General features: G+C 59.3%; 99 protein-coding genes and 10 pseudogenes. 48 read left to right on the forward strand and 61 right to left on the reverse strand.

Annotation, left to right across the window (positions count from 1 at the left end):
• Positions 1-212: 212 nt before the first annotated feature.
• The 3 genes and pseudogenes from AYK65_RS20635 to AYK65_RS20645 all read right to left on the reverse strand — a co-directional run bounded on the left by AYK65_RS20635 (position 213) and on the right by AYK65_RS20645 (position 4,736).
• Positions 213-2,306: a mechanosensitive ion channel family protein gene (locus tag AYK65_RS20635; protein ID WP_081160244.1), complete on the reverse strand. Its 2,094-nt coding sequence runs from the start codon at positions 2,304-2,306 to the stop codon at positions 213-215.
• Between the two features lie 118 nt (positions 2,307-2,424).
• Positions 2,425-3,027 (reverse strand): annotated as a pseudogene (locus tag AYK65_RS33950) (HlyD family secretion protein); the annotation flags it as partial.
• 415 nt (positions 3,028-3,442) lie between these two features.
• Positions 3,443-4,736, reverse strand: a pseudogene (locus AYK65_RS20645) (alpha/beta hydrolase).
• Positions 4,737-4,999: 263 nt separating this feature from the next.
• Between AYK65_RS20645 and AYK65_RS20650 the strand changes: the two are divergent.
• The 9 genes and pseudogenes from AYK65_RS20650 to AYK65_RS20695 all read left to right on the forward strand — a co-directional run bounded on the left by AYK65_RS20650 (position 5,000) and on the right by AYK65_RS20695 (position 14,901).
• The gene (locus AYK65_RS20650) at positions 5,000-6,901 is read left to right on the forward strand and encodes a sensor histidine kinase (RefSeq protein WP_081160249.1); all 1,902 of its coding nucleotides are present in this window, start codon (positions 5,000-5,002) and stop codon (positions 6,899-6,901) included.
• Entirely contained in the window at positions 6,898-7,521 is a 624-nt protein-coding gene (locus AYK65_RS20655) for a response regulator transcription factor (RefSeq protein ID WP_081160252.1), read from the forward strand. The genes AYK65_RS20650 and AYK65_RS20655 overlap by 4 nt, the downstream gene beginning before the upstream one ends.
• 125 nt (positions 7,522-7,646) lie before the next feature.
• Entirely contained in the window at positions 7,647-8,030 is a 384-nt protein-coding gene (locus AYK65_RS20660; RefSeq protein ID WP_081160254.1) for a response regulator transcription factor, read from the forward strand.
• A 214-nt stretch (positions 8,031-8,244) separates the two neighbouring features.
• Entirely contained in the window at positions 8,245-9,882 is a 1,638-nt protein-coding gene (locus AYK65_RS20665) for an arylsulfatase (RefSeq protein WP_081160257.1), read from the forward strand.
• Between the two features lie 76 nt (positions 9,883-9,958).
• Positions 9,959-10,519, forward strand: a complete 561-nt coding sequence (locus tag AYK65_RS20670; protein WP_081160258.1) for a hypothetical protein — start codon at positions 9,959-9,961, stop codon at positions 10,517-10,519.
• Between the two features lie 49 nt (positions 10,520-10,568).
• Complete coding sequence (locus tag AYK65_RS20675; RefSeq protein WP_081160261.1) at positions 10,569-11,567, forward strand: HAD family hydrolase; 999 nt, start codon at positions 10,569-10,571, stop codon at positions 11,565-11,567.
• Between the two features lie 105 nt (positions 11,568-11,672).
• Positions 11,673-12,593 carry a formylglycine-generating enzyme family protein gene (locus AYK65_RS20680; RefSeq protein WP_244560057.1) on the forward strand — a complete coding sequence of 307 codons (921 nt, stop codon included), beginning with the start codon at positions 11,673-11,675 and terminating at the stop codon, positions 12,591-12,593.
• 409 nt (positions 12,594-13,002) lie between these two features.
• A pseudogene (locus AYK65_RS20690) lies at positions 13,003-14,012 on the forward strand (IS110 family RNA-guided transposase).
• Positions 14,013-14,577: 565 nt separating this feature from the next.
• Entirely contained in the window at positions 14,578-14,901 is a 324-nt protein-coding gene (locus tag AYK65_RS20695) for a DUF5132 domain-containing protein (protein ID WP_081160268.1), read from the forward strand.
• A 175-nt stretch (positions 14,902-15,076) separates the two neighbouring features.
• On the opposite strand, the gene AYK65_RS20700 is transcribed toward AYK65_RS20695, so the two are convergent.
• From AYK65_RS20700 to AYK65_RS33510, 4 genes and pseudogenes are all read right to left on the reverse strand, one after another.
• Complete coding sequence (locus AYK65_RS20700) at positions 15,077-16,774, reverse strand: phospholipase D-like domain-containing protein (protein ID WP_081160271.1); 1,698 nt, start codon at positions 16,772-16,774, stop codon at positions 15,077-15,079.
• Between the two features lie 113 nt (positions 16,775-16,887).
• On the reverse strand, positions 16,888-18,162 hold the full coding sequence (locus tag AYK65_RS20705; protein ID WP_081160273.1) for a hypothetical protein: 1,275 nt from the start codon (positions 18,160-18,162) through the stop codon (positions 16,888-16,890).
• A 441-nt stretch (positions 18,163-18,603) separates the two neighbouring features.
• Positions 18,604-19,209 (reverse strand): annotated as a pseudogene (locus AYK65_RS20710) (ROK family protein); the annotation flags it as partial.
• Between the two features lie 296 nt (positions 19,210-19,505).
• Positions 19,506-19,634, reverse strand: coding sequence for a hypothetical protein (locus AYK65_RS33510; protein ID WP_275531678.1), 129 nt, complete (start codon positions 19,632-19,634; stop codon positions 19,506-19,508).
• Between the two features lie 260 nt (positions 19,635-19,894).
• Here AYK65_RS33510 and AYK65_RS31980 point away from each other — a divergent pair, with 260 nt between their 5' ends.
• Positions 19,895-20,110 (forward strand): hypothetical protein, encoded by a 216-nt coding sequence (locus AYK65_RS31980; protein ID WP_139793282.1) that lies wholly within the window; start codon positions 19,895-19,897, stop codon positions 20,108-20,110.
• A gap of 76 nt (positions 20,111-20,186) precedes the next feature.
• Here AYK65_RS31980 and AYK65_RS20715 read toward each other — a convergent pair whose 3' ends face one another.
• Positions 20,187-21,278: an alpha/beta fold hydrolase gene (locus tag AYK65_RS20715; RefSeq protein ID WP_081160276.1), complete on the reverse strand. Its 1,092-nt coding sequence runs from the start codon at positions 21,276-21,278 to the stop codon at positions 20,187-20,189.
• A gap of 94 nt (positions 21,279-21,372) precedes the next feature.
• Here AYK65_RS20715 and AYK65_RS20720 point away from each other — a divergent pair, with 94 nt between their 5' ends.
• On the forward strand, positions 21,373-22,302 hold the full coding sequence (locus AYK65_RS20720; RefSeq protein ID WP_081160278.1) for a LysR family transcriptional regulator: 930 nt from the start codon (positions 21,373-21,375) through the stop codon (positions 22,300-22,302).
• A gap of 180 nt (positions 22,303-22,482) precedes the next feature.
• On the opposite strand, the gene AYK65_RS20725 is transcribed toward AYK65_RS20720, so the two are convergent.
• Positions 22,483-23,943: an LVIVD repeat-containing protein gene (locus AYK65_RS20725; protein ID WP_081160281.1), complete on the reverse strand. Its 1,461-nt coding sequence runs from the start codon at positions 23,941-23,943 to the stop codon at positions 22,483-22,485.
• A 99-nt stretch (positions 23,944-24,042) separates the two neighbouring features.
• On the opposite strand from AYK65_RS20725, the gene AYK65_RS20730 reads away from it, so the two are divergent.
• Positions 24,043-24,948 carry a LysR family transcriptional regulator gene (locus AYK65_RS20730; RefSeq protein WP_081160283.1) on the forward strand — a complete coding sequence of 302 codons (906 nt, stop codon included), beginning with the start codon at positions 24,043-24,045 and terminating at the stop codon, positions 24,946-24,948.
• 460 nt (positions 24,949-25,408) lie between these two features.
• Here AYK65_RS20730 and AYK65_RS20735 read toward each other — a convergent pair whose 3' ends face one another.
• On the reverse strand, positions 25,409-26,716 hold the full coding sequence (locus AYK65_RS20735) for a beta-propeller fold lactonase family protein (protein ID WP_081160286.1): 1,308 nt from the start codon (positions 26,714-26,716) through the stop codon (positions 25,409-25,411).
• A gap of 124 nt (positions 26,717-26,840) precedes the next feature.
• On the opposite strand from AYK65_RS20735, the gene AYK65_RS20740 reads away from it, so the two are divergent.
• Positions 26,841-27,779 carry a LysR family transcriptional regulator gene (locus tag AYK65_RS20740; RefSeq protein ID WP_081160288.1) on the forward strand — a complete coding sequence of 313 codons (939 nt, stop codon included), beginning with the start codon at positions 26,841-26,843 and terminating at the stop codon, positions 27,777-27,779.
• Positions 27,780-28,682: 903 nt separating this feature from the next.
• On the opposite strand, the gene AYK65_RS20745 is transcribed toward AYK65_RS20740, so the two are convergent.
• The 6 genes and pseudogenes from AYK65_RS20745 to AYK65_RS20770 form a co-directional block, all read right to left on the reverse strand.
• Entirely contained in the window at positions 28,683-30,878 is a 2,196-nt protein-coding gene (locus tag AYK65_RS20745) for a putative bifunctional diguanylate cyclase/phosphodiesterase (RefSeq protein ID WP_081160291.1), read from the reverse strand.
• A 147-nt stretch (positions 30,879-31,025) separates the two neighbouring features.
• Entirely contained in the window at positions 31,026-31,463 is a 438-nt protein-coding gene (locus tag AYK65_RS20750; RefSeq protein WP_244560058.1) for a helix-turn-helix domain-containing protein, read from the reverse strand.
• A gap of 585 nt (positions 31,464-32,048) precedes the next feature.
• The gene (locus AYK65_RS20760) at positions 32,049-32,399 is read right to left on the reverse strand and encodes a PaeR7I family type II restriction endonuclease (RefSeq protein WP_275531682.1); all 351 of its coding nucleotides are present in this window, start codon (positions 32,397-32,399) and stop codon (positions 32,049-32,051) included.
• A 48-nt stretch (positions 32,400-32,447) separates the two neighbouring features.
• Positions 32,448-32,758 (reverse strand): annotated as a pseudogene (locus AYK65_RS33185) (GGDEF domain-containing protein); the annotation flags it as partial.
• A 51-nt stretch (positions 32,759-32,809) separates the two neighbouring features.
• Positions 32,810-33,598, reverse strand: a complete 789-nt coding sequence (locus AYK65_RS20765; protein ID WP_081160299.1) for a carbon-nitrogen hydrolase family protein — start codon at positions 33,596-33,598, stop codon at positions 32,810-32,812.
• 157 nt (positions 33,599-33,755) lie between these two features.
• Entirely contained in the window at positions 33,756-35,012 is a 1,257-nt protein-coding gene (locus tag AYK65_RS20770; protein WP_081160301.1) for an FAD-dependent monooxygenase, read from the reverse strand.
• Positions 35,013-35,120: 108 nt separating this feature from the next.
• Here AYK65_RS20770 and AYK65_RS20775 point away from each other — a divergent pair, with 108 nt between their 5' ends.
• Genes AYK65_RS20775 through AYK65_RS20785 form a run of 3 tightly spaced genes read left to right on the forward strand, consistent with a single transcriptional unit; the run spans position 35,121 to position 39,115 of the window.
• Positions 35,121-36,293, forward strand: a complete 1,173-nt coding sequence (locus AYK65_RS20775; RefSeq protein ID WP_244560059.1) for an HlyD family secretion protein — start codon at positions 35,121-35,123, stop codon at positions 36,291-36,293.
• The gene (locus tag AYK65_RS20780; protein ID WP_081160306.1) at positions 36,290-37,915 is read left to right on the forward strand and encodes a DHA2 family efflux MFS transporter permease subunit; all 1,626 of its coding nucleotides are present in this window, start codon (positions 36,290-36,292) and stop codon (positions 37,913-37,915) included. Before AYK65_RS20775 ends, AYK65_RS20780 begins: the two co-directional genes overlap by 4 nt.
• Positions 37,916-37,930: 15 nt before the next feature.
• A complete protein-coding gene (locus AYK65_RS20785) occupies positions 37,931-39,115 on the forward strand; it encodes an adenylate/guanylate cyclase domain-containing protein (protein ID WP_081160309.1) in 1,185 nt (394 codons plus the stop codon).
• Here the strand turns inward: AYK65_RS20785 and AYK65_RS20790 are convergent.
• The gene (locus tag AYK65_RS20790; RefSeq protein WP_081160312.1) at positions 39,090-39,758 is read right to left on the reverse strand and encodes a TetR/AcrR family transcriptional regulator; all 669 of its coding nucleotides are present in this window, start codon (positions 39,756-39,758) and stop codon (positions 39,090-39,092) included. The two genes, AYK65_RS20785 and AYK65_RS20790, sit on opposite strands and share 26 nt — an antisense overlap.
• 535 nt (positions 39,759-40,293) lie before the next feature.
• On the opposite strand from AYK65_RS20790, the pseudogene AYK65_RS20795 reads away from it, so the two are divergent.
• Positions 40,294-40,670: pseudogene (locus AYK65_RS20795) on the forward strand (ProQ/FINO family protein).
• A gap of 124 nt (positions 40,671-40,794) precedes the next feature.
• Here AYK65_RS20795 and AYK65_RS20800 read toward each other — a convergent pair.
• The 8 genes from AYK65_RS20800 to AYK65_RS20835 all read right to left on the reverse strand — a co-directional run bounded on the left by AYK65_RS20800 (position 40,795) and on the right by AYK65_RS20835 (position 45,100).
• Positions 40,795-41,085, reverse strand: coding sequence for a hypothetical protein (locus tag AYK65_RS20800; RefSeq protein ID WP_081160314.1), 291 nt, complete (start codon positions 41,083-41,085; stop codon positions 40,795-40,797).
• 109 nt (positions 41,086-41,194) lie between these two features.
• On the reverse strand, positions 41,195-41,386 hold the full coding sequence (locus AYK65_RS20805) for a hypothetical protein (RefSeq protein WP_081160317.1): 192 nt from the start codon (positions 41,384-41,386) through the stop codon (positions 41,195-41,197).
• 58 nt (positions 41,387-41,444) lie between these two features.
• Positions 41,445-41,918 carry a Ros/MucR family transcriptional regulator gene (locus AYK65_RS20810; protein ID WP_081160320.1) on the reverse strand — a complete coding sequence of 158 codons (474 nt, stop codon included), beginning with the start codon at positions 41,916-41,918 and terminating at the stop codon, positions 41,445-41,447.
• 254 nt (positions 41,919-42,172) lie between these two features.
• Positions 42,173-42,424 carry a WGR domain-containing protein gene (locus tag AYK65_RS20815; protein ID WP_081160322.1) on the reverse strand — a complete coding sequence of 84 codons (252 nt, stop codon included), beginning with the start codon at positions 42,422-42,424 and terminating at the stop codon, positions 42,173-42,175.
• Between the two features lie 409 nt (positions 42,425-42,833).
• Positions 42,834-43,310, reverse strand: coding sequence for a helix-turn-helix transcriptional regulator (locus tag AYK65_RS20820; protein ID WP_081160324.1), 477 nt, complete (start codon positions 43,308-43,310; stop codon positions 42,834-42,836).
• A gap of 250 nt (positions 43,311-43,560) precedes the next feature.
• Positions 43,561-43,953, reverse strand: coding sequence for a hypothetical protein (locus AYK65_RS20825; RefSeq protein ID WP_081160326.1), 393 nt, complete (start codon positions 43,951-43,953; stop codon positions 43,561-43,563).
• Positions 43,954-43,956: 3 nt separating this feature from the next.
• Positions 43,957-44,394: a hypothetical protein gene (locus tag AYK65_RS33190; RefSeq protein ID WP_139793284.1), complete on the reverse strand. Its 438-nt coding sequence runs from the start codon at positions 44,392-44,394 to the stop codon at positions 43,957-43,959.
• Positions 44,387-45,100: a ParA family protein gene (locus AYK65_RS20835; RefSeq protein ID WP_139793291.1), complete on the reverse strand. Its 714-nt coding sequence runs from the start codon at positions 45,098-45,100 to the stop codon at positions 44,387-44,389. Before AYK65_RS20835 ends, AYK65_RS33190 begins: the two co-directional genes overlap by 8 nt.
• 685 nt (positions 45,101-45,785) lie before the next feature.
• Between AYK65_RS20835 and AYK65_RS20840 the strand changes: the two genes are divergently transcribed.
• The 4 genes from AYK65_RS20840 (at position 45,786) to AYK65_RS20855 (ending at position 50,524) form a co-directional block, all read left to right on the forward strand.
• Positions 45,786-46,187, forward strand: coding sequence for a plasmid mobilization protein (locus tag AYK65_RS20840; protein ID WP_081160331.1), 402 nt, complete (start codon positions 45,786-45,788; stop codon positions 46,185-46,187).
• Between the two features lie 3 nt (positions 46,188-46,190).
• Entirely contained in the window at positions 46,191-49,094 is a 2,904-nt protein-coding gene (locus tag AYK65_RS20845; RefSeq protein ID WP_081160334.1) for a coiled-coil domain-containing protein, read from the forward strand.
• A gap of 6 nt (positions 49,095-49,100) precedes the next feature.
• A complete protein-coding gene (locus tag AYK65_RS20850; RefSeq protein ID WP_081160336.1) occupies positions 49,101-49,310 on the forward strand; it encodes a hypothetical protein in 210 nt (69 codons plus the stop codon).
• Between the two features lie 128 nt (positions 49,311-49,438).
• The gene (locus AYK65_RS20855) at positions 49,439-50,524 is read left to right on the forward strand and encodes a transposase (RefSeq protein WP_081160465.1); all 1,086 of its coding nucleotides are present in this window, start codon (positions 49,439-49,441) and stop codon (positions 50,522-50,524) included.
• 532 nt (positions 50,525-51,056) lie between these two features.
• Here AYK65_RS20855 and AYK65_RS20860 read toward each other — a convergent pair.
• Genes AYK65_RS20860 through AYK65_RS20875 form a run of 4 tightly spaced genes read right to left on the reverse strand, consistent with a single transcriptional unit; the run spans position 51,057 to position 55,306 of the window.
• Positions 51,057-51,851 (reverse strand): TIGR02186 family protein, encoded by a 795-nt coding sequence (locus AYK65_RS20860; RefSeq protein WP_081160339.1) that lies wholly within the window; start codon positions 51,849-51,851, stop codon positions 51,057-51,059.
• Positions 51,848-52,777 (reverse strand): sulfite exporter TauE/SafE family protein, encoded by a 930-nt coding sequence (locus tag AYK65_RS20865; protein WP_081160341.1) that lies wholly within the window; start codon positions 52,775-52,777, stop codon positions 51,848-51,850. Before AYK65_RS20865 ends, AYK65_RS20860 begins: the two co-directional genes overlap by 4 nt.
• 48 nt (positions 52,778-52,825) lie before the next feature.
• Positions 52,826-54,337 (reverse strand): choline-sulfatase, encoded by a 1,512-nt coding sequence (gene betC, locus AYK65_RS20870; RefSeq protein WP_081160344.1) that lies wholly within the window; start codon positions 54,335-54,337, stop codon positions 52,826-52,828.
• Between the two features lie 18 nt (positions 54,338-54,355).
• On the reverse strand, positions 54,356-55,306 hold the full coding sequence (locus AYK65_RS20875) for a choline ABC transporter substrate-binding protein (protein ID WP_081160346.1): 951 nt from the start codon (positions 55,304-55,306) through the stop codon (positions 54,356-54,358).
• A gap of 97 nt (positions 55,307-55,403) precedes the next feature.
• On the opposite strand from AYK65_RS20875, the gene AYK65_RS20880 reads away from it, so the two are divergent.
• The 4 genes and pseudogenes from AYK65_RS20880 (at position 55,404) to AYK65_RS33515 (ending at position 58,545) form a co-directional block, all read left to right on the forward strand.
• Positions 55,404-56,306: a choline sulfate utilization transcriptional regulator gene (locus AYK65_RS20880; protein ID WP_081160349.1), complete on the forward strand. Its 903-nt coding sequence runs from the start codon at positions 55,404-55,406 to the stop codon at positions 56,304-56,306.
• A gap of 647 nt (positions 56,307-56,953) precedes the next feature.
• Positions 56,954-57,955: a glycine betaine ABC transporter substrate-binding protein gene (locus AYK65_RS20890; RefSeq protein WP_081160354.1), complete on the forward strand. Its 1,002-nt coding sequence runs from the start codon at positions 56,954-56,956 to the stop codon at positions 57,953-57,955.
• Between the two features lie 61 nt (positions 57,956-58,016).
• Positions 58,017-58,400 (forward strand): annotated as a pseudogene (locus AYK65_RS20895) (MarR family winged helix-turn-helix transcriptional regulator).
• 16 nt (positions 58,401-58,416) lie between these two features.
• Positions 58,417-58,545 carry a hypothetical protein gene (locus tag AYK65_RS33515; RefSeq protein ID WP_275531679.1) on the forward strand — a complete coding sequence of 43 codons (129 nt, stop codon included), beginning with the start codon at positions 58,417-58,419 and terminating at the stop codon, positions 58,543-58,545.
• A 356-nt stretch (positions 58,546-58,901) separates the two neighbouring features.
• Here the strand turns inward: AYK65_RS33515 and AYK65_RS20905 are convergent, their stop codons facing one another.
• From AYK65_RS20905 to AYK65_RS20910, 3 genes and pseudogenes are all read right to left on the reverse strand, one after another.
• Entirely contained in the window at positions 58,902-59,525 is a 624-nt protein-coding gene (locus tag AYK65_RS20905) for an HD domain-containing protein (protein WP_139793285.1), read from the reverse strand.
• 33 nt (positions 59,526-59,558) lie between these two features.
• Positions 59,559-59,684 (reverse strand): annotated as a pseudogene (locus tag AYK65_RS33665) (Rieske (2Fe-2S) protein); the annotation flags it as partial.
• 121 nt (positions 59,685-59,805) lie between these two features.
• Positions 59,806-60,855 (reverse strand): YeiH family protein, encoded by a 1,050-nt coding sequence (locus AYK65_RS20910; protein WP_081160468.1) that lies wholly within the window; start codon positions 60,853-60,855, stop codon positions 59,806-59,808.
• Between the two features lie 202 nt (positions 60,856-61,057).
• Here AYK65_RS20910 and AYK65_RS20915 point away from each other — a divergent pair, with 202 nt between their 5' ends.
• Positions 61,058-61,939 carry a LysR family transcriptional regulator gene (locus AYK65_RS20915; RefSeq protein ID WP_081160359.1) on the forward strand — a complete coding sequence of 294 codons (882 nt, stop codon included), beginning with the start codon at positions 61,058-61,060 and terminating at the stop codon, positions 61,937-61,939.
• Between the two features lie 42 nt (positions 61,940-61,981).
• Here the strand turns inward: AYK65_RS20915 and AYK65_RS20920 are convergent, their stop codons facing one another.
• Positions 61,982-63,046 (reverse strand): FAD-binding oxidoreductase, encoded by a 1,065-nt coding sequence (locus AYK65_RS20920; RefSeq protein ID WP_081160361.1) that lies wholly within the window; start codon positions 63,044-63,046, stop codon positions 61,982-61,984.
• 370 nt (positions 63,047-63,416) lie between these two features.
• Here AYK65_RS20920 and AYK65_RS20925 point away from each other — a divergent pair, with 370 nt between their 5' ends.
• The 4 genes from AYK65_RS20925 (at position 63,417) to AYK65_RS20940 (ending at position 67,551) form a co-directional block, all read left to right on the forward strand.
• A complete protein-coding gene (locus tag AYK65_RS20925; protein ID WP_081160364.1) occupies positions 63,417-64,499 on the forward strand; it encodes an amidohydrolase family protein in 1,083 nt (360 codons plus the stop codon).
• An 11-nt stretch (positions 64,500-64,510) separates the two neighbouring features.
• Positions 64,511-64,864: a Rieske (2Fe-2S) protein gene (locus AYK65_RS20930; RefSeq protein WP_010967915.1), complete on the forward strand. Its 354-nt coding sequence runs from the start codon at positions 64,511-64,513 to the stop codon at positions 64,862-64,864.
• A gap of 18 nt (positions 64,865-64,882) precedes the next feature.
• Entirely contained in the window at positions 64,883-66,352 is a 1,470-nt protein-coding gene (gene betB / locus AYK65_RS20935; protein ID WP_081160366.1) for a betaine-aldehyde dehydrogenase, read from the forward strand.
• 197 nt (positions 66,353-66,549) lie between these two features.
• Positions 66,550-67,551: an ABC transporter substrate-binding protein gene (locus AYK65_RS20940; RefSeq protein WP_081160369.1), complete on the forward strand. Its 1,002-nt coding sequence runs from the start codon at positions 66,550-66,552 to the stop codon at positions 67,549-67,551.
• A gap of 573 nt (positions 67,552-68,124) precedes the next feature.
• Here the strand turns inward: AYK65_RS20940 and AYK65_RS20950 are convergent.
• From AYK65_RS20950 to AYK65_RS21010, 13 genes are read right to left on the reverse strand one after another with little or no spacing between them, the layout of a single operon-like run.
• The gene (locus tag AYK65_RS20950; protein ID WP_081160374.1) at positions 68,125-70,224 is read right to left on the reverse strand and encodes a type IV secretory system conjugative DNA transfer family protein; all 2,100 of its coding nucleotides are present in this window, start codon (positions 70,222-70,224) and stop codon (positions 68,125-68,127) included.
• On the reverse strand, positions 70,221-71,249 hold the full coding sequence (gene virB11, locus AYK65_RS20955; protein WP_081160377.1) for a P-type DNA transfer ATPase VirB11: 1,029 nt from the start codon (positions 71,247-71,249) through the stop codon (positions 70,221-70,223). The genes AYK65_RS20950 and virB11 overlap by 4 nt, the downstream gene beginning before the upstream one ends.
• A complete protein-coding gene (virB10, locus tag AYK65_RS20960) occupies positions 71,230-72,441 on the reverse strand; it encodes a type IV secretion system protein VirB10 (protein WP_081160379.1) in 1,212 nt (403 codons plus the stop codon). Before virB10 ends, virB11 begins: the two co-directional genes overlap by 20 nt.
• Positions 72,441-73,250, reverse strand: a complete 810-nt coding sequence (locus AYK65_RS20965; protein WP_081160381.1) for a TrbG/VirB9 family P-type conjugative transfer protein — start codon at positions 73,248-73,250, stop codon at positions 72,441-72,443. Before AYK65_RS20965 ends, virB10 begins: the two co-directional genes overlap by 1 nt.
• A complete protein-coding gene (locus AYK65_RS20970) occupies positions 73,247-73,942 on the reverse strand; it encodes a VirB8 family type IV secretion system protein (RefSeq protein ID WP_081160384.1) in 696 nt (231 codons plus the stop codon). Before AYK65_RS20970 ends, AYK65_RS20965 begins: the two co-directional genes overlap by 4 nt.
• A gap of 25 nt (positions 73,943-73,967) precedes the next feature.
• Positions 73,968-74,996, reverse strand: coding sequence for a TrbL/VirB6 family protein (locus AYK65_RS20975; RefSeq protein ID WP_081160386.1), 1,029 nt, complete (start codon positions 74,994-74,996; stop codon positions 73,968-73,970).
• Positions 74,997-75,011: 15 nt separating this feature from the next.
• Positions 75,012-75,239 carry a hypothetical protein gene (locus AYK65_RS20980; protein ID WP_081160389.1) on the reverse strand — a complete coding sequence of 76 codons (228 nt, stop codon included), beginning with the start codon at positions 75,237-75,239 and terminating at the stop codon, positions 75,012-75,014.
• Positions 75,229-75,930, reverse strand: coding sequence for a type IV secretion system protein (locus AYK65_RS20985; protein WP_081160391.1), 702 nt, complete (start codon positions 75,928-75,930; stop codon positions 75,229-75,231). The genes AYK65_RS20980 and AYK65_RS20985 overlap by 11 nt, the downstream gene beginning before the upstream one ends.
• A gap of 11 nt (positions 75,931-75,941) precedes the next feature.
• On the reverse strand, positions 75,942-77,030 hold the full coding sequence (locus AYK65_RS20990; protein WP_081160394.1) for a lytic transglycosylase domain-containing protein: 1,089 nt from the start codon (positions 77,028-77,030) through the stop codon (positions 75,942-75,944).
• Positions 77,027-79,486, reverse strand: a complete 2,460-nt coding sequence (locus AYK65_RS20995; protein WP_081160397.1) for a VirB4 family type IV secretion/conjugal transfer ATPase — start codon at positions 79,484-79,486, stop codon at positions 77,027-77,029. Before AYK65_RS20995 ends, AYK65_RS20990 begins: the two co-directional genes overlap by 4 nt.
• 2 nt (positions 79,487-79,488) lie before the next feature.
• Positions 79,489-79,788: a VirB3 family type IV secretion system protein gene (locus AYK65_RS21000; protein WP_081160399.1), complete on the reverse strand. Its 300-nt coding sequence runs from the start codon at positions 79,786-79,788 to the stop codon at positions 79,489-79,491.
• Positions 79,789-79,791: 3 nt separating this feature from the next.
• Complete coding sequence (locus AYK65_RS21005) at positions 79,792-80,130, reverse strand: TrbC/VirB2 family type IV secretion system protein (RefSeq protein ID WP_015241462.1); 339 nt, start codon at positions 80,128-80,130, stop codon at positions 79,792-79,794.
• A gap of 11 nt (positions 80,131-80,141) precedes the next feature.
• Positions 80,142-81,053, reverse strand: coding sequence for a lytic transglycosylase domain-containing protein (locus AYK65_RS21010; protein WP_081160470.1), 912 nt, complete (start codon positions 81,051-81,053; stop codon positions 80,142-80,144).
• A 222-nt stretch (positions 81,054-81,275) separates the two neighbouring features.
• Here AYK65_RS21010 and AYK65_RS21015 point away from each other — a divergent pair, with 222 nt between their 5' ends.
• From AYK65_RS21015 to AYK65_RS21040, 6 genes are read left to right on the forward strand one after another with little or no spacing between them, the layout of a single operon-like run.
• Complete coding sequence (locus AYK65_RS21015) at positions 81,276-81,884, forward strand: hypothetical protein (protein WP_081160401.1); 609 nt, start codon at positions 81,276-81,278, stop codon at positions 81,882-81,884.
• On the forward strand, positions 81,881-82,417 hold the full coding sequence (locus AYK65_RS21020) for a thermonuclease family protein (protein WP_081160404.1): 537 nt from the start codon (positions 81,881-81,883) through the stop codon (positions 82,415-82,417). The genes AYK65_RS21015 and AYK65_RS21020 overlap by 4 nt, the downstream gene beginning before the upstream one ends.
• Positions 82,414-83,115, forward strand: a complete 702-nt coding sequence (locus AYK65_RS21025; RefSeq protein ID WP_081160406.1) for a thermonuclease family protein — start codon at positions 82,414-82,416, stop codon at positions 83,113-83,115. The genes AYK65_RS21020 and AYK65_RS21025 overlap by 4 nt, the downstream gene beginning before the upstream one ends.
• A complete protein-coding gene (locus AYK65_RS21030) occupies positions 83,116-83,520 on the forward strand; it encodes a hypothetical protein (RefSeq protein WP_081160409.1) in 405 nt (134 codons plus the stop codon).
• 1 nt (position 83,521) lies between these two features.
• Positions 83,522-84,115, forward strand: a complete 594-nt coding sequence (locus tag AYK65_RS21035) for a hypothetical protein (RefSeq protein WP_081160411.1) — start codon at positions 83,522-83,524, stop codon at positions 84,113-84,115.
• Positions 84,116-84,137: 22 nt separating this feature from the next.
• A complete protein-coding gene (locus AYK65_RS21040) occupies positions 84,138-84,554 on the forward strand; it encodes a hypothetical protein (RefSeq protein WP_081160414.1) in 417 nt (138 codons plus the stop codon).
• 72 nt (positions 84,555-84,626) lie between these two features.
• Here the strand turns inward: AYK65_RS21040 and AYK65_RS21045 are convergent.
• Positions 84,627-84,960, reverse strand: a pseudogene (locus AYK65_RS21045) (hypothetical protein).
• 428 nt (positions 84,961-85,388) lie between these two features.
• On the opposite strand from AYK65_RS21045, the gene AYK65_RS21050 reads away from it, so the two are divergent.
• Together AYK65_RS21050 and AYK65_RS21055 are read left to right on the forward strand one after the other, a co-directional pair.
• Positions 85,389-86,624: an HlyD family secretion protein gene (locus tag AYK65_RS21050; RefSeq protein WP_081160416.1), complete on the forward strand. Its 1,236-nt coding sequence runs from the start codon at positions 85,389-85,391 to the stop codon at positions 86,622-86,624.
• Positions 86,606-88,600 (forward strand): glycosyltransferase, encoded by a 1,995-nt coding sequence (locus AYK65_RS21055; protein ID WP_081160419.1) that lies wholly within the window; start codon positions 86,606-86,608, stop codon positions 88,598-88,600. Before AYK65_RS21050 ends, AYK65_RS21055 begins: the two co-directional genes overlap by 19 nt.
• Before the next feature lie 35 nt (positions 88,601-88,635).
• On the opposite strand, the gene AYK65_RS21060 is transcribed toward AYK65_RS21055, so the two are convergent.
• From AYK65_RS21060 to AYK65_RS33195, 7 genes are all read right to left on the reverse strand, one after another.
• Complete coding sequence (locus tag AYK65_RS21060) at positions 88,636-88,974, reverse strand: slr1659 superfamily regulator (protein ID WP_081160421.1); 339 nt, start codon at positions 88,972-88,974, stop codon at positions 88,636-88,638.
• A gap of 13 nt (positions 88,975-88,987) precedes the next feature.
• Complete coding sequence (locus AYK65_RS21065) at positions 88,988-89,542, reverse strand: slr1658 superfamily regulator (protein WP_081160424.1); 555 nt, start codon at positions 89,540-89,542, stop codon at positions 88,988-88,990.
• Positions 89,543-89,545: 3 nt separating this feature from the next.
• Positions 89,546-91,906, reverse strand: coding sequence for a SpoIIE family protein phosphatase (locus AYK65_RS21070; RefSeq protein WP_081160426.1), 2,361 nt, complete (start codon positions 91,904-91,906; stop codon positions 89,546-89,548).
• The gene (locus AYK65_RS21075; protein WP_081160429.1) at positions 91,903-93,081 is read right to left on the reverse strand and encodes a class I SAM-dependent methyltransferase; all 1,179 of its coding nucleotides are present in this window, start codon (positions 93,079-93,081) and stop codon (positions 91,903-91,905) included. The genes AYK65_RS21070 and AYK65_RS21075 overlap by 4 nt, the downstream gene beginning before the upstream one ends.
• On the reverse strand, positions 93,078-93,536 hold the full coding sequence (locus tag AYK65_RS21080) for a ubiquinone biosynthesis methyltransferase UbiE (protein WP_081160473.1): 459 nt from the start codon (positions 93,534-93,536) through the stop codon (positions 93,078-93,080). Before AYK65_RS21080 ends, AYK65_RS21075 begins: the two co-directional genes overlap by 4 nt.
• 396 nt (positions 93,537-93,932) lie before the next feature.
• The gene (locus AYK65_RS21085; protein ID WP_081160431.1) at positions 93,933-94,145 is read right to left on the reverse strand and encodes a hypothetical protein; all 213 of its coding nucleotides are present in this window, start codon (positions 94,143-94,145) and stop codon (positions 93,933-93,935) included.
• A gap of 173 nt (positions 94,146-94,318) precedes the next feature.
• Entirely contained in the window at positions 94,319-94,477 is a 159-nt protein-coding gene (locus AYK65_RS33195) for a hypothetical protein (RefSeq protein WP_244560061.1), read from the reverse strand.
• Positions 94,478-95,242: 765 nt separating this feature from the next.
• Between AYK65_RS33195 and AYK65_RS21095 the strand changes: the two genes are divergently transcribed.
• A complete protein-coding gene (locus tag AYK65_RS21095; protein WP_081160476.1) occupies positions 95,243-96,874 on the forward strand; it encodes a putative bifunctional diguanylate cyclase/phosphodiesterase in 1,632 nt (543 codons plus the stop codon).
• A gap of 10 nt (positions 96,875-96,884) precedes the next feature.
• Here AYK65_RS21095 and AYK65_RS21100 read toward each other — a convergent pair whose 3' ends face one another.
• Complete coding sequence (locus AYK65_RS21100) at positions 96,885-97,283, reverse strand: response regulator (protein WP_081160436.1); 399 nt, start codon at positions 97,281-97,283, stop codon at positions 96,885-96,887.
• Positions 97,214-97,477: pseudogene (locus tag AYK65_RS33955) on the reverse strand (spore coat protein U domain-containing protein); the annotation flags it as partial. The pseudogene AYK65_RS33955 and the gene AYK65_RS21100, both read right to left, overlap by 70 nt.
• Positions 97,478-97,746: 269 nt before the next feature.
• On the opposite strand from AYK65_RS33955, the gene AYK65_RS21105 reads away from it, so the two are divergent.
• Both AYK65_RS21105 and AYK65_RS21110 read left to right on the forward strand, forming a co-directional pair.
• The gene (locus tag AYK65_RS21105) at positions 97,747-97,974 is read left to right on the forward strand and encodes a hypothetical protein (RefSeq protein ID WP_081160438.1); all 228 of its coding nucleotides are present in this window, start codon (positions 97,747-97,749) and stop codon (positions 97,972-97,974) included.
• 41 nt (positions 97,975-98,015) lie between these two features.
• Complete coding sequence (locus AYK65_RS21110) at positions 98,016-98,288, forward strand: hypothetical protein (RefSeq protein ID WP_081160440.1); 273 nt, start codon at positions 98,016-98,018, stop codon at positions 98,286-98,288.
• A 150-nt stretch (positions 98,289-98,438) separates the two neighbouring features.
• Here the strand turns inward: AYK65_RS21110 and AYK65_RS21115 are convergent, their stop codons facing one another.
• Complete coding sequence (locus AYK65_RS21115; RefSeq protein ID WP_081160441.1) at positions 98,439-99,248, reverse strand: pirin family protein; 810 nt, start codon at positions 99,246-99,248, stop codon at positions 98,439-98,441.
• A gap of 457 nt (positions 99,249-99,705) precedes the next feature.
• Between AYK65_RS21115 and AYK65_RS21120 the strand changes: the two genes are divergently transcribed.
• Positions 99,706-100,707, forward strand: a complete 1,002-nt coding sequence (locus AYK65_RS21120) for a YihY/virulence factor BrkB family protein (protein ID WP_081160443.1) — start codon at positions 99,706-99,708, stop codon at positions 100,705-100,707.
• Positions 100,708-100,906: 199 nt separating this feature from the next.
• On the forward strand, positions 100,907-101,977 hold the full coding sequence (locus AYK65_RS21125) for a sensor histidine kinase (RefSeq protein ID WP_081160444.1): 1,071 nt from the start codon (positions 100,907-100,909) through the stop codon (positions 101,975-101,977).
• A gap of 85 nt (positions 101,978-102,062) precedes the next feature.
• On the opposite strand, the gene AYK65_RS21130 is transcribed toward AYK65_RS21125, so the two are convergent.
• Positions 102,063-103,088 (reverse strand): alpha/beta fold hydrolase, encoded by a 1,026-nt coding sequence (locus AYK65_RS21130; RefSeq protein ID WP_081160446.1) that lies wholly within the window; start codon positions 103,086-103,088, stop codon positions 102,063-102,065.
• The gene (locus AYK65_RS21135) at positions 103,078-104,688 is read right to left on the reverse strand and encodes an RcgA family putative transporter (protein WP_081160447.1); all 1,611 of its coding nucleotides are present in this window, start codon (positions 104,686-104,688) and stop codon (positions 103,078-103,080) included. The genes AYK65_RS21130 and AYK65_RS21135 overlap by 11 nt, the downstream gene beginning before the upstream one ends.
• Positions 104,689-104,951: 263 nt before the next feature.
• On the opposite strand from AYK65_RS21135, the gene AYK65_RS21140 reads away from it, so the two are divergent.
• The gene (locus tag AYK65_RS21140) at positions 104,952-105,254 is read left to right on the forward strand and encodes a hypothetical protein (protein ID WP_081160449.1); all 303 of its coding nucleotides are present in this window, start codon (positions 104,952-104,954) and stop codon (positions 105,252-105,254) included.
• Between the two features lie 591 nt (positions 105,255-105,845).
• Here AYK65_RS21140 and AYK65_RS21145 read toward each other — a convergent pair.
• On the reverse strand, positions 105,846-106,109 hold the full coding sequence (locus AYK65_RS21145; RefSeq protein WP_081160450.1) for a hypothetical protein: 264 nt from the start codon (positions 106,107-106,109) through the stop codon (positions 105,846-105,848).
• A gap of 314 nt (positions 106,110-106,423) precedes the next feature.
• On the opposite strand from AYK65_RS21145, the gene AYK65_RS21155 reads away from it, so the two are divergent.
• Positions 106,424-106,720 (forward strand): hypothetical protein, encoded by a 297-nt coding sequence (locus AYK65_RS21155; protein ID WP_081160452.1) that lies wholly within the window; start codon positions 106,424-106,426, stop codon positions 106,718-106,720.
• 987 nt (positions 106,721-107,707) lie between these two features.
• Entirely contained in the window at positions 107,708-107,974 is a 267-nt protein-coding gene (locus tag AYK65_RS21165; protein WP_081160455.1) for a hypothetical protein, read from the forward strand.
• A 675-nt stretch (positions 107,975-108,649) separates the two neighbouring features.
• Here the strand turns inward: AYK65_RS21165 and AYK65_RS21170 are convergent.
• Complete coding sequence (locus AYK65_RS21170) at positions 108,650-109,009, reverse strand: cupin domain-containing protein (RefSeq protein ID WP_244560062.1); 360 nt, start codon at positions 109,007-109,009, stop codon at positions 108,650-108,652.
• Between AYK65_RS21170 and AYK65_RS21175 the strand changes: the two genes are divergently transcribed.
• Positions 108,911-110,206 carry a LysR family transcriptional regulator gene (locus AYK65_RS21175; RefSeq protein ID WP_244560063.1) on the forward strand — a complete coding sequence of 432 codons (1,296 nt, stop codon included), beginning with the start codon at positions 108,911-108,913 and terminating at the stop codon, positions 110,204-110,206. The genes AYK65_RS21170 and AYK65_RS21175 overlap by 99 nt on opposite strands.
• A 205-nt stretch (positions 110,207-110,411) precedes the next feature.
• A complete protein-coding gene (locus AYK65_RS21180) occupies positions 110,412-110,804 on the forward strand; it encodes a GFA family protein (RefSeq protein ID WP_081160460.1) in 393 nt (130 codons plus the stop codon).
• Positions 110,805-111,156 lie beyond the last annotated feature (352 nt).

A 111,156-nucleotide genomic window follows, 5' to 3' on the forward strand; every position in this document is an offset into this window, starting at 1 on the left:
TTGACGTCTGTTTTCGGGAAAGCACGGCCTACGACACATATGGGCGCGAAGCGGTCATTTTACCTTGAGGAGAGCAAGGTCTCCTCAGGGTGGAAAGTTCACCTTGCCGCCGGCGATCTGAACGTGACGAAGGTGCCATTTCCGGACCTTTGCCGATAGTACGGGGAAGGTCGTGTCTCGGACGCAAAGCAGCCCCGGTGGACCATCGCGAGCTACTCGGCTGCTGCCTCGCCCTTTTGTGCCGCGGCAGCGTTCTTTTTGGCGATTGCATCGCGGGTCGCGGCGGCGGCCGCTGTCGCTTGCGCTTCATCGCCGGCGACCTGAACGGTCGGCGAGGCAAAGTGGATGCCGTTGGCCGCGAAGGCGTCCTTGATCATGGCCTGGGCCCGCCGCCTGATCTGGGTCTGGTGACCGGGTTTCGTCGTCACGGCGAAGCTCAAGGTGATGCCGTAATCGCCGAACTGCTCGACGCCCTTCATCTTCACCGTTTCTATGATCAGCGGCCCGAGTTCGGGGTCATCGAGGAGCGCGGCGCCTATGCCTTTGACGACCTTCTTCACCTTGGCGACGTCGGCATCGTAGGAGACGTTGATCATGAACTTGTCGATAACCCAGTCGCGGCTCATGTTCTGGACGGCGCCCAGCGAGCCGAAAGGAACGGTGAACACCGGACCACGGTGATGCCGAAGCTTGACCGAGCGGATGCTGAAGGATTCGACCGTTCCCTTGTAGCTGCCGCTCTGGATGTATTCACCGACCCGGAAGGCGTCATCCATCATGTAGAACACGCCGCTAAGGATGTCCTTGACGAGGGTCTGAGAGCCGAAGCCGATGGCGACGCCGAAGACGCCGGCACCGGCGATCAGCGGGCCAACATGGACGCCGAGCCCCGAAAGCACCATCATGCCGGCGACGACCGCGATGAAGGCTGCGAGAAAGTTGCGCAGGATCGGCAGCAGCGTGCGCAGTCGCATGCTGCGGGCGAGTTGCGCCGAGCCGGAGCCGTCGACGCTCGCCCGCCTCAGATGAAGATCGATAAACCCTTTCGCCAGTTGCCAGATCAGATCTGCCGCCAGCAGAATGACCACTCCGGCAAGGAGACCGCGGAAGACGCGGTTGAATACGTCGTCCTGCATCATCGCGCTGCCGTTGAAGCGGAAAATGACGGCGAGCCAGGCGGCCGCGAGCGCGATGATGGCGAACCGCGCTCCGCGGTCGATCAGCACATTCCGCATTACCTGAAGGTTGTCTGCCGCCTCTGCGTCCAGCATCGTCCGCGTCGCGGCACTGACGAAACGCAGCAGCGGCGGCAGGCCGAGGAGATAGACCCCGAGCCAGAACAGCACCTTCATGCCGGCAACCCAGACGACCCACAGCATGACGAGGAAGCCGATGAGGAACGCGTTGCGCAATATCCGCCGCCCGGCTGTCATTTCCACGACGGGTCGGCGCAACACCGTATCGATTGCAAGGCCCAGCACAAGGAGGCCGAGGACGGCCGCCGTTAGATCACGGACGTCGACCGGAACCGCGAGTGCGCGCATCATGTCGATGACGGCCCACAGGAAAGCAGTGGAACAGGCAAACAGCACGAATCGTCTGTACAAGAAACGCGCTGCATCCGGCGTAAGAGATACCCTATGCCGCGTCTCCGCTGCCCCGCCGTCCTCGTATGCGGGCTTGAACACGGCCGCAGCGATCGCGATCAGCAGGCGGGCGGCGATCCAGGCAATGAGCAGCGGGGCAACCGCTGCTTCGAACTGGCGTGGCCAGCCGGCTAGCACGAAGGCGGCGATCGCTGCGATCGCGAAGACGACCAGCGGGGCGATCCGGAGGAGCGCCCCGAGACCAAGCCCGAACTGGGCCGAGCTTCGGCCTGCACTGCGCCGCAATGTGTAGCGCAGCAGGAACTCGGCGCCGTAACCGACAAGGAGCACGAACGCGAAACCGCGGAGGATCGGCATCGTCCCTTGGTGCATCTCGGCCGCGGTGCGCTCTCGGGCCGCCACCCACTCCGGAACCATCCGCGGCGCGGCGTTCCGCATGCCGTCAAGGTGCCTTCTGATCTCGGCGACCCATTGCGATGCGAGACCCGCCGGCGGCGTGACGGCGGCCTGCCTGGCGGTCAGCCATTGCCGGACCTCCGGATCGTCCAGCAGTTCGATCAGTTGCTGGACCTTGGCGGGCGGCGCAGTAGCAGTCGCCGGCTCTTGCGCTGCCACCGTAGCGGCAAGTCCGAAAACGAGCTGCAGAAACAGCACGATCGCGGCGAGACCTCTGCACCCATTCCTGAAACCTGCGCTCATCCGGTTCGCCCTATCCTTTGCACCGACGTCCGCGATACCCAGGCAGGCGGAGACGTCGTTGCGCCCGCCGGCCCGTAGGCTTCGAGATCAGCAAGAAGGGGCCGCGCGCCCCTCCAGTTCAATGCCCTGTCAGTACAAGCGTCTGCACCGGCAGGAGCAGCGCTTGCAGCCGGAGGATCATCGCGTGCACCAACCCGACGGTGTCCACCATGTGCAGGAACAGCCAGCGTGGCGTGCTGATGTCCGGCGAGTGCAGTTCGTCGTGATTGCTGGTATAGGCGTTTGCGATGCAACTGCTTCCCGGCGGTATGCCGGTGAACTGGCCGTCGAAGAGCGGTTCCAGGAAAGTGGTCAGCGTTCCGGGCCGCGCCATCTGTTGCACGTCGGCGAGCTGATCGGTCGGGCGGATCTGCCCGGTGGCGATGACCTCCTGGACCTCGGTTACTACCATCGGGATGATCGTGAAGGGCTTGCCGACGCAGGTCGCCTCAGCGATCATCCCCGGCTTCATCACCTGGGCCTCGATCTGGCCGAAGCCGGCGATCAGCCCAATCCGGCGATCATCAGGCACCAGTATGCCGGCGCAGCGGATCATGGGATTGACGACGTCACCGGGCCGAAGCGCGAACTGCTGAAGCATGCCGCCCGTGCCTGCGCGCACGACTGTCTTGTCGAGTTCGACCTGAGCCTGGGCCAGCGCCGCCTCGGCGCTGGCCTTCTGCTTCACATCAACGTCATTCGCGAGTATCCCAAGAGGGGTCTCGCCATTGGCAGACAGCTTTGTGTAGATGACATCGCCTATGATGCTGAAACGGTCATATCGCGCCTCGCCGGCAGCCATGAATGCGAAATCGAGATGGTCGAGGATGTCGCCGAAATCGGCATCGATGTCCACAGTGGGCAGCCCGAACTGGGAGGTTTCGCCCGACAGTCCGGCCATCCAGAAGTACGGAGCGATCGAGAAAGTCCAGCCATCCTGCACCTCGGCAGGCTGTGGGTCTTGGGCCAGCAGAGGTGATACGTCGGCCGCCCGTGCCCAGGTGGAGCCCAACGCCGCCAAGACCAGTGAGAACCCAAGCTTCAGACTTTTCTTCAACACCATCGACTTCTCCTTCACTGGCCGCCCACTTGCGCCATCATTGTGCCATGGCGCAAACCTGTCTGCCTGCCGCGGTTTTCGAGCCGCATTTCGATGCCCTCGTCGATTGCTGGGCGCTCGTCTGACCTGTCATGCTGTTCAAGTGATGGCATCTTGTCTCGGGTATTCTGATCCACCATGGCGACCGGCGCGGCGAGCATAAGACCCGCCGCATTCCCGGCCGCCGCCGCTACTCCGGTCGTTCCGGCAACCAGGTGGTCCCCGAGACCCATCCTGCTGTCGGTCAGCGTCTGGCCTTCGGAGATACGTGCGCCGATCAGCCTGACTATCTCCGGCGATTCCGCAAACTTGCTGTGGTGGAGACCGTCGCCGGCCTCCACCTTTGTGAGGTCGATCACGGCGATGTTGTTGGCTGCGAGCTCCTCCTTGTAAGGAGCCTGCTCGGGATCAATCGATCCAAGTCGGGCGATGTCTCCCCACACCCTGCGCGAGAAGGCGAGCGCCCGATCATCGCGGGATACGAACAATGTGAACCGGGGGTGCTGCTTGCCCATGTCGGCAATCTGCGAGCGGAACACGTCCACATCAACGTCCGGAGCCGCAAGCATTACGTTCTTAAATTTCGGTGGCAGGCCGCCGTTCCGTATCGCCATCTGGCGCAACCCTTCGAGGGCCAGCCAGTTGCCCATGGAATGCGCGAGGATTGAGACCTCCCTTACTTCTGAATCGTTCGCCAGGTACTGGAACAGCTTCTCCAGAGCGTTCCGCGTGTAGTTGGTGCTTTCGCGGTCGTATCCGTAGGCGAGCAGGCTCCCCCGCGACGGCCAGGTCACGAGAATGGGCGCGCTACCGACATCCGAATCGTGGACGATCTGCGCAAAGCGATAGACGGAATCCTCGAACCGGTTGTTGAAGCCATGGATGAACACGAACGCGCTCCGGTCGGGGCTCTTGCTGACCCTGTCGTTGAACCAGGTCTTTGCATCCTCCAGGCTGATCTCGTCCGCCTTCAAGGTTGCGAAGTCTGTCGCCGGATTTGACGGCAGACTCTTCGGCCAGGCGACGTCACCGACCTTGCGAGCGCTCGCTGGTGGGATCGAAACCGTGATGTCGGCAAAGGCCGGCGCAAGCGCTCGTTCGCCGGTAAACATCTCCCCCTAAGTGGTGGAGCGACTCCGGGTCGTCGCAATCAACATATTCACGCGGCTGGAACTGGGCAAGGTGTCCGCCACAGGCGTCAGCACGCCCCTAGGATGCCCGCCGCATCCGGGGAACAGAACGAGCGCGGAACAAACAACGAGCCACCGACAACGCAGGAATAGGGAGGTCAGACGATTTTTATTGACCCTGTGCGGAATGCTCACTGCACGTCCTTTCGCTATCCCTGCGTCTCAGGTGTCGTGCATGTGCTGACAATGCATTGCCTGAGGTGCCGAACACATCGGATCAATGCAACCGACACTCACCATAAGCGAACTTTAGTGGTAAGCTGGCGTCTACAATATTGTCCTTTGGGGCAACGCGACGCCGTAATTTTCACTAGCGCCATTTTTGAAGCGGTCCCCGATAACACTTTTCAGCCTCCTGGTGTCGCATGATTGCTTGGTTCCAGGCACGCCCCGGCAAGATTCGCGCGAGTCCATCGTGCAGGAACGCGTCCGCCCTCATTTGCATTCTATTGATCGCGATTTTCGCCCCGACCGACATTGGTTCCGCGGAAGTCGCGGGCCCGGTCCCGCGTGTCCTGATCCTCTACCCCTATGACGAGCGAATTCCTGCTACGAATATCGTCGGCGAGGCCACAAGAACGCGGCTGCTTGAGGCGACCGCGGGCAAGATCGAACTCTTTTCGGAGTTCCTCGACCTTTCCCGATTCCCCGAGATGCGCCACGTCGAACGAATGGCGCGCTATCTCGCCGAGAAGTACATCGATCGCCGTCCGGACCTGATCATCGCTCTGGGCGAGGAATCCACCCGCTTCATCGTAAGAAACCGGAATGCGATCGCACCGGATGCGAAGATCGTCTTTGGCGGTTTCGGCAGTGCGACCGCGGAGGAACTGCGTCTGCCCGACGACGTCGTCGGCGCCTTGACGGAGTTCGAAATCAGAAAAACCGCGGAGATGGCGATCGGACTTCAGCCGAATGCCCGACGACTTGTGGTGATTGCGGGATCGGCGGAATTCGACAAGGCCTGGATTGCCGCAGCGCAGGAGGACCTGACCGGTCTGCCGCGGAATGTTGAGACGACCTATCTCACCGGATTGTCGATCGACGAGTTTGCCGAGCATGTGGCAGCTCTACCGCCAGACACGATCGTCATCGTCTTGACCGTGCTTAGTGATCGCAGCGGCCGGAACTTCGTCCCGCGCAATTCGCTGCAGAAGATCGCAAGCGCGGCCAACGCCCCGGTCTATGGTCCATATTCGACATATCTGGGACATGGGGTCGTTGGCGGCAATGCGGCGACGTTCGAATCCACGGGGGCTGCCGTCGCCAGTCTGGCCATCGATGCCCTTGCCGGCAAGGCGATCACCGATGTGACTGTGCCGCAAAGTTATATGGCCGATGCACGGCAGTTGCGGCGTTGGGGCCTTTCGGAAGCCGATCTTCCTCCGGGCACTGTCGTGTCCTTCAACGAAAGATCATTGTGGGAGGAATATTGGAAGGAGATCATAGCGATTTCCGTCTTTGTCGCAGCCCAAAGCCTGGTCATTGTTTCGTTGGCCTTCGAACGCCGTCGACGGGCAGCCGCGGAGTTTCAGGCGCGGCGCCGTCTTCTCGAGGTTATCCATCTAAACCAATCGGCCACTGCCGGTGCATTGTCGGCCTCGATCGCCCATGAGCTCAACCAGCCGCTCGGTGCCATCCGCATCAACGCCGAAACCGCAGCCGTGATGCTTGAAAGCAAAGAACCCGACTTGAAGCTGATCAGGCAGATTCTGGCGGATATCCGCGACGACGACCAGCGAGCCGGCGACATCATTGCTCAAATGAGAGGATTGCTGAAGAAGCGAAGCGAGATCGACTGGCAGGAATTCGATCTGAAGGATGTGATCCAGAGCGCCATTCACATACTCAGACCGGAAGCGGAGCGGCGAAACGTCGTCGTGAGTTCGATGGGGCCACCACAGGGATTGCCGGTTCGCGCCGATCGAGTCCATGTCCAGCAGGTCATCCTCAACCTCGCGACGAACGCCATGGACGCCATGCTCCATGCGTCGGGCGCCGAGAGGAATTTGGTGTTTCAAACCACGCTGGCCGGGACAAATGGAAAGGTTGAAGTGTCGATCTCCGACACCGGCTGCGGGATTCCGAACGACAAGCTCAGCAGCATCTTCGATGCCTTCTACACCACCAAGCCGGCCGGCACCGGGCTTGGTCTTTCGATCGCCCGTGTGATAATAGAAATCTACGGCGGCAAGATCTGGGCCGACAACCGCCCGGAAGGGGGTGCCGTGTTCCGCTTCGTCCTGCCGCTCGCGCAACGTGGATGAACCTGGTGGGCCCGACCGTTCACATCGTCGATGACGACCAGTCGTTCCGGACAGCCGTGGGGCGGTTGCTTGAGGCCTCAGGCTATCGGGTCGCGGCCTACGAATCAGGTGAAGAGTTATTGGCACGCCTCCCGAGTGGGCATGGCTGCATTCTGCTCGACTTGCAGATGCCCGGCCTGTCCGGCTTGGAACTGCAGGCTCGTCTTGCCGACATGGCGCCTTTCCTGCCGATCGTGTTCCTGACCGGCCGTGGCAACATATCGATCACCGTGCAGGCGATGAAGGCCGGCGCCTATGACTTTCTTGAAAAGCCGGCCTCGAGCACGGCGGTGCTTGAAGCCGTTAAGCGGGCGCTACAGCTTTGTGAGACGAGACGGCTGGAGCAAGATCGCGTCCAAGCGCTCCATACTCTTGTTGCTAGGCTCACACCACGGGAATCACAGGTCTTCCGCCTGATCGTTCGTGGCAAGCGCAACAAGCAGATCGCCTATGAGCTCAGCACATCCGAGCGGACCGTCAAGGCACATCGTCACAACGTCATGGAAAAGCTCGGGGCGCGCTCTCTGGCGGAGGCCGTTTCGATGGCGGAACGACTGGGCTTGCTTGAAAAAACCGCATGACTGACGTGCCGCTCTTCCAGGCACTTTCCTCTTCCCCTAAGGACAATAGGCGACACCGCGATTTTGCCTCCTAATGGATTTCGTGGCCGTATTCCGCGGCCAACCGGCTCTGGAAAGGCATCACGTTGGAAACCCGACCACGCACGGTTGCTGTCGTGGAAGACAATCCGAGCATGCGAACAAGTGTCGAGCGGTTGCTGAACGCCTGTGGCTTGACGACCGAGGGATACTCGTCGGCCGAAGCCTTTCTCAGCCACGCTACGCCGGCGGAGCTTGGCTGCATCGTGCTCGACATCCATCTTGCCGGCATGTCGGGCATCGAGTTGCGGCGGCGCCTGAAAACCGCTCATCCTAGGCTCGCGGTCATTTTCATCACGGCAATCGATGATGACGCGCTCGAACTGGAGGCACGTAAGGTCGGTTGCATCGCCTATCTGCACAAGCCGTTTCCCGCCGCCTCGTTGGTTGGTGCAGTCAAGGACGCACTCGCGGGAAATGCAACCGATTGAACGTCGGATCGCAGTCTTCCCCAAAGTACAATAGCGCCGCGAGCGATACTCCATAAAATTGCCAGTGGAAAAAAGGCCGGCGCGCCACCCAAAGGAGAGTGCCGGCAAATCCGCATTAAATGACGGACGGTGCGTTCCGGCGGAAGCGGCCAGGGACGCCGGAGGGCCCTCGGCATGTCCGCGCATTCGTTCAAACCAGTCAGGGAGAAGAAAGATGAGCGACAAGCAAGCAAATCCGCGCCGCCATCCAAACCGGCGTGACGTTCTTCTGGCGGGCGGATCCCTGCTTGCCTTAACGGCGCTGGGACCGATAACCAGCGGGGGTGCGAAAGCGCAAGCACCAGGCCCGAAGCCGAATATCCTGGTCATCTTCGGCGACGACATCGGCTGGTGGAATACCAGCGCCTACAACCGCGGCCAGATGGGATACCAAACGCCTAACATCGACCGCATTGCCGACGAAGGCGCGATCTTCACCGATCTGTATGCGCAACAGTCGTGCACCGCGGGACGCGCCGCGTTCATTACCGGGCAAAGCTGCTTCCGCACCGGCTTGCTCAAGGTCGGCCTCCCGGGCGCCAAGGAAGGCCTCTCGGACAAGGATCCGACGCTCGCCGAACTGCTCAAGCCGCAAGGCTACGCGACTGGCCAGTTTGGCAAGAACCATCTGGGCGATCGCAATGAGTTCCTGCCGACGGTTCATGGATTCGATGAGTTCTTCGGCAATCTCTATCACCTCAATGCGGAGGAAGAGCCGGAAAACCCCGATTACCCGAAGGACCCGCAATTCCGCGCCAAGTTCGGGCCGCGTGGCGTGCTTAGATGCGTGGCGACCGAAACGGATGACCCGACTGAGGACCCGCGCTTCGGCAGGGTAGGCAAACAGAGAATAGAGGACACCGGACCTCTCGACAAAAGGCGCATGGAGACCGTGGATGCGGAATTCCTGGGCGCCGCGATGAATTTCATCGATAAGAACCAGAAGGCCGGAAAGCCCTTCTTCTGCTGGTTCAACGCGACCCGCATGCATATCTACACGCATTTGAAGCCGGAGTCGCAAGGCAAGACCGGGCTCGGCCTGGTGGCCGACGGGATGACGGAGTTCGACGGCATGGTCGGTCAGCTTCTGAAGCAACTGGACGATTTGGGCATCGCCGACAACACCATCGTACTGTGGACGACCGACAATGGCGCGGAGCTCTTTTCGTGGCCGGACGGTGGCTCCACGCCGTTTCATGGCGAGAAGAACACCAACTGGGAAGGCGGCTACCGAGTTCCTGGGGTCATGCGCTGGCCGGGGGTCATCAAGCCCGGTACGGAAATCAACGACATCGTCTCTCATGAGGACTGGGTACCGACTTTGGTGGCGGCCGCAGGTGAGCCGGATGTCAAGGAGAAGCTTCTGGCTGGCTATGAGGCGGCAGGGAAAACGTTCAAGGTCCATCTCGACGGGTACAATCAGCGGGAGCTCCTCGCCGGCATCGGGCCAAGTTCGCGTAAGGAATACTTCTATTGGACGGACGACGGCAATCTCGCCGGGCTGCGCTATGACCGCTGGAAGATCGTGTTTATGGAGCAGCGGGCCGAAGGTCTCGATGTGTGGCAGGACCCGTTGATGACGCTGCGCTTCCCCAAGCTGATAGACTTGCGCGCTGATCCTTTCGAGATGGCCCAGCATGTCGCCGGCGACTACGCCAGATGGCGCGTGGAGCATGCCTTTGCGCTCGTGCCTGCGCAGGCCTTCGTGGCCCGGCACCTGCAGACCTACGTCGATTACCCGCCGCGGCAAAAGCCTGGCAGCTTCGCGCTGAACGAGGTGTTGGCCAAGCTGCAGGAGGGCGGGAAACACTGACCGGTTTCTGAACTGTATCCAGGGTCGCGTCAGGCAAATAGCGGGCGCGACCTTCAGGCGAAAAGAGGCAGGCTCAATGACGCTAGAGAAAATCCGCCCGACTGCGACGATAGCCCAGCGGGCAAAACGCGAGCTGAAGGAATATGCCCTTCTGTCCGCGTATCTGTACGTCTGCTTCGGCGCGCTCGTCCTTTACAAGATGGCGATACTTGGCAGCCAGGGGGTGCATTTCTCTGCATTCGGCGTCCCGGCTATCAAGGCGCTGATCCTGGGGAAATTCATCCTTCTCGGGCATGCCGTCAAATTGGGTGAACGATATGGACGGCTGCGGCTCGTTTCCGTCATCGCCTACAAGTCCGTGCTCTACCTTCTTTTGCTCGTCGTCCTTTCCATCGTCGAGGAAGCGATCGTCGGGCTCAGCAACGGCAGAACGATCGCCGTCACACTCGCGGAAATCGGAGGCGGCAAGCTGCCGGAGCTGCTCGCCACGAGCGTGGTCATGCTTCTGATACTCATCCCCTATCTGGCTTCGAGGGAATTTGCCGTTGCACTCGGCGAAGGCCGGCTCTGGGACCTGCTGTTTGACTATCGCGACGGCCTACATCACGACGGGTCGGCAAATATCGCGAAGGAGTGACGTCGCCCCATGGCATGCCGGCTGATGACAACTGTAAGGAGATCGGGTCATGACCTATTTCATTCGGGTTGCAAAGAGCTACCTGTTGTCCATCATTCTGCTGGTATTCGCTTCATCTGCCCAGGGCGCAGATGTGCTTCCCTCCTGGAATGAAGGCAAGGCCAAGCAGTCGATCGTCTCGTTCGTCGAGCGCGTGACCGCCCAAGACTCAGCCGACTTCGTACCCGTGCCGGAGCGCATTGCAGTCTTCGACAATGATGGCACCCTGTGGGCCGAGCAACCGATGTACTTTCAGCTCCTGTTCGCGCTCGACCGGGTGAAGGTGCTCGCCCCGCAACATCCGGAATGGGCCTCGCAGGAGCCGTTTGCCTCGCTGCTGAAGGGTGATGTGAAAGCGGCGCTCTCAGGTGGTGAACCTGCGATCATGCAGATCGTCATGGCCACGCATTCTGGGATGACCACAGAGGAGTTCGACCAGATCGTCGGCGCCTGGACTTCCAGCGCCAAGCATCCGAAAACTGGGCAGCTCTACACGAAGATGGTTTACCAGCCGATGCTGGAGGTTTTGGGCTATCTGCGAGCCAACGGTTTCAAGACTTACATTGTCTCTGGTGGCGGGATCGATTTCATGCGCGTCTTCAGTGAAGAAGTCTATGGCATTCCGCCTGAACAGGTGATCGGCAGCAGCGGCAAGACCAAGTTCGAAATGCGCGACGGAACGCCCTTGCTGATGCGACTGGCCGAAGTCAACTTCATCGACGACAAGGCTGGCAAACCCGTCGGCATCCACCAGCACATCGGCCGTAGACCGATAGCGGCGTTCGGTAATTCCGACGGCGATCTTCAGATGCTGCAATGGACGTGCAGGCCTCCCGGTCCGCGCTTCTGCCTTTACGTCCATCACACGGACGCGGACCGGGAATGGGCTTATGACAAGGCCTCGTCGATCGGGCGGTTGGACAAGGGCCTAGACGAAGCCGGGATCATGAACTGGACGGTTGTCGACATGAAGACCGACTGGACAAAGGTGTTCGCGTTCGAACCGTGATCTCGGGGCGTGGCGCGAACCTGGACGAGGAAACGAAAGGTCATGACAAAGCCTGCGGAACTAAGCCGCGCAGAAGCTTCATCGAGACCCTCCCGCGATCGAGCGATGATGTGGATTCCCGGCGGCACATTCCTCATGGGATCGGACAGGCACTATCCGGAAGAAGCGCCGGCGCACAAGGTGGCGGTGACGGCCTTCTGGATCGACGTCTGTCCGGTCACCAATCGCGATTTTGCGGCATTCGTCGGGGCGACTGGCTATGTCACCGTGGCTGAGCGTCCCGTCGATCCCGCAGATTATCCGGGTGCGAAGCCGGATATGCTGGCGCCGTCCTCGGTGGTGTTCAGCAAGGCCAAGGCGCGCGTCGATCTCCGCAATCACTACAACTGGTGGGTCTACGTTCGAGGCGCGAACTGGCGGCGTCCTTATGGACCAGCAAGCTCGATCAAGCGCCTACAGGATCATCCCGTCGTTCATGTGGCCTACGAGGATGCGGAAGCCTATGCCGCCTGGGCGAAAAAGGAACTGCCTACCGAGGCCGAATGGGAGTTTGCGGCGCGCGGCGGGCTCGAAGCGGCAGACTATGTCTGGGGTGATGAGCTGACACCCGGCGGCAGGCAGATGGCCAACACCTGGCAGGGCGAGTTCCCGTGGCAGAACCTCCGCGACGACGGCTACGAAAGAACCTCGCCCGTCGCCGCTTTTCCGGCGAATGGCTACGGCCTTTACGACATGGCCGGCAATGTCTGGGAGTGGACCTCCGACTGGTATCAGGAACATGGCAGGATCGACAGCCCGTGCTGCACGATCTCCAACCCGAAGGGCGCGGACCAAGCCGACAGCCTCGATCCGCTTCAGCCGCACCTTAGAATCCCGCGCAAGGTCATGAAAGGCGGCTCGCATCTTTGCGCCCCCAATTATTGCCGGCGCTATCGTCCGGCGGCCCGGATGGCGCAGCCCGTCGACACTTCGACGTGCCATGTGGGGTTCCGCTGCATTTCGCGCGATCCGATTAGAGATGCTTGATGGCAAGCGACTTCGCATCAGTGACCGCTTTTGTAGCATGCGAGTCCGCCCCGAACTGACGCTGCTGCGTCCGCTTACCACCACCCTTAGCGGCAGTTTCGGATTATCAGGACAGAGAACCGGTTTGAGGCCAAATTGCGCCGTCGGGCGAACAAGCCTGGATGACTGCTGTGGGCGCACAGCTGTCGTCCGCGAAGCACGGCGGGAATGACTGGATCGGGGCGGACAGAACCGTGCTCCCACGAGTTCGGCACGGCTTGTTGCTGTGATGTTCACCTTCTGGGCCAAGAAGATGGTGTAACGGGCGGAACCCGGCCCGCCCGGTTTGAAGGGCCGGTGGTCGTCCCTCACAATGATGGTGTCGCGGAGTCAGGAGTGGCCTGCTCCATAGCAGCACGGAGAGACGACCATGAAGCAGTATGCCGGCATCGACGTATCACTGGAATACTCAAGTGTGTGCGTGGTGGATGCGGATGGCCGCATTGTGCGGAAAGCAAAGATCCTCAGCGAACCCGATGCGCTGATCGCCTGGTTCGGCGCGCACGGCGTGGCCCCTTGTCGCAGTGGCTCCATGCCGGGATGGTGAAAGCAGGTCTCTCCGTCGAGCTGATCGAGACGCGCCACGTGCGTTCAGCCTTCAAGACGATGCCGGTCAAGACCGACAAGAAGGACGCCCGCGGCATTGCGCAGTTGATGCGGCTTGGCTGGTTCAGACCGGTCCACTGCAAATCTCTTGCCGCCCAGGAGGTGCGGGCGCTGCTGACCGCCCGCAAGCTCATTCAAGGCAAGCTTCACGACATCGAGATGAGCATCCGCGGCATCCTGCGCGGTTTCGGCCTCAAGGTCGGGCCGACGACGCGGCGCACTTACGCGGGGCGCATCCGCGAGCTGATTGCAGGCCATTCGACCTTGCAAGCGATCGCCGCTTCGCTGCTGAAGGTGCGCGACGCGCTTGTGCATGAATTTGCAGGTCTTGAGCGCCAGCTGCGTGGCATCGCCCGCCAGGACGACAACGCACTTCGGCTGATGACGACGCCAGGCGTTGGCGTCCTGGTGGCGCTGACGTTTGTCGCGGCCGTCGATGCGCCGGAGCGATTCCGCTCGTCCCGCGCGGTGGGGCCGCACTTCGGATTGACGCCGAAGAAATATCAATCGGGCGAGACCGATCATAGCGGTCGCATCTCGAAGATCGGCGATGGCAGCGTGCGAACCGCGCTCTACGAGGCGGCCAATGTCATCCTGACGCGACCGGTCAAAGGTTCCGATCTGAAGCGCTGGGCGTTGGCGGTCGCCAGACGTGCCGGTCCCAGAAAGGCGCGCGTCGCGCTGGCCTGCAAGCTGGCGGTGGTGTTGCATTGCCTGCTCAGGGACAGAACCAACTTCATTGCTCATAAGCGAGCGCCAGCCCTGGCGGCTTGATCGGAGGAGACGACAAGACAGGCTTTCGGACGGGCACAGCCATCAGCCCTCCGCAGCAAGGTCCCTTCGCCGGGACGATGGATGGGTTAGGCCGCTATGCGATCAGCAGCACGCGGTGACTGCGCCTCTAAAAGATTGGCCAACCGGTCCTCAGCAGACCCCATAGAGCAGCGGCAAAGCTCCGACTGCGGACAGAAGCAAGCACTCGGCAAGGGGATTAAGCTCACAAGGGATTGACGCAACGCCCGTTACAGAAGATCGCATAATGTATCACCTGGAACAGCGCGCCGGATCCAGCTTCGCATCGATCCCATAATTAGGCGTGCCGCAATTGAGGCAACGCAGTGGCCGCGGCAGCGCCATCTGATGGGCAGAGTGAGCCTGCCTCCAAATCCGCTTTCCTCCCCATGGAGTCATTTTTAAGTTGATTCTAAATGAGTCGATTGTGATACTTCTGTGACAAGCACCTCAACACACGTGGGCGTTGCGACAGCCGAGCCAATCAGGGCTCAAATCATCATTAATCACCACAGACGCGTTTGAGGGGCAGATAGGGAGACCTAACATGGCGATACTCGAAGACGCCTTTAAGGGTAATGTTGCGACCGCCGTTGCCATCGGCATCGGAGCCGTCGTGTTGAGGCCGATCCTTGTTCCTATTGCCAGGCCGTTGTTCAAGGCCGTCCTGAAGGCCGGTGTTGTTGCCTACGATCAGGGCCGCATCGCTGTGGCGGAACTCGGCGAAGGCTACGGCGATCTCGTGGCCGAGGCGCGCGCCGAGATGTCGTCCGCCAATGGAGGCGCTGAGCCTGCCCGATCGGCTGAGCCTGCTGCCCGTCGTGCGGCGGCGAAAGCATCAACTTCGCGCGGCGAAGATCAAAATAAGTAAGTGGTTTGTCTCATCGTCGGCTGCATCAAAGTGCCGGGGGCTGGCGAGAGACGTGTTGTGCGACCTCGCTGAACGGCCAGGGCTGCCGCCCTGGCGAGGGTGCTCGTTGCTGCTCGAGCTGCATGCCCCGGCTTTTGGCAAGGATACAGTTTGATCGAGGGTCCGCAGTGGCTCGTTAGTTTCCCAGGAAATAACGTCTGCGCTTGGACTTGTAGCTCTGCGGATTGAAGTGCGCCGGCACCCAATCCGATGATTTCTCTCTCAAGTATCCTGCCTCGGGGTCATGGCGGCCGATCTCCGTCAGCTTCTTCACGAGATAACGGGCATAATGGTGGTCGAAGATCCGCATGAATTCGCCGAAGTAGATGTCGGCAACGCGTGTGTCGCCCCGGATGACAAGCATGTTCTCATCGTTGATCCGCTGCGACGGCTGGCTGAAGTTGGCTGAGCCGGTGATCACCAATGGGTTGTCGCTCAGCGGATCGACCAGCATGAATTTGTCATGGATGTAATCGTTGGTATTGAGCGTGTTGTCGCGCTCCTTCAGGAAATTCACCAGCGCACCGCTGCCAAGATATCCGCCGGCCGCAAACAGCACATCCCGATCGCGGGTTATGATTTCGCCGTCACCGAGATCGTCGTCCTTGACGACATAGCGCAAGACATCATTGTGCCGGTTCAGCACCTTCTGAAAAACCTTGTCGATGTTGAAGGCGACGGTAAAGCAGACGATCTCTTCGGCTTCCGCCATGCGATCGGCATACCACTGCAGCGTGGCGCTGCTGTCCTTTTCGTCCCGCGCGCTGAAGACGGGCGTGATGCTGTCTGACGGCGGCAGTCCCGCGGGCAGGGGGGAGGCGGCACGGTTCAGAGGCCGCAGTTTCGTCGGCGTCAGATTTTCCGCAAGGCGCTTCCAATAGTCGAGGTAGGCTTCGGCGACGGTCGTGTCCCAGACGATATGGCCGACATTGGAATGGCCGAAGATGCCCCCCTCGGAGATGTTGGTCGAGCCGGTCCAAACCGCGACCGGCTGCCCGTCCTGGAGTAGCACGATAAACTTGTTGTGGCGGATGCCTTCGCTCACCGTGCGCGCCTTGACCGCTCCCATCTGGTCGAGACCAGCTCTGGCAATCGTCGCTTCGTTTCCGTCCTTGTAGGAGCTCTCGCCATCGTAGACGATCTTGACGTCCACGCCAGCCTCGACCGCCTTGGCAAAGGCATTGGCGACCGGTTGATAGTGAAATTCGTACAAGGCCGCGCGCAGCGCGAACCGTTCGTCCTGCGCAAGGCCGATGAAAGCGATGAGTGCTTCATATAGCCCGCGCGAGAGCCAGACCATCTCCTCGGACTTAGGGCTCGCATTCTTCGGGTCGGCATTCTCGAAGCGGCGGGCAAAGGCCTGCGAGCCGATGACGCCGCGATTGAAGTAGACGTCGTGCCTTGCTGCGTCATTAGGCGCATCGGGTTTCAAGAGGAACTCGACCTCAGTCGAAACATCGAGAAGTACAGCCGAGTCCTCGTCAAGGGCGAGGTTCTTCACCGGGCCATAGACCGGGACGATCCGATACCGATAGCGACGATCCGCATGCGCCGTGTAATCCGCCCATTGGAAGGATTGGATCGGGTGATCGGCGGTGCTGACGGGTGTACCCGGCGCCAGTCCCCGATCCTTGTCGCGGAACCGCTTGATACTCCGCATCCAGTATCGTTCAACGATCTCCTCGCCTTTGAACTCCGTCCGCTCGACGGCGAAGCCCATTAGCCCGTCGCACTTATCCTCCTGCCCGGGCTGGAAGTCCCAGGCAAGCACGACGACATAGGTTCCTGCAATTGCGCGTGCACGCATCATGCCATTTGTTGCCATGACTCTCATTGCATTGCCCTCTTTTGATCGCGCAATCGCGCGTTATCCTCTGCGAGCGTCTCGGCAGACGCCTCCAAATCCGATTTCGTAGGCGCCCGTGCCGAGGGCGCCGACCGTCTACGTCAGAAAATGATCGTCTCGCCCTGGCGGTCGGCCTGCGCCTTGCTGTAGGTGACGAGATGGGTCGTTGATCCAGCGCGGTCGACGAGGCGTATTTCGCCGCCCTTGTTGGACAGTTGAACGGAATGGCGCGGTAGCAAGACGGTTGTCGCCATGCCGGGCGCGAGCGTGACATCCTTGATGCCGAAGCGATTGCGCATTTTGTCGACGAGAAACCAACCGTCGAGCGAGACCGTATCGATCCCGGTGTTGACGAGAGTCACGGTTTCCTCGCCATCATCATGACCCATCGGGTTGACCAGCGCGGCGACGATCTTGACCGATCCGCTGACGACGCCTGGCGCCTGGCCACCGCCGCCGTGAGGCGTTGCACTGCCTGTCGGCTGGTTGCCGGCTGGGCCGAGATAGACCGGGTAGAAGGTACGGACGAAACGCTGGCTTTGATCGAGGAACAGCTTCATGTCATAGCGCGCGCCGTTGATTACCGCTTCCTTTGGCGCGCGGGCACCGCGATGTGCACGCACTGCCCCCATGGCCATCAGGCCCTCGACGCTGCAGCCGACGAAAAAGCCGCCGATCGGCTTGGTCAAAGGGCGGGTCCTGCCGGCGTCGTAATCGGGTGCGTCCCAGCGATAGGAAACCGTTACGGATTCCGGGAACTGCTCTTGGCCGTCCTTGTAATGGCCGCGCAGATAAAGAATGCGGTCATCCTTGAAACCGGGGAAGCGATTGCGGTCGATGTGCGACGCGAGGCCGTCGTCGAGGTGGTACTTGTACCAGAAGTGATAGCCCTGCACTTTCGGGCCTTCCTGCTCGCCGACGAAGACGTGTTCGAAGCCGGAGAGATCGCGGTCGCCGCTCTGTGAAAAGCGACGGAACCATTGTTCGGTGAGCGTCGCGTACCAGCGGTCGCGCGAGACGGGTGTGCCGGATTCCTCCGAGATATAGGCCCGCGCCACCTGCATGGGTGCGGTGTCGATGATGGCTTCGAGAAGCTCGTGCACTTCGGCCCGCTCCTCCGGAGTCTCCACCTCAGCCTCCCGCTCGTCGAGCGCGTAGTTGTCAAAAAGCGCGCGAACGAGGTCGTACGTAGTTCTCTTATGCTCGGGAATTTTGACTTCGGAAAGCACTTTGAGTTCGCCGGAGGGCGTTGCTGGGCCGTCGGTATTGACGACGCGGACGTAACCGGTTTCCGGCGCTTCATCCGCTCCCGCCAGGATGGGTTTCACACCATTGCCGCTTTGGTCGGCATCCCAGATCTGCTGATAGATATCCATGCCCGTTCTCCATCCTAATCGAAGGTTCTTCTCGGGTACTCTATCGACGCGTGTTCAAGAGCTGATGACAGCCGCCGAGATCGGTATCTGGATATCGCACAAACCATGGCCCTTGCAGACGCCCCTCCGCCGGGCTCCCGCAGAGCTCTCGCACCGCCGCCAACATGCTACCGTAGCGCGTTCTTGCGATACCCGATGTTACGTTCGTAACGCGTGCAGCGCTCGGTTAGTGTTACGATGAGAATTCAGCAGCGTGGTTACGCGAGTACCACTGTAGATGGAGCCCGCGCATACCGCCGTCCATGCCCGCCTCCCCCCAGTAATCCGCCGTGCCCTCAAATCGAACCGCGTCGCTATGCGTTTGGACGGCCGTCGCAGAACCTTCATAAAGGGCGCGGGTGTCCCGATCGCGGAACGGATCGACGCCTAATCCTGGTCAGCTCAGACAAAATACCGAACCTTGAGCGGCAGGAGAGCAGCGCCGATGGCGGAGGCGTCGCCCTCCGTTTCGCTGAGAACAAGTCGCGCCTCCTTCGGCCCGACGCCGTAGCGATGCGCGCGCTTCGACGGCATGTGCACGCGGTCGATCATCATTCGGCCGAGGGAGCGCGGCAATTGTCCGCCAAAGACGATCGCCTGCGGATCGATGACGGCTATCAGGGTGGCGATTAGCCGATCAACTTGCGGCATCGTCTCAGTGAGCCAGTCCTCGACACCCGGCCAAGCGGGGTCGAATCGGCGGTAAAGCGCGTCCACCGAGCGGACCTCGACGCCGTTATCCTGCAACGTGCGAAGGAGATATTGCAGCGCCGGGCGATGGACGCTCTCGTCCGGATTGTAGATGCCGCTTAACTCGCCGGCATTGCCGTGAAAACCATGAAACGGTTTGCCTTCGAGAATCAGTCCGCCGCCAAAACCATAGTTGAAAGAGAGATAAGCGAAGGTCTGGCACCAGAGGCCTACTCCGCGGAGGCTTTCGCCTTGCTGCAGAAGTGTCGTCTCGCCAACGAAAACGGTCAACTCCACCCTGCACAATCCCTTGCCTAACGGTCGACTGCTTCGCGTCCCCACAGGTGGTGTAGAGAAAAATTCTCCGCGAACCCGATATGGGAAAGTACCACTATGGAGGGTAGAGAACTATTAAGGTTACAGCGGAAACGTGTTTTTACCCCCATAAATAACATGTAGCAATAGTCGCAGAGCTCTCCTTCATTGCAACTGAAGGAGGCAAAGTGGATGAAGGGAAGAAAGGTTCCGCGCATCCGAACCTCGGGCAGGATGTGCTCGCCAGCTTGTCTTTCACCGCCAGCGACACGGATTCCCCATTCGACGCATGGCGTTCGCTACTTGGTGTTCTTTTCGATGTCCTCGCTCCTAAGAACCGGACCTCCGGGTCTTTCGAAGCGAGCTTCACCGTTCACCATCTGGGCACGTTCCTGCTTTGCCGGAGCATTGCCGATGGTGGCCGACACGGGCGCCTCCTACCGCGCTCTGGCAAACCCTTCGTTCATGGACAATCTCCTCCGCCAGGCGGCATTGATCCGCGACGAGGGATTATTCAGCCTGCCCCTCGATGGCAACCGCAGGCATCCTACCTGTGCCACGCGCGACATCGCCGCCGCCGCCGCGAAGCTGCTGCTCGACCGGTCAGCGGGCGCGCCGACGTGCCGTTGCTGGGCCCGGAGGACCTGTCCTGTAACGACATGGCCGCGATCCTCACCGAAGTGCTCAGGTGGCCGGTGCGGTTCCAGCAGGTCTCGCTCGAGGCCTTCAAGGAGGGCTTGCCGCACGCGGCATGTCGCCGGGTTTCGCCCTGGGCTATGCAGAGATGTTTGCGGCCAAGGATTCCGGTCTCGACGATGCCGAGTCGCGGACGCCCGCGAATTCGACACCGACCAGCTTCCGGGAGTGGTGTGAGACGGTGCTCAAGCCGACGATCCTCGGCTAGAGCGAGCAGTCCGCCGCCCCAGGCGGGGCGGGAGGTTCGTTATGCGCAGACCGACGCGCTTGAACGAAGTGCGTTCTCAGTCAAACGGTTTCACGTTGGCGGGCTGCGCGAGCGTCCGGGTCACCTCGGCGATGAGCCTGCTGCGCCCGCGATCCGGCCTGTCGAGATGAACGTAATGCGTTGCCCTGGGGATTGTGACTGTGCGCACGCTTGCAGCCCGTCTTAAATCCTGAGCCAGCTTCGTGACGTCCTCCGGTCGGCTCCAGAAGTCATTCTCTGAGCGGATCACCAGCACATGCGCGGTAATCGGACCGGCATCCCACAGCTTGCGCCCCGAAGCGAGATCAAATGAGTCGGCCATCGCGCCGGACGGGGCTCTGAACGAGGGCGGGTTGCGGCTGGCTGAGGTCGGATCAGAGGCAAGCGCCGCGGCTTGATAGGCTTCAGCCACCCTCGGATCGCGCCAGGCGGCCTTGTCCTCGCCCGGAATCGAACGGTCCCACGATGGCAGGAGAGAGGCTGCCGTGTTCAGGCGGTAGGCCCCGAGCCGCTCGACATCGAACTCGTCGGGCTTATTCGGATCGGCCATGTCCGAGCCTGGCCCAAGGGCCTTGTGACCGGAGTGCGCACCGTAGAGGCTGTTGTAGATCACCAGATGGCTCACCTCGTCCGGGTTCTGGCTGGAATACATGCCCGCCCAATGACCGCCGGTGGCCCAGCCCAGGATTGCAACTTGCGACCGCCCTGTCCTCGCCTGTATGGCGTCGACTACGGCGGCAATGTCGCGAACCACTTCGTCGGAGCGTACGAGCGGTTGGCCATCTTGGCTTCCGTCTTGCCCGCCCCGGCTTGAGCCACCGTAGCCGCGCACATCAATGATGAAGACGTGATGCCCGGCGCGAACCAAGTCGGCTGCGAGAGAGCCTCCCTCCACAGGAAGATCAAAGGAAGCAACGCCGGACACGCGCGCGCCGTGGACCAGCACAACCGGCAGTCTGCCTGGCTGAAGCTTGTCATCGCTTACCTCACGGACCGCCAGTTCAACGCCCGGATCGCTGGTCACGGTAAAGTCTTGGCGCATGATCGCTGCATGAGCGGTACCGCCAAGAAGAATAGCCCCGATGAGGACCGCCCTGCTCAGACGCGGGGTTATTGGCTGCGAGCGCATTAGAACCTCCTTTCTGCTGCGTCAGGCTCTTGACTTGGCACCTCTGTGCGGTTTCTTCCAATATCAATCGACAGTTTATTGAGACGATATTGATATGATGGTCGACCTGCATCACATGCGCCACTTCGTGGCCGTTGCCGAGGAGCTTCACTTCGGCAGGGCCGCCAGCCGTCTTCACATGGCCCAGCCGCCACTCTCGCAGTCGATCAAACGTCTTGAAACCGCACTCGGTTTTCCGCTCTTCGTCCGGACGCAACGGCGGGTTGAACTGACCCCTGCAGGCCATGTATTCCTGAATGAGGCGCGCCGCACGCTACAGCAGGCCGACGACAGCATACGAATGGCGCGACGGGCCGCATCGGAAGATCTGGCCGAAATCACGGTGACCTTTACGAGCGCGGCGCTCTACCGCGTTCTTCCCGCCGCGCTCCGCGCCCATCGCGAACGCTTTCCGATGGTCGAGGTCCGCTTGGATGAACGATCAACCGACGCACAACTCCAGGGATTGCTGGAGGGCACGGTCGACGTGGGGTTTGTTACGCCGCCCCTGAAGACGGAATCAGGGCTAGAGGTCGAAGTGATCGATCGCGACCGCTTTTGCCTCGCAGTGCCGCGTACGAGCCGCTTGGCGACGGGGATACCGGTCGGCTTGGCTGAACTCTCGCACGAGTCCTTCGTACTCTTTCCGCATGTGCAAGGACCATCGCTCCACAGTCAGTTAATGAGCGCCTGCCGACAGGCCGGCTTCGTGCCGCGCGTGCGCCAGGAGGCCCGCCAGATGCATACGATCCTGAGCCTTGTCGCGGCCGACATGGGAGTGGCCTTCGTACCGGAAGGGGCGCGCTCCATGCAGGTGGACGGTGTGGCTATGGTGCCGCTGGAGGGAATGCCGGACGACCTCACCTGGGATCTCGCAATTGTATGGAAGCCGCGCGGCGTCCGCCGGGCGCCGGGCGCGTTTCTCGAGACGGTCAGATCCCTGTCGAGCAGAAGCAGACAGCCAGGGCACAATGCTTGGTCGTGACAGGACATGATATGTGCCGGAGATCTTACCGTCGGGAGGCCGCATTAAATTGAGGACGTGGCCGTCTGGTTCGAATCGCCTCGAAGAGGCCACAGGAGGACGGCGAGCGAGCCTGTCGCGGACGGCTTCCTCGCGATCCGCTCCGGCAGTAACAGCCGTACTGCAAAATGAATCCGACGCTCATGCGCGGCGCGCCTGCGGCCGCTCGCCGGTGTAGCGCAGGACCCAGATGCCCTGGTTCTTGTCGCTAATGTAGATGAAGCCTCGCCGGTCAACGACGACATCCTCCGTCTGAAGGATCAGCTTGTCCTCCGGCATCGGACCGTAACGGCGCACCGGCTCGGGCGGAATGAAATAGCCCACTTCCCGCGGGAGGCGTCTGTTGGAGACGTCATAGATCCGCAGCCCCGCATTGAAATGGGCTATGTAGAAGAGGTCTCCTTGCTTTTCGACATCCGGATGATGCTGATGATGGTTGATGTTGTGCGGGCCGCGCCATCCGCCTCGCGTCGTGAAATCAGCGTAAGGAGCCTCGGCCGGAGGCACAGGCTCCGGGAGCAACGACAGCAGGAAAGGCTCGCTGGGGTCCGATATGTCGATGATCGAGGCGTGATGGGCAGCGCCCTGCCCATAGGTCACATTCTCCGAATTTGCGAAAGCGATGCCCTGCTCCGGAATCGGCAGGACGCCGTGCACGCCGAAGCGGGAATGAAACGGTGGGCTGAAGCTTAGCCCGCCGATCTTCCGTGGCCGCGATACATCGCTTATATCGAGCACGATCATGCCGGCCGCCCCATATGGCAGATAGACGTGGTTTCCCACGACGTAAGCGGGCCCGTGCAGTGAGACGTCCTCGCCGGCCCCGGAGCAGAATGCGCCGCATATGCATTGCGCCTGAAACCGCATCGGTTCCGCTCGCTCTCTTGAACGTGAGATACTTGTCAGCAGCGCATCGGAGAAGCTCTCACCTCCTGCCTCGTGCTGCCCCGGCACCCACCAGCGTCCCGCTTCACGCGGATTGGCGCGATCCGAAATGTCTAGAATGAGGTAGATGTTACCGCGATAGCCCGGCATGGACGCGGCAACGTGAACATAGCGTCCCCCCGGATAGAGATTGCGGTGGGTGCCGTTTGCGCCGGTCTTAAAGTGCGACAGCAGTTGCGGGTTCAGCGGATCGGCGATGTCCCAGACGAGAAGGCCTTCATCAAAGGGAGCGTCTGGATCGCCGCCGAAATTCGCGAACGGCTTTTCCAAAGCCGTCACCATCGTGTCGCCCGACAGATCGACCTGCAGCGTCCACGTGTTCGGTGTCGGGTACGAGATGAACTTGGCCACCCGCGGTTTGGCAGGATCGGTCACGTCAACGACGCTCCAGCCGGAGTCCCAGAAATGGCCCGTATAGAGGTACCACCGGCCTCTCACCTCGCGGATAGCCATCTTGAAAGCCGGACGGTGTTCCATGTCGGTGTAGCCGACCGCCTCGACGTTGTGCGCATAGGCCCCGGCAGGGGCAGGCGAGTTTGACGGCTGGGGCTGGGCGACGGCTTCGCAAGCGAAGCCGGATTGTGAGGCCGCGACAACGGTTGCACCGATGAGAGGTGCCTGCAGCATCTGCCGCCGCGAGAATCTCTGATCGCTCATGTTATCTCCCTGCGAAGCATCCTTTGCGCATGATGCTGGAGCAGATATATTCCGTCCAATATCGTTTCATCCGCCTGTGATACCGGAACGGAAACTCTGATGGAGCACAGACTGCTTCAATCCTTCGTGGCTGTCGCAGAGGAACTGCATTTTGGCCGTGCCGCAAAGAGGCTCAACATCTCCCAGCCTCCACTCACCAAGCAGATACAGCGGTTGGAGCGTGAACTCGGCATAGCACTGCTTGAGAGGACGAAACGCAAGGTCGAGCTGACAGCGGCAGGCTCGGTTCTTTTGGAGGAAGCACGCAGCCTGTTGCAGCAGACGGAAGCCGCCACCGAACTCGTGCGGAAGACGGAGCGCGGCGAGACGGGACATCTGTCCGTCGGCTTCATCGATGCGGCGATCTATAGCGTGATTCCCGCAATCGTCGAACGATTCACCCGATCATACCCGGATGTAACGCTTGAACTCTCCGATCTCCGCATTCCGGATCAAGTTCGCGGCGTGAGCGAGGGCCGGCTGGATGTAGGTTTCATTCACCCACCGGTCAGCGGCAAGCATCTGGCGATCGAAACGGTCCTTGTCGAGCCTCTGATGATTGCGGTGCCACAGCAGCATAGACTGGCATCTCATGCTGAGATCCCGCTGGCGGAGCTGGCAAATGAAGCACTGATCCAGTTCCCGCGCAGCATCAATGCTACTCTTTACGACCAGATAATCGGGCTTTGCCAAAGCTCGGGCTTCAGTCCGAGAATCGTCCGGGAGGCAACACCGAAGCAGACGATCATCGGCCTCGTTTCGGTCGGCCTTGGCGTTTCGCTTCTCCCCAAATGCCTCGAGAACCTGAAGCGCGACGGGGTCGTCTACCGGGCCATTTCGGGATCGAACCTCTCGATAGATACCTCGATCGTTTACCGAAGCGACCGGCTACGGCCTGTGACGAGGGCGTTCATCGATGTCGTCCGCGCCGTCGCACGAGAGAACTACTGCAAGGTCGATCGATAGCTGTGCCGCCCTGCGGACGATCTGCTCGCCGTCCGGTATGCCGATCAGTCCGCCAGGCGTTCCGGCATTGGCGAAGCGGACAGCCCTGCAGGAAGAAGGCACCGGCCGCCGACTGGCCCGCCGCAGCATCCCGTCGGTCATCGGGATCTTTCCATCCTGGAAAACACTGATTGCCACCGCTCCTGCTATACAATCTCCTGCGACATCATCCACCTTGCGTGCTTGTTTCGCTTTCATGCGGGCCATCGCCCTTCAAGGCGAAAGGAAAGACTTGCTGAACCCATCGTTTGAGGCCGTTCCCGGCCTCGACGGCCCGCCGCCCGGTCTCATTACCAGCGGCGTCTCGCTCGGTGTTTGTCGATGGGGGCTTTGGGTGGAGCGGCCCCAAGGGCCGCCTGCATCTCGTGAGACGCAGGACTCCGGCGAGGTCCTGCAAGACACGATGGCACCGTTGCAGGTGTTACCGTCCAACAATGGTATGGACACCGGGTGGGAGTCTGAAGCGGTCCTGGGTCGCAACAAGGGCAGGGCGGCCTTCCTCCGTGATGCGCCAGACTTCGACGGCCCCGCCCGGTGAAGTGCTTTCGTTTCTGTACCGATTGACGCCGACAAAGACACGGCGCCCGCCGCGATCGAAGGCGAGACCTTGGGGCAGAACCCCTGAGATGGGCCATTCGCCATGAAGTGTCAGCCGTCCGGTTTCGCTGTCCAACTCGTAAAGACTGAGCGAAGCCTGTTCGGTCCAGTCGCGCGAGCCTTTCGGCTTTCCGGTTCCGCGCAGGTTGGATGTCACCAGGAAACGGCCGTCAGGGCTGAAGGCAACCGTCTCAGCTCCCCAGCCCCCGAGAGTGATATGCGGTACCGTATGCCGAGCCGTGTCGCCGCGCGCGCCGACATTGGCAAGCCTAACGGTCGTCAAGATCCCCTCCCGCACACCGTAAAAGCCGTCGGTATCGACGCCCCATTGAACGTCCGACGTCACGTAGTAGCGACCATCGGGTGAAAAGCGACCAACGAAAGGAAACTTGTTAGTGTGGACGCGATTGCCCCAGGGTTGGACCTCCGAGACGGTGCCGTCTTGACCGCGCACTACCTCATAGAAGGCGACTTGGTTTCGATCCACTAGGTTGACCGCTATGTACCGGCCGCTAGGATGCCACTGTACCCAGGTCGATTTCAGGGAAATGAACCCGGTGGACGGTTCGAGTTGGGGGCTGAAGCTGGCAACCGGGCCGAAGCGGCCGTCTTTCAGCGGAACGAAAGCAAGTTCGCGGCCGGGATCGACGGTTATGGCGGCGATCAGATCACCGGATGGGCTGACCTGAATCGCTTGTGGCTGAGTGCCAATGCGTACGCTGTCCACGATCGCCGAGCGAGCGCCATCAAGGCTGACCGAACGGATCGTGTCGCCCTGCGGCAGTTCTTCGAGGCGAGTTGCGCCCTCCGGACGCTGGCGGAAGGTCTCTGCGACGAATGCATAGAGGCCATCCGGAGAAAGATCGAGCGCCCCAGGCGGGCCATAGTTTGAGTTCGATATCTCTATAGCCGTCACGAACGGCGCCTCGTTCGGTGGTGACGTGATGATGGACAGCGTATCCCGGTGCTCGGCATTATGAGGACCCAGTTCACCGGTCTCGTAGACGGTTGGCACCATATCGGTATCCGAGAGAACAAGGACCGTCTCGGCTTTGGTTGGGGAAGTCTGGGCAAGTGCGAGGCTCGTCGTCAGTACCATCGCCAGCCCGGCGATGCGCAAGTGGGTTTGCATCAATCTACCTCCAGTTGATCACGACGATCATTCCTCCCATTGCAGGCTTCAGTCGTCCAATCGATATTGGACATTCTGACATTGCCGGCGGTAATATTGTTCTCCCGCTTTTTGGAAGCCCTCAATGAACCTCGCCTCAGTTGACCTGAACTTACTCGTCGCGTTCGACGCATTGCTCGGCGAAGGGAGCGTGAGCGCCGCGGCGGCGCGTATCGGCCTCAGCCAGCCCGCCATGAGCAAGCGGCTGGCGCATCTGCGACATCTTTTTGCCGATGATCTGTTTGTCCGCAGTGCCGATGGCATGCGACCGACGGAGAGGGCATTAGACCTTGCTGATCCGATCCGCGCGGCGCTGCGCCAGATTGAAGACGCGTTGGGCGGCCTTGGGCAATTTTCGCCGGCGCGCTCGGAACGGGTTTTCAGGATCGCGACGACGGATCACGTTGCGGCTAGTCTAATACCTGAGCTGATGGCTACTTTGCGGAGCAATGCGCCAAAAACCTCCATCATCCTGCGAAGTCTTCATCGCCAGGAAGTGGTAGATCAGCTCGAGAAGGGCTCGGTCGATCTTGCAATTACCATTTTGCCGGATGCGCCGACCAGCATAAAGCGGTTAAATCTCTTTCACGTTGACTGGGTTTCGGTCGTGTCGGCCTCGCACCCAGAAATTCGCGATGAGCTGACGCTAGATCTTTACCTGAAATATCCCCACATCGTCGTCACCCATGTGGGCGATCTCAAGGGCTATATCGATCGGATGCTGGATGACCGCAACCTGAAGCGAAGCGTTGTGATGAGCCTGCCCTACGCATTGGCCGTACCAGCGATTATCGCGAGCACCGACATGATCTGCACCTTGTCAGCCAATCTGATCGGTCTGGCCGGCTGGCCCGGCGTGCGATCTTTCCCAGTGCCTTTCGAGTATTCCGGCTACGAAGAAACCATGCTCTGGCATCGGCGGAACGACAGCGACCCCGGTCATCTGTGGCTGAGACGCACGCTGCTGCAGGTGAGTGAAAACGTGGGTGCTACGACCACTGATCGACGAGCCGGCGCGGCCTAGGTTGCCCTCGACACAAGCTTTCCCGCTGCCGGTCCGCACCCGAGCCCGCTCTTGTCGGAGAACGCTTTCTTGCGTTTCTGCCAGTTAACCACACCTCGAAGATGCAACGGTCTAGCTATTTTTTGCTACTTTGAGATGCGCCGGCCCGGTGGCATCATTGCAATGTCGCCGGGAAATTGCTGCCCGGCACCATCGCCCTCGCTGCAACCGGCCCCCGCCGAAACAGCGGCTTGGTAGGGCGAAAAGAAAGCCTCGGCAGTGCCCGCCGGGGCTTTTTCGTGCCCCCTGTCTGCCGGTTGATTCGCACCACCAACTTTCTCCTTGCGCCCTTGGTCGCCGAATCGACGAGGCCCGCCTGGGCGGGGAAACCGCGTCGCATTTATCGGCACCGGAGAGACAACGGCGGCAGAAGGATCCCTGATGGGAGGAACGCAAATGAGGCCGGGAACGACCACTGGCCTCTACATCGTATGCCTCGACTTTCCGGGCAGATACACATGCCGCTGCAGACCGTCTTTATGGCGGCGAGGGCGGAACTGAAACCTCACCAGGGGTGCTGGTCGCCGATCGCATCGAGCCGATCCGGGCCGAACTCGCTGCGCCAGCCGTCCTGTTCGCGCTCGCCAAAGGAACAGGCGAATTGCTGAGGATGAGGTCGGACCTGTCGGCACGCGTAGACCGACTACTTCACCTCACAACTCCCGCGTAGGCTCCAGCGCGTAATATCATCGGCGGGGACCCCGCCACCACGCCCCATCATTGCCTATCCGGATATATGCGCTTTCCTTGGCGGGGGGTCCCCTGTCACTCGACCGTGGTTATCTAAGGCGCGTTTCCATGCTCAAAAAGGCTCGAGTAGCATCGGCTGGCAGGGTTGGGACTGCCATGGCGGCACGCGGGAATTCATTGCGAGTATTTTCGCAGCCTCTGGTTACCCAGGAGTTGGCGAAGCGAGGCCTTTGACATCGGCTTCGATAGGAGGAACCCTTGGAGTTCGTCACAGCCAAGATCGCGCAGGATTTCGCTTTGCTGCTGTGTCTCCACGCCTTCGGCAGTCGTGCGCAGCCCCTTCGCCTGTGCGACACCGATGATGGATTGCACGATCGCCACGCCACCACCGTTCTCGTCGCATGCACCTACGAAGGAGCGATCGATCTTGATCCGGTCCACCTCCAGGCGCTGCAATCTGCCCAACGAAGAAAAGCCCGTGCCAAAATCGTCGAGGGCGAAGCGCACTCCGAACTCCCGCAGCGCCGCGATGTTCTTTTCGCAGACGCCGGCTTCGTCGAGGAGAGCCGTTTCGGTGATCTCAAGCTCCAATCTTGAAGGCTCGATGCCGAACTGGCCCAAGAGGGAGAGCACCTGGGCGGCGTAATGGTGCTGGCCAAGCTCGACCGCAGAGACGTTCACAGCAATGCCAATGTGAGGAAACTCGCGCGCGGTCGAACAGGCATCCTTCAACACCAGGGCGCCCAACCGATCGACCAGCCCGGATGCCTCGGCAAGCGGAACGAAGACATCCGGAGCTATGGTGCCTTTGCTCGGGTGGCGCCAGCGAATGAGCGCCTCGAGCGAACTGATCTCGTGGGACGTCGCCGCATAAACCGGCTGGTAGAAGACCTCTAGCTGATCATCGGCGTCGAGCGCGGCTCGCAGATCGTGTTCCAGTTCCCGCCTCGTCCTGATCAACTCGTCCATGTGCGGGCCAAAGATCGCATAGCGGTTCCGTCCGGCCGATTTGGCGTGATAAAGCGCGATGTCGGCTTTTCGCGTGATGTCGACCGGATCAGCGTCATTCCCGCTCGCGACTGCCACGCCAATCGATAGGCCGATCAGAACAATCTGTCCGTCTATCTCGAAAGGCTTGCGGATCGCAGCGATCAAAGAATCGCAGAGTTTCTCTACCTCCTCCTGCTGCGTATGCTTCAGCGCAATCGTAAACTCGTCACCACCGAGCCTGGCGATGATGTCGGCCGTCGCGGCGGTTTCCATCAGGCGCCGCGCCACGTCGACCAACAACCGATCGCCGATCGGGTGGCCAAGCGTATCGTTGACCTGCTTGAAGCGATCGAGATCGAGGTAAAGAAGAGCATTGGTTTGATCCGTTGCAGACATCCGGACAATCCGCGCCAGAAGCTGATTGAAGGAGACGCGGTTGGCGAGCCCAGTCAAAGGATCGTGTAAGGCCATGTGTTTCAGCTGTGCCTGACTTTCCCTGAGGCGCATCGAGCGCTTGCGCACCACAAGCGTCAGCACGCTCGTGAGGGCGAGGAGGCACAAGGCGGAGACCACGAGGGCCGGCTTGATGGCTTTGAGGACATCGGCGCCGGGGCGGAACGGGAGCCACGAAAAGTATCCTATCGTCTCCCCCGAGCGCGAAACGATTGGCGCATACGAGCGCACCTTGCCAAGATCGGCCGCAGCAGAGAACCGCAAATCGTCGAAGAGATATTCCTCGCCAGTTCGAGTCAGGAAATCGCCGTCGAGGAACCGGACCGCTACGTGCAAGAATTCGCGGCCAGGCTGCTGCTCGATTTTCCCGGTGTCGGATACAATCGGCTTTACGCTCACAATCGCCGGACGGCCATCAATGCGAACGAGGTCACTCTCCCCGATCGAGAGTATCTGGTCGCTTGTGCCGGTCTCATCTTGCGCCGAGAGCCTCTTTTGCAGCGCGTCGATCAACGGCAGTGCTGCCGGCGCAATTTTGTTGAAGGCGTTGCTTTCATTCGGCTCGCCGACAAGGAATGCATAAAGCGGCTGGCGATCCGGACTGATGACGAATGCGCCGTCATGTCCGAAATAGCTGTGCATCCAGCTGCCCAGATTGGAGTCCACCCACTCGCGATCCCACCTCTGCGATACCATCCGCACGGCATCGTCCCAGACCGTCGCACTCTCCTGATCGTGGGCGATGCTTCCTTGCATCTTGGAAATGACAAGTTCAACAAGCTGCTGTTGGCGGGCGGTCGCCACGGCGTCGGATTGCTCTGCTGACCAATGGATGACCACGTATATGCCACCCATCAGGGCCATAGCGATCATCAAAGGCAGCACCGATCTGAAAAGAACCACGACTTTGCCGGCCAGAAATTTCATTGAAGCTCCTCCCGGTCGCATCCTATCGGGCCAGCCTTAACGCTTTCGGAACCGCACAAGCTTCCGCCGGTTGTGGAATTCCGGGAGCATCACGGCTGAGAGTTGAATTTTGAGGAGGCAAGAAATTTTGCAGCTCCGCCTCATTGGTCATCTCTGTTTAGGTACACGCTGCTCCTGATCGCGATCCCCGATTTGTTCAACCATGCTAAGGAACGCGCGCCTCACCCTCTCATCGGCGATCCGGTGAAAAGACCGGTTGAGAGTGATGCCCATAGGACTGGTGAGAAACTCCACCAAGGCGCGATCGGGCTCGCAATCTGGGGCCTGCCCTTTATCCTGTGCGGGGGCTTCACTGAAGAAGTATGACAATCGAACGTCGAGTGCGTCCGCAATAGCCTGGAGCCGACCTGCGCCGACCTTGCTGCGGCCATTCTCGTATCTTTGTATCTGTTGATATGTAACGCCGACCGCCTTTGCGAGCCCGGTCTGTGTCATACAAACAAACAGCCGTCGCGCTCGAACTCTTCGGCCGACCTCAGCATCAATCGGGTCTGGCTTTCTTTTCTCCAGCAGACGGCCGAACAATCAGTTCTCCCTGAAAAAAGTGGATCGAACCAGACAATTTGAGGCGCTAGCAGGTCCGCTCTTTGCTTCAGCTTGTCGAGAAACGGAGATGCGGACGCGGAGCGTTGCCGCCCAACGGGCTGTTTCTATAGCGCGGAAACCGTTGTGGCGCGTCAGACCTTTGGCCGCCTAATCACACAGCTGATATCAGACTAAGGTCCGGTTGAGACAGGGGGAGTTGGGCACGCGAGCCTTGTCATCGTATTCCTGCGACGCATGCCTTTACGGCGCCAGTTTGCTCGCGCATGTGGCGGATCGTGTCTATCGCGCGGTCAGAGAGCCGGCTTATCTCATAGTGTATCAGCTGGTCGGACTCATTTGCCGCCCTAATCAGCTCTTGGATGAAACATCGTGCTGTGCAGCAAGCTGCTCGTGGATTGGTGGCCTTCGATAGTGCGAGCATTCGGGCACAGCCCTCGCCAGAACTCGCCCAACTAGTAGCTGGGCGCTCAGGCCTCAAGCCAACCTACGTGCTCGCGCTTCGCCAGCTTCAGGAAAAGTGCAATCCAGAAGCGGTACTCTGGCGAGTCTACACGGCAGAACGCCTCAAGAGCGCAGTAGGCGACGGCTGCGGATCCGTACAGCTGCTCCTGAACGAGCCGCTGGCAGAGAACGTCGTAGCGTTTTCAGATAGGACGCTCCCTGGAACTCCTTGAACAAGGGGAAATGCGGCGAACGATCTGTCACCGGCCGACGGGACTCCGGCGCATCCTCCACCATCATCATCCATCCGATGAACGGTCGGGGATGTTTGCCGAAAGCGCCTTCGCGATAAGCCGTCCACAGATCATGTGCCGTTCCGATTGCTTCTTCTGTGCGGTTGTTGAAGTTGTTCCCGAAGGATGGCCCCACTTGACTCTTAAGCTCGATCGCCGCCACAAGCCGCTTGTCATGCATGACCAGCACGTCCCAGAGCTTCGTCCGCCGGAAATACCCCGGCAGGGTCAACACCGCGACGGACACTAGGATGAGGAACAAACCTGCGGTCAAAGTTAGCCTTTGGAAGCAATTCGCGCGCGGTCTGCGCCAGACAAAGGCGGTGGCAAGGGCGACCGTCGGTAGAATACTCGCGGGCGCGAGCAGGGAAATTACGCTGGTCTTCGGAAGCAGGATCGCATTGAGGCACAGCGTCAACAAATCCAACAATGCCACCCTGTCATCCAGGCGCGGACGATCTTTGCCGTTCGCGACCACGAACGCTGCTGAAATAGGCGTTCAAGCTCACCTTTGAGGCGGATATTACGCGGACGGCGGGCAGACCGCTCAAAGTGGAAACCGGCTTTTAGGACGACGTCGCCGCATCAGGTTCACCGGACTCGTCGAAACCACTCTCGCTTTTGAACGGCCCTGATCTCATTGATATCGAAGTCCACTGTGACTAGCTCTTGCTGCTTGCCGCCCATGACAAGAACCTTGCCCAATGGATCGACGGCGAAAGAACGCCCATCGTCTTTCGGTACCGGATAATTGGCCACAGCTATTCCCGCGGCGGACTGGAAGGCCAGTGCGCGCACCCCCGCCACGCGCACGTCCCCTACGGTTGGATCATCCATGAGCGGGCAACTGTTCGGAACGAGGATAATCTCCGCGCCGTCCCGAACGAGGTCCGATGCTACATCGGGAAACTCCCGATCCATGCAAATCATTATGCCGATCGCGACGTCGCCCACTTTCGTCTTCAGCTTTGCTACTCTTGAGCCTTCGCCTGGGGCACAAGCCTCTTCCGGGACGTCGAAGAAGCAAATATGTCGCTTGCGCTGGTGGAGGACGATCTCGCCGCTGGCGTCGATCAGTACGGCCGCGTTGAATGGTTTGGCCTCTCCGCGCTCCAGGAACGTCGCCACGACCGCGAGACCATTGTTGCGTGCAGCCTGTCGAAATCTATCCAGGTAAGGACCGTCAAGTGGTACTGCCGCGTCGATCCAAGCCTGCCGGGACACAGCACTCTCGGAATCAAAGCGACTGTACCCATTTGAAAACATCTCCGGAAATAGGATTACGGCGGCGCCTTTATCCGCGGCAGATGCGCAAATCTCATCGATATTTATGTCGTTCATCATCTGCGCCAGCGCGATTCGAAGGGAAGTGCTTGCCAACTCCTATTCCTCCTGATGCTGTTGCTCGGGCATGCTGTGATAATCATCGGTGGGAGTTAGGCAGCCTGATCTTGCAGGGGCGTCGTCGTCTGCCAGTTTCACGGGAGCAGGTCCTCCGGATTTCGCGAACGGTCGCGCTGGCCCTGCCGCCGCGCTGTCATTCAAAGAAGGTAGACTTGCCGTTGTGAGGGTCCATGGTGCGATACCGTTTGACTGGGGTTTGGGAGACCGCCTGTATGGCCCTCCTAACGCGCCGGGGAAGCAGAGGTATTCGGCGCCGCATCGCGGAAGGCAAGTTCAAGATGAGCGGCAGAGACAGCATTCCAATCCAGATCCTCGCCCACGAACTCGGAAGAAGATTCTGCAAAACTGCTGGGCCGATGGAGCGGCTCTGGGTGACCAATTCGCCAAGCGCGTTCTGGTAGTTTAGCAGACCGCGCCGATGGTCTCCCATGGCCTCGGCCAACTCTCCCGCAAGTATGTACGCTCCAAGCACCGCCAAGCTCGTGCCGCCGCCCACTGCCGGCGCGGGGCCGTAACCCGCGTCCCCGACGAGCGCGATGCGTCCCCGGAACCAATTCGGCATGGTGATTTGGCTGAGTGCTTCGAAATAAAACCCCTTTCCACGGTCCAGCCGATCCAACAGGTGTGGCACGTCCCATGATTCTCCCGAAAAGGTCTCTTGCAAGACCCGCATTTGCCCGCCGAGATCGTCGTGGTGAAGGTTCAACGGCTTGGGCGATCGAAAGAGAAATGCGACCGCGATTTCGTTGCACTGACGAACTGGGTAGAGGACGACGGTCTTGTTTGGCACCACATAGCGATATACGCGCCCCTGAAGCTCGCGATAGGCTGGAATCGTGCACCCACCGATGTAACCACCGAGGTAGTGACTAAACCGCGCCTCCTCACCGAAGGCGATACGCCTAACGTTCGAGTGTTGGCCGTCGGCTCCGACTACGAGCGCAAAATCGCGTGAGCCACCCCTTTCGAAGGTGACCGTCAGTCCGTCCGCATGTCCATCAATGCTGCTTATCGAGTTGTCAAAAATGAAATCGACGCGCGCGCTTATGCTTTGCTCGAGAACCGACACGAGTTCACCACGCATAATCTCAATCTGCCTTGAGGCGAACTCGCGAGAGATCCGAGCAAGATCGATCTCCCTCGGTCGCAAGCCGGGCGCGATCATTACGCCCCGATCGTTTCGGGTGCGCTGGCGCTCGAGCTGGGCGAGCAGTCCCATCCATTCCAGGATGTCGACCGCCGAGCCCCAGAGGTCGACCGCATGGCCACCGGTTCGCAATTCAGCGGACCTCTCGATAATGGTCGGCCTGAAGCCGTAACGCTCAAGCCACCAAGCGAGGACAAGCCCGGCAACTCCCGAGCCGGAAATGAGGATGTCTCTTTCTCTCATTGACCCACAGTTCCTCGTCACCTCCCTGTTGGTGCAACACGTTGCCTCTCTTTGAAGCTGATGCACTGAGCCGGCGCGAACATATTGCGTTCAGGCGTTGGTCACTCTATGGTACGGTACCGTACCGTATTAGCGAACGCAACGCAAATTCATCTTGGGGCAATTTGCATGAAACGAATGAGGAAAGGCGCAGCAGCGGCCGCGGCTGCATTTCTGGTGGTCGGGACCGGGGTATATTTCGGAGGCACGTGGTGGGAAAACCCCCGTAGGCGCGAACGGACGGACAACGCCTATGTCCGTGCAGATATCACCGCAATCAGTCCCAAAATCGCCGGCCACGTAACAGAGGTTCTGGTCGACGATAACCAGATCGTCGAGGCCGGCACAATTCTGTTGCGAATAGACGACGATGACTATCTGGCCCAACGTGACCGCGCCGCTGCGGCCGTCGCGCAAGCCGAAGCGGCCGCACAGAATCTTTCACGCCGCAAGAGCCTCCAGCAAGCCAATATCCGCGAAGCGGAAGCAATGATCGACGTTGCCCGCGCGGATCTCGAGCTTTCGCGCCGGGAACTGGCGCGCGCCACACGCTTGGTTGACCAAGGATGGACGGCACAGCGAAACCACGACACCGCCGTGGCAAAAGCCCAGAGTGCTCGCGCTACGCTCGTTCGCGTCGAGGCGGCTGCGGCGGCTGCTCGCGAGCAGCTGCGGGTGCTCGACTCGGAATCTCCTCAGATCATGGCCCGTCTTCAGGAAGCGCGCGCGAACCTGCGGCTCGCGCAAAATGCCCTGTCAGAAACGGTCGTAAGGGCACCGGTCTCCGGAGTTGTCGGCAATCGGCGAGCCCGTGAGGGCGAGTATGTGAAGCCGGGCAGCCTTCTCCTGTCTGTGGTGCCGCTGGACGGTGTCTGGATCGTGGCCAACTTCAAAGAGACACAGCTTGCTCGCATAGCGCCTGGCCAACGAGCGGAAATCCGCGTCGACGGCTACTCATCTACACCGATCGAAGGACGCGTTGACAGCTTGGCGCCAGCAAGTGGCGCGGCTTTCAGCCTTTTGCCACCGGACAATGCGACCGGGAATTTCATCAAGGTCGTTCAGCGAGTGCCCGTCAAGATTCGCCTCCAGCCTGGCCACGCGCTCTACGGTCGTCTCGTCCCGGGGTTGTCAGTGGACGTGGCCATTAATGTTGCGTCCAGTCCTGAGTTGCCGTCCTCCAGCGGCAGTAGGCTCATCGGTGAACCTGCCAGGTTTCGCACCGCCAGGAGCGAACCATGACCGAGTTCGCTGCGTTTTCGGCTGTGCGACCAGACGTTCGCTCGCCAAGAACTGCCCTTACACCGTGGCTGATCCTTGCTTTCCTGTCGATTGCGGCGACCATGGATGCCGTCAACAGCACCGTGCTCGTCGTCACCCGCGGCCACCTCATGGGAGGCACCCATGCGACGCAGGATGAGATTGCCTGGGTCAACATGGCCTACGTGGCCGCTAAGCTGGCCGCGCTGCCGGTGGCCGCCTGGATGATGCCGCGTGCATCGTCTTCGCACATGCTAGGGGGCGCAGTTGCGACGCTCATCGCCACTTCCCTTGGATGTTCGACCACGGACAGCGTCGACTTGCTCGTATGCTGGCGCGCCATTCAGGGCGCAGCCGGTGCGGTTTTGCTCGTCGTCGGCCAATCGCTACTTTTTGCGATTTTCCCACGATCCCGTCAGGGGATAGCCCAGGCCATATTCGCCTTCGCGACGATCATGGCGCCAACCACCCTCACTCCGGCGCTACAGGGTTGGATCGCCGATGCGCACTCTTGGTCATGGATTTTCGTCGCCAATGTGCCCCTCGGCTTGATGGGCCTGTTTTCGGCCTTTCTCACGAGAGATATCGGTGGTCGAGGGCACCCCCCCGGTCGCTTCGATTGGGCGGGGGGTGCGGCACTCGCCGTCTTCACGACCTGCTTCGTCTTCGTCACGCAAGAGGGCAGCCGACATAACTGGTTCGATGAGCCGGAAGTCGTGGCGTATTTTGCCGTCGGATTGGCGGCGGCACTCTGCTTCATGGCATGGGAATTCAGGCTGCAGGGCCGAGGTGCCTTGGTCGATTTCGGCGTCTTTCGGGACGAGCACTTCGCCTTCGGCTTCGTTGTCAGTTTCGTCGCCGGCTGTGCTCTCTTCGGGAGCGCTTTCATCATTCCGGCCTTCGCCATCGGCGTGCTCGAATTCACGCCCGCCTATGCCGGTCTTGTGCTTTTGCCGAGTGGGGCGCTTGTCTGCATCGGACTACTTGCGGCAGGTGGGCTGATCGATGCAAAGGGTCTCGACCCGGCCAAGCCGATCCCGCTCGGCATTCTCTGCTTCATGGCCGCGATGTGGCTATTGTCGGGGTCGACATCAGAGAGTGGTCTGCCAGATCTGATTCCGCCCATAATGCTGCGTGGACTGGGACTGGGCCTGCTTTTCGTCTCGCTGACGCTAGTCACGCTGCGGGACCTGGGGCCGGAGACGGTCGCCCAAGGCGTGGCGCTGTTCAACGTTGGCCGCCAGATGGGCGGGCAAATCGGGATCGCTTGGCTTTCGACCACTCTTGATCATCAAAACGCGCATAACCGTATGGTCTTGTCCCACCATTTGGCGCCCGGTGACCTTACGCTTATCGAGCGGCAGGACGCTGTGACCAATTTGCTTGTCTCCCGCGGCTATTCCCCGGAAGAAGCGGTGAGCGCGGCGACTGCGGTCATCCAGAAATCTTTCGCTCAGCAGGTGGCGACGCTCTCCTTTAATGAATGCTTCTTGGCGATTGCGCTATTGTTCGTTGCCGCGGCGCCCGTTCTCATCGCGACGAAACTCATCCTCGGCCGCCTGATGAGCCGGCATTCAGAGCACTCGCAGGAACAACCCGTTTGACAGAGGAGTATACCATTGGGCGAGCGAGCCATTTTTGAGCTCATTGACTGGCTCGCTGGCGAGGAGTGTCACCGAGCGGACGATGCTGGCCTGGCGGAGGGAGTGGGGCAGCGTCTACGGTGGCTCGGGCTGCCGCTCGACCGCCTCACGCTGCATCTGAGAACATTGCACCCGGAGATCCTCGGTCGCAGTGTTGCTTGGTCACCCTCGGAACCCGTCGAGGTTCAAGAACGAGAGCACGGCTTCGATCGTGCTGGTGGTTTTGCAGGAAATCCGATCAGAGATGCGATGGTGACAGGTGAATCCCTGAGCGTGCGTGTCCGCGCTTCGAACCGGCCTCGCTGGGTGGACAGCGATCTCTTCCGCGACCGCGGACTTGTGGAGTTCTATGTCGTGCCTCTCCGCAACACCGACGGCACGGTAAGCGCCGCCTGCTTCGCAACGAAGCGATCACACGGCTTCGTGCGTTCACACAGGGCGGCCATCGATCGCATTGTGCCAGCCCTCCGGAACGCCTGTGAGCTTCGCACGCTGAGGAGGATCGAACTTACCCTTCTCGACACCTACATCGGCGCGAGCCCGGCACGCCGTGTGCTGGCGGGGCGTGTTCGGCGTGGCCAGGTCGAGAAGCTCGAAGCCGCGCTCATGTTGTGCGATTTACGAGGCTTCACAGAGCTCTCCAACCGGTCTTCGGCCGAGCGGGTCCTGGAGCTCCTCAACGCCTATTTCGATGAAGTCGTGCCTGCGATCACACAGTCGGGCGGCGAGGTGATCAAATTCATGGGTGACGCAGTGCTTGCGTTCTTCGACCTGACGGATGCCGCGACCTCTTGCGGTGCTGCTCTTGCAAGCGCATGCGAGGCACTCGAGCGGCTGCGCTGCAGCTCGCTTGGTGGAGCTCGACTCCACGCCGGTATCGCTCTCCACTACGGTCAGGCTGCCTATGGCAACATCGGCGCCAGCCAACGCCTCGATTTCACGCTGATCGGCCCTGACGTCAACCTGGTCAGCCGGATACAGGGGGTCTGCAGTGCGACCGGTCAACGGCTGATCCTATCCGAGCGCTTCGCGCGTCTTCTCGACCCTGGTTCCAGCGCACCGATCGGGCGACATAAGCTTCGGGGATTTCCCGAGCCTGTCATGCTCTACGTGCCGAGCTCTCGCTTCCATTCACCTAAATCTGCGGCCGAACCTTCTTGATGCCGTAGAGGAATACATCTACGGCAGCGCGCACCGAAGAGCGAGCTTCCGCAGCAGTCGGCGGATTGCGAAGCCCGAGAACGACCTTGAGGTGGAGGTCATCGCGGATCATACCGATGAAGTGCTCCGCTAGTTTCGTTGCGGAATGCTTGGGTATACCCCAGGCGTCAGCCCCCTCTTGAAGTATGTGCGCGAGAGCCGCGCTGGCCTTACCCGGACCGTTCTCGAAAAACACCGCCGCTATGTCTGGGAAGCGGGTGCCTTCGCCTACGACTATGCGGTAAAGCTGCAAGGCTTGGGGTGACATGACGACCTCAAGGTAACGGCGTCCCGCATTGCAAAGCGCCGTCTCGAGATTGACGTCGGCGATATCGTCGATGGTGAATCGCCCCATCGCTCGGTTGGTGATCTCCTTGACCACAGCCGTAAAAAGCTGCTCCTTGTTGCCGAAATAGCTGTAGATGGTACGTTTCGAGCCACCCACCTTCGCAATTATCGAGTCCACACTCGCGCCGGAAAATCCCGAACTTAAGAAAACCTCGGTAGCCGCATCCAGAAACTCCTCGCGGCGCGCGTTCCGCCTCTTGATGCGTCCGGGGACGGTGTCTTGAGCTTGACCACGCTCGCCGTGTTTCTGAGCCATTCAAGTTCTTGCTTTCTGCCATACATCTCGGTTGGCCCAATTGGGCGCCGCGTATCGCTGTTTTTATTACGCGCGGCATTGCGAAACAACGGCGATATCGGCAGCCAAACCCACGAAGACGAGATGATCAAATTAGCCCTCAGCTAAGCTCTTCTACGCGAACGCTTCTCGGCATCCAGATCGTTTCCGAAGCCGTAGGCTTCGGCTCAGCTAGCGCACCACGCATCGCTTCCGCGCAAAACCGACTCGCGACCGACCGAGTACAGGTTCCGCTCCCTTATAGACACATTCGCCATGGACACTTTTGAGCCATGCATCGCACGCCAACGGTAATGGCTCGAGAGATTAGCCCGGCAGTGAAAGCCTCCGCGACAGCGCACAGTAGATGGTTCCCGATGTGTGCTGCGAAAACGCATAATGTATCAACGGGAACCGCGTCGAAGACCGCCGTCGTCTTTTCGCCACAGGATGTAGACACTCACCCGTTTCGCTTTATCTGGCAGGCTGGCGGAAGCGACAAATCTCGGGTGAATTGATGCAAGGCGGAAACAAGGCCAGATCGATTTCAGCACTTTTTCGACATTTGTCGACAAAGTGGCCGGCGGCTTTCAACCCCCAGGCTCCGAGGCCGCTGAAATTTGGTATCCATAACGAATTGCGTGACCGTGAATCTGAGCTCTCGGACGAGGAATTAAAGAGGGCCCTGCGGGCCTACACGAAGATAGATAAATACTTGCCGCGATGCGTGTTGGCGCGGTTCGAGTCGACCTCGACGGCAAGCCCTGCGGCATGGTAACGCCTGCCGAAGCAGCCGGCGCGGAGGGCCTACTGCGATCGCGGGCGGCTACAAAAGAGGCTGATCGGTTTTTAAGTACGGACACCGAGGGCGAAGGTGGGGCTGACCGGAACTAGTCAGTAACCGAGCGGCGTTCCAGTCGCGAGGTCAAGCGCACCACCCTGTAGAACGGCCGATGGCCTGATGGCACCGACTGGTTGATCGTTTCTGCTTCGCCAGGCCGAGCGGCCCGGGGTAAGGTCACCTGATCCGTTCCAAGCAGATTTTTAGTGCCCTGATGACGTCGGCCGCGTCTACCAGGGCCTCCCTGACCTCTTCCGCCGAAAGGTCGCGCGCCCGCTCCGACGATATCCGAAGACCGATCAGGACGTCTCGTGCACGATGGGCCTCTACGGCGCCAGTTTGCTCGCGCATGTCGCGGATCGTGTCTATCGCGCGGTCAAACAGCCGGCTTACCTCATAGTGTATCAGCCGGTCCGACTCATTTGCCGCCCTAATCAGCTCTGCGATGAAATCGGTCGTAAGACTCATCGTGCTGCGCAGTAAGCTGCTCCTGGTTTGGTGGCAATTTCCATGGTGCGAGCATTCGGGCGCAGCCCATGGCTTGCCCTCGCCCAACTAATAGCCGGGCGCGCAGGTCTCAAGCCCAACCCACGTGCTTGCGCTTCGCCAGCTTCAGGAAAAGCCCGAACCAGAAGCGGTACTCTGGCGTGTCCACGCCGCGGTACGCCTCAAGAGCGCAGTAGGCGACCGATGTGGCGGCGTCTTTGCCGTGCTCGGCCACCGCTACGTCGACAGCGTCTTCGTCGGTCAGGTCTTGCCAATCGATCATTGGTTTCCCTCCTTCGGCGACGTGCTCATTCGCGGCCCGCCAAGCTCCGGCACCGTCGTCAGCCGAACTTCAGGCCGATCTTCTTGCGAACGGGAGTGGGGGCTTCAGCGGGCAGCGATGCCGGTTTCTTTCCAAGCCCCGTCGCGCGTGCGAGTTCCGAGCGCTGTCGGGCATAGTTCGGAGCTGTCATCGGGTAGTCGGCTGGGAGCTTCCACTTTTCGCGATACTGCTCCGGCGTCAGACCGTAGCTCGCCATGAGGTGGCGCCTCAGCGATTTGAATTTCTTGCCATCCTCCAGGCAGATGATGAAGTCGTCCGTCACGGATTTCTTGATCGGGACGGCGGGGCGTTGCTCCTCGATGTTAGGCTGGGTTCTGGATGATCGAGAACTCCCATCCAGCGAGTCGTAGGTTTGCTGGATAAGATGGGGGAGCTCGCCGGCGGGGATGATATTGCGGCTCAAATAGGCGGACACAATGCGGCTGGTGAGCTCAAGTCTCCGTTCATTTATCTGTGCGCGCGATTCCGTCAATGTTCTTCTCCGCAGCATGTACCAACTGTAATCCGGCCACGTAATGGGCAGGTATTTCGGTCGGAAGGAAGGCGGTGTGAGAGAAAGGCAATGCTTATCGACAGTTTTTTGACGTCCTTTGTTCTTCATTTCCGACGCCCTTGCGGACTGGAGCCACAGAAGGCTCTCGAGTTTCTGTCCTGATGACTGTTCGGTTCTCTCAAGTTTATCGTCATCCTTTCGTGGCGCGGCGGGTAAACAGCGAACTTCAGAGATCAAGAGCGCGGCTGGGGCTTGTAACCGCGCGCTCGCTTCTGGCGAGCCAAGACAAGGAAGTGTCCGATCGCCTGACGCTCATCCTTAAACAGATCAACGCGCTCTTTGCCACGAGTGCCGATCCGGCCCCAATGGCGGACGAGCGAAGCGCCGCCGAAGAGATCCGGCTCGATCGAGATTGTGTAATAGCGCGCCATGTTCTTGGTCGCGTCAATTCGCTGAACATGCAGGCGGAACCAGTGCTGGGTCATGCCTGCGAGCTTGGCCGGTCGAGGATTCGCGGTCCAATGACATTTATGAATCGATCATCGCTGACCGATTCGAGAATTTGATGCGACGCTCGAGCGTCGGCGGCACTGGCAAGCATTGCAACAAAGCGCGAATTTCGGATCGACACTTTGGCTGTGCCCGTTGTTTAGCTGTGCCCGTTGTGCATAGCGCGTTCTGGTCAAGCGGGCGCCTGCAAAGGCAGCCCTGAACAGAAGAGTCCCGCCCCACCCCCGTTTTTCCACTCCGCCCCCTTGGGCGGAGCGAAGCAGGCGGAGGCCTGAACGCGCTTTCACGTAGCGCCGAAGAGAAGGCCGGAGCCTGTGGTAAACGGGAGTGGGGCGGCTGCCGTTTTTCTTTTGGCCGGCGCCGACCATCTTGCAGGACGGCCGCTTAGCTGCCTTCGCTCATGCTGGTGGCAACAGCTTCCGCCGCTTGTTCGGCTGGCATCATGCGGTTCAGAAGCCGGATCAGATCGCGCATGGTGTCGGGCGGCAATCGATCGATAAGCTTCATCAATGTTCGGCGATCTTCTGCTTCCTCCGGCGACTTGCCCCACAAGTGCGGCGCTGTGTCAAAGATCATATCGAGGGGCATAAAGCCCATGATCTCACAGAGATGAATCAGCCGCGGGACCGACATCCGAGCTTCTGAGCCCCGCTCGTACCTGCTGTAAACAGATACCGAGAGTCCCAGCAAATGCGCCAAATCGGCGCGGGAGATGCCTTTGGCCTCGCGCGTTTTCTTGAGCCAGGCGGAGATCTTTTCATCCATCTCCTTTGCAGTAAGGGTGCCGTCGAAACCCGACTGGCGGAAGACTGGCCTGTCAAATTCCGGATCGGCTACTTCAACCAAACCTCGCGCGCTCATTAAGCTGACTGCATCCGTCACTCGACCTTACCTTTTTTTGTAGATACTGCCCCTCAGCGACCACTATGCACCACATTGAAGTATTTTGGAGTGCATTCTCCGGAGAATCACAGCAATTTTCCCTAACTTTTTGGGGGAAATCGCGGTTGCGAGCTCATTGAGGCGATGGATCAAAATGCTTCAGGACGCGCCCGAGCATTCGGGCAATAAACTTCGCGCTTAGAATGGCGAAGCAGCCGTGAAAAGCCCTTTAACGATTCTTCGCGGCTATCATCTTCCAGTCGCCGTCTTTGCCTTGAAAGAGCGCCTCAATTTGAGTTTCGCCGGTGATCCACCTGAGCGGCGCGGAAAGCTCGCAAGCGATCTCCGTGTCTGCAATTCGAATGCAGCGGTTGACGATCACTTTTGAGCCGTTGCCATGCTTACTTAGATCCCATTTGGATAGTCCGAAGAGCCGGGCCTTGGCCTGATCGTCTGTCGGCCACGTAGCCTTTTCGGGTACGGCTCTCAGAATATTCAATTGAGGCAAATTGCTTTCTGAAAAGTTCCCCATACCGGCTGTCGGGCGGCCGAGATGGGGAGCAATATACACGCCGAGGACGCAGCCGACGGCTGCGCCAAGAAGGAAGCCGCGGCCTAACATCGATCAGTAGCCGTTATCCTTGAGGAACTGGTCGATCGCGGCCTTCATGATGACCGTCATCTTCACGTCGTTCTCAATGGCGGCCTTTTGCAGCCGCACCTTCGTGTCGTAATCGAGCGGGCAGTTGACGTAGTGCTTGGATTCCCGATCGCGCGCCCTCTTCAGGTCGCGCAAGCGAACTCTCGAATCCTCTCGCTGCAATGCTCTCGTGGTGGCCCGTTCGCGCCGAGCTTCTTGTGTCGGGGCGATCAGACGATTGGCGGGCTGATCAGCCTCAGTGCCGAGCGGTGCGGGCTCTCGAGGCTGATCTGCATTCTTCGTTTCTGTCGACGGCTCAGCCGGATTCGATGCTGAGTCCGCCGGTGACGCAGCTTGCTCAAGTGGGCGGCTGCGACGCGGCGCGACTGCAAAGTCAGAAACGGTCGTTTGACCCTTAGCCATTTGCTGCTACCTCATTCTCGCCCGCCAAAATCGCTTCGATGTCCCGAACCAGGCTCATCACTTCCGCTCTCGCTTTTTTCACCGACTCTGTGAGCTCGAGCATTTGCACGGTGCCATAGCCGTTTCGAATTTCGCGATAGCAATTTCGCTCCATTAGCTCCGTTTTGAGCAGATAGGAGTCGTAGCCGCCTTCCTGCAGGTTCTGAACGAACGGCCTGATCAGGCGGTAAGCTTCCAGCAGCTTCGCCGGCATGGTGATCCTGGTGACGAAGTTGGCGTGGGGGATTAACCGCCCTACCTTGTCGGAAATGTCGGCCGTGTCGGCCGCGGCCTGTCCTGCCGCCTTGATCTCGTCCTGGTTCGGTTGGATCGGTGTCAGCACAATATCGGAGCCGGCGATGATGGTGTCCCTTAGGACGGTGTCCTGGCCCGGCGAGTCGATCAAAACGACGTCGAACTTGTTCGCCTCGTTCTCCAGGAGCTGCTGAACGGTGGTCTGGCGCGCGGCGGTTATGAGCTCGATGTTGGCAGGCAGGTTGTCCTTTGCCTCGCAGCGCTTCCACCATTCCTGCAGATTTTGGCGTCCGTCCGCATCGATGAGAAGCACACGCTTCCCCTGAAGCGCATACTCCCCGGCGATCAAGATTGTTGCTGTTGTCTTCCCAGCCCCACCTTTGCCGCTCACGGCAGAAATGAATAGTGGCAAGCGTTGCAACTCCCTTTGCTGGTCCAAAGTCTTTCCGGCAGTTCGTCGTGGACGTGGACGGAGTTTCCGCGTCTCGTTTGCACACTATGCGAACGATTGCCCGTACGACGTGGAATCATTGCACTACCGTGCCGTGTAGTCAATCGAGCGAACTAAACCACAGCTACAGGATGTGAACAATTATCCGCACAATGTGAAACCATTTCGCAGTCGCCCCATAAACACATAATGTGGAAAGATCGTGCTGCTAACTCGTGTGATATATCGACACGACATTGGCTTGTGACTGCTGGCTGCTTCACTCGACGGCGGTGCGGCGTCAACCCACGCTCCGCCCGATCAGTGAACCCCGGAGCCGCGTAAGGCCGGCTTTGACGCTCGCACGGAAGCCGTAAGGGCGAAGACCGGAGACCGGAGCGTCCCTTGCGGCTGAGTACGAGGAGCAGACAAAGGCCAAACCGGATTTCGGAGGTGAACCCTGGTGAGCGTTCCCTCGTTAAACGACCGGGCAAAGGCCCGGTCCGGAAGGACAAAAGGACGAGCGCAGCTCGAAGTTGTTTCGTTGAATTTCCCCTTACAATTTAGAGAGGCAGGATACGGAAAAATGTGCTACGCCCTTTTCCTGCAATCGAGGGACGAGCCCTCGATCATCTGACGCAAGCGCCAGTAGGGGGCCAACGGCCAAATGGATGAGGGGAAATTCAACGCTCTTCTCGAGCCGACGAAGAAGGATCGCACTTTGCATGTGCGCGTCACGGGTGACGAACATGCGGCGATCGAGAAGGCCGCCGAGGATGCCGACATGACGGTATCCAGCTTTTTCCGGTCGCTGCTTCTGGAGGGGGCGGGGGTTCGGCCGATGTTGACCGGCGATGACCGCCTGGTCATGGCGGCTCTGCTCGAAGACATGCGGATGATCGGGATCAACCTGAATCAAGTCGCGAGGGCGCTCAACAGCGGCCGTGGTGTCCACCCAAGCGAATTGGACATCAACCTTGAGAACGTGCAGCGGATTCAAGCGGCGGTGATGAGCGAGCTGCGTGCTCTGACGCGGCGAGCTGGTTATCAGCGTCGAGGGGAGAAGTAGCCTTTGGAAATCTTCTTCGGCGCATTCACCAGCGAATGGGAGCAGCGGCGCGCAGCGCTGCTGCACGAAATGTCATCTGGCGGGCGAGGCGCTTCGGCAGAGGAAGAGATGCGAAAGCGCGTGAAGGAATTGGCTCAACTCGGCGCTGCAGGCGGCGGCGGAGGCTCGGGCGGCGGTCGTGGATCCACATCGAAGGGGAGGGGGGCTCCTCGAGCGCAGGCGACGTCGGCGACAACGGTCGCCCGCCCGATGGAGGCGCGGTTAGCGGCCGTCGCAAAGGGGAGCCAGCCGGCAGTCGTTAAAATGGCGTCATATGGCGGCGGTGCTCGGGTCGGTGCGATGCTGAACTATGTGTCCCGTGGCGGCGAGCTGAAAGTGGAGAACGAAAGCGGCAGGATCCTCGAGGGGCGGGAGGAATTGGCGCGCATCCGTGGCGATTGGGACCACCTTTTTCAGAACCGCGCAGAAAGCCGCGACATTGGGAATTTTTCCCTCGAAATCGCGGCGCCCGACTTTGCCTCAGAAGAGGCATTGCACGAGCAGGTGAGGAGCACCCTGACGAGCGGCTTTGGCGACCGGCGCTATGCCTATGCCATCGCGAAAAATGACGGCGGCTCCGTGACCGTTCAGGGGCTTGTCGTATTGCGAAGCGGGCAGGGGGAGCGGCTAACGGGCGACTTGAAGGCGGCCGACATCATCCAGGGCCGATACGATGCCAGCGCGGCCGCGGGCGAGGCTGCGGCGAAGTTCTCCTTTCATGGCTACGGAAATGGCGTCGAGTTCGGCGCCAGCCGCTTGCGCGGGCTGGTCGATCGGCATGACGACGTTCGCGACGATCGCGGCCAGTCGATAGCGAATGAGAAGGTCGCGGGCGACCTGGTGCAGAAGGAATGGCGCGGCGAGCTCCACAGCCGCAAGAGCCGCGACGTGATGCACGTTATCATGTCGGCTCGGGCCGGAACCGACGTTGCCGCGTTCGAAGGGGCGGTTCGCGACTTCCTGGCGCATCAGTTCGCTGGGCACCGGTATGTCTTCGCCATGCACGATCCGACCAGCGATCCGAAAGCCGCAGAGGAGGGGGGTAAGCGTCCGCATGTGCATGCCCATGCGATCGTGGCGATGAAATCGGATTCCGGTGATCGCATCGAGACGACGCCTGCCGTGTTTCGCGAATGGCGATCCGTCATGGCAGAGAAGGCGCGGGAGCACGGCATTGAGATGGAAATGACCGACCGGCGCGAGTTTGCCAGCCCGCCGGCATTCACGCGCACCCAGGTCCGGCCGGTGAGCCGAGAAGGCCGCACAGAGCATGTCGGGACGAGCGAGGCTGCGCAGGCGCGATACGACGCCAAGCGTAGCGGCCGACGCACGGTCGCGCAGAGCGACCGGAGCCGACAGTACATCATAAAGGTGCAGGAATCGTGGCAGAAGGTCGCCCTGTCGGGTGGTGATCGTCAGACCGTGGCCTATGCCATGCAGCATCGCAAGTACTTAGAATCAAGCATTTCGACAGCACAGACGGGAACGAGCGGCACTGTCATACGCGCGGATTTTGGATCGAACTTCCGCATCAATTTGGCTACACTGCAGGAGATGGTTTTGGAGGGTCAGGAATTGCGCGACATGTCACGAGCAGAGTTTGAGACCTACGAGAAGAAGGTCGAGACGGCCTTGTTCAAGTTGGAGCGGTCGGTCTCGGCAGACGATCGGGCGGACTTTGACGAGATAGCCGGCCTCGCCCGAGATTTCGTCAATCAGAAGCGTGAGCTGGTGGACCTTTACGAGCAGCGCAAAGAGGCATTGGCGGAGCAAGGTGGCGAAGCGCTTCGCAGCGAGCCGCGTGATTCGACCAACGACGAGTGGGACGCTGCGGTCGCCAAGCACGGCGAGGCTGTTGTTGAGGCCGGCAACGAGGCCATGATCGAAATCGAGCACTATCGAGAGGGACTTGATCGGATCAAGGCCGGCGAGTTTTCGGCCGACCGCAAGGAAGGAATGCAGGCCGGGCTCAATCAAGCTCTGGAGCTGGCCGCGCAGTTGGCTGCCGAAGGAAACAGCTACCTGAGAGACGTTGCCGAGCAGGACCAGGATTTGCGACAAGCCATCGATCGCGGGGAAAAACAAGCCGAAGTTGATCGACAGGATGACGGGCGCGCAGACGTCATAGAGGCAGTGCAGATGGTCATAGCCGAGCGCATTGACCGCCTGAACGAGCGTTTGAGCGACATTGCAGAGGACAGCTATGCGACCCGAAACGAGATATCTGCCGAACGGCAATTCCTCGCGGATATGAACGGGCAACTCGACAAGCTTGGACCGGGGGATGTTCTCGATCTCTCGCGGACGGAAACCGACTACGGCTATGATGAAGAGGAAGCCGCATCCGCTCGGGAGAGTGGCGTCGATTACGTTCCATCGATCGAGAGGGATCGGCAAGAGCACGAAAGCCACGTCGATAGTGTTGCTCCGCAGTTGGAGCAACTGAGAGCTCATGGCGTCACGGTCGCCACGGACTTTAAGGTTGCAGCGCCGCCGTCCCAAAGGGATTTCGACGCCTATATGGACGAGCTGGCGAAAGAGTTTGCGGAAGCAGAGCCCGACCTCGACGAAGAAAAGGGGAAGGCGCCGGCGAACGTCGATGTGATTGCCGAGCAGGGACGCGAAGCTCGCGATGAGCCGGATCGGCTGCCGATCGACAACGACACGCGCGAAGCTCACGAGTTCGCGTCCACCGTCGATGCTACAAATCGCCTACAAGATCGTCTAAATAGGGATAAGGAAGTCGCTCAGCGCAGCGGAGAAACGACGCGGACAGACCCCGCCCAACAGCATATTCCTCGTCTCGAGGAGCTGGAGCGGGAACAGATGCAACAGAGGGAACGCGACCGCGACGACCGGGACCGTTAAGAGGCAATGCTCAACGATAACCGTCAACAATACGTCATCCAGACCGACTCCACCAAAGAGGATGGGCTGGGGAAGGTGATTGCCTTCATCTTCGTCGCCAGCATGTTTCTAGCCTTCGTCCAGGAAGTCTTTGAATCGGTCATGGCCTGGTATCGTGACACGATGGTCTGGCTAAATGACACCTCGGCCTATGTTGCCGGCTTCTGGCCTTTTTAAGGGCTCAGCTCTATTTCGAGATCGGCGCCAATCGACCATTCCTAGTGCAGACCTGGCGGCTTTGGGTGGAGGCTGTGTGAAAACTCCCGCGCATGATAGCCTACCTCGAGTTGAGCGGGAGATTCGGCATGGCGGGTTTCATCGAGGGTAAGGACCGCCGAGAACTGTCGTTCTTGCCGGAATGCCTCGATGACTATGTCGCCGAAGACAACCCGGTCCGCGTCGTCGATGTCTTCATTGACGAACTGGACTTGAGCGGATTGGGCTTTGCGGCGCCAGCGGCGACAGGGCGGCCGGGCTATCGCCCCGCGACGATGCTGAAGCTCTACCTCTATGGCTACCTCAACCAGGTGCAGTCGAGCCGACGACTGGAGCGCCTCGCACGCCTGCGCCAGCAGATGCGCGATCTGAAAGCGATGGAGCACGCCGTCGCGGCAGCACCCGACCGACAGGTCTCGCTGACCGATCCCGATGCCCGCGCCATGGCCACCAACGGCAAGGGTACCGGCCTCGTCGGCTACAACGTCCAGGCGGCGGTGGACACGAAGCATCATCTGGTCATGGCGCATGAGGTCACCAATGTCGGTCATGACCGCAGTCAACTTGCCAGCATGGGCCAGCAAGCGAAGGAGGCGACCGGCGCGGATGAGCTGACCGTGCTGGCCGATCGCGGCTACTTCTCGGGCGAAGAAGTGCTCGCCTGCGACGCGGCGGGCATAAAGGCCATCGTGCCGAAGTCGCTCACCTCAAGCGGCCTGAAACGTGGCTTCTTCGGCAAGCAAGACTTCGTCTTCGACGCCGACCGGGATCTGTATGTTTGTCCGGCCGGACAGGAACTGACCAGAGGCGGGCACCGATCGGATCGCGAAGGCGACGTCATCTTCTATCGCCATTTGACCGCCTGCTCGACCTGCGAACTCAAGCCCCGCTGCACGCCCGAGAAGCTTCGGCGCATCCGGCGCTGGGAGCATGAGCAGGTGATCGACGCCATGCAGGCCAGGCTCGACCGCATGCCCGGTGCCATGCGGGTGCGGCGGCAAACGGTCGAGCATGTCTTCGGGACCATCAAGGACTGGATGGGCCGAGGCCACTTCCTCACCCGGCGGCTCCCCAACGTCGGAACCGAGATGAGCCTCCATGTCCTCGCCTACAACCTCAAACGGGCGATCGCCATCCTCGGAGTACCGATGTTGATGAAGGCGATGAGGGCCTAATCCTTCAGAGCGTCTGTGCTTCACCAGACCACACAGCACCAGGCGTTTCCACACAGCCTCGGTGGACAGCCGAAGTTCGGACGCCCCGCGGTCGAGGTCTGGTTCGCGCCAAATAGCGATCATCCCGGAGAGGAGATTGGGCCGTTCGGGGCGGCTCTAAGCAGTTCACAGCCACTCACATTGTCTTTCTTGGTCTTTTTGCGGCCCAGCCCGCTCATATCGTTGTAGGTAAGTGTTCCAACCCCCAGTCCGTGTGACGACCAGGCGTGCGCACCGGGTTTTCCCACTTGATGCGTTTCAGGTCGACGAGGTTCCAGAGAACGATGCGAATACAAACGAAGGCACTTCCCAATCCGAGCGACTTCGTCTGAACGGCACGCGATCGCATAATGATTGTCACGTCAGATGTGCGAACGGTCACCAGGCTTGGGGCGCACGAGTGTCAACCGACCATCAAAGTGCAAATCCCAGCCGAAATCCAAATCGAATGGCTCTCACGAAAGATGAGTATCCCCCAGACCCGCAAGGGATCTCAATCCTTGCGGAAGACCACGCTTGCGCCCCAACCGGTCATGATCGCCAGTGCGACGGCGAAGAGGCCGTAAATAATCGGCTGGTCGTGCGCCGCGCGGGTGATCGCCTGTTCGAGGCCGGTCTTGACGACCCTGAGCGGCAAGGCTTTCGCGACAACAAACATTCCGTCGCGGAAGAGATATGCGTGCACAAAATGCACGCCGTTTGGGACATTGGCCGGCAAGCGCAATGACGCCTTGAAAAGGCTCGAGCTGATGAACTGCACACCGCCCGGATCGCGCTGGTAAACGCCGCTGTCTTCGCGGACGCGTCGAAAGGCATTGCGGAATTCGACGAGGTTGCCGCCGTCGCCGATCAAGCCGAGCGGCTCCAGGCGCAAGTGATCGACCCCGATGCCGGTGTTGGCGATGACCCTCGGCGGCGCGATCGTCCCAATGTCGCGCGTGCTCGCCAGCGAATAGGATTCCGGCACCAGCTCGAAAGTCATCGACAACGTCTTGACCCAGATGCCGAAGACTCGCTCGTTCTTGCGCACCGTCGCATTATCTTTCGGTCCCTCGAGCGTGACGACGACATTGTATTTGCCCTGGGCCAGAAGGTTGGAGTCAGAGCCGTCGATGGCGCCGAAGATCGTCAGGTCGGCGCCGCGGAAATCGGAGGTAATGGCGATTTCGTCCGTCGAAGTGCCTATCTCCAGCTTCTCGGTAAAGTCACCGTTTTGGGGCTGCGGCTGTGCACCAGCCTGTGCAGCGCCACCGAATGCGAGAAGAGCGAGAAGAGCGAGGCGGATCATCTGGAACCATCTCCTCCCGAAACGACCGAGTAGATGTCCTTCGGCGGAATGATGAGCTCGATCGACAGGCGGATGCCGACGGCAAGGACTAGCAGCGCCAGCAGCGCCCGCAATTGTTCGCCCCGCAGCCGCTGGCCGACGCGCACGCCGTATTGGGCGCCGATGACGCCGGCGATCATCAGGACGAAGGCGAGCACGATATCGACAGTATAGTTGGTCGAGGCCTGGACGATGACCGTATAGGCGGAGACGAAGACGATCTGGAAGAGCGAGGTCCCGACGACGACGCTGGTCGGGATGCGCAGCAGATAGATCATCGCCGGCACCATGATGAAGCCGCCGCCGACGCCCATGACCGACGTCAGGATGCCGATGCAGAAGCCGAGCGTGGCGACCGGGATGACGCTCAGATAGATCTTCGACTTCTTGAAGCGCATCTTCAGCGGCAGCCCGTGGATCCAATTGTGCTGGCCGGGCCGGCGCAACTGCGTGGGCTTGTTTTTCGCGGTCTTGCGCATGGCGCCGATGCTCTCCCAGAGCATCAGGCCGCCGACCGAACCGAGCAGCACGACGTAAAGCAGCGAAATCACCAGGTCGAGCTGGCCCATCCGGCGCAGGATCGAAAACAGCCAGACGCCCAAGGTCGCTCCGACGAGGCCGCCGCAGAGCAGGACCGTCCCGAGCTTGATGTCGATCGTGCCGCGGCGGAAATGGGTGATGGCGCCTGAGATCGACGAGGCCACCACCTGATTGGCGCCGGTCGCTACCGCCACCACCGGCGGAATGTTGTAGAAGATCAGGAGCGGCGTGATCAGGAAGCCGCCGCCGACGCCGAACATGCCCGACAGAAAACCGACGGCGGCCCCCATGCCGAGGATGATGAGGATGTTCACCGATAGCTCCGCAATCGGCAGATAGATGGACACGGGAGGATCTCAACAAGTGGAGTAATGGCTGCTAGACGGCTTTGAGGTTCACTCTCGCGGATACCGCTGCTTTTCCTCGAGCACGTTCAAGTCCATATGGTTCCGCATGTATTGTTCCGACGCCTTCTGCAGCGGCTGATAGTCCCAAGGATAGTAGGCGCCGTTGCGCAAAGCCGTATAGACCACCCACCGGCGTGCCTGGCTCTCCCGGATGGCGGCGTCGAACGCCGCCAGGTTCCAGCGTTTCTCGCACTCGGCGGTCAGACGAGCGAGATTGTCCTGGTATTGCGGATTCTCTGCGAGGTTCTGCAATTCGTCGGGATCGGCGTCGAGATTGAAGAGAAGCGGCGGGTCCTTGTCGCAGAGCATGAGCTTGTGTGCACCCGCCCTGAGGCCGACAAGCGGGGCTTCCGAGCCTTCGGCCGCATATTCCATTGGCACCGGCCCGCGACCACCTTCAGCACGGACGAGCGGCCCGAGGTCCTCGCCGTCCGTCCACGGCTGCACGGAGGCGATGTCGAGTCCGGCGATGGCGGCTATGGTGGGCGTGACGTCGAGCGTCGAGACCGGCGTTTCTATTCGCCCGGGCTTCCAGCCGGGCGCTGATATCATCAGCGGCACGCGCGCTGATCCCTCGAAGAAGCTCATCTTGAACCACAGTCCGCGCTCTCCGAGCATATCGCCGTGGTCGGATACGAACAGCACCACCGTATTGTCACGCATGCCGGTTCGCTCGAGCACGTCAACGATCTCGCCGATCTTCTCATCAACATAGGAGATGTTGGCGAAGTAGCCGCGGCGTGCCCGCCGCACATCGTCAGGCGAAATCTCGAAGGACTCGTGGTCGCAGGCGACCAGAAGCCGCTGCGAATGCGGATCCTGCTCGTCGAAAGGAATGGCTTCGACCCTGGGCTCGAGAGCGGGGCAATCTTCGTAGAGATCCCAGAAACGCTTGCGGGCGACGTAGGGATCGTGCGGGTGGGTGAAGCTGACCGTCAGGCACCACGGCCTCTCATCATTGCTGCGAGCAAGGTCATAGAGTTTCCGGGTGCCGTGATAGGCGACCTCGTCGTCATACTCCATCTGGTTGGTGATCTCGGCGGTTCCAGCCCCCGTGACCGAACCGAGATTGTGGTACCACCAGTCGATGCGTTCGCCGGGCTTGCGATAGTCGGGCGTCCAACCAAAATCCGCCGGATAGATATCCGTCGTCAGCCGCTCTTCAAACCCATGCAGTTGATCCGGCCCGACGAAGTGCATCTTCCCCGAGAGACAGGTCTGATATCCCGCAGAGCGCAGGTGATGCGCGAAGGTCGGGATGTCGGAGGCAAATTCGGCGGCGTTGTCGTAAACCCGCGTCCGGCTCGGAAGCTGCCCCGACATGAAGGATGCACGCGCCGGTGCGCAAAGCGGACTGGCGGTGTAGGTATTGGCGAATCGAACCGAGCGCTCGGCCAGCGCCTTGAGATGAGGCGCATGCAGGAAATCGGCCGGCCCGTCTGGAAACAATGTTCCATTGAACTGATCGACCATCAGGATGAGAATGTTGGGTCGTGACACGATTAAGCTCCTTGCCGTCTAGAGCCCCAGAGACGCCTTGACGGCGTCCAGTCCGCGAGCACCATCGAAGGTCGTGACCCCCGCCAGCCAGGCATCGAGAGGCTGCGGGTTCTCCTTGAGCCAGGCTGCTGCCGCTTCTTTCGGATCTTCGCCTTCGAGGATTTTTCCCATCAGCGCGTTTTCCATCGCGATGTCGAAGGACAGGTTTTGGAAGAAGCCGGCGGCGTTGGGGCACATTTTTGTCCAACCAGTGCGCGCAAGCGTGTAGACCTCGGCGCCGCCGTAGTTTGGTCCAAAATACGCGTCGCCACCGGAGAGATATTCAATGTCAAATCGGTTGTTCATCGGATGCGGCGCCCAAGCGAGGAAAACGATTGGCTCTTTGTTCTTGGCGGCCCGTTCGACCTGGGAAAGCATTGCCTGCTCGCTCGACTCCACCAATCCCCACTTTCCAAGACCGAAGTCGTTGGCTTCGATCATCTTCTGAATGCTGGCATTGGCCGGTGCACCTGGCTCGATGCCGTAGATCGTCTGCTTGAACTCTTCTGCGTGCTTCTGGAGGTCCGAGAAATCCTTGATGCCCTTCTCGGCGACGTAGGCAGGTACCGCCAGGGTGAATTTCGCCCCCTCGAGATTGCGGTTGACGATCTCCACCGCGTCGGCTTTCTTGAGATCGTTGATGAAGGCCGTCTGTGCGGGCATCCAGTTGCCAAGGAAGACATCGATCTCCTTGTTCTTCATCGACTCGTAGCCGATCGGCACAGACAAAGTCTTGATGTCGGTCTCATAGCCCAAGGCCGCGAGCAGAACGCTGGCGACGGCGTTGGTTGCGGTGATGTCGGTCCAGCCCGGGTCCGACATTCGGATGACCTGGCAGGCCTCCTCATCTGCAGCCCGCGCGCCCGTGACGCAAACGCCGGCGCAAATGAGGACTCCGAGCAGGCGGAAAACGACAGAACTTTTCTTCATCGCGATCCCTCTTGTGTTATTAGATTTCTTTATTCATGATCCGCACTGTTCCCCGTGTGAAGACGGATTTTCTTAATATCAGACAAAGGGATTTTTTATGGGAGATCGGCCGGTGGAGCTTGGCTGGATGCGCCTGTTTGCTGAGGTGGGCAGGCGACGCAGCCTTTCGTCAGCCGCCGCCGCGCTCGGGTTGACGCAGCCTGCCATCAGCTATCAGATCCGCCGAATAGAGGAGCAAATGGGCGTGGCCCTGCTGTTACGCGTACACCGCGGGGTCGAACTCACTCGCGAAGGCCAGGCGGTTTTCGAGGTTGCATCAAGGGCCGTCGCGGAGATCGACGGTCTGGTTCGTGGTTTTCGCGCCGAAAAGGAGCGCGCGACGATACGATTGCAGACAGACTATGCTTTTTCCGCGCTCTGGCTCATTCCGCGGATGCACGCGTTTCGGATGCTCCATCCGCAGCTCGATATTCAAATCGTTGCCACGCAACGATTTGAGCGCAGTGCGATGAGGGACAACGATGTCGCTGTCGTTTTCGGCGCGAAGAGCAATATCGGCTCTGATGCCGTGTTGCTCTTGCCCGAAGTCGTGACACCGGTATGCGCTCCAACCTTTCTTAAAGACAATGGACCTTTCGGCGAACCTTCAGCACTCGCAAAATCGACCCTGATCCACCTTGATGCATCGTCTGGTTCACCGTGGTTCGAATGGAAAAGCTATCTTTCGCATTTCAACACCGTACGCGATGCACATGCAGGTCACGTCGATTTGCGGTTCAATACCTACTCCCTTGTAGTGCAGGCTGCGGTGGCAGGGCAGGGCATCGCGATCGGCTGGAGTGCTCTCGTCGATTCACTGCTTTCATCGGGTATGCTTGTCGAGGCGGGACCGACGGTTGGGGCTCCCGAAAGGGGCTATTGGCTGCTTCCACCTTCGCGGGCGGACACGAATACGGGCCACCTCAGCGCTTGGCTGGCCGCGAACGCCCGGTCCGGATAGACTCCAGCCACTTACGAAGCCGCACTCCGCAGAGCGCGCCGTTGCCGCTTTCAACTGAAGAAATTCTGATATCAAGACAGGCTAACCCGGATATCTGATCAGCGCACCGAAATCATCGGCATGCTGAATGGCGGCCGTGGCAAAAATTGCCCGCATCTTTTGAGGTTCATTCGGCGACCGTGGAACGCATCGGCGCTAGTGCCAAAGTAGCCGTTTGTTGATTGTTCTTTCGGTGGCCATTTTCGCAGTGACGTAGGCGCTAAGCATCCATAGAAAATGCTTATGGGAGGTATCGAGAAAACCCTGCTTCACAGGGTCCTAAAATGACGGCAGGAATATAGAAATTAAATAGTTCAAGGGAATTGCATGAAGAGCATTCCAACTATCGCCAGTCTCGTGCTGGGCGATCTCTCTTCGATAGCAGGCCCCCCTCCACGCGGCAGAGGATTAAGCCTGAAGAATGATCCTGATAGCCGTTCAGCTCGAAGCCGCAACTGTGTGGATCAGCACTTTAGCCTGGCGCCGGCCGGGCATGCGTACTTGGCTGAAAAAGGAGCGTTCATCGCAACTCATGCTAACGGCCACAGCGACTGCGGTCACGCTGCAAGGCCGAATTGAGGAGAGACCGCAGTTCAAGAGGAATTACCATGTTTAGAAAGGTGCTCGCGACCACCTGTTTTGCAGTTGGTCTTGCCAGCCTCGCGCCGGCTGCGTTTGCCGCGGAATGCGGGGATGTCGTTATCGCCAACATGGATTGGCAATCGATTGATGTCCTAGCTAACATAGATAAAATCATTCTCGAAAATGGATATGGGTGCTCGGCAGAGATTACCATGGGCGACACAGTTTCGATCATGACGTCGATGGTTGAAAAGGGAGAGCCCGACATAGCACCTGAGGCATGGCTCAATGCTCTGCCCGACATTGTCTCGAGAGGGGTCGCCGAAGGAAAGCTGGTATCCGCTGGAAATGCATTGAGTGATGGGGGAATGCAGGGATGGTACATCCCGAAGTACATTGCCGATGCCCATCCGGACATCAAGAAGGTTTCCGACGCGCTAAAACACCCGGAACTTTTCCCTGCTCCGGAGGACAATTCGAAGGGTGCTGTCTTCAATGGTCCGGCGGGCTGGGGAGCCTCTACTGCAACCAGTCAGCTTTACAAGGCTTACGAAGGGGACGCGAAAGGCTTCGTGCTTGTCGATCCGGGTTCGGCCGCAGGTCTGGACGGTTCCATCGCCAAGAACTACGAACGCCAGATTGGCTGGCTGGGCTACTATTGGTCACCCTCGTCGGTCCTCGGCAAGTATTTAATGGTCAAGCTTGACTCTGATACGCCTCACGATGCAGCGGAATGGAAGCGTTGCATCACTGTGGCGGATTGCGAAGATCCAAAGGTAAACGCCTGGCCCAGCGACAAGGTGGAGACACTCGTTACTGGCGAGTTTGCTGAGCGCGCCGGTGTGGCGATGGACTACCTGAAATCGCGGCGGTGGGATAACGCCACGGTGAACGAAGTACTGGCTTGGATGACCGAGAATCAAGCGACCGGCGAAGAGGCCGCGAGGTACTTCCTGAATAACAAGCCCGAAATCTGGACAAAATGGCTTTCTCCCGAAGTCGCGGATAAGGTGAAGGCTTCTCTCTGAAAGAGGCGAAACGGCTCCCATTCCGCCTGTGGCAAGTCCATGGGCGGAGTTGCTTTTCGCTTTGGACCTGCTCAGGCTCAACAACCGAATGCTCAACCCGGACGACAAGCGCGGACCTTGGCCTAACGCGCGCCCGCTGGCAGTCCTTGGCACGATCGCCGCAGCGCAACGGCCGCAGCCAGTCGCATGGCTCGCGCGCGACATGGGAGCAAACCGCCAAAACGTCCAGCGCATCGTCAATGATCTGGAGAAGGAAGGGCTCGTCACATTCGAGACCAACCCGCATCACCGGCGGGCGCAAACTCGTCGTCCTAACGGCAAGGGAAAGCAGACGTTCGAGACTGCCATGCGCCTGCAGGCGCCGTGGGTAAACAGGCTTTCGGAAGGTCTCAAGGTCGAGGACATAGAGACGACGCACACCGTCATCAAGACGCTGCGCAGCTAACTAGAAGGAAACGGAGATGTTGAAGAGCAGGCCTGATCGTTACGGCGCAATAGCGGTCTCCATTCGTTGGCTGAGCGCCATACTCATCGTGGGGCTTCTCGGCTCCGGCTTTCGGGCCGTCAATGCCATGAACGCGGCGGCCTAGCGGGGATCCTGCGTTTCCACAAACCGGTGGCATCGTCGTTTTGCTTCTGACGGCTCTTCGCCTTGTCTGGTGGCGATTCGATCGGAAGCCGTTTCTCGTTCAGGGGTCGCCCGCTGGCAGGAGCGGATCGCAAGCTGGCGCCTTCTATGTCGTCCTTCTCGTCATGGTCGCCAGCGGCATCGGGATGATGGTCCTCAGCGGCGCGGCGCCTGACGCGCTCTTGCCAAACTTCATCGAGTAACCCAGTTAGCACAGTCATAAGATTAGGCGTGCTGCACGTGTAACGTGTTTCCCAAGCACCGCGATTTGCTCCCCAGGCAGACAATGACCACTGCCTGCCTGGGGGCGTGTATCAGCTACTGAATCGATCGGCGGGCCGCAGTCGCAATGTCCGAAAGGGGCAAGCGCTCGCCCTTTCTGATTACAGCCGGATCATAACTTTTGCGGGCAAACACCTCGCGCACCATCGGGGCGAAGAATTCCAACGGCTTGGTGACGTAGTCGGGATCGAAACTTGACTGATCCCACTTCTCGCAAAACTCGGCACAATCGTCAAAATACGGGCTGTCCCGGTATGCCTCGCGCTTGTTCGGGTTCGCGCCTACGTGCTCTCCGTAGTAGAGAAGCTGGAAGTCTCCGTGCTTTTCGACAACCCATGCGCATTGCTCCCGCACGAAGGGTCGAAGGATCGCCGCGGCGTATTCATCATGATTGTAGGGCGCAAAGATATCGCCTATGTCATGCAGAAGCGCCGAAACCACCCAATCGATATCGGCGCCGGCTTCCCAAGCCTTGGTAGCAGCCTGGAGCGAATGACCAAGTCGGGTGACCTTGTAGCCCGACAGCGATTTGTCGAGCTCGACCATGGTGCCGAGCAATCGGTCGGCGGTTCCTGCGGCGTATTCGGTCTCGTGTTCCATAAGGAAGGCGTAATCTTCGCGATCACCATCCTTCATTTGCGTAAACTTCACGGTTTCCATCATTGTCCTCATAGGAATAGGTGATTGTGGCGATCACCGGCCAAGTTCAATAAAGATGTTGTCACCCTCCATAGGGACGGGGAAGGTTCGGGCGCGGAGCTTTTCGTCAACGAGGCATTTGCCCGACTTGATTTCAAACTCCCAGCCGTGCCAAGCGCACCGGACGAGCTCGCCCTACCGCTTGCACTTCTCTCAGGGTTCCAGGCTGTGGTGCTGCGGTGAAGAACTAGGCTCCGACTGAACGTGGAAGGTTTCCTATGTTTTCGTCCGTCAACACGCTCTAGCCTCTGTGCCAGAGGAGGCCGACGATAATGAAGGCCGCGAGAAACCCCGTTGCGAGCAGCGCGAGAGCGATGACCGATCCTTTGACGGCTGCAAACTCCCTTACCGACGTCTTCAGGCCGACGGCTGCTAATGCTGTTAGAAGTGCCCAGCGTGAAAGACCAGCAGCAACGTTGGCGGCTTCCTCCGGCAGAAGCCCGAGCGATTTGAGAGCCGCGAGCAAGACGAAGCCGAGTACGAACCCCGGTACAAGCCGGCTTGGTCCTGGTGGCTTCCGACCGGCGCTTGCTCCCAATGCGGTGACCAGGATCGATGTGGCGATTATCGTCGGCCCAAGCAAGGTCACGCGAACAATCTTGACGATCGTCGCGATCTCGCCGGTTTCATCCGAAATTGCAAAACCGGCGCCCACGACCTGGGCGACATCGTGAATCGTACCGCCGATGAATACCCCCGCTTCCAGAGCACTAAAGTGTAACTGGGCTGCCAGCATCGGATAGAGGATCATTGCCGAGGTCGACAAGACGGTTATGACCACAATCGCGAGGGTGAGATCTCTATCTGCGTTTTTTCGCTCGGGGAGAACGGCGTTCAAAGCCACAGCTGCCGAGGCTCCACAGATCGCAACGGCACCTCCCACCAAAAGCGACGACCGCCAATCTATCCCGCCAATTCTACCCGCCAGCATGGCGAACGATATGGTGGAGACAAGTGCGGCAATCACCAGGCAGAGCATGCTGAGCCCAAGTTCACTCAGCACTTCCAGCGATACTCGTGCGCCCAGCAATGCGACGCCGAAACGAAGTACGGCGCGACTCGTCAGATGGATGCCTGGCGCAGTCCTCGTGCCGCTCTCGGACAACACGCTGAGAGAGGTCCCGAGCAAAAGTGCCATCAGGGTCGCCGGCACCCCGTAGTGCTCGGATAGAAATTGCGCAGAGATCGCGATCAGTACCGCCACAGCAAAGCCGGGAAAATACGTCGCCGCAATCTTCCTCGGGGACTGGCCTTGGCTGGAGGGGGCGATCGGTTCCGTTTGATCGAGCATCTTCAAGACGCAGCCCGGATGCAGACGAAGTCGGCGCATAGCAAGAGTGGCAGCATGGAACCGCGAAACTCGCAACTGATAATGACCATTACTCTCCCCAATACGCACGGGCCGAATGCCGGCGTACTCCGAGATGACAATATTTTTTCGATATGATAAACGCGCCTAGAAGTACGATATCAATCGTGATTTGCGATCAAAGATGAACCTGGATCTCATCGACACGTTCCTTGACCTGCTCGAGACCGGCAATTTCAATCGAACCGCGGAGCGGTTGGAAACGACGCAGTCCACCATCAGCGGTCGCGTCAAGGCGCTCGAACAGGCTGTCGGGGCGAAGCTTTTCCAGCGTGGGCGGGCGGGTGCGATACCGACACCGTCCGGTCTTCGGTTTGAGCAGCATGCGCGGGCGCTGAAGGCTGGCTGGGCGCACGCACGCCGGGACATCGGAGGGCTGGAGCGCTACGAAGGCTCGTTAAGGGTCTCCGGTCAGTTCAGCTTGATGCGCACCCTCTTTCTGGACTGGATCGGCGAACTGCACGCGATCAACAAGCATGTCGCGCTGCATCTGGAGGCGGATTATTCGATGCAGATCATCGCGGATCTGGCCAATGGCGCGACCGATATCGGAGTCGTCTTCGCTCCGAAATTCCTTCCTGACCTCAGCATCGAGGAGATTGGTGCCCAGCGGCTGGTGATGGTATCCACCGAATTCGCGAACGTGGCCGATGTCACCGCCGACCGATATATCCGCGCATCCTACACCGCCTATATCGAGCGTGCACACGCCGAGCTTCTGCCTCACCTCGCCCATCCGGCTTTAACGGTGGGCTATGAGGAATTGGCCATTGGCATCATGAAACGTTTCGGCGGTACGACCTATCTTCCGGAGCATGCCCTCGATTATCTCGCAAGCTCCGGTGTTTCGGCCACGGTCGTTGAGGATGCTCCCGACATCCATCAGCCGGTCTATGTGGCGACGCAGAGGCGTCGCAAACACGATCCGTTGGTGCGCCGTGCAATCCTTGCGCTGAAAAGCGTTGCAGATCGCCATTTCAAGATTTCGAAGGTGAAGGATGCCTGAGACCGGCCTCGGATCTTCAATCGATCCCGCAGGCGTCCGTTCTCATGCGTCGATGGATACGGAGCCCATTGGGCGGCTGCAGCAGGCCAGGACGTATCCTTCCGACCTCTCGCACGCCGGCAAACCGCCAAGATCCTGCATGTCCACTTTTCCCTGCGTCAATTTCACCTTGCAGCTTCCACAAACGCCCTGGTGACAGGAACTCTCAATCCAGATGCCAGCGTTCAGTGCTGCTTCCAAGATTGTTTCCCCTGGCGCGCAGGTTCCGTGTTTGCCAGAGAGTGAGAAGTACACCTCGCCACCTAACTTGTCCGGTTCTTCGATCGGAATCCTCTCGCCGAAGCTTTCCTCGTGTAGTGCCCCGATTGACACCTCTGCCGCCATGGCCCGGGCTGCTTTCATAAAGCCCTCCGGTCCGCACATGAAAATTTCGCGTTGCGAAAGGTCAGGAACAAGCGACTGCATCAAAGACGCACTTATCGTTCCCATCCTCCCACGGAAGCAAGTTTCTTCGCCGGTTTCGCTGACCACCATATGAACCTTGATGTTGGAAAAACGCCTGGCGATGAATTCGAGCTGATCTCGAAAAATAATGTCTTTCGGGGTCCGTGCGAAATGGACGAACTCGACGTCGACCTGATCGACGACGTCGGTGATGTATTGGAGCATCGACATTACCGGTGTCACGCCTGAGCCGCCGGAGAGGAAAAGCGGCTTCCGGGAGGGAATGTCAAAATAGTTGAAGCGGCCGGCTATGTCGGCAATTTCGACGGACATACGGGGGCGCATGTGGTCGTTCAGCCAGTTAGACACCAGCCCGCCAGGCACGCGCTTGACGGTAATCTGGACGTTGTGAGGACGGGTAGGCGTTGAACAGATGGAATAGGCGCGGGGGCAGAGCTTACCTTCGATCTCGAATTTGAAGCTGATATATTGCCCGGGTTTGAAATCGAAGCTCCTGCTCTGGCTGTCTTCAAACACGAACGTCTTGCTATCATGCGTCTCGTCGATCACGGCTTTGCATACCAATGTTGCCGGACCTCCGCGGTAGCATGGTTGCTGGTTGGCTGCGGAAAGGGAGAAGGGAAAGCTTGCTTCCATAAGCATCAAGGCACCTCTGACTCTGTGCCACAGCTATATCAAGTTCCGCAAAGTGGATTGAGCGAGCAAAATCCCCTTTTCAATCGTTAAATGCGATCACCATGGGTGTGATTGCAGCACAAAGCGTAACCACCTGTCTCACCGGCATAAGCGTTTCGCATTGTCGTGACCATGCGACTGCGCTGAAGCGGCGCTCCTCCCCAAATGACCAAATGACCCGCGCCCGCCGATCCAGGACTCCGCCCCGCGGTTCAATCGCAATCTGCGATTAATAACGCCGGATTTACGCCATTTATCGAATGGGCGAATTGCTGTCCTATGTTGCTGCGTCATTCACGCGCATCGAGTTTCGACCCACTTGGGGAGGGAAAATATCTTGTTCATCGTCGATTGCGATTGTCATAACTACTGGTGCAGCGCGACCGTCCTGGAGCCGTACATGGACGGCTTCTTCAAGGACATGTTCGTTCGCGGCGAAAAGACCGGCCCACGCGGCGCATTTCCGCACGGCCACCGCCCCTGGTTTCACCCAGAGGGTTTTTCACGACATGACGTCAACCCGGTCGAGGAAGACGACAATTACGCGATCATGAAGGAAAAACACCTCGATAAATACAATATCGATGTGGCGATTCTGACCGGCGACGAGCCGATCGAAGCGTCTACCTTGGCAAACGCCCATTATGCCAATGCGCTCTGTAGGGCTTACAACGACTACATGATCGACTACTGGCTACCGAAGGACAGCCGGTTCTGGGGGTCGATCATTGTTGCCCCGCAGGACCCAAAGCTGGCAGCTGAGGAAATCCGACGGATCGGCTCACATCCGCGAATTGTCCAGGTTCTGGTAAGCCATGGTGCGCAGCGGCCCTACGGTGACCCATTCTACCATCCCATTTACGAGGCCTGCGCCGAAATGGGGCTGCCGTTCGCCATGCATCTCGGTGGCCAGGGGGGTGTGAACTCGACGCCTATCGGAGCGGGACCGTCGACGTTCTTCTGGGAAACCCATGCGATCCTCCCGCAGTCCGCCATGACGCATATGGCTTCGCTGATCGCCCAAGGCGTTTTTGAGAAATGGCCGAGCCTCAAGGTGGTGATCATCGAGTGCGGGGTGGCATGGGTGCCCTCGGTGCTATGGAGACTGGACGCCAACTACAAGGCACTGCGCAAGGAGACACCCTGGTTGAAGCGGTTGCCGTCGGAGTATTTCAAAACGAACATTCGCATGTCGACCCAACCTCTCGAGCAGCCGGAAAATGTTCAGCACCTTTGGGCAACCCTTGAGGCGATGGACGGGGAAAACACACTGCTGTTCGCGTCGGACTATCCGCATTGGGATTATGACGACGTCACGAAGCTGCACATCCCCCCTGCCTGGCGCGAGAAGGTACTCGGCCTGAACGCGCTCGACGTTTACCGGCGCATTCCCCGTCCGGCCGCGATCGCAGCAGAGTAAGGGGACGGACAATGGCTTCAAAACAGTTTGCATGCAAGGCCTCGGAGGTTCCTGCCGATGCAGCCAAGATCATCAAACTCGGCAATTTATCGCTTGGTATCTTCAGGGTTGGGGACGGATATCACGCGCTTCTGAACGTGTGCCCCCACAAGGGAGCAGCGCTTTGCCAAGGACCCGTTTGCGGGACCACGAAGCAGACGGACAAGGCGGAGTTCGTTTATGAGCGGGCAGGTGAGTTGGTCCGTTGCGCTTGGCACGGATGGGAATTCGATATCCGGACGGGCGAGTTCCTGGTCGATCCCCGTGTCAAAGCCCGCACATTCCCGGTTTCCGTCGAAAGCGAAGACATCTTCGTTCACGTTTAGCGATAAAAGGCGTCGCCTATGCAAAGTTATCAAACTCGCGAAATGGCGACGCCGCTCTGTCAGCCGGCCGCTTCACATTTCATCGATGGCACCTTCATGGAGGATAAAACCGGTCCTGAGATCCTCTCCGTCAATCCGGTAAATGGTGAGATCATTGCCAGGTTGCACGGCGCTACTTCCACCATGATCGAGAAGGCAATTGGCTCGGCGAAACGGGCGCAGAAAGAATGGGCTCGGAAAGAGCCGGCGGAGCGGGGTCGCGTCCTGAGGCGCGCCGCCGACATCATGCGGGCGCGAAACAGGGAACTGTCGGTTCTCGAAACGCTCGACACGGGCAAGCCAATTTCTGAAACCCTGGTAGCGGACGCTGCCAGCGGTGCCGATTGCCTCGAGTACTTTGGCGCAATCGCGGCGACACTTGCGGGAGACAGCATCCAGTTCGGCGAAAATTGGGTCTACACCCGGCGTGAGCCGCTCGGGGTGTGTCTCGGAATCGGGGCCTGGAACTACCCCATCCAGATTGCGGCCTGGAAAGCAGCCCCCGCGCTTGCCTGCGGGAATGCCTTGATATTCAAACCGTCGGAAATAACCCCATTGTCAGCGCTCAGGCTCGCGGAAATTCTGACTGAAGCGGGGCTGCCTCCTGGTGTTTTCAACGTCGTACAAGGTGCCGGTGATGTTGGAGCCGAGCTCGCCACCCATCCGGCGATCGCCAAAGTCTCCCTCACAGGCTCGGTCAAGACGGGCGCACGGGTCGCCTCGGCCGCCATGGCCGACATCCGGCCAGTAACGATGGAGCTTGGTGGAAAGTCTGCGCTGATCGTCTTCGACGATGCAGATGTTGAGGCAGCCGTTAGCGGCGCAATTCTCGGGAACTTTTACTCGGCCGGCCAGATCTGTTCCAACGGAACGCGAGTCTTCCTGCAGCGCGGAATTAGGGAAGCGTTCCTTGCGCGCTTGCTGGAGCGAGTCGCGGCCTTGAAGATTGGTAATCCGATGGACGAGGAGACCGACATCGGACCGCTTGTCAGCGCTGACCATCGCAACCGGGTTGCCGCCTACGTCGCCGGCGCCGAGGTTGAGGGAGCATATCAAGTGACGCCTCCGCGCAAGCTTCCACCAGGGGATGCCTGGCACGAGCCCGTAGTCTTCACGAATGTTACGGATTGGATGACGCTTGCTCGGGAAGAAGTCTTCGGTCCGGTCATGGCCGTCCTGGACTTCGATGACGAGGAAGATGTCGTCTCAAGAGCCAATGCAACGGACTTCGGGTTGGCGGCGGGCATATTCACGAGAGACCTCGTTCGTGCCCATAGGCTGGCGGCTGAGCTCGAAGCCGGAACCGTGTGGATCAACGCGTACAACTTGACGCCCGCCGGCATGGCGTTCGGCGGGATTAAGCGATCAGGCATCGGCCGCGAAAACGGGCGTGCCGCGATCGACCACTATACCCAGCTGAAATCTGTGTTCGTCAGCATGCAGACCTAGCTCCAGAAGCGGCACGGTCGGAGTTCGAAACCTCAGACCGATCCGACGATTTTGATGAATGCGCATAGGCGCCTGGCATTTGAGCAGTCTCCCGGGGAAGGTGGAGGCTCGCCGGAGCCCCTACTAACGCCCACAGCGATTGCGGTCACGCTGTGAGGTCAAACCGAGGAGAGGCCGCAGTTCAAGGGGAATCAGAAATGTTTGGAAGAGTGCTCGCATCCACCTGTTTTGCCGTTGGCTTTGCCAGCCTGACACCGGCTGCTTTCGCAGAGGAATGTGGCGACGTCGTTATCGCCAACATGAATTGGCAGTCGATCGATGTCCTGGCGAATATAGACAAGATCATCCTCGAAAACGGATATGGGTGTTCGGCCGAAATAACCATTGGTGACACTGTTTCGATCATGACGTCGATGGTCGAAAAGGGAGTGCCCGACATTGCGCCGGAGGCGTGGCTCAATGCTTTGCCTGAGATTGTCTCGAGAGGCGTTGCCGAAGGAAAGCTGATATCGGCTGGCAACGCCCTGAGCGATGGCGGAATTCAGGGATGGTACATTCCAAAGTACATTGCCGACGCCCATCCGGAGATCAAGACGGTCGCAGACGCACTGAAGCATCCGGAACTTTTCCCGGCCCCGGAGGACAGTTCGAAAGGCGCAGTCGTCAATGGTCCGTCGGGCTGGGGCGCATCGACTACAACCAGCCAGCTTTACAAGGCTTACGAGGGCGACGCGAAAGGCTTCGTGCTGGTCGATCCTGGTTCGGCGGCGGGTTTGGACGGTTCCATCGCCAAGAACTACGAACGCAAGATCGGCTGGTTCGGCTATTACTGGTCACCCACTTCGTTGCTCGGCAAATATCCAATGGTCAAGCTCGATTTTGACGCACCACACGATGCCGCGGAATGGAAGCGTTGCAACATTGTGGTTGATTGCGAAGACCCCAAAGTAAATGATTGGCCCATCGACAAGGTGGAGACGCTCGTCACCCGCAACTTTGCCGAACGTGCCGGTGCGGCGATGGATTACCTCAAGGCGCGGCGCTGGGACAACGCAACGCTGAACAGCCTTCTCGCCTGGATGACCGATAACCAGGCGACGGGCGAGGATGCTGCAAGATACTTCCTGGAGAACAACCCCGAGATTTGGACAAAGTGGCTTTCTTCCGAAGTCGCGGAGAAGGTGAAATCGTCACTCTAACTCGCAAAACTACGATCCGCCGGCGGTCGTCGGCGGATTACCCTCTTTGTCAGTGTCTAGACCGGGCCGACCGCAACGACGACCGAAACTGCAGCAGCGTTATCCAAACACTTGGAAGGCGGATTGCAACAGAAGGCCGATAGCCACGGTGGCGAAGAAGTTGCTTTGAACCGGATACGCGAACTCGGACGAAACCGAAGAAGGGTGCCGCGGCGAGCCGGCGGAGAGCGGGGCCTCTACCGTCGGTGAGAGGACGCAGGCAGGCGCACGCAGGCTTCCTGAACTCCCTCCGGCGCTGCATCGCCAAGTCGCATAATGGATTAAGGGAATCTGCGCCACTGCTACGCCGCCCCATCCGGCATTCACATTGGACTGTGGTTGAAGGGCCGTTCGGGGAAGTTCGGTATTCCGACGGCTCCACGGCCGTATTCGATTCTGACCTGATGAGAGGAATAAGAAATGCCCACTATTCGGGCAACACCGGAAATTCCAGGCCTGCGCTGCGAATGACCGCCTTGGGTCGATAATTCCGGTTCCTACTGTCGCTGTTGGGTCGGCAGCGGTCTCCGCAAGCTATTCGGCCGCAACGCCAACTTCGACGGGATCAGGCACGGTTGCGCTGAAGATGTCCATGATGTTGCCGCGCTTGGTCGGGGACTTGGCGCCAAGCTTCTCAGCTTTCGTCTCGACCACTTCCTTGAGCTGCGCGGCCTTTGGTTTGAGGCCCTCCTCGATGGCCTTTATCCGGGCTTCCATTGCATCGAGGCTTGCAGATGCTTCCGCACTACCCGTTTTTGTAGCAGTCGCCTTGGGCTTCGGGCGCAGCGCCTTTTTATTGACGGTGCGTTTTGCAGGTGCTGCAGCTTTCGCGTCTGCCGCAGGTTCTGCCTTGACCGGAGTCGCCTGCGCCGCGGCGGCCGTCAAAGGCTTCTCCTCTTTCGCCGGCGCCGGCGAGGGAATTTCGACTGGAGCATCTCCCCCCTTGGCATATTCCGGAGTTGTCGCCGGCACGGGCTTCGGTGACAGATAATCGACTTCCGGCACTTGCGGAATGTTGGCCTGGGAAAACGCCTCGGCTGATTTGAAGGGCTGCGTTTGGAAGAAGCGAAGCTTTTCACCAAAGATCGGCCGTTGTCCTTCGATGAGCAGGATCATCTTGTTCTCCGGCATTTGCCGGACTTCCTGCGGCATCATCAGATCGCGCTCGCGAATCTGCTCTACCTTCGTGCGGCGGGGCAGGCCCATAAGTTCGATCGTGCGGGATTCCGACTGGTAGCGGATCGTGCGTTTTCCGAGCGCGCGGGACGCGTACTCGGCTGTGGCCTGGTCGTTGGCGCCGAGGACAAGTTGGTAGCCACAATTGCCGAGCAACGAATGCCGGGAGGTTTCGCCGTAAATCTCGTCGAGGTTCTTCAGATCCTGGATGATGAAGGCGAGCTTGATCTTATAGCCAGCCACATAGGGCAGCTTGGTCATGATCTCGTCCATCCGCTTCAACTGCCGGAACTCGTCAAGCAGGAAGTAGACGGGGAGGGAATTTGGATCGTGCTCGAGCGTGAGGATATCCATTACCTGCTGCACGAACAGGGTGAGGAGAGGGCGCAGCAGGGTGATGTCGGTGATGTTCGGCGCCAGGTAGATCGAGATCGGCCGGCGCTTCATTGCGCGAAGATCCATGTCCGTGACATTGGTCGCGGCAACAATCCTCTCGTTCTTGAAAGGCCGCATTGCCTTTTGAATGTCCAAGAGAGCAGACGCGGCGGCGCGTTCCGACAGGGCGATGTAGGAGTTGAAGCTCTCGACGGTGAACTTCGAAAGATAGGGCTCTTTTCCCTTGATGTATTTCATGAGCGCCTGGAGATCGACGCCGCTGTTAAAAAAGGAATTGACCTCGGCGAGGTTGCGCCGGTCTTTGTAGAAGGGGCTTTCCGTGATGTAGCTGATCGCGCCGGCAAGGACCTGTTGCGCGGTCGCTTGCCAGACGGAATTTTCTGATTCCGTGTTCTCGGGCACAAGAATGCTGGCGATGTTTTGAATGTCGGTCGTGCGATTGCCGCGCTCCGGCCGGATAAAGTCCAGCGGGTTATAGCGGCTGGTCTTTTCGGAGCCGGGCGCGAATAGGAAGACCTGGCTGCCGTTCTGCCGGCGGTAACCCGCCGTCGCCTTGAACACTTCGCCCTTAAGGTCGGTGACGATCATCGAGCCTTCGTGCATCAGCGCATTGGGGATCACATAGCCCGCGCCTTTACCGGAGCGTGTCGGGCCAATGATCAGATGATGCCGATCGTCCCTGGTGCGGAGTATGTTCCGCCCGACCCGGCCGAAAATGTGTCCCTGTTTGCGGAACCACTTCCCGCGCCGTAGCGATGCCATGTCCTGAAACGCGGCATCCCCCAACGGGCTGCTCGTCGGCTTCAGTCCGATATATGCAATGAGGCCGGCAACCAGCAGCGCCGGCAGCATCGAACCAAGCGCGACCTTCTGCAGGGCCGGGCTCGTTTTGTAATGCCAGAACTGTTGAATCGGAGCGAAAGGATTGCTCGTGATCGTCGTTTCGAGGATCCGACCGTCCTTGTAGAAGAGCTGAAGCCCCAGGCCGTACCCGAGCATCCAGACAACGAACGCTATCCCGACGCAAAAGAGCAGGTAGAAAGCCTGGAGCTGCTTCGTCATGACTCATCCCGGGCGAAGAAGATCTCAGAGACCCCGCGCTTGCCGCCTTCACGGCGGAGCTGGATGACGATCGGGATGACCATCTGGATATAGGACATCAGATCCTGCTTCGAAAAACCCGCCGACATACCGGCTTGCTGCATCATCATGGCGAGCTGTTCATAAGCACCCATCGGCGTATCGGCGTGAACCGTCGACATGCTGCCGGGATGGCCGGTGTTGATTGCCCGGAGGAAGGAAAAAGCCTCTGCGCCCCGAATTTCACCGACGAACAGGCGATCCGGCCGCATGCGTAGGGATGACTCGAGCAGGCTTTGAATGGTCACGTCCGCTGTACCCTGGTCGCCCTTCGACGCGATCAGATGAACGGCATTTGCTTGCGGTGGGAAGAGCTCTCGCGTGTCCTCGAGCGTGATGATCCGCTCATGCGGATCGACGCTCTTCAGGCAGGCATTAAGGAAGGTCGTTTTGCCGGAGGAAGTGCCGCCACTGATAAGGATAGAGACCCGCTTGGTGATGGCGGTATGGATGAAATCGTAGATCCGATTGGCGCGCAGATGCCCTATCAGCTCGCGATCAATGTCGCTGAGGCCGCCGACGGCCACAGAGACCTTATCGAGCGAACCGTTGTCGCGATACTCCTCGAGCGTGAAGTTATTGACCACCTGCTTGCGGATCGAGATCGAACCACCTTCGGGTGCCGCCGGCGGCAAGACGATCTGGATACGCTCGCCGGTCGGAAGCGCGGCGCTGAGGATCGGCCTCGAGCGGCTGATGAACTGGTTCGTAGCAGCCGCAACACGCTCGCCGATGTTCTGGATTTCATCACCCGTCAGGGCGTCGATTAGATGATGCTCCATGTAATCGGCGCCAAACCGCTCCACATAGACATGGCCCGGTTTGTTGACGGCGATTTCCACCACCCTCGGATCGTCGATAAATTCCCTGATCGGTTCGAGAGCGCGGTTGAGGAAATAATGGGGGTCGCGCTTGATCGTAGTGGCCTTACCTGCGGCGACGTTCACGTTGAATCTCCTTCATCGCTTCGGTGACCGGGTCGTCATACATGGCACTGAAATCGAGGTCCTGGCGTACGTAGACAAAGATCCGCTCGCCCTGGCTGACGCTAATGGTGGGAGGAATACGCAGGTTTTCGCTCAAGGCCTGGTTCGCCATATCCGAGAACGTCTCGGCGATGGTTTCGCGGGCGAGCTCCTCGCCACGTTGTGCCTCGCTGTTGTTGTCGCCGAACGCCTCGTCGCTTCCGTAGCCGGTCAGGAAGCTGGCACCGGCGCCGACGACGGAAAGCATGATTGCGGAGCCGAACCGCTCGCGCCATTTGTTGTCGACATGTCCGGTCAAGCCCGAGCGCCCCAAGCTATCCGTGCCGATGGAGTTGAGGCGCACCGACACGCCATCGTCGCGAATGAGCCGGGTCCAGATAACAAAAATCCGTTTTTGCCCGCGGGTGATCTCGGACTGGTATTCGCCAATGACGCGCGTTCCAGTCGGAATGAGGACGCGCCGCCCGTCAAAGGAATAGACGTCCTGCGACGTGATCGCACGAATCTGGCCGGGGAGATCGCTGTTGATTGCGGTCTCGAGGATGCCGGGGATCAACGTTCCTTCCGGTATCATGGCGTCGATGCGTTCGATTTGCCGCGCCTTTGCGCTCCGATCGGCGAGACTCGAGGCCGCAGCCAGGTACTTGCTGTAGCGGTCCTCGCCAGCGACACTCAGCCCGGAATCGTCCTCGCCTGGAAATCCGCCGTTGCCGTTGCCATTGCCTTTCTGATCAAGCGAGATCAAGCCCGACCTATAGCGTTCGGGAAACTCTTCGACAGGCGCCGCCTCGGGCGTGTATTCAACCACCTCCGGCGGGGGAGGAACCTTGAACTCGGTTGTATCAACTGGTGTTTCTTGAACCGGCTCAGGGGGCGGCGGCAGATTTATGACTGCAGGCTCTATTTCCGGCTTCGGCTCTTCTTGCTCACGCACGTATGACGGCGGCCGGAAGGTCGTGGTCTGAAACTCTTCGTCGCTATCCGCGACGTCACGCGGCTTTTCTCCTGCCGTGGCAAGCACGAAATAGGCAGCGACAGCGCCCCCCAGAAGTAGGGCAGCCATGCCGATGGTTTGATTCCGTCCAGTGTTCCTGTTGCTGACGACAGTTTCATCGGCCGCCGTCATGGCCTCAAGTTCAGGGCTGCGCTTCATTAGTTGCCGCTCCTCCTACGTTTCATCGCCTTGGTGTCAGGAGCTGGACCGAAAATGGCAGGATCCGGAGCGCCGAAGTCGGGCTTGCGAAGGTTAAAGATGCAGGTCCACTGATTGCCCTCGCGCAGCGTGTATTGCGTCGCGACACCATCGACGACGATGTATTCGCCCTCCTTTCGGAAATTGCGCAGCGTCTCGGAAAAGTCGGCCTGGACGGCAAAAATCGCCGGCACCCGGCTGCCGAACTTGAAGAAGGTCTTTTTCCCGTCGTCGAAGATCACCAAAGGCTTCAACGCCGGATCACCGGAAAACGAATAGTCTATGTTGACGTTAGCCTTATCGACATTCGACATGTTCGGGTAGGCCGCCCGGTACTCAGCCTCCTTGCGGAGCGCGCCATTTAGATCCTTCTCGGGATAGACGAAACGGATCCCGAACACCTGCTTGCCATCGGACGGAGCATGGTCGTTGAGCTCGAGGAAATAGATCCTCTTGCTGGTCACAACATTCATGTTGGTGGCGACGTTCTTTGCGATCGGCTTCACGAACAGAATGTTGCCCTTCTCGGAAGGGGCAACCTGCCAACTGTCGGTGTCGCCAAGCGAGATCGTTTCGAACGTTTCGTCCTCGTCAAAGATGATCATTGTGGAGATGCCGTAGGTGGCAGAGACCTTCACCACGTTATTGGACTGATAGACGACGCTGGTCACGCGCGAATCGAGGCTGCCCGGGCGAGGTGCCTGCGCAGCATGGGCGTGAGTCATCATCGCGGCTGCGCAGGCCGCGGAAAGCAGGAGGAGTTTGATCATTCTTCACCTCCAGGCGTAACCGTTTCTTGATCGCGACGGTAGTTGTAGACCTGGAAGCCCAAGGGGTTCTCGAAGCGCCATTCATTGGTCGCCGGCGTGTCCGTATAGCGATAGCGAACGACCGAAATGTAGTGACGGACGATCGAATCCGTGTCCGATTTTTCGGTTGTCGAAAACCGGACCAAGGCCGTGCTCGCATTGGAGAAGGTGACGGACTTGATGTCGACGGTTACCTTCTTGTTCTTGCCGAGGACCTTTGCGGGATTGTTGGGATTTGCCGCACTGTAAAGCTCCTGCAGCTCGCGGGCCGCATCGTCAGTAGAGAGCAGGGCGGCGATGCCGAAATTCTGCTCAATCGCGAAGGGGTCGTAGCCTTCGCGAGATCGGATATAGCGCACGACGTTCGCTTGAGTGACCGCCTGTTGATCGGTCAGTTTGGAAGACCTGGTTAGGCCGGTCTTCACCTCCATATAGCCGGTGTTCTTATCAACCTCGACGATGTACGGCTCAAAGCTCTTCAGCGGAACGAGCATCACCAATGCCGTTAGCGACAGCAGGGTAATCGCGCCGAAAATCATTGTGACGAACCATGCGAGCGAGCGCGATCGCTTGGCTTTTTTGACGATCTCCTGTTCCCAGCGATCACCGTCCTGAAAGTAGCTCCGAAGAGCTGCGTCATTCGTTTCTGCCATTCGTTCTAGCCCTTGATTTCGCGCCTCAGCGAGGCATGCTGTTGCTGCTAATGCGGTTCTGCATCGCCTCAGCAGCGGCGTTGCGAATGTTGGTTCTCACGCCTTCCTGCGTGCGTGCCCTGGCTTGCATTCCGGCGTTGCCAATTGACCCCGCCAGACGTTGTCCGCCTGACAGGGCGGATATTGGTGCCGATACGCCTGTCCATCGGCCAACCGCGCGCGCTGCATTGCCAATGCCGACGGCCACGCCACCGGTAATGCCCTGCGCGAGAACCTGAATGTTGAAGAGGACAAATGCGCCTGCGGCGCACAGGAGCAGGAAAGCGGAAATGTCGCTAAGCTGAAGTTCCCGTTGGTTTGCAGCGCTCGTGACCTTTGTCAGTTCCGGGTCCATGGCTGAGATCAGGAATGCAGCCACGACGTAGACGAATAGTGGGATTAGCGCATACATCAGCACCTGCTGGAACCAGGCGACGCCCATGCCCCTCGTCGGTTCGAAGAGCATGCAGCCAATGAAGATCGGTGCGGTCCCGATCAGCACCCACATCATCACCTTGGCAAGGAGCAGGATCGCCAGAGCCACTGCAATGAAGACGGCCACTGCAAACATGATCAAAAAACCGATCATGGACGGCAGCACCGCAAAATAACCAGACTGTTCTGCGAAGGCAGAAGCAGCCTCATTGGCCGTTTTCCAGATCATCGAAAGGCCGTTTGTCGGCTCTGTGATGCCTGTCCCGGTGGCGGTAAGGATCGCCCGGCCGACGTCCTCTGGCGTGTTATTCAGCCAGGAATAGAAAAGATTGTTGAAGTAGTCCCACTCTCTGACCAGCGCCAGAATGATCAACATCCGGGCGACGCGACCAATGATCTCGCTGACGCTGACGCGGGCCGTTCCCATGAAAAGCTGGAGGCCGTAGTAGCCCACATATGCGATGAACATGATGGTGAGCAGCGGCACGATCTCATCGCCGACAATCCCATAAGCTTCCTCAGAGAAATCCGCGCCTGTCTGTTCAATTCTGTCGAGCAGATCGCCCAAGAAATCGTGCATCGTTGCAAATTGTCCTTATTCAGCCGCGATTGCCTCGATTGCCGCCAGGGCGGCCGCTGCATCACCATTGACGCTCATCATCGGTCCGCATTCCTGGCGAGGATCCGGCGCGTAAGACGTCAGGTTGGCAGGTCTCTTGCAGGGGGCGGTCTTCTCCTTCGCCGCGGTACCGCAGCCGGCCAGGCCGGCCGCGATCAGGACTGAAGACAGAACCTTTGCCGTCATGGTGATTTTACTGGTCACTGTAGGAGAGCGCCTTCTTCGAGTTGGAAATGTCCGTCAGGCGCCGCTGGTTATCGGCCTGGAGCGAAGACACGGCGCCGTTCATGACGCCGATCAGCTCGTTGATCGTCAGGCCAGCTTGCACCTGAAGCTGTGTGTTCTGATCGATCGAGCCCTTGATGTCCTTGGCCTGGCCGATGTTTGCACCCGCCTGCTCGAATGAGGTGCGGCGCGTTTGGACTGCCTGCTGCGACCCGGTAACGAGCGCTGCGACACCGAGAACGGTGTTCACCATCTCTTCGTAAGACTTGTCGCCCGAAAATGAGCTGCCTGCCTGGCCCGACAGGTTCTTCACCAATTGCAGGCCATTGATGAAGTTCGTTGCCACCTTGGCAACATCGCCGCCCATGCCGCCGAAGTTGGGAACGCCGCCCGACATCAGGCTGTCGAAGGACGGCATTTGGGAGACGCTGAAGCCATTGCCGACCGCAAGGTTTTGCATCTGGTTGGCGTCGCTACCGCGATCGCCGGTCACCGCCTCAAGAGTGTCCTGGACCGTTTTCAGGACTTCCTTGTTGGTGCCGAGGATGTCATCGGTGGTTTTCGACGTTCTCTGCGCAATCTCAAGATTTGCAGCGTCGATGACCGGGACTTGCGCGGAAGCTGCGGACGCAAGGGCCACCGAGCACGCCGTTAAAATCAAACGTTTCATGGCAGTTCTCCTCATTGAGCGGTCAACATCAGATCTACCTTGGCTTCGCGCTCCCGCTTCTGGACGCAAGCCTTTTCTGTCGGGCTCCATTCAAGCCCCTCGCGAGGATCGCAAACACCGGTCGTTTCGCGATCCGCGTCGTCGTCATCATTCTTGAAGTCGCTCGTGCGCGATGCGCCGGAAAGATTGCCGACATCGACCGCACTACGAGAATTCATAAGGTCCGCCATCGTCGTGCCGAGGCGGATGACCTGGTTCATCATTTCGAGATTGGCATTACGCGCGCCGGAATTGTGATCCCAACTGTCTTGGATCGTCCCGCTGGACATTGCGCCCAACTGCTGCAGCCAAGAGGCAACGTTTCCGCTGCTTTCCCCAATCGCTTGGGATGTCGCCATTGAGTTGATGGTGGAATCCCGCATGCCGGTGAAGGCTGTAGAACCGCCGCCATAGTTCGCAGGAATATTCGCGACGTCGGAGCCGCCAAAAGCAGGAAGCCACTTTTGGGTGATATTCGCCACATACCCCTGCGTTTCCTTGAAAGGTGGGATTCCGCCCCACTTCTGGACGTTACCAGGACCCGCGTTATAGGCGGCCAGCGCGAGATTGGTGTTGCCGTTGAAGCGCCGGAGCTGTTGTTTCAGATAGCGCGCGCCGCCACGAAGATTGTCTTCCATGTCATAAGGATTGACCCCCAGATCCTTTGCCGTACCCGGCATGAGCTGAGAAAGCCCAATGGCGCCGACCGGCGATTTCGCACACGGATTGAACCGGCTTTCCTGATAGACGAGCGCCATGAAGAGGCTTTCGTCGACGCCTTCTTCCTGGGCCACTCGCTTTACAAGGCCGGTGATTTCCGGGTTGGCCGTTGCAGCGGAAGCGGCGTCACCGCTGCGACCTGGACGATACATCGAGCAGGTCACGCTCTTGCTGACCGTATAACGGTCGCTATCCGTCTTTTCGATTTCCGTCGTCGTCTGGTCGCGTTTGGTGTCGGTCTCGAGCACCTTGCCGTCAAGCACCGGCACCTGAGAGTGCGCCGTTCCGGAGGCACCAAGCCACAGCGCAGAAATCACCCACAAAGCAGGACTCATCCTCATTCTGCCTTCTCCCATCCGCAGAATTCAGCCAGCCAATTTTCAGGCTCGTCGCCATATTGTTCCCGAAGTGCCGCGCACTCCTCGACGGTCTCCTTGCGGCCGGAAAGCACCTTCACGAGATCGGGCATGGCGGAAAGATCCAGCCGAGCGATGACCGAGTCATTGCCGTGCTTGATCAGGAAAGTTCGCTTTTCGGGCGGAGTGTTCTTGATGAAGTTGAATTCTTTCACCGTCAGGCCAAAGCGCTTGATGTAGCTCTCTTCGTCGGCCCGCGGGTTCGGAAAGTGAATGTTCGTCGCCGACTGCTCGATCAGCGTATGCGAGGCTTTTGCCTTGGCGATATCCGCCGCGGACTGGGTGCCGAAGCCAACAATGCCGTTGAGCTTGCGGATGGTTTTCATCTTGTCGACGATGAACGCCGAAAAGGTCTCGTCCATAAGAAGCTGCCAGCCCTCGTCCATGAAGAACATGACGGGGTTTCCGTCGAGCAGCTCGTCGAGGCGATGATAGAGGTACATCAGCGCCGGCGTGCGGAGCTCCTCGTTGCCGAGGATGTTCGTCATGTCGAACCCAAAGACGCTGCGACCCGAGAAAGAGAGGACGTCGTGCTGAGCGTTGAAGAGCCACGCCTTTTCACCTTCGATCCAAGGACGAAGGCGAGAGTGAAGGTCATTGGCATCCGCCCGCGACCGACCCACAAGCAGGGCGGCCAGGTTCGCTAGGTTCCGTTCCGCCGCAGGTTCCTGCATCAGGCGGACGATCGCCCGCTCAAGCGTATCCTCGTCTTCCTGAGTGAAGTCACTGCGATCACCGGAGCGCAGCATTGCCTTCAGGAGGCGAAGGAGAAATTCGCGGTTTGGGCCGGTATTTTCGAGCTGCAGCGGGTTAAAGCCGGTCGGCGTTCCCGGTGACAGCACCTCATATGAACCGCCAATCGCCCTTACGAAGATTTCCGCGCCGCGATCCTTGTCGAAGAACACGCCTTTCGGCGTCGGTGAAACGCGCATCGCCTGTGCGAGCAGGAAGGTCAAAGCGACCGTTTTACCGGAGCCGGTTGGTCCCGTGACGAGGAAGTGCCCGATGTCGCGGCGATGGAAGTTGAACCAGTATGGCGTCTGCGACGTGGTTTCGAGGATCGTGATCGGCAGTCCCCAATGAGTGCGATCGGCCTGGCCCGTCGCGAAATTGTGCATGGAGGACAGGCCGGAAAAATTCGCGCTCGACAACATCGCTTTGCGAGCAATGTAGCTGTGATTGCCCGGCAGTTGCGCCCAAAATCCCGCTTCGAGGTTCAGATCCTCGCGAAGCCAGGTGAGATTCATGTCGGTGAGGCAAGCACCGAGTTCGGAAACGGTGCGGCTAAGGCCCGGGAGATCGCGGGAGAGGCATAGGAGCGAAAGATGGTGGAAGCCGAAGACGGCCTCTTGGTTCATCAGGCTATTGAGCGCATAGTCGATATCCTGTTCGACTGAGCTGCCGGCCTCGTCCGAGGCTCTGATCTGCCTCTGCAACCGACTAATTCGTTCTTGGGCGATCGGCTTGTCGGCGATGGTGAAGGACTGCGTCAGAATGAATTCGTGGTTTACCTGCAGCAGGCCGTCCAGCATGCCCGGCCCGGTGAAAGGCGGATACTCCTTGATGGACAGCAGCGCTCCAAAGCGGGTGTCTTCATCGACAGCCGCTTGAGCCTGCATCGTCCGCGTGCTGAAATGCAGTCGCGACGTTCCGACATAATTGCGAATGCCCATGCGCGGTAGGCGCATCTTGCGCGGCACACCGCAGCTCAGGATCGCGTTGAAGAACTCGCAGGGTTCGGAGTAGGGCTCGCCTTTCCCCTTCTCATCACGCCCTTCAATCTTGGCCTGGTCGTCATTCCTGCGACGATAGGTAATTCCGAGCGCCCGGGCTCCATACTTGTGCAGATCGCGGGCGATGTTGCCGATCAGCTCCTCGAGCTCCGTAACATCTTCGCGCGTTTGCTGGACCCGAGCGTCCCTGTTTGCCTTGTCAAAGAGCCTCTTTAACGAGTCGCCAATGCCGAGGGCGCCCCGCATCCCAGACCGCACGACCGTCAAGTATATTTCGTTCGTAAACATGCGCTTGTGGCGCAGTTGCCCCATGTAGCGCTTGTTCAACAGGTCGCAGAATGGTTCGTCGAACGCGCCACCGATCTGCGTTTCGACCTCTCTCCGGATCACGGTCGACCAAAGAGAATATCGGCTCGACCCCAAGGCACGGATCATCGTGTTCTGGACGACCGACCGCATGTTGAGCTCAGCCTGGTCCTCCGTCTGGAAGAACAGTCCATTGAGTTTGATGACGCTTAGAAGCGATCCGTTTTCCAGCCCGATCACTGTATCGGAGACATGTCGGAGATACGGAATATGAGTCGACATGGGCCGCTCATTGCTGGCGACCGGGCCGAATCCAAGCTCTTCTTTGACGACTTTCAGCATGGTCACGGTCCGTAAGAGTTGGTGCCCCAAAAGCGCTTGTTGGGCGTGCTGGGCGTCTTGCGGGACGTCACCTGCATCACATCGAGGATCCTGTTGTCCCAGGTGCAGAGCGAGAACAGGACAAGGTAAGCAACCGGCGCGATGAGCAACGCCAGGAGGTCGTTCGTTGCAAGCCAGCCGATGATGGTGACGCCAACGATCAGCACCACCGCCATGTAGGGCACGCCCCAAAGGGTTGGGGACCGGGTTAACCCGATCACCAACGGCGTCAGAGCCGGTTTTTCGTCCTGAAACTCACTCATCGGTCACTGACCGACCGCCGAGATCATCTCGTCGACGATCGCCGGTGCGCCAAACACCAGACCGATGCCCATCACGACCGCGCCGGCCGTGAACCACGATAGGCGTCCGGCGAATGCCAGAAATCCAAGGCCGATAACGGCAATGATCGCGAGCAGGCGACCGAACGGGCCGGTGATGAAATCGACGATCATCTGTACCGCCGTCTGCAGCGGCCCGAAGGCGCCGCCTGCACTCTGCGCGAGAGCAACATCAGCGCCCGCGACTTGGAATGCGGCCACAATGCCGAGCGTGGCTGCGAGCTTCACCGCCTGAGACTTCCTCGTTTGCATTTCAAATTGCATGTTTCTCTCCTTCAAAAGTGCATGACACCGCCGACAAACTTGCCGGTCTTCTTCACGGCGATGACACCGGCGTCGCGGCTGTCACTCGCATCCGAGACCGCCTGCGGAGCGGCGGCCGGCCTCGCCTTGCCCTTTGCCGACGGCATTGGCAGCCCGAGTTGGTAGTTCAACACCTTCGCGACGTATCCGACTGTTTCCTGGAAAGGCGGGATCCCGCCGTGTTGGTAGATCCGCTGTTCGCCGCTGTTGTAAGCAGCCGCGACCAGGAGCGGGTTCTGAAACTCATCAAGCAGAAAGCGCAGGTACTTCATCCCGCCCTCGATATTCTGAGTGGGATCACAGATGTCCGTAACTCCGAACCGCGCAGCCGTAGCAGGCATGAGCTGCATCGGTCCGCGCGCGCCCTTTGGGGAGTTGCGGCTTTGGTCAAAGCCGCTCTCGGCCCAGGCGATGGCCGCCGCGAAGACTTCATCGACGCGATATTTGCGCGCCGTCTGCACAACCAGAGACTTAACCTCTTCTGGGCTGAGCGGAGACGGACCGCACTCATACACGTCTTTGGTGTTGTCATTGATCTGCCGAACTGCACCAATTTGCTGTATCGAGCCCGTGGGAACCTGCGGTTCATCAACCCTGTTCGGCACGTTGTTGGAGGGAGCGAAATTGCTCAAACCTGCATCAATATGATGCAAACCCCCAAAATCATGGGGGCTGTTGTCAGCTTTGTTCTGAACCGCATCTTGCTGCTTTACTACGCCATCAGCGCCTAGCACGAACTCCTTCTCTGAGCCGCGCCAGCGCTCATCGAAGTTCGTTGCAAGCTCCGCCTTCCTGTCAATCGGCCAAGTGCTTTTATTTGTTATGACATTTGCGGATTTACGCCCATCTTGGGCGTAAGAAATCGGAACCCAGCTCGTGCACAAAAGGGCGCTACCCGCCAAAGCGGCCCAGCCCAAAACGCCTGAAAATCTAGCCCTTTTTTCCATCGTCCCGCGCCTAACTTGCGGTGTTGTGATCGAAACGAAAACCAACTAAGCTGGTGAAGGTGTCGCATCGATTTGGTTCAGCGATACAACTTTTCGAAGCAGACTTAAACCCCCTATTGCAGGGGAACGAGATGAAGCAATATGGGTAAGGGCTAGAAAATGAAACGGAACATCATTGCCGCACTCGCAAGTTGCGCAATCGCAACGCCTGCTTTGTCCGTCTCGGACATCAACAAGGATTACATCAGATCGCTCGCAGCGCCGGGCAAGACGGTTCTCGTGCTCGAATATTACGACGGAAGCGGGAAGGTCGCCGATCGGAAGGGCTATGCAACAACGGCCGGATTTAAGGCCGTTTCACCGACCGACTTTCGCGTGGATGACAAGACAACACTGCACCTTTTTGGCCTGGAGCCATGCAAGGGCGAAATGGTCAATCGCAGTGAAGACTTCGCCGGGAGCTGCACCGATTATGCGCAGCAACAGCTCCAGATCCTGTTACAAAACCCGAAGGTCGTGTTTTGCCGTGCCTTCGTGAGCGAGCAAGGTTCGCCCGTCCAGAACGCCACCTGCTACGGCTACTATAATTTCCCCGGTAGCCTCGACTCCGTCGATATGTTTGAGGAGCAGCTTTTGTCGCTCGGCGCGCTCCGCCTCGCAAAAAAGCCAGATGGGACTCCCGTTCGTCCGGATCTCTCCAAAGCTGAGGAGATCGGCCAGAAGGGCTCATTCGGAATGTGGGCCGATCCGAGGGTGAAGGGTCAATGAGAAAGGCTCTGTCCCTTCTGTTGGCTCTCTTGCCGACATCCGTATCCGCAGCACCGGCAGGCTATTTCGATCTTCTTCCTGGCGTCACCCTGGAAACGGGCGACATGTGGGTTTCCAATGGTGAAAGATTCCGCCTCTACGGCGTCCAGTCCTGTTTGCGCGGCACTTCCTATACGGACAAGCACGGGCAGAAACGCGACTGCGGCGAGGCGTCCCTTGCCGTGCTGGCGGCCTATATCAAAGACACCAAACCCGTTTGCGCCCCGGTGGTGAAGAAAGCCGGTATCGCTTACGTCGTCTGCTACGCCACAGTTGGGAAGGAGCGGCTTGATCTGGCAAACGTCCTGATCACGAGCGGATACGCTTTCGCGGGCCTCAACGGTGAGGGCATGCCCTATCACGTCCCCTATGCCGTGGCTGAGAAACTTGCGCGCGATAAGCGTGCCGGCCTCTGGCAGTTCGAAGACGTCCAGCATCCGGCCATTCTCTTGAGCCGCGAGGTGAATGCGCGAACCAAGAAGGCAGATCAATGAAGCGATACCTACTTGCAGCCGCCGCGCTCGCTACGATCCCGCATGCAGCGACAGCCGCGGATCTCATCAAGACTCCGGCCGCAGCGGCTCGGCCACCACAGAGATTGAGCGAAGCTACGATCTACCAAAATCCGGTTTACAAGGGCCGAGTCGCCGTCATGGACGGCCGCACTCTGTGGTATCCGCAATATGCGCAGCGCGTTCGCCTCGTCGAGATCGACGCGTGCGAGCTTCCACAGTGGGCGATTGATCCCAAGCGGGTGGGTCGCGAGCGGCAAAAGGCGCCTTCACCCGTTCCGTGCGGCCCACTTGCAAAGGCTTGGCTCAAGAGGACCATAGGCAGCAAACCGGTCGAATGTACCGTCTTAGCCCATGGCAATGACGGTATCCCCCAAGCCCGCTGCACGTCAGCCGGCCGCGATATTGCGGTCGAGATGCTTCGTGTCGGATGGGCGCGTGTCGCGTCGCCCTATTCATACAACAGCCAATACCTAGCCTATCAACAGCATGCGATGGCGGCCCGCTATGGCATGTGGGCCACTTACGTTCTCGACATGAACGAGTGGCGTCGCAAGGCCGTCGACAAGACGCTAGACCGCCAGCCAATCGCTGATTTCAACCTGCTTGTCGAACGGGAAAGCGAAATATCGCCTCCCTTCATCGACGCGCGGAAAAAGCCGAAGAGGACAGACCGATAGTTGCCCGACTTCGCACATATTGCGAGCTCATTCGCAACCGATCCGCTGGCGAGCTTAATGCTCGCCATTCCCTTATCTTTTGCGCTCATCGTCGTTTCGGAACGAATCTGGTGGGTGCACGGTCCGTTTGCCCTGGTGCTCCTGATCCTTTCGATCCTCTTTCTCGATCGACGTCATCTGGCGCTGGACAGCTTTCTCGTCGGCCTATTCGCATTTCCACCGCTTTGCCGGGACATTCCCAACCAGCCGATGCTTTTTCGGATCGGGATCCTCTGGTTCTCAGCCTTCGCGCTCGTCGCCGCCGTCCTCTACGCAGCGGGCGGTCGAGTGCACCACGCCGCACCGCTCGACAAGCTATTCGTCGACCGGGAAGCTCCAGCCGCAACCATCATGAGGGCCAACTGACATGAAACACCTGCTTTATGCCGTAGCCAGTCTTGCTGCGCTTGCCTTCGCGCCCACGGGCGCAAAGGCAGAAGATGCTTCCTGGGGCTGCCAGGTTCTCCTTTGTGCTGCTTCTCAATCTCCGTCCTGGCAGGGCGTTCCCTATTGCGTTCCACCTATGAAGAAGCTGATCGCCGCAATGTCGAAGCCCGGATTTGATTGGCCCATTTGCCACGAGGCGAAGGCCGGCGAGCCAGGCCGGCAAGAGTTCGAGGACTGCCCTGCAGGGGCGCGCCCCACCTCCAGCAATGATGGGAACGACAACGGCTTGCGCCGCCGCAACGAGGAGGACCAATGCGTCCGGGTCGTGGACAGATGCGAGAACCGCGGCGAGTACAACCGCCTCTATGGTGACGAGGACGCCAACCAGCGTAACGGCGTGACCGTAAGGTCCATCAGCGGCAACAGCGACCATTTCGGGAATCGCGACAATCGCTACAACGGCTGCAAGGTGCAGGTAACTTCCCCCCGTCCGCGGCGCACAAATCCCTGGTTCTTCGACATTCCCAACGACAAGGGCGTCAAAGAGCGCTTCTGGTTCAATCCACGCACCTAGCCTTGCCTAAGAGGAAGAATCTATGCACCAGAACGCCATAATCGCGATCGCAGCCACCCTCGGTATAGCGGCTGGCGCCGGCGGCACCTACATTGCAACCTCCGAGCCGAAAGTTGAAGCTCAGGCCATCTCGAAAGCCGAACTGGTTGCGGCTATCTCCGCTGATCCATCTCTTTGCCCTATTCCGACCGTTGAAGCGCCGACAGAAGCCGAAGCATTGGCCGCCTACCGCAAAGCACATGCGGCGTCTCCTCTCGTTTGGGATCGGAATAATCTGCCGGAAATCTCTCTGGCACTCGGCCAATGTGACAAGGCCGGGGCAGGGCCAGGTGTCGCTTGCATGACCTCAGTCAAGATGGGGCCCGAAGCGCGGCCTGTTGATCGAATCGTCGGCTTCGCTAAGTCAGCATCCGGCGAGTGGATCGCCACGATCAACTAGGAAAGAAGCCGCCCAACAAGGGCGGCTGCCTTCACGCTCGACCCAGCACATTGCCAGGCCAAGGCCACAGGCCTATTCCACAGGCTCGGTCGTGCTCAAGACGGCATCCATTTCTTCCGGCCTGAGCGAGCCTCTCGTTGCGAACAGATACGCGGCCAAGTAGGTCAACTTTTGCCATCCTTGCTGATCGTTGCACGGTCGGTGGTTCACGATTCTTAGCCTGGCGGCCTCTTCCCCTTTCGTCACCTCGAGCAGGGCATTTGCGTAGACCACGTTGGTTACATCGCCAGCCGCGCGGCGTTCAGTCCCATTCGCGCACCGCCTCAGAAGTCGTCCATAGCGCCGCTATATGCCGCTCTTTCAACGGTGGGGAGCGGGCGGGCACGGGTCCCGGACAATCGGAAATGCGGGCGGAGCGCTGGTTTCCCGCTAAACAAGAGTCCCGCTGCTTCGCGGGTGTCGCCACCACCCGGACAGGGCATTCGCGGACATGATCGGCGAGATCTACAGCCAACTTCCGCTCCGCGGATTCAACGAAACGGGCGTTGCGAAAAACGGTAATATCAAGCTGATTCCGGCTGACGCCATGCCCTGTGCCGGCCCTTAGTAATGCACGAAAGAGTAACTTCATACGCAAATTCCTTTTTCTTCCGCGGCGTCATCGCGAGTTCTGCGAGATTATTTTCGCTTTCACCACCAAAGCACGCAGATTTGAGGGTTGTTCAACTGAAAACACAGGTGAATTCTGACGTGCGGCGGGTTAGATGGTCGCGAGCCGCGCACCGCGAACTCAGCGTGGATCCGTGCGCCTAGGGTTGAGTACGGACGCTTGAGATGAGGATCCTGAACCATAGAATTACGCGCGTCACGGTCGGCATTCTGCTCCTCGTGCTTGTAGGAATACTGCTACTGCCCGGATTGACGGGATTCACCAGCCTGGATGGAACGGTCAATGCGCGCTTTGCGGCGATAAACGCGCCGATCGACGGCGAGATCGCCGGGCCGCCGCCGCGGATCGGGACACCGGTGACCGAGGGCGAGACGCTCGCGATCATTCGCAATGCACGTGTCAACCGGGCAATCCTTGCGTCACTCCGTGCAGAGCATCGGACCGCCGTCGAACGCGTCGCGGCACTGGAGCGGGAGCGCGACGAATTGGCACGGTTGCGGGATCAGCTTGATCGCAGACTCGACGTCTTCACAAGCGCAACCATTGCCACTCTGGAGCAGGAGCTTCAAATCCTCCTAAAGCGGCTCGAGGTGTCGCGTGCTCAGGATGTGGTGGCGAAGGTCGATCTCGACCGCCGGCAGGAGCTCGAGTCGAAAGGCATCTTCACCCGCAAGATGGTTGAGGCAGCAGAAGCCGCTGGCGCCGCAACGGGCGGCGAGGTGGAGATCAGCAATCTATCGGTCGAATTGTTGCGGCAACGTTTGGACGCCCTGCGACAGGGCATATTCATCGTTGGCGACGGCCAAAACGACGTTCCCTATTCGCGCCAGCGCCAGGACGAGGTGATCGTTCGCATCAACGACCTCAACACGCGGATCGCTGAGAACAAGACGCGAGCGAGCCAGACCGAGCAGCAAATGATCGAGGAGGAGAAGCGTGTGAGCAGCCTCGAATCGGCAACAATTCTCTCGCCGTTCGACGGCGTTGTCTGGAGCAGGAGCATCGTCAGCGGCTCCAACGTCGTTTTGAACAACGAGATGATGCGCGTTCTCGACTGCCGCGAACTGTTCGTCGATATCCTCGTTCCCGAGGTGAATTACGACGAGATCTATGCTGGGCGCGAGGCGGAGGTGCGGCTCTTCGGACGCGGCGAAGTCTTTCAAGGTCGCGTACAATCGGTCAAGGGCAGTTCCGCCGTCGTCGAAAAGGATTCGCTTGCCGCCAACGAACCTGAAACCGACGAGCGTAACGCGCGCATTCGCGTCCAGCTTGCGTCCTCGGCCCTAAATACGGACTTTGCCAATTTCTGTCAGGTGGGACGGACGGCGCAGGTCCGCATTTCCAAGCACGCTGTTCGACTCACGCAGTGGGTAAAAAGCCTGTGGTTCAGCCTCTTCTAGCACTGGCACCGACCCTTTTAGTCATTGCCTTCTTTCTTCTCGGGCCGTCAAACTGGTCGCGCCGTCGGACGTGGGCGCGGGCGATTACCTGCGCCTTTGTCGGCGTGGTGGCCTTGCGCTACGTGATCTGGCGCCTCACCGAAACGGTTCTTCCCTATCCCAATGACGGCGCCAATTTCTACTGGGTCTGGTTCGTGTTCATCGTTGAGGTCCTGGCTTTCTCGGAGGTGGTGCTGTTCCTCATTTTGATGAGCCGCTACGTGGACCGTAGCGCCGAGGCCGACCGCCTCGGGCAGGCTTTCTTCGCCCAAAGGGAAGGCGACTTACCGACGGTCGACATTTTCATTCCGACTTACAACGAACCGCTTGACGTGCTGGAAAGAACGATCGTCGGGGCGTTGGCGCTCGACTACCCGAAGGACAAGCTGACGATCTATGTTCTCGACGACGGCCGGCGCGAATGGCTGAAGACCTTCTGCGAGGGGCGGGGCGCGATCCATGTGACGCGGCCGGACAACGCCCATGCGAAAGCTGGCAACATGAACAATGGCTTGCGCGTCAGCTCCGGGGATTTCATCGCCATCTTCGACGCCGACTTCGTGCCCTATCGCAACTTCCTCAGGCGTACGCTGCCGTTCTTCTCTGACGAAACGATCGGCATAGTGCAGACGCCACAGCATTTCTTCAACGTCGATCCGGTGCAATCCAATCTCGGCCTCGAGAAAATATGGCCGGACGAGCAGCGGCTGTTCTTCGACGAGATTGCACCGAGCCGCGACTCCTGGGACGTGAGCTTCTGCTGCGGCTCCTGTTCGATCGCCCGCCGCAAGGCGGTCGACGCAATCGGCGGTTTCCCGACCGAGTCGATCACCGAAGACCTGTTGACCACGCTTTCGATGCTCAACAGGGGCTACAAGACCCGCTATCTCAACGAACGGCTATCGATGGGTCTGGCCGCCGAGAACCTCACCGGCTATTTCGTTCAGCGCGAGCGCTGGTGCCAGGGCGGCATCCAGACGCTCTACCTGCATAACGGGCCCTTGCGCGGACCGGGGCTCTCGCTCTTCCAGCGGATCATGTTCCTCCCGATGTCCTGGCTGGTGCAATATCTCGTCCGCTTCGTGGTGCTTCTCGTACCGATTGTCTACCTGTGGTTCGGGGCACTGCCGCTCTATTTCACGGACGCCGGCGATTACGTCTCCCATCAGGTGCCGTTGCTGGCCGCCTATTTTCTGCTGATGCTCTGGATCACGCCAACCCGCTACCTGCCGGTGGTCTCCAGCGCCGTCGGCACCTTCGCGGCGTTCCGCATGTTGCCGACGGTGATCTCCAGTCTCGTGCGGCCGTTCGGCAAGCCCTTCAAGGTGACGCCTAAGGGCAGCGGCAACGAGGCGAACGCCTTCGACGCCTACACGTTTACCTGGATCGCTGGCTTCATCGTCGTCACCGCGCTCGGCCTGTTGATCAACATCGTTCCGGAAACGGCGCAGATCCGCGGCGCGTTTTCACCGATCGCGGCGCTTTGGTCGGGGATCAACATCATCGTGCTCCTGATCGCCTCGCTGATCTGCTTCGAAAAACCGCGCCGCCTCTTTCAGGCCTTCAAGGTCGACGAGGTCGTGGAAGTCGACGGCAGCAAAGGCCATGTGGTCAGCCTGTCGCTCGAGAAAGCCGTGGTCGCGGTTCCCGCAGAAACGCGGTTCCAGTCCGACCGGGTGAGGCTCACCATTGACGGCTTCAAGCCGCTTCAGTCCGATCTCAAGCTGGTGACGCAACGGCGCGGCGACGTCACCCGCTCCGGCGACCGAAGGCGATACTACCTTCATCTGTATTTCGATCTACGGGGATCCGAGCGCGACAAGATGATCGTCAAGCTCTATACAGGCCGCTATTCCCAGGACATCCCCGACATCGACAAGGTCGCCGTCTCGGTGAACCTGTTGCTGCGTGCTTTCGGACGCACGCGCACTGCCTAGTGATCGCGGCGGGAACCACGCCCAGCAGTTGAGCTTCAGCTGAGCCTCAGATCAATGCCCGGATGCAGTTTTCTCAGATTTGGGAGGGACTTCGACTGCCATGGAAACTCCGAGGTCCCGCGGATCGTCATGTGAACGTGCGGCAATTTGCGCGCCTCGATCGTCAGCTTTGCGAGCAGGTTTATCCCTGACGAATTCAACAACTGCAATCCGGTGAGGTCCACGGTCATGCGATCGGGCTCTGCCTCGAGAACGTTCATCACCAGAGAGAAAATCGGCGCATAGGCTTCGGTGCCGGGCAGACGCATCGTCCCGTCAAAGTAGATGTCCTTGCCTTCCGACCAGACGCGATATTCTTCGTCCTTAATTTCCATGTCCATCTGCCCATCAAGCTGAGAGATCGGGAACTGCGATAGACGCATAGGTCTCCAGCGGAATCCCTTCCTGTTCGCCGGTTCCAAAGACCCAAGCGAAATGCGCTCCATAATCGCTCATGAGGGTCAGAAGACCAAGCCCGGAGCCGGCGGCTGCGCCCGTCGCATTCGCTTCGATCCGGGAGATGAGGAGCTCGCCCGGATCTCCGGTGGTGATCTCGGAAAGCAGATGCTGGAACCGCTCGGCGGTTTCCTTGTCAACAAAGTTGGAAACCTTTGTTCGGAAAGTGTTATCGGCGACGGAGGCCTCCACGACGATTTCACCGGAAGCACGGAACTTCACGGCATTCTCGACGAGTTCGTTGGTGAGATAACCGACGTTGTGCCGGACCTCCTTATAGAGGTTGCGTGAAGCGCGATAGCGCAGCGCAACGAATTCGGCGACGAAATCCGAGGTCATCGCGCAGTGCTTCCAGCCGAGGTCAAGTGGACCATCGAAGAGGCGGAGTTTCGCCACGTTTTCGCCCGTACCGATCGCGAGGTCTTCCAGTCCATACAAAGTGGTCATCGCTTACCTGTGCCTCATCACTACCAACGTGATATCGTCATGGATCTTCTGGCTGCCAATGTGGGCCATCAGGTCCTCGATAATGCCGTTCCGGACTTCTACGGCGCTGCGGCCATGGCGGCTGCGGGCACTTTCGCAGAGCCTCTCAATGCCGAATAGTTCGCGGTCACTATTCTCCGCCTCGGTGACGCCGTCGGTGTGAAGGATCACCACATCGCCGCACCCGAAGGAGATCTCCCGTGTTGCCACGAAGGCCGAGATATCCGGCTCAAGACCGATCGGCAGACCAAGATCGATCGTATCGACCCGCTCCACCTTTCCGGAGTCGCGGACGATTATCACTTCCTCATGTTGACCCGACAGAGTGAGACGGCCTTTCTCGTAGTCGATGAATGCGAGCGACAGGTGTTTGTCGGTATTAGTCCTGACGATGTTCTTGTAAATTGCTCGGTTGAGCCTGTTGAGGAACTGCGGGGGGTCCATTTCGCCCGCCTCCTGCAATGCGCGAGCTACGGATTGGACCATCAGCATTAGCACACCGCTTTCAAGGCCGTGCCCGGTCACGTCCCCGATGCCGATCTTCAGCCGCGTGCCGTCTCTCAGCACGTCATAGTAGTCGCCGCCGACCTCGTCTGCGGGTCTCATAAAGCCGGCGATCTCGATTTCGGAAATTTCCTCCAGTTCACCCGCCTTCGGCAGGACCATGGTCTGGATGCGACGGGCGACGTCCAGTTCGGCGCCGAGGCGCACATTCTCGCTGCGCAGTTGCGCGTTCAAGGCCGATATTTGCAGGTTTGCCTCTTCAACCTCCTTCGTCCGCTCTTTGACGAGCTGCTCTAGGTTTTCGGTGTGATAACTGATCTGCTCGGCCATGCGGTTAAAGGCGTTGCCGGCCTCACCAACCTCATCGCGCGTCGGGATATCAACCCGGACGGAATAGTCCTTAAGCTGAATTCGCTTGGCGGCGTCGGCAAGCGCGCTGATACCGCTCGTGATGCGACCGGATATCGCGAACACGGCGGAGGTGACGAATAGGAGTGAAATGAGCAGTGCCAGCGCCTGGTAGATGAGGATGCGGTTCGTCGCCTCTGTGATGCCGGCCTGCGCAGTGAAGAGGGAGGCATAGATTTCACGCTCTGGCACGACAATGCCAAGGAGCATGGATTCATGACGAACAGGGCCGGAGACCCATAGATTGGTCGGCTGCAATTGCTTCAGGACGAAAAGATAGGGCACCTTCTCGCCGTTTTCGTCGAGCAGGACATGCTGCAGCAGGCCGTCCTGGTCCAGCGGCAACTTGGCGATGGCGGCCTGCGCGCTGTTGCGCAGTGAGCGATTGAGACCGGTTACCCCCTGGCCATTGGCCTCGCTCGAGGACTGAAGGCCCATAACCTTTTCGCCGATCGGGTTGATGGCGACCACATTACCGTCCGACATGGTCAGGAAACCGAAGCCGCTCTCAGCCACGTGTACATTCTCGACGATCTCGGCCAGCTGATCGAGGGTGATATCAGCGCCGGCGGCACCCGCGACACGGTCACGCTCGCGCGACCATAGAGGCTGGAAGAAGCTGACGATCAGCTTGCCGGTGATCGCGTCCGTGTAGGGGGCGGTCTGTGTGATGTCGTTTTCCACCGGTCGCGACGCTGGATCCCTCACCCATTGCTCCCAGGACTCGTAGAGGCCCGGGAAGAAGAATGGCCAGAATTGCGTCTCGTTATGCCCGGGGTACAGCCGGTCGAAAGTCTGGGCCTGATCCGTATACGGAGCTGTCCGGAAGATCGGCCGCTCCTTCGGCCCGATATAGTACATCTGCAACTTGGGCAGGCCGTTTGCCAGCAGGGCCGGAGCAATGAGGTCGACAACTGCGCTGTTCTCGATATCTCTCTGCACGTCGGGCAACGGAACGTGGTTCGGGTCGAGCAGATATCCCCACACACTGACGACCGACAAAGGACCGGGCAGGTTCTGAGCCCAACCGCCCTTCTCGTTGTAGGTTACCGTCACTGCTCCCGGTGCGCCGCGAGCCATGGCGTCGCCGATCTGAGATTCTCTCTTCGGATTGTCGATCTGTGCCTGCAGAACACTCGCCAGAGCGCCGACGTCCGAATGAACCTGATCCAAAAGCAGGTTGACGCGCGCGGCCGTCGTTTCCGCGTAAGAGCGGATATAGTCCTCGTTGGCCCTCTCGAGGCCTTCACCGACTTGTGCGGTCGCATCTCGGGAGAGCCTCTGCACGTTCCAGAGTGCCAGCCCACCGGTCACGAGCAGGTCGAAAAGCACGGCGCCGCCGACCACAAGGATGAACTTGGCGCGGAACGAGCGCGCACCGAGGCGGCTGGTTGCTGGGTCGAGCGGCTTCATAGCGGCTTGCGCCCGGATGCTGCCCAGATCGGCCAGCCGGCGTAGCCCTTGGGGTGAAGGGCTGCGAAGATGTGGTCGCGGAAGCCCTGGCGGAAGCGCTCGATGAATTCAGGAGGATCACCCCGCTTCACGGCCATCTCCCCCGCATAGACATTCTCCCAAGCGGTGATGATGTCGGCGAAGTCCTGCGGATCGCCGTCGAGATTGGTCACCATGAAGGATTCGACGCGGATGTCTTCGAAGCCCGCGTCGGCCAGATAGCGGCGGCTCTTCGGCCCGAGTTCTACGTCCATCTCAAAATGGGCAAACAGCTTGGCGACCTCGTTATAGGTCCACTGGATGCTTTGCGCTCGCGGTTCGCCAAGACAGTGCGAATTCTTCTCGTTCGTGATGTAGACGCGCCCGCCCGGCTTGCAGATGCGGTAAAGTTCCTTCAGCAGCACGTCGGGCTGGTTGAAGATCTGTAGGGAATGGCGGCAGGTTACGAGATCGAACTGATTGTCCTCGAGCAGCATCTCGGAGGCGTCGCCAAACGTATATTCTATATCGGTGATGCCGAAATTCGTCGCTACGTCGCGGGCATAGGCAAGGCTTGCCTTCGAGTGATCGAGGGCGACGATGCGGGCCGGCTGAAACTCCTTGCGCACCAGCACGGCGAAGTCTCCGATGCCACAGCAAATATCAGCCATATGAATTCCCGCTCGCATGCCATGCCGCGGCAGGATGGTGCGTTCGTGACGCCAGGTCATCTTGGTCTGCGTGCGTAGGATCGGGATGAAACTGGTGTCTTCGACGAAGGTCTGGCCGGGGTAGAATTTGGAATCATAGACCTCGACGGTGATCTGCGGCTCGATGTTGCTGAGATGGCGGAACATCCGCTCTGTCCAGCCGACGACGCTTGAGGTCACGACGACCAACCGGATATCGGACCGCGTGCGACATGCGTCGAGAAACGCACGCGCGAAGGCATGGAACGCCGTATTGTTCATCTGCGCGAGACGCTTCACGTTGATGTAGAGAACGCCGCGCGCCGCATCGATCGCCTGCTTCAGTTGCGTCACTGTCGCGGCGATCTCGTCCACAGAATGAGGACGGATGACACCAGCCAGCGAGAATTCCTGGCTGTTCGGGTCGAATTCCGCCCGATAGCGTTCGGAAAGGGTTACCGTGCTCAATTGACGATTCCTTCAAGAGGCAAGTCCACAACAAGCGTGATCGAAGGGGAAGGTCGTTCCTCCAGGCGAATCTCCGCATCGAAGTTGATCGCCAGATCCAGCAGGATCACCTCACGGCTTGGCGCAAGCTCCGTCCAAATGGCATCGAGATAGCGGGCATAGGCGCTGCCGTTGTTGGTCCGGGATACGGCTTCGCGATAGAACTGTCGCTGCGTTGACGGACACGGAAAGCTGAGTTTCACCCGCTCGGTGGGACCGTCGCGGTATACGGTGCAACCGAGCCGCCCGTCGGGAATACCGCTTCGAAACGACATTTCGAGAAGCTCGTTCAGGGCTGAGGAAAGAAAATTCGAATGTCGCACGGGGTCGGCGCGATTGTGACTGATCATCCGTGCCATGAAGGTCGACAACTGGTCGCAATGCTGCCAGTCCGACAGAAAGGTTCCCATTTCCATCTCGAACTGAAGTAACGGCTCGAAAGCTGTCTTCGCGCTCTCCTTTTCGGTTGCTGCCACGTGATTCCTCCATTCGCAGCAGCGTCCCTCGCTCGGCGCATAGCTGTGAGGCGCTCGATTTCGCGAACTCTGCAAAGCGGAAAGGATGTCGAAGCCGCAGCCCGCTTTGCGTGCCATTCGGCTGTCGCATTACGCGAAACAACTCGTCGCGCATGCAACCTTTCCCGGGATGTATGGCAGCCGTTGACGCTGTCAATGGCCTAGGCAGCATAAAGAAGAGCGGCGCATGTTGGGAGACACTGGCGAGTTCACGCCTTTAGAAGGATGCTGACCGGGGGCAATAGCAAGCATCAGCCCGAAATCTAACGGTGCTGCCGAAGGCTGGAAAGCGGCCCCTCAACAATCATGGAACGAACCAGTTCGCCTGCCGTTGAATTGTGGCGCTTCGTCTTCGTCAACTGCGCACCAGTCGCAAATCCGAAAAATTTCGATGCCAACTTCCGCATCTCGATGCCGCACGATCAGTTTATCTGCCTTGCGACGCATGTGCGAGGCGATGTACACGCGACACTGCCCGCGATCATCGATGACTTCAAAGACATATGTCAAAAAATCCCCTCCATCATGATTTTAGAATATTTAGCGTTGCTTGTGGGAAGCTTGCATCCAGCTGACCGAACAGATGCTCTTCATTCCTGCCGCATGCAGTGCGCGACAGCACCAGCGGACCGAGGGCGGGGCGCCAGCAAGCGCGGGCGATTTCTCATGAGGTACCGCGTCCACTATGCCAGCGTAGCTGCGATTTCTCGGAGTCGCAGGTCGAGCGTGTTGTAAGCGGCTTGCATCATGTCCATGTCATGCATGTGACTGATGACCGCCAATTCGTTCATCAGATCGCCTATGATCAGGTCAACCCGTCGAGGGTCTGCCTCATCTTGCATTATGCAAGCCTCAAGTAGCTCAAACGATCCCCCGAGGGCACAGTACAACTCTAGTGCCGCAGCCAAGAGGTTCCTCTGGCGCGCCTCGAGATCACTTGCTGAAGCCTCTCCGGTGCCCTCCGCCATGAGTCGAACGGCTTTGTTTTGGAACTCGCTCATCCTCACCAACTTTAGATCGAACTGATGTTCTCACTTGCGTATGTATTGCTAAGAGTTGAACGTCGGTTTAATTCCAACCAGGATTCCCGGGGCGGTTGAACGAGAAGCCGCCGAAGCTATTCCGTGCTTCAGCCATACTGGCGCTCCTCCTGTTCAAGAATAGCAAGTGTTGGATGTCCAAGGCTGAATGCTTTGTCCTAGACGCTGCTCGCGTCCTCTGTGCCGGTGCTCGCTTCTGTCATTTCGATAGTCTGGCCTGACACAGTCACTAACAAATCACCAATAGCTTATATTCCTCGCCCGGCTTTTGCGCCAAATCAATCGGCGGCTAATTCTTCCGTGCTTAAAGCTCGCGCTATGCACCGTGTGCCCTACGCCTACTTTAAGACCGTGCCGGTGACGAAACAGGATTTCAGAAATCTATATTACTCTGGTCGTACCGCAGTTGACCACCACAGCTATTGCGATATCTCTGAGAGAGACCGGGCTGGATCCAACGTAGAGGCGCATCAATGCAAAAGCCGCTTCTGCAGAGCGGAGGAGCCGGTGGTCGAACAATTGGCGGGCAATCTACGCGTTAATCTCTGGACCCAAGAAAGCTCGGGAATGACTGATTTCGACGCGGCGTTTGGTTCGCCTTTGAGGGAAGCCGACGAGTTAATCTCGTTCTACGAGAATACCAGACTTATCGGCTGTTCCGCAGCGCTCGGGCAAAAATATCAGATCGCTGCTTCGTCGCAGGCGACGGTATGGAGTGTCTATCCAGAGCTCTCGAGCTCCCATAAGCTCATAGTGGAGTCGGTGCTTTCCACAGGGTTCCCCCGCAGCATCGACATTGCCTCGTCTCGGAAGCTGTTCATCTTTCGCGCGGAACCTGCGGTTCTCGGGATCTTCGAGATGGAAGAGGCCGCAGGCCCGCCATTGTCGTCAAATTCCGAGAGAAACGAACGCGATCTCCTTCGCCACCAGGCGATGCACGATGTGTTGACCGGATTACCCAATCGTCGGCAATTCAGCGACGACTTGGACGCCCGTCTTCCAGTGGAGGGCGGGGAAAGCCTCGCACTCATGCAAATCGATCTCGACGACTTTAAACCTGTCAACGACACACTCGGGCATGGTGCGGGTGATCTCGTGCTCCAAGGGACCGCTGAGCGACTTCAGGCGGTCCTGGGTGAGGGAGACGTCGCTTATCGGCTCGCCGGAGATGAATTCGCCGTCATCCAGCGTGGCGGGTGGCCGATGGAGGCCGAACGCTTGGCGGAATTGATCGTGAATGCCTTCAAAGAGCCCTTCACCGTCGAGGGGATCGATGTGTTCGTCGGAGCGAGCGTCGGGATCGCGATCGCGCCGGAGGACGGCAACGGTGGCGAACAATTGATGAAGGCTGCGGATATCGCGCTCTATGCTGCCAAGAACGACGGACGCGGGCGAGCGAGAAGTTTCAATCGCTCGATGCTCATCATGTTGGAACAGCGGGAGATGCTAAGGCGCAGTCTGCGCGTCGCCCTGCAGGAACGGCAATTCTTCCTCGAATACCAACCGGTGATAGAAGCCGATGCGATCATTGGCTTCGAGGCGCTGCTGCGGTGGCAGCACCCTTATGCGGGGATCGTCCCGCCAGGCCTGTTCATTCCGATGGCGGAAGCGGACGGGCTGATGGGAGAGATCGGGGAATGGGTGCTGGAGCAGGCCTGCCGACAAGCGATGACTTGGCCGGAGCATTTCACAGTAGCGGTCAACCTGTCGCCGGCCGAATTCCTGCGCAAAGGGCTCACCGACCGTGTCGCCCATATCCTCGATTCCGCGGGTCTGTCCCCAGAACGCCTTGAGCTGGAAATCACAGAGTCGGTATTGCTCGAGCGCACGGTCAACAACCTCGACACGCTGCACACGTTGGAGGTGCTGGGGGTCCGCATCTCGCTCGATGACTTCGGGACGCAATATTCGTCCTTGGCATATCTGAAGAACTTCCCTTTCGACACGATCAAGATCGACCGATACTTCATCAAGGACGTCGAAACCGACGACAAAAGCCAGTCCATCGTTCGCGCAGTCATCGCGCTTGCGCACGGACTGGGAATGCGGGTCACAGCGGAGGGCGTCGAAACCGCAGCTCAGGCGGACTGGCTTCGCAGGCGAGGGTGCGACCGCCTACAGGGACATTTGTTTGGCGAAGCCATGCCCGCCGAGGAGATTGAAGCTTTCCTTCAGCAATCATCAATGGCGACCCAATAGAGGAGCTGGTTCACGTGCTGGTTGGGGAGTTCACTGAACGTTCGTTCAAAAGCTGCGAGATCGCGGTGATCATTTGCGGCATGGCGAACGGCTTTGGGAGCATGATGCTGTTCGGAACGCCCTTGGACGGCCAATCGGCGGCGCCGTCGCCGCTGATGTAGACGACGGGCATTTCAGGGTCGATCTCGCGAGCAATGCGGGCCACCTCCCACCCGTCGGGAGCCCGATCCAGGAGCCGGACATCAGTGATCACGCCCCCGACAGTAATTTCTTCGCACCTGAGAGATGCGATCGCCTCAGCTCCGTTGGAGAAGGCAAGGACCTGGAAACCTGACTCGGTCAGAGCCTTTTCAAACTCGACCAAAAGCAGCCCCTCGTCTTCGACGAGCAAGATTGTGACCAGTTCCACAGAAGTGTCTCGACCTGTCCCCGCGTGATGGCGGGAAACGCCGACGCAAGGCAACTGTTCCATCGAAGAGTCGGGGACGTGGATCGATACGAGACCATCACAACAACCGTGTCGCTGTATGTGCCGGCTGGCGATGTCGACTGCGGCGGAATACGTCGATAGAAAGGCAAGGCAAGTTCTGCACTGTGCCGGTCAGCTGTTTGCCGACGGAATTGCCCAGAGGCTGGGTTTGGGCCGCCGCGTCCTTGTCAAGGCCGTAGCCGACGTATCGGCTGCCTGATGTCGAGGGGCGCTTGGGCGTTGCGCCAAAACAATGGCTATACTCGAGGGTGAATTGGGAAGGGGGGGGCAATCACAGCTGAGATGAAAAGCGGCACCCGCCAAATCGAGGTCACAAATAAACCAGCCTTTATCAACCAAACGATGATGGGATATAAAACGGGGCAAAGTGAGAGGGTGCGCCATGGCACGATCCAGACGTAGGAGTCCGATCACCGGCGTGACGACCGCCGAGAGCGACAAGCGTTTCAAGCTGGAGGAGCACCGCCGCGAGCGCGCGGCTCTGCGCGCGCTCGACCTCAGGTTTGAGGAGCCACAATCGAGCAAGTCGTTTTGGGATCCGTGGCGCGGAGACAAGGATGGCAAGCAGCGGTTTGACGCGACTGCCTGTCCTCATCTGACGCGCAAGTGAGGACGGAGTCGCGACCGGCCAATGCTATTTGCGAGATCAACATGGAGCACTCCGAGTTTCACATCGGCCTCGACTTCTGGTGCGGGAAGAGCAGGTGGCGGTGTACCGAGGTCGGTACACGAACAGTTGTCGCCATCCGCATCGATCAGGTTAAAACGACAACCGTCGACGGTCGCAGAACCACGCACGAAACGCTCACGTATGAGCAGGCAAATGCGGCAGGCTGGTTTATCGGTCCTCCGTATGCAGTCGCTGAGGTGGTTTTCGATGAGGACGATCTGCAGGCCTGCTCGCTTGATAGGGATGAGCCATGAACGGCCACCCTCAACGATGCTTCGCTATAGGCAGTTCGGTAGGTTCGAGCGATGGATGCGCAGGGCTCCGGCTGTGCTTCCCCAGCTATCCCTCGTCCACATCCAGCTGGTCCGTCAGAGTCTCCCATACAATGGCCAAGTCTGGCCAAGTCAGGAAGATCGCCTCCAATTGCGCAGTTGTCGCCATGTCCTCAGCGCGCGGATGAGGATGGCCGGTGGGATTCTTCGGTGGTCGCCCACCGTCCCCTTCCGGGTGATGGATGCGTTAGGATCGATCAAAAATGCGACGACCAAGCTCTCGGCCACCGACTCCAGCAACAGAGCGCCGTCGGAGAGCAGCAGACCCTGTTCGCCCTCGGCGAACGTCTGGCCCGCGGCAACCAGCGAGCCGCTGAAAACATAGAAGTAGAGATTGCGGCCCCGCATATGCGGGAATCGTACGTGCGCACCTGGCTCCAGCCGGACGTCAAACAGGTCGACGGTATTGCGAACGTGGAAGGGGGCGTCGCCTCCTTCCGGTCCGACAAGGTGTCGCCAACTGTTCCGCCTCCGCGGTGGAATCGGCCCGTGCTGAATCGTGGGATCGAGATCGGCTGCACGCGGCCGCACGAAGATCTGAAGCATGCGCAGAGGCGGATCGGATGACGACGTTGCTTCAGAATGCCAGAAACTGCGTCCGGCATTCATCACCATCAGATGGTTGCTGTCCATTACCAGTTGACCGGTGGTCTTGTCCTCGTGGCGCATGACGCCGTCGGGCACCCACGAAATGATCTCGTCGTTCTGGTGCTCGTGCATGGCAATGAGCCGTCCGGGATCAAGGATCGATTCCACGACCATGGCAAGCGGACCATGACCGTGATCCGTAGGTTTCGGTTTCAGCCATCCGGGCATGTTGATGCGTACGATGAAACCCACCATGTTGCGCACGATAAATGTACGACCGCCTTTGAGCAGCACAGCGTCCTCCTCCCTCCAGCGAGGATGATGAGATCGATCATTAGCTGCCCGCCGGAACGTCGCGTCAATCGAAAGGAGCAGCGCTTCATCGCTCAGGCGTCCGTCACGGCTGGGGCGTAAGGGCGCGTACCTTTGGCGAGGGGCGAGGTAGGCGAGCTGGCTCGCGACATGGGCTGCTCTCCGGCGAATCCCTGCCTGATGCCATCGCCTGCCGATCACACCGCGCGGGCGAATGCCCGTGTGGTGGTGTCTGGGCGCTTTAAGTACGAGACCAGCTCAGCTGAAGCCGTTCGAGGGGAACAAGGCGTCGAGTGCTCTGTTTGAGACGGCTACGTGAACAATCATCCTGCCGAGGTCGTCAACAGTCGAATGTCGCTCCGCCTTCTGGTGCTAGCCACATGCATAGCGCGAGGCATTCGCGCCGCCTGCTTCTCGGCAATGCTATTCGAGGCCTAAAATGCAAACTGACGGGAGCGAAGAAGAAGGCAAGGAAGAGACAGCCGTCCAAAGCGAGAAGGAGAGGGGCAGGGACGCAGCCACTCCTGGCGACATACCCGCGCGCGGAATGCGCGACGTTTTCTGGCGTGTGGTTGCGCAGGTGAGTGAAGATCGCGTAACGCTCGTCGCGGCCGGGGTGACCTTCTATGTGCTCCTCGCTCTGTTTCCAGCCTTGACCTCGCTCGTCTCGATTTATGGCCTGATTTCGGATCCGGCCGCCATTGCCGAGCAGATCAACTCCATTGCCGCGGTCATGCCGGCGCAAGCGCTCCAGTTGGTCACGGATCAGTTGCAGGCGATCACGTCACAAAGGGCATCGAGCCTCAGTATCGGTTTTCTAGCCGGCTTGTTCGTGGCGCTCTGGAGTGCGCGTAACGGGATAGCCTCACTAATCGAAGCGATGAACATTGCATACGACGAGGAGGAAAAGCGCGGCTTCGTCCGGCTGACACTACTGAGCGTTTGCTTTACCTTTGGCGGCCTGCTCGTCACGGCTGTGCTGATCGCAGCGATCGCGGTACTACCGGCCATTCTTGCCTTTCTGCCGATCGGCCACACGCTGGAGAGCCTCGCTAAGCTCGCGCGCTGGCCCTTGCTGCTGCTGCTGATTTTCGCGGGGATAACCCTGCTTTACCGGTATGGACCCGACCGGGACCCCCCGAAGCTGAGGTGGCTGACCTGGGGCGCGGCGTTCAGCACGCTCTCCTGGTTGCCGGCGTCCCTGTTGTTCTCGTTCTACATCGACAACTTCGCGAATTACAACGCCACCTATGGTGCCATGGGGGCTTTAATCGGCTTCATGCTTTGGATCTGGGTATCCACGATCATCATTATCGTAGGTGCCGAGATCAACGCCGAACTCGAGCACCAGACGGCGCGCGATTCCACCACGGGGCGCCCCGAGAAGATGGGTAAGCGCGATGCTTATGTGGCCGACACGATTGGCGAGAAAAGCGATTGAGCTTCGCTCTGCCCGTTCGAACTTGGGCCGCTAAACGGGCGAGGGGGGCGGCCGCGAAATAGGATGATAAGGCATTTACGCCGCTCCCGAGCGAAGTTCGTGACCGCACGCGAATTCCCGCCCGTTGCCCGATCGCGTCATAATTCCAGCGCATGCCAATATTTCTGTTACACTTCGATTCCTAACCGGGGGACCTGGAATGACTTCCGAAAATTTGCCTGAACAGGTCGACCGACTTCTCGCCAACGCCGACCTGGCGGAGGCCCTTGAAAACAAACAATTCAAACGATTTCTCGACCAAGTGCCGATCGCTCTCCTCGTATCTAAAATTGGTACCCGGGGCGAGCGGATAATCTACGCCAACCCTGAATTCGAGCGCCTCTCAGGTTTGACCGCGGCGGAGGTTGAGAACCGAGAGTGGGGCGTGCTTGAAGCAGAGCCCGTCATCGCGCAGGAGATCTCGTCGCTCGGTCAGGCTGTTGTCGTTCAGACCGATCGTGTCGGAACCTTCAAGAGAAATGCGGGGGACACGACGATCATCATCGACGTTTATTCCAGTGTGGTTGAAGACGACGAGGGAACGCCGCGTTTCCGACTCGTCGCCCTTGTCGATGTGACGGAACACAAGCAGGCCGAACGCGAGGAGCTCGAAAATCGCATCAAAGAGCAAGATCTGTTGCTTCGAGAGCTGCAACATCGCGTGAAGAACAATCTTCAGATGATAACGGCACTCATCCGCCTTGAAGCACGCAGCAGCCCAGCACCAGACACGAGGGCGTTCGAAAGGTTGGCCGGCCGGATTGACGCACTGACCACCCTCTATCAAGCCTTGCAAAAGGGGGAGAGCAGCCAGGAAGTCGACCTCGGCATCTATATCGGTCAGATTGCATCCGCCGTTATGGCATCGAACGCTTGCGATGGGGTCAGCCTCGACATGAAAATTGATCCCTATCCCGCTTCAATTAACGTCGCTATGCCAGCCGGACTGGTCGTCAACGAACTGCTCACAAACTCTCTCAAGCACGCGTTCATTGGGCGAGAAGGAGGGCTTATCACTCTACACAGCACCTTTGACGAAGCTGGATACTGCGTGATCGTCGCGGACGACGGAATAGGACTTCCGGACGGGGAGACTTGGCCCCAACACGGTAAGCTGGGCGAGTTGATCGCACAGTCGTTGCGCGAAAACTCAAAGGCCGATCTCCAAGTGACCTCCAGTCCAGGTAAGGGCACACGTGCAACGATTATTTTCAGGCACAGCTCTTCTTGACATTCTCGTCCCTGCCGGCCGCCACGTTGAAGTAAGCCGAAGAGTGCAACCCTGCCAGCGCGACGGTCCTTTCACGACGCCAACTTCATATTCGCCGGGCCGACTTGTCCGCACCCGATAGAAACCGCTTCAAGCTCAAACCCGCCAGTAAAATGTAAGGCGGCATGGCGAGCGAATAGTGACCGCAGTTCAGTTCCAAAACATTCGGCCTGACTCCGGCGTCCTTCAGCTTCTGAATGAGGCGTCTCGATAGATCGGGCAACACCACCTTGTCCCTCGTAGCCAACACGACGTGAAGTTCGAGATCGGACCGTGCCAGATTATGCGCGTAATTCTCCAAGTTGAGCGGACCCCAAGCCCTTCGGAGATCGGTGAGCTCAATTACAGGCTCAAGGCCATCACGTATCGATCGGGTCGCGCGCCCCGTCCAAACCATGTCTGCGAGACTACCCGCCGTCAAAAATAACGAGGCCTTCGATACGGCCGGATCATGGGCAGCAATCAATCCCGCAACCCAGGAGCCAAGGCTCATGCCGAGAACCGAGACCTCTCGGTAGCCTTCGCTCTTCAGCCAGCGGATGAGCTTTCGCCCATCCCATACGGCCTGCCTTACAGACTGGATCGTGCGCCCGAGATTCGAACTAAGCATATAATCGGCATACAGCGAGCCGGGACGGCTGCGCTCGAAGTGATAAGGCATAGCAATCTCGACAACCGAGATCCCACGCTGCGAGAAAAACTTGGCAATCTGACGATTTCGGGCGTTGGCATTCCAGTGATGAAAAATCACCAATGCCTGATCGAGCGAGCCGCTCTCGGTGATTTTTGCCCAAACGACGTTGTTCTCTTCGACGTCAGTAGAAATGTCCGATGGAAATCTGAGCCACCCATCGTGCATTTCAAAGCCCTGACCGCTCCCGCTCGGCTCATCGTAAAAGCTTGAATCAGACAGGGCCTGGTCCGCAAGGACACAAAACTCGTCGATAGTTTCTATCCTCTTCTCGCCCGGGAAGGCCCGCCCGGCGTCGAGGATGAAATCCGTTACTTTCTTCGCTTCCTCACCGCGCCGCGCCCGCCGCTCGTCCCAACGATCAAGCCAATTATGATACACTCTGGTTGCTTCCTAACTCGCTTGCTCGCCATCGCCCAAACTCTGGATCAAAGAGGCCGTATGTCGCGAGCAGCACTCCAACGCCGAGGAGGATCGAAAAGCCCTCAAAGGCATCAATCAACAAGTAGCTGGCAAACAGCAACCCTACGACTGCAGACATCCTCCATAGAGGCACGCGAAACCGCCTTCCGACACCCAAGCGGATGGAACCGTACAGAAAAACGACACAGGTCGAAATGGCGACTAGAAGGCTGCTGTAGTGCGTTGGCATTCTATAGCTGAAGCTATTGCCGCCGTCGTGGCGCTCATACAGGGCCGAAGACATATCGTGGGCTATCCAGGTCACGATATCTCTTCCGTTCGAGCTCAGGTAAGAGCTTTGGACCTTCATGCATATGGCGACCAGAACACCCAGGACAGTACACCGGAAAATTCCCCGCATCACCCTAAGGCCGATTTCACCGCCCTCGCGCCGATGTTCCACCGGTCGCATCGTTGACGCCTCTTCAATTCTCCAAAGATCATGGACGATCGTATGAAGCAGAATGAGGCCCGCGAAAAAAAGATAAAAGCAGAGGCACATGTAGAGATATGCGAGACCTGTGAACACAATGGTCATCGGCACTGATATGACTTCAGGGTGCACAATGGCTAACTTGCCCCAATCTACCGCATAGTTGCCACCGCCGTTGATCAACGGGATCAAGCACACGCCGATCCACTGAAAAAGACCGGCGAACAACACGCAGATCAAGAAAACCGCCCAGTATGTGTACGAATAGGCTTGGACGTTGCGCGTCCAGGCATCGTCGCTTTCCGACGGGTTGCCCGGCGCTACCAGCCTGAAGCGCGCGTCATGTTTCCAGAAGACCAGCAGCTCTATCACGAACGCGAAAAATAGCGGCAAGAGCACCATGAAGAGGAACGTCCAGTTCGGCGCCCATAGAAAACCGACCTGCTTAACGACACCATCCGCCCGGCTATAGGTGGCGCTGTGAATCCCCACGATATACGACAAAAACCCAAGGGCGGAGGCACCCGCGAATATCGACGCCGGTAGATTCAAGGGAGATCCATGGCTAAAAAGCGCCTCCGATACTCTCGCCAAGCTGAAACCCTGTCTTCGCCGGGTGGCATCAATGCCTTGTGGCAGATCGCCCGCAGGCTGCGTCTGATCATCGACCGTCACAGGCGGCGGCATATCTGGAACCCGCAGCGCCGTGCTGCTACCCGCCTTCTTCGAATCTCGCCTCTTGGCGGTTAGCCGTGATTGCGCCGCGCTGAGCTCCATCTGCCATTCGCTGGTCGCTTCCGGATCGTCGCACCCAAGGATCCGCGCCAGCCAACGAATGTTGGACGGGCTAATCCCCTTCTCGTTCTCTTGAAACCAGAGCTGCACCGTCCGCAAATCGACCCCGATCCGGTTGGAGTCGATCTGTGAAATCGCCTCTGCCAGAAGCTCCGGCGTCCATGGGCCTTGCGGAAACCCGTCACTGCCTAATGGCCGGCCTGCTCCCGCAGCGGCCAACTGCTTGAACAGTTCCTTGAAATCGCTCCCGTCCTTGGGCGGTGCGACAAAAATCTTTCCGTTCTTTTCCAATGGCTTACAGGCTCAAATTTCGTATCGTTTCGTATCCTATCGTGCCTTCAGCCCCAATCAATGGTCTTAACGCCCGCAATGCAACTTGATCGGTGAGGCATTCCACCATGCTATTGTTGTCGTCATCCAGTTCGCGTTCGGCCCGTGGTATCGGGTCCATTTCTCCACGCCCGAGCACGGCTTTGATTGCGTCAGCGCCGGAGCGTAAGGCGGGACAAAAAGAGGAGGGTGGGGCGGAAACTGCGGTTTCCCTTTGCGACTTGATGGATCAGCATATCGCTGCGCTGCGGGCGACCGCGGATGCCGTTCATGCGTCCAATGAGGGCATAGCGACCGCAGAGGTTACGAGCATTGCCTATGCAAACGCTCTGCTAGACGTCGGGCGAAAAGAAGAAGCCGGCCGACTGGCGATCATCAATTACGCTCCGCGAGGTGATCGGGAAGCGAGGCTGAAGCTGACCTATCTGGCAGCTTACCTGATCGCGACCGGGAGCACTTTGACCGCCAATGAGATGAATTCCCTTTTGGAAGCCCCTCGCGGCCGGGCAAGCACATCGGTTTCCTGACTCTCCTTTTATGCCGATTGCACAATAATGTGCTGAGACCACACTGCCGTCGATTATGTCGGCGGCGGTGTCCCGTACCGTTCGCGCAGAGATCTGAACGCGGCTGGATGCCGAGATGCTTCGCGCGATTTCTTCCGGCGTGTGGAGGCCATCCAGAAAATCATCGGCGTGCATGGCCGGCCTCGTTTTTTCTGGGTCAGCGATGCTAGAGATCGCTGAAGCCGCACATCGGACATGAACCCTTTGACGGTCACCGCGCGTCCTTGGGAACTGGTCGGCATCGCTCGTTGAGCCTGCCAAATCGCTTCGCTAAGCAGGTATTCGTCGCCAATCTTCGAGCAGGATCCGAGATCTCGTCCGAGCTTGATCGTCGTCCGCCGAGCCACGCGCAAACGTTCCGCTCCTTCGTTGCTCGAGTATATTTTGTCTAAGGGAACCGTGGGCGCCACAAGCACCTCTAGATAAGAGGGAACACGTTTGCCGCCGGCACGAATGCCGACCGCATTTGGCGGTGTCTCCTCTTGTGGTGGTGCTTGCGGATGGTGAGGCCGCGAATTGGAAGCTATTGGCGCGAGATTGCGCGGTTAAGCGTCAGTGCAGCTTGTGCACCGGCTCATCGAGAAAGCTGCGGATCCCATCGCGCTGTACGGTGGCGAGAAATTCTTCGAACGCATCTCGATCGGTGTCGAAGGTGTCGTCCCAGACGGTCGTGTTCCCTTCCTCGTCGAGCACCTCAAGCATCCAGTCGAGGTTGGTGTCAGCAGGACGGTAGATGCGCAAAATGACGGTTACGTCATCGTCGACGAACTCGCCGGAGAGTTCTGAGAACTCGTATTGCTGGTCGGATTCGGTCATCCGGCTTTATAGCATGCAAAGGTGAGGTGGGCGAACGCATCTCACTGTTATGACGCCACTCCTGTATGTTTTGCAGGTGTATCTGCCTGGATCCCAGCTGCCTGCTTGGCACGAGATGTCGGCAATGCCCGAAATTAGCAAAAACAGAAGCAGGACTGCGATCGCCGTAGCTGCGGCCACTAGCCACTTCATGCGCGATCTACAGAGCGCAGCCGAACGCCAAATCGCGAGCGAGGAGCCTTTTCTGTGAGAGCCATTCATCGGCAGTTCAGCCTCCACTGTGCAAGCTCATCAGCACCGAGGAGGAGACCTTCATGAGTATGTTCTTACCGGCCCTCACAGCCGTAATCCTGGTTGCGTCTTTCGCCTCACCGTTAAGCGCCGCGCCGATCTTCGCGCCGAAGCTCGAACGAGTTCAGACAGGCGCGGTTGAGCAGGCCAGCCACCGGCGCAATTGGAGAGACAGCCACTGGAACAGGCGGCACGCTTGGCGCTCCTGTCGCTACTACGGCAGGTGCTACCCGCGCTACGACTACAGCCAGAGCTACGGCTACCGTGACCATTACCGCTATCACCGGCGGCCTGGGGTCAACATCTACTTGAATTTCTAGCGGCGCGCTGACGTGGTGTGATGCAGGACTCTGCGATCGCACATGAACTGAGGCCGGATCGACGCGGTGCAAAGCCGAAGAGCGGCCAGGACTCCAGCTACCTTCAATGCACCGGCCCACGTCGCCGCTTGATGTAAAGCAGGTTCAGCAGGTCGACCAGATCGTCGGCCTGCTCCATCTCAAACCGACCTGCTCCACGTCATTCACACGCGACCCGTGAAGATGTCGAACACCGTCCACGTGCCGTTTGCCGGGTCGTAGCGGTTCTCAGGCATCGGCCTATCTTTGTTTAAGCTGAGGCAGTTTAGCACTGGCACGGGAAGGAGGCGAAGGTCTAGTGCGGCGGATCAAGCTCACCGCGGCCTCCGCGTGCCTCGAGCGTCCTTTCGAGACTTGGCGAGCGATCGTCTGAGTTTCGTGATGCTCTGGGTCACGTGCTCGATAATGAGCAAATGTCTTTCGTTCTCCAGTTCGATAACGCTCCCGCATCTTTTGCACGAGAGTTCATCGTTTGTTTTTACCCAATCGACCGTCTTGCTGATCTCGTGGCCGCATTCAGGGCAGGGGATGTCGATCTCTTCATTATCGAACATAGCGGCACTCAGGTTGAGTGCCGATAGCAGCACAACCTCTACCGAGGCGCAATGCTCACTCTCTTAACTAAAATGGGTTAGAAACGGCCCGCTCAATCGCATCCTAACCTCGCTGGATAAGTCCATCGACAACGAAACCGACCGGCAGAAGGTCGCTAGCGAGGTCATCGCCAAGTACATCGCCACCGAAGCAGAAACGCGCGCCGCCGCCATCCAGTCTCGCGTGTTCTGGTATGTGTGGGCGCTTGTTTGCTGCGCCTAGGGGCGGCGTGAGCATATTGGTGCTGACGCGGTTGATAGGTGGATCGGACTCGCACTTTGCGAGTTTACCAGCTGAAGCGCCTTTGCTTACTCTGACAACCGGCCGAAACGGCGGTGACCAGGAGCAGACTCCATGGCGGAAAGCATCAAGCAAAAACTGATGAAGGCAAGTGATATCCCAACGTTCGTCGACGACGTTCTGAAGACCGGCTGCAATATCTGCGCCATCGGGCATGATAGATATGTGCTCGGCGAAATCGACGAAATGGAAGCGGCAGCCGACGAGTTGGACCGCATCGGCAACAAATACGGCGATCGGGATTTCCTAAAATCGGAGATCGTCGCCTACCTGCGCTCGATTGGCCGGTACATAGACGTCGGTGCCGACGGGGCCGGTTAGTGCAGATCAGCCAATAAAAAGCCCCGCACGACGGCGGGGCAAGTCCGCATATCCAGTTGCCTTCAGTGGAATGCGGGACGTAGCCGAGACATGCAGCTACGCAGAGACGTTATCTGCGGGTTGGTCAGAGAGGAAGGTCTGATTCCGCGATTCCGGTACGCCTCTTCGAAAAAGCATCGGCAGGGTAAACGCCCTTTAGTCCTTCCCATCAAGCACAATCTTCAACGTCCTGATCACATCGGCGGCATCGATGAGGGTGTCGCGGATCTCTTCCGGTGATCGGTCGCGGGTGCGCGCCGAGGCGACCTAGGCTTTAATATGGGCTGCTACGCCGGCGGCGCACGCGAATGGGAGCGTTTGGTCGTCTTTCTCGACGACTTAATGGTCGAGCGGTTGAATCAGCAACTCGAACATTTGAGGAAGAAGACCGGCCGCGAATGGACATTCCCCAGCGGCCCACCTCCCGAATGGACGTCGCCGAGCCAAAGCTGACTCACGTGAAGTAGTCTCCGGTGATGACCCAAAAGAGCGCCGCGCTAATGCCGTGCCATGGTCAACAAAACACCGCATATCATCGACGTTCATGTCGGCAGTCGCATCCGCTTGCAGCGCGCGCTCAAGGGAATAACTCAATCGGATCTCGCCGACGGCGCGGAGGACTCGGTTCAGAGCCATTCAGGCCAGCGGCGCACCGACGATGTCGATGCCGTTCTTCGCGCAGCACTGCGTCAAAGCGGCGATGATTTCCGGTGTCGGCGCCGCTTGCGGCGGCAATTCCGGCCGCTTGGCCGGCCGACCCATCTGACGCAGGAGTGTTTCGAAATCCGAACCACGGGTGACGGTCAGGCACCGCGCCCCTTCGCGCGATTCGACCCGGAAAGTATGAGGAAGGCCTTTCGGCGCGACCGCCGTCTCGCCGGCAACGGCAATGCGCTCGTGACCATCTATGTTGAACCGCATCCTTCCTTCCAGGATGTGAAACACTTCGTCTTCGCGGCGATGTACATGGAGCGGCGGGGAATCGCCATAAGGCATCCGATGTTCGACAATGCAGATGCCGTCCTCCCCCGCGACCGACGAAACGTGGATCGCGACAAGCGTATTGTTGAACCAGAAGAGTTCCGCGCCTTCGATAGTGCTGATAGTCATTGTCATGATGCTTGCTCCCTTCATCGACGATGCCGATGCGGCGTCGTCAATGGCGATCTAGCGAAGCATCATCGGCAACGGAAATCGAATGATCGTATGGAGCGTATTGACGCCATGAATTTGAACGCGCTCGATCTCAATCTCATCCGAGTGCTCGATGCCCTCTTGCGGGAGAGAAGCGTAACGCGCGCCGGCGAACAGATCGGCTTGAGCCAGCCCGCAGTCAGTGCGGCGCTCAACCGCTTGCGGCATGCCCTGAACGATCAGTTGTTCGTGCGCCGCGGTAATGAAATGTTGCCCACCCCACGCGCGGAGAGCCTGGCGGAACCGGTGCGCCGGGCGCTGAGCGAGATAGAGCGCGTCTTCCATGCGACCAAGAGTTTCGAGCCCGCCGAGCTCGAACGAACCTTCACGCTCATGGGGGCGGATTTCTTCTCGATGCTCCTGATGCCGTCACTGGCGGCGCGCATCGCAAGCGTCGCGCCTGGCGTATCACTCAGGTTCCTGGACAGCGCCCGCGGCGACGTATCGAGGCTGCTGCAGGACGATGAAATCGACGCGGCACTCGAGCGCCCCCTGGAGATTCCCGATTGGGTGTCGAGCGCGCTCCTTTTCCATTCGCCCTTCGCGGTCATTGCAGCCAGGGACAACGCGGCGATCGGGCGCGTTGGGATCGATGACGGCGGGGCTTTGCCGATGGAGCTTTTCTGCGAACTACCCCACGCCATTCGCTCCATTGACGGATCAATGTCGGGCTTCACTGATGAAGCCTTGAGCAGAATCGGGCGCGCGCGCCGCGTAAGTCTGGCGTTACCGCACTTCCAGGCCATCGCCTTGGCGGTCGCCAGTGGAAATTATCTTGCCGCGGTACCTCGCCAGTTTGCCGAGGTGGCTGCAAAGACACTGCCCATCATCATCTATGAGCCGCCTCTCTCGATTCCCGTTCCGGAAATAAGGATGTACTGGCACGCTCGCCACGACGACGAACCACCGCACCGGTGGATTCGACAACAGATTCTGGAGGCGGTCGACGCCCTTGGGTTCGCAGACCTCCCCGCCGACGTCGAAAGCACCGGAGACTGAAGTCGCGGCGCGTGGGCACGGGGCTAAAAGAAACGGGAGCAGCGAAGAGGCGCCCCCATTTCCTCAGCTGGTCTCACCCTTCTGCCGAGGCACTTCGCTCCGGCCCCTGTAATGGCTAGAGATCGTTGGCGAATTGTCGTGCCCAACTTTTAGATGTAAACCGCCAGAGGTTTCGTCGTGGGCCATGGTTTGGAGGAGAGGCAGGATGGACCGTTTCACGGGAGGTTGCCTGTGCGGTAGGGTCCGAATTGTGGCGTCGGGAGTGCCATACCGGGTCGGCCTGTGTCACTGTCTCGACTGCCGCAAACATCATGGCGCCCTATTTCACGCTTCCGCGATCTTCCCTCAGGATGCGGTGACAGTCGAAGGTGAAACACGCGACTACGCCGGGCGGTTTTTCTGTCCCCGCTGCGGCTCGCCTGTTTTCGCGCGCGCCGCAGACGAAATCGAAGTGAACCTGGGATCCCTAGATGCCCCTGACCAACTGATGCCAACCTACGAACTCTGGACCATCCGCCGCGAGTCCTGGTTGCCGCCGTTTCCACTCAAGAAACGATATGAGCGCGATCGTGACGCCACGACCCGCTCCGAGGGGTAGGTCGCACGAACGGCGCGAGCCGCGGCCACGAGGTGCGTTTTAGGACACGGAGGCCCGGCGGCGGGGTTGGGGCTGAGGGACTGCCGGGCCTCCATTGGGAGGTTCGATATCTCGAACAAATACCGTTATCTGAACCCGAAGCGGTTCGGTAACCCGGCAATTCTACTGGATATTCGCCATCGGAGCTCATTCGGCCGATCTCCTTTGCGGCTGTACCACAATAATGTGCTGAGACCACACTGCTGTCGATACTGTCGTCGGCCGTGTCCGTGTCGAACATTGCGTCGAATACCCCCGAGTCGTCACCCATCGTAAGACGCAATGTTATAACTGTGGCGGCCAGGTTGAAATG

This window comes from Ensifer aridi (assembly GCF_002078505.1).
GTDB lineage: Bacteria > Pseudomonadota > Alphaproteobacteria > Rhizobiales > Rhizobiaceae > Sinorhizobium > Sinorhizobium aridi.

Coding starts and splice junctions, on each gene's coding strand:
- AYK65_RS20635 (WP_081160244.1), bottom strand. CDS start 2,306: ATGAGCGCAGGTTTCAGGAATGGGTGCAGAGGTCTCGCCGCGATCGTG.
- AYK65_RS20650 (WP_081160249.1), top strand. CDS start 5,000: ATGATTGCTTGGTTCCAGGCACGCCCCGGCAAGATTCGCGCGAGTCCA.
- AYK65_RS20655 (WP_081160252.1), top strand. CDS start 6,898: ATGAACCTGGTGGGCCCGACCGTTCACATCGTCGATGACGACCAGTCG.
- AYK65_RS20665 (WP_081160257.1), top strand. CDS start 8,245: ATGAGCGACAAGCAAGCAAATCCGCGCCGCCATCCAAACCGGCGTGAC.
- AYK65_RS20670 (WP_081160258.1), top strand. CDS start 9,959: ATGACGCTAGAGAAAATCCGCCCGACTGCGACGATAGCCCAGCGGGCA.
- AYK65_RS20675 (WP_081160261.1), top strand. CDS start 10,569: ATGACCTATTTCATTCGGGTTGCAAAGAGCTACCTGTTGTCCATCATT.
- AYK65_RS20680 (WP_244560057.1), top strand. CDS start 11,673: ATGATGTGGATTCCCGGCGGCACATTCCTCATGGGATCGGACAGGCAC.
- AYK65_RS20695 (WP_081160268.1), top strand. CDS start 14,578: ATGGCGATACTCGAAGACGCCTTTAAGGGTAATGTTGCGACCGCCGTT.
- AYK65_RS20700 (WP_081160271.1), bottom strand. CDS start 16,774: ATGAGAGTCATGGCAACAAATGGCATGATGCGTGCACGCGCAATTGCA.
- AYK65_RS20705 (WP_081160273.1), bottom strand. CDS start 18,162: ATGGATATCTATCAGCAGATCTGGGATGCCGACCAAAGCGGCAATGGT.
- AYK65_RS20715 (WP_081160276.1), bottom strand. CDS start 21,278: ATGCGCTCGCAGCCAATAACCCCGCGTCTGAGCAGGGCGGTCCTCATC.
- AYK65_RS20720 (WP_081160278.1), top strand. CDS start 21,373: ATGATGGTCGACCTGCATCACATGCGCCACTTCGTGGCCGTTGCCGAG.
- AYK65_RS20725 (WP_081160281.1), bottom strand. CDS start 23,943: ATGAGCGATCAGAGATTCTCGCGGCGGCAGATGCTGCAGGCACCTCTC.
- AYK65_RS20730 (WP_081160283.1), top strand. CDS start 24,043: ATGGAGCACAGACTGCTTCAATCCTTCGTGGCTGTCGCAGAGGAACTG.
- AYK65_RS20735 (WP_081160286.1), bottom strand. CDS start 26,716: ATGCAAACCCACTTGCGCATCGCCGGGCTGGCGATGGTACTGACGACG.
- AYK65_RS20740 (WP_081160288.1), top strand. CDS start 26,841: ATGAACCTCGCCTCAGTTGACCTGAACTTACTCGTCGCGTTCGACGCA.
- AYK65_RS20745 (WP_081160291.1), bottom strand. CDS start 30,878: ATGAAATTTCTGGCCGGCAAAGTCGTGGTTCTTTTCAGATCGGTGCTG.
- AYK65_RS20760 (WP_275531682.1), bottom strand. CDS start 32,399: ATGCATGACAAGCGGCTTGTGGCGGCGATCGAGCTTAAGAGTCAAGTG.
- AYK65_RS20770 (WP_081160301.1), bottom strand. CDS start 35,012: ATGAGAGAAAGAGACATCCTCATTTCCGGCTCGGGAGTTGCCGGGCTT.
- AYK65_RS20775 (WP_244560059.1), top strand. CDS start 35,121: ATGGTACGGTACCGTACCGTATTAGCGAACGCAACGCAAATTCATCTT.
- AYK65_RS20780 (WP_081160306.1), top strand. CDS start 36,290: ATGACCGAGTTCGCTGCGTTTTCGGCTGTGCGACCAGACGTTCGCTCG.
- AYK65_RS20790 (WP_081160312.1), bottom strand. CDS start 39,758: ATGGCTCAGAAACACGGCGAGCGTGGTCAAGCTCAAGACACCGTCCCC.
- AYK65_RS20800 (WP_081160314.1), bottom strand. CDS start 41,085: ATGAGTCTTACGACCGATTTCATCGCAGAGCTGATTAGGGCGGCAAAT.
- AYK65_RS20805 (WP_081160317.1), bottom strand. CDS start 41,386: ATGATCGATTGGCAAGACCTGACCGACGAAGACGCTGTCGACGTAGCG.
- AYK65_RS20815 (WP_081160322.1), bottom strand. CDS start 42,424: ATGACCCAGCACTGGTTCCGCCTGCATGTTCAGCGAATTGACGCGACC.
- AYK65_RS20820 (WP_081160324.1), bottom strand. CDS start 43,310: ATGAGCGCGCGAGGTTTGGTTGAAGTAGCCGATCCGGAATTTGACAGG.
- AYK65_RS20825 (WP_081160326.1), bottom strand. CDS start 43,953: ATGTTAGGCCGCGGCTTCCTTCTTGGCGCAGCCGTCGGCTGCGTCCTC.
- AYK65_RS33190 (WP_139793284.1), bottom strand. CDS start 44,394: ATGGCTAAGGGTCAAACGACCGTTTCTGACTTTGCAGTCGCGCCGCGT.
- AYK65_RS20840 (WP_081160331.1), top strand. CDS start 45,786: ATGGATGAGGGGAAATTCAACGCTCTTCTCGAGCCGACGAAGAAGGAT.
- AYK65_RS20850 (WP_081160336.1), top strand. CDS start 49,101: ATGCTCAACGATAACCGTCAACAATACGTCATCCAGACCGACTCCACC.
- AYK65_RS20855 (WP_081160465.1), top strand. CDS start 49,439: ATGGCGGGTTTCATCGAGGGTAAGGACCGCCGAGAACTGTCGTTCTTG.
- AYK65_RS20860 (WP_081160339.1), bottom strand. CDS start 51,851: ATGATCCGCCTCGCTCTTCTCGCTCTTCTCGCATTCGGTGGCGCTGCA.
- AYK65_RS20875 (WP_081160346.1), bottom strand. CDS start 55,306: ATGAAGAAAAGTTCTGTCGTTTTCCGCCTGCTCGGAGTCCTCATTTGC.
- AYK65_RS20880 (WP_081160349.1), top strand. CDS start 55,404: ATGGGAGATCGGCCGGTGGAGCTTGGCTGGATGCGCCTGTTTGCTGAG.
- AYK65_RS20890 (WP_081160354.1), top strand. CDS start 56,954: ATGTTTAGAAAGGTGCTCGCGACCACCTGTTTTGCAGTTGGTCTTGCC.
- AYK65_RS33515 (WP_275531679.1), top strand. CDS start 58,417: ATGTTGAAGAGCAGGCCTGATCGTTACGGCGCAATAGCGGTCTCCATT.
- AYK65_RS20905 (WP_139793285.1), bottom strand. CDS start 59,525: ATGGAAACCGTGAAGTTTACGCAAATGAAGGATGGTGATCGCGAAGAT.
- AYK65_RS20910 (WP_081160468.1), bottom strand. CDS start 60,855: ATGCTCGATCAAACGGAACCGATCGCCCCCTCCAGCCAAGGCCAGTCC.
- AYK65_RS20915 (WP_081160359.1), top strand. CDS start 61,058: ATGAACCTGGATCTCATCGACACGTTCCTTGACCTGCTCGAGACCGGC.
- AYK65_RS20920 (WP_081160361.1), bottom strand. CDS start 63,046: ATGCTTATGGAAGCAAGCTTTCCCTTCTCCCTTTCCGCAGCCAACCAG.
- AYK65_RS20930 (WP_010967915.1), top strand. CDS start 64,511: ATGGCTTCAAAACAGTTTGCATGCAAGGCCTCGGAGGTTCCTGCCGAT.
- betB (WP_081160366.1), top strand. CDS start 64,883: ATGCAAAGTTATCAAACTCGCGAAATGGCGACGCCGCTCTGTCAGCCG.
- AYK65_RS20940 (WP_081160369.1), top strand. CDS start 66,550: ATGTTTGGAAGAGTGCTCGCATCCACCTGTTTTGCCGTTGGCTTTGCC.
- AYK65_RS20950 (WP_081160374.1), bottom strand. CDS start 70,224: ATGACGAAGCAGCTCCAGGCTTTCTACCTGCTCTTTTGCGTCGGGATA.
- virB10 (WP_081160379.1), bottom strand. CDS start 72,441: ATGAAGCGCAGCCCTGAACTTGAGGCCATGACGGCGGCCGATGAAACT.
- AYK65_RS20965 (WP_081160381.1), bottom strand. CDS start 73,250: ATGATCAAACTCCTCCTGCTTTCCGCGGCCTGCGCAGCCGCGATGATG.
- AYK65_RS20970 (WP_081160384.1), bottom strand. CDS start 73,942: ATGGCAGAAACGAATGACGCAGCTCTTCGGAGCTACTTTCAGGACGGT.
- AYK65_RS20975 (WP_081160386.1), bottom strand. CDS start 74,996: ATGCACGATTTCTTGGGCGATCTGCTCGACAGAATTGAACAGACAGGC.
- AYK65_RS20985 (WP_081160391.1), bottom strand. CDS start 75,930: ATGAAACGTTTGATTTTAACGGCGTGCTCGGTGGCCCTTGCGTCCGCA.
- AYK65_RS20990 (WP_081160394.1), bottom strand. CDS start 77,030: ATGAGGATGAGTCCTGCTTTGTGGGTGATTTCTGCGCTGTGGCTTGGT.
- AYK65_RS20995 (WP_081160397.1), bottom strand. CDS start 79,486: ATGCTGAAAGTCGTCAAAGAAGAGCTTGGATTCGGCCCGGTCGCCAGC.
- AYK65_RS21000 (WP_081160399.1), bottom strand. CDS start 79,788: ATGAGTGAGTTTCAGGACGAAAAACCGGCTCTGACGCCGTTGGTGATC.
- AYK65_RS21005 (WP_015241462.1), bottom strand. CDS start 80,130: ATGCAATTTGAAATGCAAACGAGGAAGTCTCAGGCGGTGAAGCTCGCA.
- AYK65_RS21015 (WP_081160401.1), top strand. CDS start 81,276: ATGAAACGGAACATCATTGCCGCACTCGCAAGTTGCGCAATCGCAACG.
- AYK65_RS21020 (WP_081160404.1), top strand. CDS start 81,881: ATGAGAAAGGCTCTGTCCCTTCTGTTGGCTCTCTTGCCGACATCCGTA.
- AYK65_RS21025 (WP_081160406.1), top strand. CDS start 82,414: ATGAAGCGATACCTACTTGCAGCCGCCGCGCTCGCTACGATCCCGCAT.
- AYK65_RS21035 (WP_081160411.1), top strand. CDS start 83,522: ATGAAACACCTGCTTTATGCCGTAGCCAGTCTTGCTGCGCTTGCCTTC.
- AYK65_RS21040 (WP_081160414.1), top strand. CDS start 84,138: ATGCACCAGAACGCCATAATCGCGATCGCAGCCACCCTCGGTATAGCG.
- AYK65_RS21050 (WP_081160416.1), top strand. CDS start 85,389: ATGAGGATCCTGAACCATAGAATTACGCGCGTCACGGTCGGCATTCTG.
- AYK65_RS21060 (WP_081160421.1), bottom strand. CDS start 88,974: ATGGAAATTAAGGACGAAGAATATCGCGTCTGGTCGGAAGGCAAGGAC.
- AYK65_RS21065 (WP_081160424.1), bottom strand. CDS start 89,542: ATGACCACTTTGTATGGACTGGAAGACCTCGCGATCGGTACGGGCGAA.
- AYK65_RS21070 (WP_081160426.1), bottom strand. CDS start 91,906: ATGAAGCCGCTCGACCCAGCAACCAGCCGCCTCGGTGCGCGCTCGTTC.
- AYK65_RS21080 (WP_081160473.1), bottom strand. CDS start 93,536: ATGGAAATGGGAACCTTTCTGTCGGACTGGCAGCATTGCGACCAGTTG.
- AYK65_RS33195 (WP_244560061.1), bottom strand. CDS start 94,477: ATGCAAGATGAGGCAGACCCTCGACGGGTTGACCTGATCATAGGCGAT.
- AYK65_RS21095 (WP_081160476.1), top strand. CDS start 95,243: ATGACTGATTTCGACGCGGCGTTTGGTTCGCCTTTGAGGGAAGCCGAC.
- AYK65_RS21105 (WP_081160438.1), top strand. CDS start 97,747: ATGGCACGATCCAGACGTAGGAGTCCGATCACCGGCGTGACGACCGCC.
- AYK65_RS21110 (WP_081160440.1), top strand. CDS start 98,016: ATGGAGCACTCCGAGTTTCACATCGGCCTCGACTTCTGGTGCGGGAAG.
- AYK65_RS21120 (WP_081160443.1), top strand. CDS start 99,706: ATGCAAACTGACGGGAGCGAAGAAGAAGGCAAGGAAGAGACAGCCGTC.
- AYK65_RS21125 (WP_081160444.1), top strand. CDS start 100,907: ATGACTTCCGAAAATTTGCCTGAACAGGTCGACCGACTTCTCGCCAAC.
- AYK65_RS21140 (WP_081160449.1), top strand. CDS start 104,952: ATGGATCAGCATATCGCTGCGCTGCGGGCGACCGCGGATGCCGTTCAT.
- AYK65_RS21145 (WP_081160450.1), bottom strand. CDS start 106,109: ATGACCGAATCCGACCAGCAATACGAGTTCTCAGAACTCTCCGGCGAG.
- AYK65_RS21155 (WP_081160452.1), top strand. CDS start 106,424: ATGAGTATGTTCTTACCGGCCCTCACAGCCGTAATCCTGGTTGCGTCT.
- AYK65_RS21165 (WP_081160455.1), top strand. CDS start 107,708: ATGGCGGAAAGCATCAAGCAAAAACTGATGAAGGCAAGTGATATCCCA.
- AYK65_RS21170 (WP_244560062.1), bottom strand. CDS start 109,009: ATGCCTTATGGCGATTCCCCGCCGCTCCATGTACATCGCCGCGAAGAC.
- AYK65_RS21180 (WP_081160460.1), top strand. CDS start 110,412: ATGGACCGTTTCACGGGAGGTTGCCTGTGCGGTAGGGTCCGAATTGTG.